Here is an 85,408-nt window from a genome sequence, read left to right as displayed (position 1 = left end):
GGCATCGAGGCTTTTCGACCGCCGGGCCCATTTCGGCAGGATGCTTGAGGTGAAGCGGACCTTCTTCTCCGCGGGCATATGGTGGCCCGGTCGCGGGACTTTCGGGCGGCGCACGTCGAGCGGACCGATGCCGGTCTGAAATGCTGCGCTGTGGCCCATAACCATGCCGGACGATCCGTTGCCGGCCATCCGGCAAAGCCTCCTCGGCATATTGCTCCACAAAGGTATCGGCTTCGGCCCGAAGTGCCGCCGCAAGCATCCTGCGGGCGCCGTCACGGGCAATTTCTGTCAGAGGATCCGCAACAGATCCGGGCTGGTACAGCGGGGTAATCGTGATATCATCTTTCATAGGCGTATCGTTCCTTTTGGAAGTTCTGGCAGGCTTCAGCACCCGCCACGATACGCCACCTCCTCAAACTGCGTCACCCAGATTCGCGTATAGCTCCGCGCTCACCGTTTCAGGAGTGTTCGATTGTGGATCAACGCGAGGAGTTTGGTCGTGTCGCGAAGGTGGTGGGAAATTTGAAGGCGGCGTAATCTCCCGGGTGATTCAACCCACCCAACCGGCGGCAGCAACCGCCAGGAGATCACGCCATGGACCAGACTACAGACACGACCACGCCAGCGCTACTGTGCAGCGACGTCGGCTACGATCCCATCGAGGATCGGCTTCGGCAGAACATCCGCGCTACGATCGAGGCGCTGTTCGAGGAAGAGCTCGCGGCCGTCATCGGGCGCTGCCGCTATGACCGCGGCGGCGGCTTGAAGAAGGGCTATCGGCACGGCCATCGCGACCGCCAGCTCGTCGGCACCTTCGGAACCGAAACGGTCAGCGTGCCGCGCGCGCGGATCGAGAACGAAGAGGGCAAGATCACGGAATGGCGATCACGGGCGCTGCCGCGTTATCAGCGTCTGACGAAGAAGGCCGAGGCCCTGATCGCCCGGTCTATCTGGCCGGCACGAACACGCGGCGGGTCAAGCGCGCGCTGTTCGGCCTGTTTCAGGGGCGGTCGGCAAGGATGTCGTCAGCCGGGCCTGGCGCAAGGTGAAGGTCGACTGGGACGCGTGGTGCGCACGCAGCCTCGCCGATGAGGACATCGTCCGTCTGATCCTGGACGGCACCGTCATCAAGACCCGTCTGGACCGCAAGGCCACGAACATCTCGGTGCTGGCGGCAATCGGCGTGCGCCGCGACGGGCAGAAGGTGTTGCTCGCCATCAAGAACACGGGCGGCGAAAGCAAGGCGGCATAGGGCGGGTTCCTCGGGCGGGTTCCTCGCCGATCTCGATGCGCGTGGCCTGAAGCGACCGGACTTCGTCATTGTCGATGGCGCTCCCGGGCTGGAAGCCGCCCTCATTGCGCTCTGGGGCGAAGAGCTGCCGATCCAGCGGTGCACGGTGCACAAGCACCGCAACCTTCTCGGCCATGCCCCGAAGCGCATGCACGACGAGCTGACCGAGGACTACCCGCGACATGATCTACGCCGACACCGCTGCCGAGATCGAAATCCGGCGCAAGGCGTTCCTGCGCAAATGGCGCCTGAAATGCCGTGCGATCACCGACAGCCTCGAGGAAGCCGGGGATAGGCTCTTTGCCTTCACCTGCCTCGATCCGTCCCAGTGGAAGTCGGCACGAACGACAAACGCGATCGAGCGGCTCAACGAGGAATTCCGCCGCCGGATCAAGACGCAGACCGTGCTGCCCTGCGCCGAAAACCGTGCCGATGCTGCTCTGGGCACTGCTCGCCTCCGGTCAGATCCAGCTGCGCAAGGTCGATGGATGGGAGACGCTTTCTCACCGATCGAACCGATTCAAGCTTGCCCTCGCCGCCTGAGAAGCGGAACCTTCACATGCCCGGAACACATCGCCAGGGAATTTCCACCAGATATAAGACACGACCTTCCTCGGCGCGCATATCGAGAGATTGTGCGAAGAGCTTGCTGAAGAGCAGGCGCTCGTCATGGCTGTTCGCATCCTGCCGAGCAACCGTCTGCCGTTGCGATTCGGTATCGCTTTTTGAGATATCGCGAGGCGTTTTGTCGGGTAGCGTCCAAGGAGCTGGTGTAATTTCAGTGCCGTCAACGGTGTGATCCTGGGTGGCCATCGAGGTGTATGGTCGAGGTGGAGTTTGCTGACTTCAACCCCGGACCACATGGAGACCCCGATGACCAAGACGAACATGGACCTGTCCGAACTTCTGGCCAAGCACGATCAGGGAGACTTTCTGCGCAGCGTTGCCGAGGCCGTCCTGCAGCTGATCATGGAGGCGGATGTTGAAGGCCTGATCGGCGCTGGCAAGCACGAGCGCAGCGGCGAACGCACAACGTGGCGTAACGGGTATCGAGAGCGCGCTCTCGATACCCGTCTGGGCACGCTGAACCTGCGGGTTCCCAAGCTGCGTCAAGGCAGTTACTTCCCGGGCTTTTCTCGAAGCGCGCAAGACCTCGGAACAGGCGCTGGTGGCCGTCATCCAGGAGGCGTGGATCAGTGGTGTCTCGACCCGTCGCGTCGATGAGCTGGTGCAGGCCATGGGGCTGAGCGGCATTTCGAAGAGCACGGTGTCGAAGCTGTGCAAGGACATCGACGAACGTGTCGGCGAGTTCCTGAACCGCCCGCTCACCGGCGAATGGCCCTATCTCTGGCTCGACGCCACCTATCTGAAGGTGCGCCAGGGCGGACGGATCGTACCAGTCGCCGCAATAATCGCCGTGGCCGCCAACACCGAGGGACGCCGTGAGATCATCGGCCTCGGTATCGGCCCGTCCGAGGCCGAGACATTCTGGACCGAGTTCCTTCGATCCCTGCGCGTTCGCGGCCTGGGGGGCGTCAGACTGGTCATCAGCGACGCGCATACAGGCCTCAAAGCCGCCATCGCCCGGGTCTTCGAAGCAACCTGGCAACGCTGTCGCGTCCACTGGATGCGCAACGCCCTGGCCCATGTCTCGCGTGGTCAGCATACTGTCGTCGCCGCTGCCATCCGACAGGCCTTCGATCAACCCGACCGCACCCATGCCGGCGAAACCTGGCGCAAGGTCGCAGAGCAACTGCGCCCGCGCTGGCCAAAACTGGCCGATCTCATGGATGCCAGCGAGCACGACGTGCTGGCCTACATGTCATTCCCGCGCCAGCATCGCACCAAACTGCACAGCACGAACCCAATTGAACGTCTGAACAAGGAGGTCAAGCGACGCGCCGACGTCGTCGGGATCTTCCCCAATGAAGCATCCATCATGCGTTTGATCGGCGCCGTGCTCTTCGAGCAGAATGACGAATGGCAGACATCAAGCCGCTACATGATGGTCGAGGCATTCGCACAGATCGACAAGGAAGAGATCGATCCCATCCTCAGCATAACCACAAAAGCCGCCTGATCATGACCTCAGGCCATCCAGAAAATTACACCAGCTTGACGGACGCGACCTTTTGTCGGAAACAGAACACAGATTGTCCGAATGCGTGGTGCCCGTAGCACTTTGCGGAACAATGGCATGTCCGAGCATATGTGCAGGGTCAGCGATGTCGGACGAACGCAAGCCGGGTGTCTCACCGTCTCTTGCAAGCCCGAGCGCAGCACGGACACCTTGTGCCCGCGCGTACCACTCATGTATCGGCAATGCCCTCCAACCTGAGCCAAGACCGTGGCGGCACGCGATCGCAATGGCGGTATCAAGGTAATGCAGGGCGAGTGCAAGATTGAGACGGCGGCCTGCTACACCAAGCACAAGCTGATCATCTGGAACAGGCAGATTCGCAGCGTCAAAGCGCTCCTTGACGAAAACGTCATCGTAAAGAGAGCGGCCTTGGTCATGTGCCACAAGAAGTTCTCGGGCCCTCTCTAAATGAATGAGCGCCTGATTCCACGCAGACATGCCCGTCACCCGCCCACGCAGACATGTGTCGTGACGCTTCGGCATCATGCGTCCCTCGCCCCGACGGACAGCCCGGCGCAAGAGCGCGCCGTCCGGCTCGCAGAAGGGTCGGCGTGAGCGGCTGTTGCACGGCGATTTGTGCCGGTGGACAACATTAATCGAGACCCTTGAGATGGTGCTGAGCCCGGAGCCCGGAGCCCGGAGCCTCAAGTGTCTGATTTAATTGTTTTTATCCGAAAAAACTGGCTGGGGGACCTGGATTCGAACCAGGACTAGCGGAGTCAGAGTCCGCGGTTCTACCGTTAAACTATCCCCCAGCATTCGCGGCGAACCATCCGCGAGGGGCGATGCGACGCAGCGCCGCCGATCGATGGCGCGTATTTAGCGAGCGCAGAGCGGCTTGTCCAGTCCCTTCACGCAGCGAAATCCGGCTTTCATTGCGCCGTCCAGCCGCCATCGACCAGGAGCGAGGTGCCCGTGACGAGGCGCGAGGCGTCGCTGGCGAGAAAAACCACCGCGCCCATCAGGTCCTCGGCCTCGCCGACACGACCGAGTGCGATCTTCGACACGACGCTCTGCTCGAATGCGGGATCGGCCAGCATGCCCGCCGTCATCGGTGTGCGGATGAAGGTCGGGCACAGTGTGTTGACGCGGATACCCTCCTTGCCGACCTCCCAGGCAAGCGCCTTGGTGAAGCCCTCCATGGCGTGTTTCGTGGCGCAATAAACCGTGCGATTCGCACCGCCGACATGCCCCATCTGCGAGGACATGTTGATGATCGACCCGCCCTTGCCGGCGGTGATCATGCCTTTCACCACCGCCCGCATCAGGAAATAGGCCGCGCGCACGTTCAGATCGGTTACCGCGTCGTAATCGGCGGGTGTCATCTCGGTGAGCGGCGCAGGGCGGTTCATGCCGGCATTGTTGACGAGGATGTCATAAGGGCCGTTTTCTGCAACGAAGGCGGCGCTCGCATCGATATCGGTGACGTCGAGCGCATGGGCGCGGGCCGCAAAGCCCTCCTTGCCGAGCGCCTCGGCGAGGGCGGTGATCTCGTCGCCGCTGCGTGCCACGAGATCGACGGATGCGCCCGCCTGGGCCAGCGCACAGGCGGCGGCGAGGCCGATGCCGCGTCCGGCGCCGGTCACGAGGGCACGTCTTCCATCGAGGGAGAAGGAGGGGGTGCGCGGCAGCGGTTCCATGACGAGGCTCCTTGCGAAAAGCGGCGCTGACGGCGTCAGCGGATATACTGGTCGATATAATCGGCCCCGAGACCGTTTTGCGCATAAAAGGCGCGGCATTTGTCGAGCCGGGTGAAGACGTCGTCATAGCCCGTGACATTGCCGTCGGGATCGACATAGATCATCGCGCCGTTGACCTGAAACAGCGTGATCATTTCCTCGACATGCGGATCGACCACGAGCGTATGGGTCTCGCCCGGCGCCTCATAGACATAGCCGCCCTCGCGCGCCACCCAGTCATGCTCCAGATAGCGCCATTCGCCGCGCAGCACGAAACCGTGCACGGGCTGGGGATGGCGATGACGCGAGAGCACGCCGGATTTGCGCACGCGCAGAAGGTTCATCCAGTAGCCGCGCGTGACGCTCAGGCAGAGCGGGCGGAACCAGACATTCTCCTCCACCGGCACCCAGACGCGCTCATCCGTGGGGATGGCGTCGGGGACGATCAGCTCCGGGGGAGATTCGGCAGGCTGAGGGTGGCGGTAGGGGGTCCATTTGTCGTTCATGGTGTTTCCTCCAAATCGTTCAGACGCTCGCATAACCGCCATCCACCGGCAGGATCGTGCCGGTGATGAAGCCGGCGGCGGGTGAGGCGAGAAAGAGCGCGGCTGCGGCGATCTCCTCCGGCGTTCCGAAACGGTCCATCGGCGTGCGCGCGAGGATCGGACCGGCGCGGGCGGGATCGTCCTGCAGGGCCTGTGTCAGGGGCGTGGCAATCCAGCCGGGTGCGAGCGCATTGACGCGCACGCCCTGCGGCGCCCAGGCGGCGGCGAGGCTGCGGGTGAGCTGCGCGATGCCGCCCTTGGAGGCAGAATAGCCCGGCACGCGCGGCCCGCCGAAGAAGCTCAGCATCGAGGCCAGATTGATGACGCAGCCGCGCCCCGCCGTGAGCCGCTCCAAAGCAGCGCTGCACAGGCGCATGCTGCCGTTGAGATTGATGTCGATGACCTGCGCGAACACGTCCGGATCATGCTCCGCATCGCGACGGATGATGCCCGCGGCATTGACGAGCACTGCGAGGCGCTCGGGCAGTGCGTCGATACAGGATGTGATGGCGGCGGGGTCGCGCACGTCGAGATCGATGAAGCGGATGCCGGCATTGCCGGGGTCGCGCGCGGCTTCATCGGGGGAGGGATCGCCGACGCCGCCGGCTATGACCTGCGCGCCATGATCGCGGAAGGCACGGGCGCAGGCGAGCCCGATCCCGCTGGTCCCGCCGGAGACGAGCACATGCTGCCCGGCGAAGAGATCGCCGGCGAAGGTGGCTTTGGTCGCGGGCGTCGCGTTCATGGCGTTCTCTCGGGTCGACATCGGCTGTCCCTGCCGTTGCGGCAGGTGCGGTATCAACGACTATCGTTGCGTGAGCGGGCCCGATCAATGGGCGTTTCGCGCATGTGCGTGTTGAGCGATCCCGGAATGGCGCCAGGCGGGATCGCATGGCGGAGCGCGCGCGGCTATGCTCGTGCGAACCACTTCTTCATCGAGGGATGCGGGATCGCGCGGCTCATGCAGGACAGTTTCGCCAATCCGTGGCGCGGCAGTGGAATCGCTGTCGATGCGCCGTTTCCGCTCGACGATGCCGGTGATGTCGCCCGCCTCCTCGCCGCTTGCCCGGCCCATGCGCCGACGCCGCTGCATGAGGTTCCCGCGCTCGCCACGCGCGCCGGCGTTGCACAGATCTTCCTCAAGGACGAGCGCGCCCGGATGGGGCTCGGCAGCTTCAAGGCGCTGGGTGCCGCCCATGCGATCGCGCGCGCAGCGTCGCAGAATGTGCAGGACAATGATTGGGCGCACGCGCTTTCCGGGTGGATCTACGTTACCGCGAGCGCAGGCAATCACGGGCTCTCGGTCGCTGCCGGTGCGCGTCTGTTCGGGGCGCAGGCGGTGATCTATCTCGCACACAGCGTGCCCGAGGCCTTCGCCGAACGGCTTGCGGCGAAGGGGGCGCAGGTGGTGCGCGCAGGCGCGACCTATGAGGAGAGCATGGCGGCGGCTGAAGAAGCCGCGCGCGCGCCGGGTCATACGCTTCTGTCGGACAGTTCCTGGCCGGGCTACACGGAACTGCCCCTGCGGGTGATGGAGGGCTATCTCCAGCTCGCCGCCGAGGCCACAGCGCAGATTCATGCGCCGCCGACGCATATCCTGCTCCAGGCCGGTGTCGGCGGGCTCGCCGCTGCCGTCGCGGCCCATGCGCGGGCCGTCTGGGGGGATGCGCCGACCATCATCGTCGTGGAGCCGCAAGCCGCGCCGGCATTGATTGCGAGCATCCGGGCCGGCCACGCGGTCACGACGCAGGGACCGGTCTCCGCCATGGGGCGGCTCGATTGCAAGGCGCCGTCGCTGATTGCGCTCAAAGGGCTTTCGCGCGATGCGGATATCTTCGTCACGATCAGCGAGGAGCAGGCCGCGCGGGCCGTGGGCATCCTCGCGCAAGAAGGCTTCGCCACGACACCATCGGGCGCTGCCGGGATCGCGGCGCTCTTCGCCGGGCTCGATTGCGGGCACGACGCGCGGGTGATGGCGATCCTCAGCGAGGGGCGGGAGGGGGCGTGAAACCGCGCCTCAAGCCACCCGCTTTCCCTTCACCCATGTGCCGCGCACGACCGGGGTACCGTTCACCTCGCGAAAGCGGATGATGTCGGCGCGCAAGCCCGGTTCGAGCGCGCCGCGATCGGTCAGGCCTGCGGCGCGGGCGGCGTTGCGGGTGACGGTGGCGATGCCGGCCGGCAGATCGTCGCTCTGGCGTGCCAGCGCGATCGCGCCCATCAGGAGCGAGGCGGGAATGTAATCGGAGGAGATGATGTCGAGCAGGCCCGCCTCGGCAGCCTCCAGGGCCGAGACATTGCCGGAATGCGAGCCGCCCCGGATCAGGTTCGGTCCGCCCATCATCACCGCGATGCCATGGGCGTGGCAGGCGCGGGCGGCTTCCAGCGTGGTGGGAAATTCCGCAAGCCCCGCCCCATGGGCGGCAGAGGCCGTGACATGATCTGTCGTCGTATCATCGTGGCTGGCGAGAATGGCGCCGAGTCGTTGCGCCCCCGCCACCGCCGCTGCCTCGTGCGCCGCGCGCACGCGGTTCCCCAAGGCCTGGCGCTCGGCGATATAGGTTTCGAAATCGGCGGGCGCTATGCCGTGCTTGCCGACCATATAAGTGCGCAGGCGATCGAGATCGGCGAATTGGCGCTGGCCGGGCGTGTGATCCATCATGCTGACGATGCCGACGCGGTCATCGGGGGAGAATTCCGCGATCTCGTCGATGAGTGTATCCGAGCAGATCTCGGCGCGCAGATGCAGGTAATGGCTGATGCGCAGCGCGCCTTTCGCGACCATGGCGAGAATCTCGCTGGCCATGCTGCGCGCATAGGGTTTGTAGCCCGCGCGCACTTTCGGCGCCTTGTGCTCGGAGCCGATGCGCAGGGCGTCGAAGACGGTGGTGATGCCCACGCCCGCGAGCTCCGCATCATGGGCGATGATCGCGTTCATATGCGGCCAGTCGACGCCCGGGCGCGGCGTCATGTGGCGTTCGAGATTGTCGGTATGCAGTTCGATCAGCCCTGGGGCGACGCAATCGCCTTCACAATCGATGGCGCCGGGAGCAGCGGTCGGACCGGGATCGATCGCCGCGATGACGCCGTCGCGGATGACGATGCTGCCGGTGATCACCTCCCCGGGGAGGATCAGGCGGGCATTGCCGAGGATGGTTTCGTGAATGGTTCCTTGCACGGAGGATCTCCGGATCGTGCTGTTATCGGCGCTTGCGGTGTTGTCGGTGATGGCGTCCAGAACGGCAAGAAAGCGCGCCACGCCCGTTGTGAGATCGGCATCGTTTTCCACGATATGCGCGCCGACCGGTGCGGGAAAGCGCCCGCGTGCGAGCCGCGCCGCAATCCCGTCCGGTGTCTCGCGACCGCGTGCCGCGAGGCGCCGTGCGAGGGTTTCATCGTCAGCCGTGATCACCACCACCGCAAGCGAGGGATCATGCGCCTGCGCGGCTGCGAGCGCTGCGCGCGAGCCGTTGAAGATCAGGGTGCGACCCTCGTTCAGGGGAGCGAGCGCCGCGCGCGGGATGCCGTAGGCGAGGCCGTGGGCCTGCCAGTGAAACGCGAATTCGCCGCGCGTGCGGCGGCGATCGAATTCGGCCTCGTCCACCGCCTCGTGATCCTCAGCCCCTGCATCAGCCGGGCGGGTGATGACCCGGCGCACGCGCCGCAGATCGGGCCGCTGGCTAAGGGCTGCGTCGATCAGCGCATCCTTGCCGGCGCCGGACGGGCCGACCACGGCGACGAGGCGCCCGGTCGGCGGCGTTTCGTCCCGTATCCGCCCCGTCATTGGCCGAGCCCTTCGGGCGTGGATCTTGCCGGCGTGAATTTCCCCACATCGATCTGCCGGTCGCAGACCCGCGCCCGTGCATCCGCATCGTGGAAAATCCCGAGGATGGCCGCGCCGCGCGCCTTGGCCTCCATGATCAGTTCCAGAACGGTTTCGCGATTGGCCGGATCGAGGCTCGCCGTGGGTTCGTCGAGCAGAAGCGCGGGCCAGGGATGGACGAAGCCGCGTGCGATATTGACACGTTGCTGCTCGCCGCCGGAGAAGGTCGCGGGCGCGAGTTGCCACAGGGACTGCGGAATGCGCAGGCGTTCCAGCAATGCGCCGGCGCGTGCGTGGGCCGTATCCGCATCGACACCGAGCCGCCGCAGGGGTTCGGCGACCACATCGAGCGTGGGCACGCGCGGGACCACGCGCAGAAACTGGCTGACATGGCCGAGCGTCTCACGCCGCAGGGCGAGGATATCGCGCGGCCGGGCGGTTTCGAGCGCCACCGCGCCGACGCGGATCGTTCCCGCCTCGATGCGGTAATTGCCGTAGACCATGCGCATCAGCGTCGATTTGCCCGCCCCCGAGGGCCCGGTCAGCGCGACGCATTCGCCGGGCACGACGCAGAGTTTTGCGCCGCGCATCACGCAAAGCGAGGCGCCGCCCTGATTGTGCAGGGTGAAGCTCTTCGAGACGTCATCGACGCTGATCATCGCGCATTCCTAGACCTGCAGAACCGAACTGACCAGCAATTGCGTATAGGCGTGCTGCGGATCGTCGAGCACCTGATCGGTGAGCCCGCTCTCAACCACATATCCACCCTGCATCACCATGAGCCTGTCGGCGAGAAGCCGCACCACGGCGAGATCGTGGGTCACGATCACGGCAGAAAGACCGAGATCGCGCACGAGCCCGCGCAAGAGATCGAGCAGCCGTGCCTGCACGCTGACATCGAGCCCGCCGGTCGGCTCGTCCATGAAGACGAGGCGCGGGTTGTTGACGAGGCTGCGGGCGATCTGGAGGCGCTGCTGCATGCCGCCCGAGAATGCACGCGGTGGATCGTCGATGCGGTCACGCGCGATCTCGACCCGCTCCAGCCAGTCGAGCGCGGCCTCGCGGATATCGCCGTAATGGCGCTGTCCGCGCGCCATCAGCGGCTCGCCGACATTGCCGCCGGCGCTGACGCCCATGCGCAGGCCGTCGCGCGGATTCTGATGCACATAAGCCCATTCCTCCCGCGCGAGCCGCCGCCGCCCGGCCTCCGACATGGTCGCCGGCAGATGCGTCTCGCCGGCGCGATCGCGGTAGCGGATCTGCCCGGCATCGCTTTCGAGATGACCGGCGAGGCAGGAGAGCAGCGTCGATTTTCCCGAGCCGCTCTCGCCGACAATGCCCATCACCTCACCCGGCCAGAGCATGAAGGACACATCGGCGCAGCCGATGCGGCTGCCATAGCTTTTCGTCAGGCCATCGGTTTCGAGAAGCGGCGTGCTCATTGCGGCAGCTCCGCATCGGCGTCATCCTCGAAGGGCGCCGCCATCAGGCCGCGATGGCCTGCGTCGCGGCGCTCCCGGCAATAATCGGTATCCGAGCAGACGAACATGCGCGTGCCGGCATCGTCCGTGATCACCTCGTCGAGATAACTGTCGCGCGCGCCACACAGCGCGCAGGGCTGGTCGGGCTTCGAGGCCTTGAAGGGGTAATCCTCGAAATCGAGGCTCTCGACCCGCGTATAGGGCGGCAGCGCATAGATGCGCTGCTCGCGCCCGGCGCCGAAGAGCTGCAGGGCGGGGCAATCGCCGAGTTTGGGATTGTCGAATTTCGGGATCGGCGAGGGATCCATCACGTAGCGGCCCTCGACCCTGACGGGATAGGCATAGGATTTGGCGATCTCGCCATGGCGGGCGATATCCTCGTAGAGACGCACATGCATCAGCCCGTATTCCGCGAGCGCGTGCATCTTGCGCGTCTCGGTCTCGCGCGGCTCCAGAAACCGCAGGGGCTCGGGGATCGGCACCTGGTAGACCAGGATCTGATCCTCGCGCAGGGGCGTTTCCGGGATGCGGTGGCGGGTCTGGATGAGGCTGGCCTCGGCAGTGCGTTCCGTTGTTGCGACATCCGCGACGCGGGCGAAGAAGGCGCGGATCGACACGGCGTTCGTCGTATCATCCGCGCCCTGGTCGATCACCTTCAGCGTATCCTCCGGCACAAGGCACGCCGCCGTCACCTGCACGCCGCCGGTGCCCCAGCCATAGGGCATGGGCATCTCGCGCGAGGCGAAGGGCACCTGGTAGCCGGGGATCGCCACGGCCTTCAGCAGCGCGCGGCGAATCATGCGCTTGGTCTGTTCGTCCAGATAGGCGAAATTGTAGTCGCTCATGCGCCGCCCCCCACATGCGCGAGCGCCTCTCTCCGCAATCTGCGGATCAGTTCGAGCTCGGCCTGGAAATCCACGTAATGCGGCAGCTTGATATGTTCGAGAAAGCCGCTCGCCTGGATGTTGTCGGCATGGGCGAGCACGAATTCCGCGTCCTGCGCCGGCGCGCCACCATTCTCCTCGCCGAGCTCGCGCCAGCGCAGGGCGCGGTCAACCAGCGCCATCGAGATCGCCTTGCGCTCGCCGCGCCCGAAGACCAGCCCGTAGCCGCGCGTGAACTGCGCTGGTTGCGTCTTCGAGCCGGTGAACTGGTTCACGCTCTCGCATTCGCTCACCGTGATCTCGCCGATCTCGATGGCGAAGCCGAGCTCGGGAATGTCCATCTCGACGGCAACAGTGCCGATGCGCAATTCGCCCACGAAAGGGTGATTGCGGCCATAGCCGCGCTGGGTCGAATAAGCCAGCGACAAGAGAAAACCCTCGTCTCCCCGCGCCAGCGCCTGCAGGCGCAGGGCGCGGCTAGCGGGCAGGGTGAGCGGGGCCCGGGTCAGATCAGGCGTGGCGTGCACATCCGGCGCGGCGTTCTCGCGCTGGATCAGATCCTCGCGGGCGAGGATGTCGGCGACATGCGGGGTATCATCCGCGCGCGGCTGTGGCGTCGGTTGTGGCTGTGACCTTTCGGATGTTGCGGCTTCGGCTGCCAGTTTGAAATCCAGTAAACGGTGCGTGTAATCGAAGGTCGGACCGAGCACCTGCCCGCCGGGCACATCCTTGAAGATCGCGCTGATGCGGCGCTCGCAGCGCATCGCCCCGGTCGCGATCGGGCGCGATGCGCCGAAGCGGGGCAGGGTGGTGCGATAGGCGCGGATCAGGAAGATCGCCTCGATCGTATCGCCGCGCGCCTGCTTGAGCGCGAGCGCGGCGAGATCGGGATCGTAGAGCGAGCCCTCCGCCATGACGCGATCGACGGCGAGCCCCATCTGCTCGCGGATCTGGTCGATGCCGATTTCCGGGATTGCCGCATCCCCGCGCCGCTCGCGCGCGAGCCAGTCATGCGCCGCCGCGATGGCGCGCTCGCCGCCCTTGACCGCCACATACATCAGCCCGCCTCCACACGTGTCGTACGCGGCAGCGCCGCAATCGCAGTGCCGCTGGTGAAGATGAAATCCAGCCCGCGCGGAAAATGCCGCGCATTGGCGATGAACGGATCGATTTCAGGCAGCGACAGCTGCGCATGCGTGCGGATGCCGGGGCCGGTCAGCCGCGCGCCCATGGCGGTGAGTGCGGGCAGTTCGACGATCAGCGTGGCGGAGCGGTCGGGATATGCATCGGTGCCAAGGGGATAATCGGAAAGCGGTGCGAGCGCTTCCCAATTGCCGAGGGCGAAGGCGGCATCGGCCCGCCCGGTGATCGGTGCGCCGGTGTGAAAGCGCAGGTAATTGCGGATCGGCGCGCTGTCGCAAGCGCCGGCGAGATGGACCGGCGTGGTCTCATCGGCGAGCGTCAGGAGCACCGCCGCCGCCGCCAGGGAGAGGCCGGGCGGCGGGCTCACGCCGGTGATCCGCGCAATCCGCCCCGGGCGCGCCATGGCCTGTAGCACGTCGCGAAAGACATGTGCCGCGTCGATTGCGGGCTGCGCGAAGCCTCCGGACAAAGCTGTGGCATCCATCGTCATTCTCCCCGCACCATGGTGAAGAAGGCGACCTGCGTCGCTGCCGCCTGCGATGCCCGCGCGGATCGCGTCTGCGCCTCGGCGGCGGCCAGCGGCTTCAGAATCGCGGCATCGACCCGCGCCGCGAGGGGGCCGGCCATCAGCGCATCGACCATTGCCGCAATACGCGCTTTCTCGCGGTCGCGCCCCTGCACATAGCCATGGCCGATCGTGCCGCAGGGCAGGCGCAGGGAGGCGCGGGTGACGGTCATCTCGCCGAGATTGAAGGGATCGCCTATGGCGCCGGCGCGCCCGCGCACCATCACCATGCCGGTCTCCGGTCGGCGCAGCCAGGTGATGCCGGCTTCGTCGGCATGGGCCGCGCCCTCTGGAAAATCATGCCACAAAGCTGCGAGCGCGCCGGGCCTGCTACGGGCGAGCAGGCCCATCCAGTCCTTGCGTTCCCTCGGATGGTTCGGCGCACTCATGGGACCTCGCATCAGGATGAAACGTCTCGCCGTCCAGACACTCGACAACTAGACAACTATACAAGTAGACAAGTATCGTGGAAACGCACTTCCCGCAAGCACCTTAATATGAAACTTTCACGACATGGATGAGACAGGGAATCAGGCCGCGCTCTGGGCCAGCATTCGCGATGCGCTGGAGGCGGATCTTGCGGCGGGGCTCTATGCGCCCGGTGACAAGCTGCCCAGCGAGGCGCAACTCGCCGCGCGGTTCTGCGCCAACCGGCACACGGTGCGGCGTGCGCTCGCTTCCCTGGCCGAGGCGGGCATCGTGCATGCGCGAAGGGGCGCCGGCGTGTTCGTGACGGCGCGTCCGACGCGCTACCGGATCGGGCGCCGCACGCGCTTCCATCAGAATCTGCATGCGGCGGGGCTGCATCCCGAGAAGCGGCACGTCCGGCTGGAGACGCGCCCGGCGGATGCGCGCGAGGCGCAGGCACTGGACCTTGCGCCCGGTGCACCAGTGCATGTCTGGGAGGGCGTGAGCATCGCCGACGGCACGCCGATCGCGCTGTTTCGCTCGGTCTTCTGCGCGGCCCGCTTTCCCGCCCTCAAGGAGGCGCTTGCGCAGACGCATTCGGTGACGGTGGCTCTCGCGCGCTGCGGCCTTGAGGATTACACGCGACGCGAGACCCGGGTCTCTGTCAGCATCGCCGACGCCATCAAGGCGCGCCATCTCATGCTCGATCCCGGTGCGCCGCTATTGCGTACCGTCGGGATCAATGTGGATCCCCAGGGCCGGCCCGTCGAATACGGCCGGACCTGGTTTGCCGGCGAGCGGGTCGAACTCGTCGTCGGCGATGAGTGAGTGTCTTTCGCCCAGGGAGAGCGCGCTGCATCCCCCGCACGGCTGACGATTTCTGCGCACTGGCTGATGCCGGCGTTCCCCTCTCCTTGGAGGGAGAGGGGAGATCGCATGGCATCACGGGCTTCAGGCTCCCTTGGCTTCCAGCCGTCGCGCATGCAGGACCGGCTCGGTATAACCCGAGGGCTGGACGCGGCCCTCAAAAACGAGGTCGCAGGCCGCCTTGAAGGCGGGGCCGTCGAAGTCCGGCGCCATCGGCTGATAGGCCGGATCGCCCGCATTCTGTTGATCCACGACCTTCGCCATGCGCTGCATCACCTCCATGACCTGGTCGCGGCTGACAACGCCGTGATGCAGCCAATTGGCGAGGTGCTGGGAGGAGATGCGGCAGGTGGCGCGGTCCTCCATCAGGCCGATATCGTTGATATCGGGCACCTTGGAGCAGCCCACACCCTGATCGACCCAGCGCACCACATAGCCGAGGATGCCCTGCGCATTGTTCTCGATCTCGGAGCGAACCTCCTCGTCCGACCAGTTGGGGCGATCGGCAAGCGGGATGGTGAGGATGTCGTCGAGGCGCGCGCCTTCGCGGCCTGCCAGCTCGCCCTGGCGCGCCTTGACGTCGATCTGATGGTAATGCGTGGCGTGCAGCACCGCGGCAGTGGGGGAGGGCACCCAGGCGCAATTCGCGCCGGCTTTGGGGTGGCCGATCTTCTGCTCCAGCATCGCAGCCATCAGATCGGGCATCGCCCACATGCCCTTGCCGATCTGGGCGCGTCCGCGCAGGCCGCAGGCGAGGCCGATATCGACGTTCCAGTCTTCATAGGCCTTGATCCAGGCCTGGCCCTTCATATCCGCCTTGCGCACCATCGGGCCGGCTTCCATGGAGGTGTGGATCTCGTCGCCGGTGCGATCAAGGAAACCGGTATTGATGAAGCATACGCGCGCCTTCGCCGCCCGGATGCACTCCTTCAGATTGACCGTGGTGCGCCGCTCCTCGTCCATGATGCCGACCTTGAGCGTGTTCGCCGACAGCCCCAGCACGTTCTCGACATGGCTGAAGATGGCGTCGGTGAAGGCGACCTCTTCCGGCCCGTGCATTTTCGGCTTGACGATATAGACCGAACCCGCGCGGGAATTGCCGGGGCGGGCCGGATCGCGCTTCAGATCATGGATGGCGATCAGCGCCGTGATCATGGCGTCGAGCAGGCCTTCGGGGGCCTCGTTGCCGTCGCGGTCGCGGATGGCGGGGTTGGTCATCAGATGCCCGACATTGCGCACCAGCATGAGCGAGCGCCCATGCAGCGTGAGGGCGGAGCCGTCCGGCGCGGTGTAGCTGCGATCCGGATTGAGGCGTCGGGTGAAGCGCGTGCCGCCCTTTGACACCTCCTCCGCGAGATCGCCCTTCATCAGGCCGAGCCAGTTGCGATAGGCCATGACCTTGTCCTGCGCATCGACGGCGGCGATGGAATCCTCGCAATCCATGATCGTCGAGACGGCGGCTTCCATGAGCACATCCGCGACGCCCGCCGCGTCTGTCTGGCCGATGGCGTGCTCGCGATCGATGACGATTTCCGCATGCAGCCCGTTATGGCGCAGAAGCACGCCTTTGGGCGTACCCGCATCCCCCGCATGGCCGGCGAATTGCGCCGGATCCTTCAGGCCGGCGGTGGTGCCGTCCGCCATCGCCACGGCGAGCGCGCCCTCCGCGATGCGGTATTCGCGTGCATCCGCATGCGAGCCCGCAGTGAGGGGAAAGCTGTCATCGAGGAATTTGCGGGCCCAGGCGATGACGCGGGCGCCGCGTGCGGGATCGTAATCCGAACCCTGCGGCAGGTCGCCCATTGCATCGGTGCCGTAGAGCGCATCATAGAGCGAACCCCAGCGCGCATTGGCGGCATTGAGCGCGTAGCGCGCATTCATCACCGGCACGACCAGCTGCGGTCCGGCAATCTCGGCGATTTCCGGATCGACATTTTGCGTCTCGACCGTGAAATCCGGCCCTTCCGGCACGAGATAGCCGATCTCCGCGAGGAAGGCCTTGTAGGCGGGCAGGTCGAAGGGCTTGCCGCGCCGTTCGCGGTGCCAGTCGTCGATCTGCTTCTGCATGGCCGCGCGCTTGTCCAGGAGTTCCCGGTTGCGCGGGCCGAAATCGTGGATCAGGGCCGCGAGTCCGGACCAGAAGGCGTCCGGCGCGATACCGCTCCCGGGCAGGGCCTCGTTCTCGATGAAGCCGTGCAGGGCCTTGTCGATGCCAAGACCATGGACGGTGATGCGATCATTCGCCGTGTTCTGCGCATTCATGTCATGATCCCCGATGCGTTTCCTGAATGATTCTGCGCCCGCCATCAGTCCGTCTCGCGGCTCCGGGGGGGCGGATTTCTCCGATGCCGAGAGGATAGCGCCGTGATGCGGTCCTGCAATTTCAAAGATTGACTTTTATTTTTGCGGATTCGGAAAAGATTGCGCGCATGTTTTATGGTCACGCTTCGCACACACTTGCCGCGAGGCTCTTGCAATGCCAGTTAGTCCTCATGTCGCATGCAAGCCTCCTCGCCCCCGTCTTCGTTCAGGTTGCCATGACCTTCATCCTGCTCTTCTGGATGGGGCGTGAACGCTATGCCGCCATCGCCCGCAAGGAGATCGATGTGCAGGACGTGGTCTTTGGCGACGGCAAATGGCCGAAAAAGGCGCGGCAGGTCGCGGCATCATTCCATAACCAGCTCGAGATTCCGCCACTGTTCTATCTCGTCAGCGTGCTCGCGCTGATTGCCGAGACGGCGGGGCCGGCCTTCCTCGCCCTCGCCTGGGCCTTCGTGATCAGCCGCATCGCCCATATGGCCATCCACGTCACGTCCAACGACGTGAAACTGCGCGGTCCCGCTTACGTCATCGGCGTGTTCGTCCTGATGGCCATGTGGGTTGACTTGGGCTTTTCTGTTATTTTCTAGCGTCTTAAAAGCATCAAATTTTTATCGAATCATAGCAACTTCCTAGTCGGGGTGTACGAGGTTGGTCAGAGCAGTGGTGCATGGATTCAACACTTGCCGGTAAGGATTGGGCGGCTATTGTCGACGAAATCAAGAATGGGAGAATCACAATGGCAGAACGTAAATCCGCTCTCAAGCGCGCTCCTGAACGGCCTGCCCTCCGGGCGCTTCTCGATCGGGCAAAAACGGTCGAACTAACCGACGAAGAACTGCTCGATCAACGGATTAGCTTTGTGTATGGGAATGCTCCCAAAGGTTCGCGCATCACGCGTGATTCGGCAGAGAAAGCCGCCCGCAGCCTCAGAGTGAGCGGTCGACGAGAGGCATAATCATAGCCCTGTACCGACGGGAGAGATCATTGTATGTTTGTTCTTGAGCAAGAGAACCAAGATCTTTTTGATAGAATACAAGAGCAAAATCTCAATCGTCAGTACGAACTTCTCACAAATTGTATAGAAATTGGCCTGCTTAAAGGTCCAGCTGCTTTCGACAAGTATCTGCTGTGGGCTCTCAATCACGTTGCGGTTGCAAATATTTCACAATTCGGAGGGCGGTTCCGCCGCGAGCCGATCTATGTCGGCAATCACAAGCCGCCTCATTTCAAGGATGTCGATGAGTGGATGGACCGCTTCATCTCGACGGTTCAGGAAAACTGGTATGTCTGGACGGAAACAGAGCTTGCTGCCTACGGGCTCTGGCGGCTGAACTGGATTCACCCCTTCATCGAGGGCAATGGGAGAACTGCACGGGCCGTTTGCTACTATCTGCTCTGCGTGCGATCGGGGGCGCTCCTGCACGGCAGGAAGATCGTGCCCGAGCGCATCAGGGATGACCGGAAGGGATACGAGAGCGCCCTGATTGCCGCTGACCGGGAATGGGATGCAGGGCACTTGAACTTCGCGGAAATGGAAGAATGCCTCGCCGCTCTCCTGCAAGCGCAGTTGGAGAATGACGGTCTCCCTTATCAAGGAGCCGTGTGACGGTATAGACTGCTACCTCTCACCGGTGTCCCGGCGCGATTCGTACGGGCCGGACGCTCCGACACATTTTTCCTGCGGCCCCATGCGTTGAGCAAGCCATTCTCCCGCTGGCCGGATGGCGCCGATTGAACTGGTATAAAAGATGACACCGGCCGCCCGGCTATCCGCCGCCATGGAGATCCTCGCCGATCTCGACGCCCGTCGCCGCCCCGCCTCCGAGGCTCTCAAGGATTGGGGATTGTCGCATCGTTTTGCGGGATCGAAGGACCGTGCGGCCATCGCCTCGCTGGTGCATGACACCCTGCGCCGCCGTGCGGGCGCGGCCTGGCTGATGGGGACGGACGCGCCACGCGCGCTCGTGCTCGGCATGCTCGCCCTGATGCGGGGGCAGGATGCCGATGCGATCGCGGCTTTGTGCGATGGCAGCCGCTTCGCGCCTGCGCCGCTGAGCGATGCGGAGCGGGAGCGGCTGGCGCAGCCCCTGCCCGACGATGCGCCGGCAGCGGTGGCCGGGGATTATCCGGAATGGCTCGATGAGGCGCTCGTGGAGGCTTTCGGGGATGATCGCGCGGCGGAAATGCAGGCGCTGGCGACGCGCGCGCCGGTGGATATCCGCGCCAACACGCTCAAGACGGACCGAACCGCCTTGCAGGACATGCTCGCCCATCTCGCACCGGTGGAGACGCCGCATGCGCCGCATGGGCTGCGTATCCTGCCCGGGCCTGACGGGCGCGGACCGGCCTTGCAGAGCGAGCCGGAATTCATCAAGGGGTTATTCGAGATCCAGGACGAGGGCTCGCAGCTCGCCGCGCGCGCCAGCGCCGCCGCCCCTGGTGAGCAGGTGATCGATCTGTGCGCGGGTGGCGGAGGCAAGACGCTCGCCATGGCCGCGATGATGGAGAATCGCGGCCAGATCTTCGCCACCGATTCCGACAAGCGCCGCCTCGCGCCGATCCACGACCGCCTCGCCCGCGCTGGCATCCGCAACGTACAGGTGCGCACACCGCGCGGAGCCGAGGATCCGCTGGCCGATCTTGCAGACAGCGCCGATTGCGTCCTGGTTGACGCGCCCTGCTCGGGTACGGGGACCTGGCGGCGCAACCCGGATGCGAAATGGCGGCTGCGGCCCGGCAGCCTTTCGGGGCGCGTCAGCGAGCAGGAGCGGGTGCTCGATCGTGCCGCAGCGCTGGTCAGGCCCGGCGGGCGGCTTGTCTATGTGACCTGCTCGATCCTGCCGGCGGAGAATGACGCGGCCATAGCCGGGCTGCTGGCGCGCGATCCGCGCTTCACGGCGGTGCCTGACACGGAATGGCTCGCGCAGGCGGGGCTCGGAAGGCTGGCGGATGTGAGTCGCAAGACCGGTTATGGGCTTCAGCTGACGCCGTTGCGCACCGGCACGGACGGCTTCTTCATCGCCGTCCTGAGCCGCAGCGCCTGAGAGCGCGCAGCCTTGAGCGCGCAGCCTTCCTTCAGCGGCAAGGGCGGCGCGGGCCAATGCGCCGCACCGCCGTTTCGTTCCCAGATCGATTGCCGGGATATCTGCACGATATCCTGGATCAGGAGTCCGGCTATCCGACGAGATCGGGCAGCCACAGGGCGATCTGCGGGAAGTACCAGATCAGAGCCAGCGCCAGAAGCTGGATCAGCACGAAGGGGATGATGCCCTTGTAGATGTCCATCGTGGTGACACTCGCCGGCGCGACGCCGCGCAGATAGAACAGCGCGAAGCCGAAGGGAGGCGTCAGGAAGCTCATCTGCAGGTTGATCGACATCATCACGCCGAGCCAGACCGGATCAACCCCCATCATCAGCAGGATCGGCGCGACGATCGGCACGACCACGAAGATGATCTCGATGTAATCGAGGAAGAAGCCGAGGAAGAACATCAGCGCCATCACCGCCATCACCGCGCCGAAGGCCCCGCCGGGCAGGTTGTTGAGCACGTCCGTGACGATTTCCTCACCGCCCAGCGACCGGAAGACCAGCGCGAAGACCGAGGCGCCGAGCAGGATGACGAAGACCATCACGGTGATCTGCATCGAGGAGCGCATCACTTCCGTGAGAATGCCGGCCCGGAAGGTGCGCCAGAAAGCGACCACGATTCCGTAGACGAGAATGGCGACAGCGACGGTCACCGCCGCAATGGCCAGCCAGGTGGTGAATTCGACGACGCTGCGCTGGAAGCTCAGATTGAAGAAGAGGCGCGAGAAGACGATGAAGGCCACCGCGAGACCGGCCGCGTAGATGGGCCAGGGTGGACTCTCCTCGTTCGCGATGGCAAGCCCGGCCAGCAGCACCGCACCGACGGCACCGACGGCCGCGGCTTCGGTGGGCGGCGCGGCGCCGACCAGAATGGAGCCGAGCACGGCGAGGATCAGCACAGAGGGGGGCACCAGCACCCGGAGCACCTTCTTGCGCAATTCCCGCTTGTTGATATTGACGGGGATGGGCGGGCAGGCGGCGGGGCGGAAAGTGGCAACGAGCATGACATAGGCCATGTACATGCCGACCAGCATCAGCCCGGGCATCAGCGCGCCGGCGAAGAGATCGAGCACGTTGACGGGGCGCACCACGACGTCCCACTGACCCTCTGCCATCAGGGTGTTACGGGCCTGCGAAGCGGCGCCCTGCAGAATGTCGCCGAGCAGGACGAGCACGATCGAGGGCGGGATGATCTGGCCGAGCGTGCCCGAGGCGCAGATCACGCCCGTGGCCAGCCGCTTGTCATAGCCGTTATTGATCATCACAGGCAGGCTGAGCAGCCCCATGGTGATCACGGTCGCCCCGACGATGCCGGTCGAGGCGGCGAGCAGCATGCCCACCAGCACCACGGCGACGCCCAGGCCGCCGCGCAGCGAGCCGAACAATTGCCCCATCGTCTCGAGCAGGCTTTCGGCGATGCGCGAGCGCTCCAGCATCACGCCCATGAAGACGAAGAGCGGCACGGCGACGAGAATGTAATTCGTCATCGTGCCGAAATAACGGTTCGGCAGCGCACCGAGATCGCTCAGGCGCACGATATCGAGGCCGTAGCCGATGGCGAAGAAGAACAGGGCGACGCCCGCGAGCGAAAACGCGACAGGAAAGCCCAGCAGCAGAACGACACAGGCAGTCGCAAACATCAGGAGACTGAGAATCTCCCCGAGAAGTACAGGATCCATCTTCGTCAGGCCACTTCGTGAGGTTCGTCTTGGGATGACGCGTAGCGCATGTCGCCCTTCAGGACGAGGAGACTACGACCGATGAGGGAGACGCCCTGCAAGAGCATCAGCACGCCGAAGATCGGAATCACCGTCTTGAGCAGGAACAGGCCGGGAAGACCCCCCGCCTCGCTCGAACCCTCTAGGCGATCCCATGAGCGGATGACGAAGCCCTGGCTGTAATACAGTACCACGAGGATCATGGGCATCAGCAGGAAGAGGGATCCGAAGAGATTGATCATCGCCTTGGTGCGAGCGCTGGCGGGGCGATAGAAGACATCGACGCGGACATGGCCGTCATGCAGCAACGTGTAGGCTGCGCCCATCATGAAGACGGTGCCGTGCAACCAGACAAAGGATTCCTGCAACGCGACCCAACCGAGCCCGTAGACGTAGCGCAAGAGCACCACGACAAAGGCGATCAGCACCATGAGCACCATGAGCCAGGCCGTTGCGCGCCCCACATGCTCGTTGATGGCATCGATGATGCGCACCAGACCTCTGAGAAACGCCATATCCCCCCGTCATCTGGAAGTGGCGACCACGCCGGGATCTTTCGCCCCGCACGCAGTGGCCGCAATGATGCGGCCAACCGATTTCATTCACGAACGTACGCCCGTGCCGTAGCGGATTGACCATCCGGATTAGGCACAAAGGCGAACGTAGTTTCACTCAGACGCTATGCCCAGTTCGTGGGTAATGTGCAAGAGCTTGTTTGCGCATTTTTGCTCTAATCGACAGCAGCAGCTGCGCAAGCGGCGAGCGGGTGGCTGGTCGCCGAAGAAGCGAGGGGTCGTGGCTATGCTTGATTTCTCTTTGTTTTGATTAATCTCTTTGATTGTAATTTATCCTGCCCGGTCGCGACGCATCGCCGCGTCCGGGCCAGTCTTCCGGATCGCCTGTCGATCTCTCAAGAGGCCGCAGCGGGTGGCGTCTGTGCCTCGCCGAGATCCCAGTACAACCCTGCCATGATGGCGAGTCCCTCGCGGGCGATCGCGGCCGGCATGTGTTCGTTGGGCGCGTGCTGCGAACAGCCGGGATAGGAATGGGGCACCCAGATCGTCGGCAATTCAAGGATTTCCGCGAAAATGTCATTGGGCAGGGAGCCGCCCAGATTGGGCAGGATCGCCGGCTTGCCGCCGGTGGTCCGTGTGATCGAATCCACCGCCCAGTGCACCCAGGGATGGTCCGGGTCGAGCCGCGTGGCGGCGAAGACCTCGTCGCGCGCCTTGGCGATCTGCACCCGCTCGAAGCCATGTGCGTCGAGGTGACGGCGCAGCGCCGGAAGGATATCCTGTGGATCGACACCCACCACGAAGCGCAGTTGGCCCCGCGCCCAGGCGTTCGGCGGCACCGCGTTCACCGGCCCTTCCGGATTGCCGCATTTGAAGGCGAGGATCTGGAAGGAGGACCAGCCATAGACCTTCTCCGCCATGGTCATGCCCGGTTCACCCCACCACGGATCGAGCTCCGGCCCGCCCGGATCCGCCTTCACCTCGATCTCGGCGAGCACCCGTTTCACCGAATCGGGGATGGTCCCCGGCGTCCATTCCGGAATCCGGATCTCGCCCTTCGGGCCGGTGATGCAGGCGAGGGCATGGGCGAGCTCGATGCCCGGATTGGCGAGCAGCCCGCCGAAATTGCCGGAATGGTGGCCGCCCTCGCGGGCATCGATCCAGATATCCATGGCATAGCCGCCACGCGCGCCGAGAAAGATGGTCGGGCGCGAAATCGACAGGCGCGGACCGTCGGAGGCGATCAGCACATCGGCGCGGAATTTCTCGCGATGCGCCGCGCAGAGCTCGCGCAGGCCCGGCGAGCCGACTTCCTCACCCATCTCGATGATGTATTTGGCGTTGAAGCCGAGCTTGCCACGCTCCTCCAGCACGGCGCGAAGGCCGGCGATGTTGATCGAATGCTGGCCCTTGTTGTCGACCGTGCCGCGCCCGTACCAGAGCCCATCGCGCTCAACCAGTTCCCAGGGCGACAGCCCCTCTTTCCAGGCATCATCGAGACCACGAATGGCATCGCCATGGCCGTAGCCGAGGACGGTGACGAGACCGGGATCCTCAATGCGCTCGGCATAGAGGAAGGGGCCTTTTCCGGGTGGCTGATGCAGGATCTCACAGGTAAAACCCATGGCCTCGAGCACGGGCCGCATCTCTTCCTCGACATAACGGGCGAGATCCGCAGCGCGGTCGGGGTTCTGGCTTTCCGTGGGGATCGCCACGCGGCGGGCGAGATCGGCCTTGAAGGCACCGGTATCGAAATGCGCCTCGGCGCGGGCGACGGCCTTGTCGCGGGACATGACATCCTCCGTGGGTGAGAGCCCCGTCAGCAGGGCGTTGTTCGCATCGAGGGTTACGGTCTGCGCCGTCCGAATCAATGGGCAAGGGCGCCGGATGGGTTTCGCCCGCTTGGGTTTGCCCGGTGAGCGGGAATACTTGCGCGGAAACGGCAAGAATGCGCGACCGGAAGCGCCGTGGCGCGTGTAGGGTGTCGCCCGGAGGTGGAGATGGACAGGAATGTGTCGGCGCGTCCGGTTGATCCGAGAACAGTACCGGGCATCTGGTTGCTCTGGCGGCGCGAGATAATCGCGACGCTGGCGCTCGCCTGGCCGATGATCGCGATCAACCTCTCGCAAACCGGGCTCGGCGCCACCGATGTGGTGATGCTTGCCTGGCTCGGGCCGGAGGTGCTGGCTGCCGGCTCGCTCGGATACAATCTCTATTTCGTCTCCTTCATCGGCGGTCTCGGTCTGATCAGCGCCATCTCGGCGATGATCGCAGCCGAGCGCGGGCGCAACCGGCATGCCGTGCGCGAGGTGCGCCGCTCCTTCCGCCAGGGCCTGTGGAGCGCCGTGGCGCTTTCGGTGCCGATCTGGATCGCTCTGTGGAATGCCGAGACGATCCTGATCGGGCTCGGGCAGGAGCCGGCGCTCGCAGCCCAGGCGGCGGAATATCTGCGCTACAAGCAATGGGCGCTTCTGCCGATGCTCGGCTTCGTCGCGCTGCGTTTCTTTCTGGCGGGGATGGAGCGCCCCTTCCTCGCCCTCGTCGTCTCGTTGACCGGACTCGCGGTCAATGCGCTGGCGAATTACGCGCTGATCTTCGGCAATTTCGGCGCGCCGGCCATGGGGCTCAACGGCGCAGGCATCGCCACGACGCTGACGGCGAGCTTCATGTTCGTGATGCTCACGCTGATCGCCCGGCGTGACCGGCGTTTCAGGCGTTATGCGCTGTTCGGGCGTTTCTGGCGCGCTGACTGGCCGCGTTTCTTCGAGCTCTGGCGGCTGGGCATGCCGATCTCGGCGATGATCCTGTTTGAGGTGATGATCTTTTCCGCCGCACTCTTCCTGATGGGGATGATCTCGACCGAGTCGCTGGCCGCCCACACCATCGCCATCCAGATCGCTTCGCTGGCCTTCATGGTGCCTCTGGGCCTCGGCCAGGCCGTGACCGTGCGCGTCGGCGTGGCTTACGGCGCGCGCGACCATGACGCGATCACCCGGGCGGGCTGGAGCGCCTTCGGTATCGCCATGGTCTTCATGAGCATCGCCGCGCTGGTGATGATCACCGTGCCGCATCTTTTGATCAGTGCTTTCCTCAGCCTCGACGATCCGGAAAACGCGCGCGTCATCGCGCTTGCCGTCTCCTTCCTCGCCATGGCCGCAATCTTCCAGATCGTGGACGGTGCGCAGGCCGTGGGGGCGGGAATGCTGCGGGGTTTGCAGGATACGCGCATCCCGATGCTCTATGCCGGCTTCGGCTACTGGCTCGTCGGCATGCCGATCGCGGTCGGATTCGGGCTTTACTCGCCGCTCGCCGGTGTCGGCGTCTGGATGGGGCTCGCAGGCGGGCTCACCGTGGTCGCGATCCTTTTGATCTGGCGCTGGCGGCGGCGCGACAGACTCGGCCTGCTCCCCGATACCCGCCGCCCGGCACAGGTGATGCGCGGGCGCGGGAGGGCTGCAGCGCCTGGAAAGACACTATAGCAGCGCGCGCAGCGAATCGCGGATCTCGGCTTCCTCATCGGTTGGGATTACCGCAGCGGAAATGCGGCTTTCCGGGCGCGAGATGATCGGGCCGTGGGCTTCATTGGCCGCCTCGTCCGGGATCAGTCCGAGCCAGGCGAGGCCGTGCATCACGCGCAGGCGAAGCGCCGCGTCGTGCTCGCCGATCCCGGCTGTAAAGACGAGGCCGTCGAGCCCGCCGAGATCAGCGGCCAGCGCGCCGATGTGATGCAGGATCGAAGCGGCAAAAAGCGCGATCGCCTCCTCGGCCTCCGGCGCATCGCTCGCGGCGAGCTTGCGCATGTCGTTGCTGATGCCGGATACGCCGAGCAGCCCCGATTGCTTGCCGAGCAGCTTCTCCAGCGCATCGGCATCGAGGCCCTTGTCGCGCATCAGGTGGATCAGCACGCCGGGATCGATCTGCCCGCAGCGCGTGCCCATCATCACCCCGTCAAGTGCCGTGAAACCCATCGTGGTGGAGACGCTTGTTCCCGCCTCCATGCCGCACAGGCTCACGCCGCTGCCCAGATGCGCGACGATGACCTTCCCCGCAGCCGTCTGGGCATCGAAGGTTCCGGGCAGGAGCCGCGCGATATGGGCGTAGGACAGGCCATGGAAGCCGTAGCGCAGGATGCCTTCTTCGCTGAGCGCGCGCGGCAGGGCGAAGAGCTTCGACAGGCGCGGGCGGGCATGGTGGAAGGCGGTGTCGAAACAGGCGACCTGCGGGATGCCGGCCCACAAGGCCTCTGCCGCGTGGATTCCGGCGAGATTATGCGGCTGGTGCTGCGGCGCCAGCGGGGTCAGCCGGTCGAGACTGTCGAGGATGTCCGGTGTGACCCTTACGGGCGCGGCGAAATCCGGTCCGCCATGCACGACGCGATGGCCGATGCCACTGATCTCCCGATCTGCGAAGCGCGCGGAAAGCGTCTCCAGCAGCCAGATGGTCAGGTCGCGGATCTGCGGCTTGTCCTGCGGCGGTGCGGCGCCGTCGAGCGCATCACCGCCCTCATTCATGACCAGCGCCGGCTCGTGCCCGACATTCTCGATCCGCCCGCGCGCGATCACGCCGTCACCGTCAGCGGGATAGAGCGCGAACTTGATCGTCGAGGAGCCGATATTGAGAACGAGGAGAGCCGCACTCATTCCGCCGCTCCCTTGAGGGTGTCGCTGCGCCTTGCATAAAGCTGTGCGAGGGCGGCGGAGGCGAGGCGGGAATCAGCGCTGTCGGCGCGCGATGTCAGCATGATCGGCACCCGTGCACCGATCACGATCCCCGCCGATTCGGCGCCGGCGAGATAGATCAGCTGCTTGGCGATCATGTTGCCGCTCTCCAGATTGGGCGCGACAAGGATATCGGCCTGGCCCGCCACGGGCGAGTTGATCCCCTTGGCCTTCACGGCGGCGGGCGAGATGGCGTTGTCGAAGGCAAGCGGCCCGTCGATCAGCCCGCCCGTGATCTGGCCGCGGTCATGCATCTTGCAAAGCGCAGCCGCGACGAGGGTCGAGGGCAGGCGGCCCGTGACGGTCTCGACGGCGGAGAGCAGGGCGGCTTTTGGCATGTCGGTGCCGAGCGCCCGGCACAGATCAATGGCGTTCTGGACGATGTCCTGGAGCTCCTCAAGATCCGGGGCGATGTTGATCGCGGCATCGGTGACGAAGAGCATGCGCGGATAGCTCGGCACGTCCAGCGCGAAGATATGGCTCAGCCGGCGATCCGTGCGCAGCCCTTTCGACCGGCTGACCACGGCGCCGAGCAATTCGTCCGTGTGCAGCTTGCCCTTCATCAGCGCCTCGGCCCGGCCTTCGCGCACGAGTTCCACCGCGCGCTCGGCGGCGGCATGGGAATGGGGCACGTCGATGATCTCGAATTCGCTGATATCGAGATCCGCCTCGTCGGCGGCAGCGGCGATCTTCGCTTCCGGCCCGACGAGAACCGGGCGGATGATGCGCTCGCGCGCGGCGCGTATGGCACCGTCGAGGCTCAACTCGTCGCAGGGATGCACCACGGCGGTGACCAGCGGATCGTGCTCGCGGGTCTGTTCCACGAGCGCCTTGAAGCGTGCACTCGGCGCATGCAGCGTGATCTCCGGCAGGACGGCGCGGGGCCGGCGCACCTTCTCGCGCGGCGCGAGCACCCGCGCCTCGCCGCTGATGACCTCGTCGCCCTTCTGGTTGGTACAGCAACAGGCGAGCGTGACATGGCCCTTCTCGGCATTCTTGGCCGTGACCGTGACGCTGCTCGTGATCGTATCGCCCACACCGACCGGGCCACGGAAATGCAGGGACTGGTCGAGATAGATCGTTCCCGGGCCGGGCAGGCGGGTGCCCAGCACGGCGGATATCAGCGCGCCGCCCCACATGCCATGGGCGATGACGCGGTGAAAATGACCCTTTTGCGCGTAGTCATCGTCGAGATGGGCGGGGTTCACATCTCCCGACATCACCGCGAAGACATTGATATCCTCGCGCGTCAGGCTGCGCGTGATCTCGGCGCTGTCGCCGACGGCGATCTCGTCGAAGGTGCGGTTCTCGATATAATCCATTTCGAGCCTCTTTCCGGGGGGGGGCTGGTTCAGGCGAATCGGCTCACATGCGGATATGGCGACCGGCATCGACATACATGATGTTGCCCGTCATGCCGGCGGCACCGTCGCTCGCGAGGAAGCGTGCGGCCGCGCCGACTTCCTCGATCGTCACGAGGCGCCCCTCGGCCGAGCGCGCGCGGGCATCGTCGATCAGCGCGTCGAAATGCGAGATCCCCGAGGCCGCGCGCGTGGCGATCGGGCCGGGGGACAGGGCGTTGACGCGGATATCCGCCGCCCCGAGCTCGGCGGCCATGTAGCGCGTCGCGGCTTCGAGCGCCGCCTTGACCGGGCCCATGATGTTGTAATGGTCGACGACCTTCTCGGCGCCGTAATAGCTCACCGTCATCACGCTGCCGCCGTCGCGCATCAGCGGTTCGGCGGCGCGCGCCATGCGGATGAAGGAATGGCAGGAGATATCCATGGCCTGGGCGAAACCGTCGCGCGAGCAATCGACCACGCGCCCGTGCAGATCCTCGCGCGGACAGAAGGCGACGGAATGGAGCAGGAAATCGAGCCGGCCCCATTTCTGCGCGACGGCCTCGAACACGGCTGCGAGCTGAGCATCATCGCCGAGATCGAGCGGCAGCAGGAGCTGTGCGCCAAGCGCTTCGCTGACGGGGGCCACATGGGGCCTCGCCCGTTCGTTGAGATAGGTGATGGCGAGTTCGGCACCGGCCTCCGCGAAGGCGCGGGCGCAGCCGGCGGCAATGGATTTGTCATTGGCGATGCCGACAACGAGGCCGACCTTGCCGGCGAGTTCGCCCGTAACGGAATTCGCCTCGGTTTCCTTGCCGATCGCTTCGCTCATGGACTGGTCCTTTTTGCGGTGCACACAAGTCGAATTAGCATTCTTGCCGGCGCGCGCCATCAGGATAAGGTTTAGGCGACGCATATGACGATGATAACACGGCGCAACCGGGACCCGTGATCCCCGAAAGTTGGGCATTTGCACGTCTGGCAGGCGCCCGGCTGCACGAATTTGATGCGTTGCAGCAAATGCAGGGCCGCATGGCGAAGGGAAAAGCGGAAAGGCGACCGGCTCAGGCGCTTGCAGTTCCGGCGGCCTCGGCTAAAGTCGTGTCCGCAACGGGGGCAGATCGGGTATGAAGAAGTTGCTTTTGGTCATTGTCGCAGCGGCAGGGCTGTCGGCTTGCCAGACGACGCAGGAAGTCGCGGAGAACATGCGCGGTGAATGGATCGGCCAGCCGGTCGATTCATTCTTCGTCATGCATGGTCCACCGGTTTCGGAATATGCGCTCTCGGGCGGAGGCACGATCTATACCTGGCGCGGCGGCGAGGACAGCTTCACGCGACCGGCGCAGATCCGCAGCACGACCGTCGGCGGGCAGAGCTTCGGTTCCTCGCAGACCCGCTCGCGAACCACGCATCAGGGGCCGGGGAGAACGGTGACACGTTCGACGACAACATCCGCCTCGATCGGCTTTCCGGGCCTCACGCAGGATGTGATCGTGCGGCCTGCCGAGCGGGTCGAGCTGGTCTGTGAGGCGCAGATCTCGGTGGATGACGCGGGTATCATCGAGCAGGTGCGGATCAGCCGCGACACCGAAGGTCGCGGCTTCTCGTTTTCGCGCTGCGCGGAAGTCTTCGGCTCCTGATCGGCAATCGGCGCTTCAATCCCGCTTCATGGTGACGTTGAGCGCGGGCCTGGTGTTGATCGTCTGGAAGACCACGCAATAGCGCTCAGTCAGCTTCAGGAGCTGGTCGAGCTGCTCCTGGTCGGCATCGGTCTCGACATCGAAGGTGAGATTGATCTCGCGAAAGCCGACCGGCGCCTCCTTGTCGACGCCGAGCGTGCCGCGGAAATCGAGCACGCCCTCGGCATGCACGTCGCCGCGCCGGAGTGCGATGCCGAGGGCGGTGGCGACCGCTTTCAGCGTGACGCCGGCACAGGCGACCAGGGCTTCGAGCAGCATGTCGCCCGAACACAGTTCCGCACCGCTGCCGCCGGTGGCCGGGTGCAGCCCGGCCACGGCCAGCGCACGGCCGGTATCGACCTTGCAGGCGATGCCCTGCGCATCGATCGAGCCTTTCGCTGAGAGCGTGATCAGCGCGGCATCGGCATCATCGCGATATTGCTGCTTGAGCGGCGCTTGCAGCGTGCGCAGGGCCTGTCCGTCCATGGGGCGTTCCTTTCCTGATATTGCTTCCGGATAAAGCGTTTTGCCGCGCACGTCACCACCAATGACCGGCGGCCTGCGCGGTGCGCTCGGTCTGGGGCGGCTGGCGGGCCTCGTCGAGCGCTTCCAGCAAGCGTCTGACATCCTGCTCGAAACCGGTGCGCGTCTGCTGGCGGGGGCGAGCGAGGGTGATCGGCAATTCATCATGGATGCGCCCGGGGCGCGCGCGCATGACGAAGGCGCGATCGGCCAGCGTCACGGCCTCGGAGACGTCATGGGTCACCATCAGCACGATCGGGCGCACATCCTCCCACAGATCGAGCAGGGCCCCGTGCAGGCTCGCGCGGGTGAAGGCATCCAGCGCGGAGAACGGCTCGTCGAGGAGGAGCAGTTTGGGGCGCGTCACCAGCGCGCGGGCGATGGCGACACGCTGCTGCTGGCCACCGGAGAGATCGCGCGGCCAGCGCCCGGCATGTTCGGCGAGGCCGATCCGCTCCAGCGCATGCATGATGCGCGCATCGCGCTGTGCGCGCGGCAGATGGTCGATGCCGAAGCCGACATTGTCGGCGACGCTGAGCCAGGGCAGGAGGCGCGGCTCCTGAAAGACCACCGCGACGGCGGGATGCGGGCCGCTGATGGTCTCGCCATCCAGGCTGATTGTCCCGCCGGTGGCGTGGTCGAGGCCTGCGGCGAGGCGCAGGAGCGTGGTCTTGCCGCAGCCCGATCCACCGATCAGCGCGGCGATCTCGCCGGTGCGGATTTCGAGATTGATATTGGACAGGGCTTGCGTCCCGTCCGCATAGGTCTTGGCGAGATGGGAAAGGGTGAGCATTACAGGCGCTCCCTGACGGTATCCTGCCAGCGAATGAGCGGGGCAGTGAGGGTGACGAGCAGCCAGTCCGCGGCCTTGCCGAGCAGGGCGAAGGCGATGATGGCGGCGACGATCTGGTCGGTCATGCCCATCTGCTGGCCATCGACGAGCAGATAGCCGAGGCCCTCCGAGGCGCCCATGAATTCCGCCGCGACGACGAACATGAAACCGAGGCCGAGCCCCGAGCGCAGCGCGGTGAGGGTCTCCGGCAGGATCGCCGGCAGCAGGATGCGCCGGGCCATCGCCGGACGCGAGAGCCGGAAGGCGCGCCCGACTTCGACGAGTTTGCGGTCGACGGAGAGAATGCCCTGCGCCACGCCGAGATAGACCGGGAAGAACACGCCGACGGCAATCAGCATGACCTTGGAGGTCTCGAAGATGCCGAACCAGAGAATGAACAAGGGCACCCAGGCGATCGAGGGCACCGCGCGCAGAGCCTGCAGGGTCGGATCGAGCAGTTTGCGCAGAAACCCGCTCGCCCCCGAGAGCGCGCCGAAAATGATGCCGGCGACGGCACCCAGCGCGAAACCGGCCAGAACCCGCCAGAGTGTCGCCCAGACATGGCGCCAGAGATCGCCGTAGAGCGCGAGTTCGTGGAAGGCGCTTGCGATGCGGCTCGGTGGCGGCATCAGCCGTCCCTCGGCGAGGCCGAAGCTGACGGCGGCTTCCCAGCCGATGGCGAGCCCCAGCGGCAGGATCAACGCGAGCGCGAACTGGTCGCTGAACCAGTGCCTGCGGGAATGCATGCGGGATCCGGCTGCGTTCGGCGCCACACCCGTCGCGGCAGGCTGGTGCGAGCCTGCCGCCGGCTCGGTCGCGTCATGGGTGTCTGCTGCCTGTGGCAGGGCCATGCTCGTCTCCTCGCGGTGCGTCACGCGATACGCGTTTCGGTTACTGCGTCGAGGCAGGGTTGAAGCGCGTGTCGATCAGGGCGTCGAGATGCGTCTCGACTTCGACATTACGGCGAATCACGCCCGCCTCCTGAAGGGCGAGGCCGGCCTGCAGGATGGTCTCGCGCTGGCCGTTACCGATGCCGGAATGGGTCAGATCGGTGCGCTCGAACTGCCGCGCGACCACGTCCTGCGGCAGGCGGGTGAACTCCTGGAACAGCGCCTGGATTGCCTTTGGATCGGACAGGGCCTCGGCGCGGGCGCGCTCATAGGCGGCGATGACGCGCTCGACCAGCTCCGGATGCTCTTCGGCGAAGGCGGTGCGCACGTTGAGAATGCCCCAGCTATTGGCATCGGCGTCGCGGTAGAACAGGCGCGCGCCGCTCTCGAGCTCGGAGGCTGCCATCATCGGATCGAGCCCGGCCCAGGCCTGCACGTCGCCGCGTTCCAGCGCGAGGCGACCATCGGCATGCTGGAGCAGCACGAGACGCACGTCCCGCTCGGTCAGGCCGGCGGAGGCCAGCGCACGCACGAGGAAGATGTGCGGATCGGTGCCGCGCGTCACCGCGACGGTCTTGCCTGCGAGATCGGCGACGCTCTCGATTTCGCTATCGGCGCTTGTGACAAGCGCGGTCCATTCCGGCTGGGAATAGACGTAGATCGCGTTGATCGGATTGCCGTTGATGCGCCCGATCAGGGATGCGGCGCCGGCGGTCGAACCGAAATCGAGGGAGCCGGCATTGAGGAATTCGAGCGCCCGGTTGGAGCCGTGAGACTGCACCCAGCGCACGTCGATCCCGTCTTCCGCCAACGCTTCCTCAAGATAGCCGCGCTCCTTCAGGAGCAGGCTGACGGGGTTGTAGGTGGCATAATCAACGCGGATCTCGCTGGGAGTCTGGGCAGAGACGTTCGTCATGCCGAACGCTGCCAGAGTGATAAAGCTTGCGAGGACTTTTTTGAAACGCGTGAAACGGCGCATGGCTTGCCCTTTCGCCTTAAATTTGTGATGAAATCTAACCGCATGCGTGTGGCAGAAACCGAAAACGCATGCGCAGATTGTTGTATGGCTGGATCAATCCGTTCGTTTTGTAGAACGGCGCGATTCAATTTGTCAATCGCGGCTGCTTTGAAAATTTAAATCCGTTGCAGCTATGTAAAATTAGTCGACCCGCGCGGCAGGGCGGTCTTCCATGCGGGCGGCCTCGATCCCGCATGGATGGGCGGTCCGCATCGATCGCACCACCCGAACCCGCCTGCGCATATCTCTCTCGGCGCCTGCACACGCTTGCGCCGCGCTGGCGTATCGGGTTTGATCCGGCGCCGTCTTCACAATGCGAGTTCGCCATGTTCAAGGGTCTGAGTGCCTTTCCGCTGACTCCGCTGAATGCGCAGGGGATCGACGAAGCTGCCTTCATCGGGCTGGTTCAGTGCCTTGTCGCTGCGGGGGTCGATTCGATCGGCGCGCTCGGTTCGACCGGCAGCTACCCCTATCTCGATCGGGCCGAACGCCGGCGCGCTGCGGCGCTGGCGGTGGAGCATGCGGCGGGGATCCCGGTTATGCTGGGCATTGGTGCCCTGCGCCAGCGGGACGTGTTGCACCATGCGCAGGACGCGCAGGCGGCCGGAGTCTCCGGGCTTCTGCTGGCGCCGGTCTCCTATCAGCCGCTGCGGCCCGACGAGGTCTACGGCCTGTTCGAGGCCGTGGCGCGGAACGCATCCGTGCCGATCTGCGTCTACGACAATCCGCGCACGACACATTTCGATTTCGATGATGATCTCTATGCAGCGCTCGCCGCGCTACCGCAGATCGGCTCGATCAAGATACCGGGCGTGCCGACGGAGCCGGAAGTGGCGCGCGCCCACGTGTCAAGGCTGCGCGGCCTCGTTCCGGCACGGGTCACGATCGGGGTCAGCGGCGATGCCTTCGCCGCGACGGGCCTCAATGCCGGATGTGACGCGTGGTATTCGGTCATCGGCGGGCTCTTCCCGCATGCGGCGCTCGCCCTCACCCGCGCCGCTCAGGCGGGCGACGCGGCGCGGGCGATGCAGCTGTCACAGGCGCTCTCCCCGTTCTGGGACGCTTTTGCGCGCAATGGCGGCGGGATGCGCGTGATGGCCACCGCCGCCACGCTCATGGGTCTGACGAAGCCCGACAGCCTGCCTGCGCCCCTGCGCGAGATCACGGGGGCCGAGCGCGAACGCATCGCGCAGATCATCGCTGCCTGCGATCCGTCCTGATCCCGCGACGTTGCGCGAACCGGGTTCAGCGCTGCGCCATCCGGTCCATCGCCTTGGCGAGCTCGGCATCCTTGCCGGTGACGCCGTCGGCATCATGGGTGGTCAGGACGACCTCGACGGTCTTGTAGACATTGTACCATTCGGGATGGTGATCCATCTTCTCGGCGGTGAGCGCCACCTTGCTCATCCAGCCGAACGCATCGACGAAATCGGCGAAGACGAAGGTCTTTTGGATGGCCTCCCGGCCTTCGACCTTCTCCCAGCCCTCGAGCGTTTCCAGGAGATCGTCGAGTTCCGCATTGCTGAGCCGCTCACCGGACATGGGTCTTTCCTTTCATGCTGCGCGTATGCCGTTTCGAGGTGCACCCGGTACGGGGCCGGCCTAGCGATTGCCCGCCAGGGCCATCCCCGCAAACGGATATGCCGCCTCTACGAGATAGGGCCCGCCGCCGGTGATGTCACGGGCGGAGAACAGGCTGACATGGCCGACCTCGAAGCCCAGATCCGGAAACCGGCCCTGCCTTGCGATATAATCGGCAGCACGCAGCGGATCGACGCCGCGCAGCCGTGCCAGCGTCACATGCGGCACGAACTTGCGCTTCTCCGGGGCCAGCCCGGCCCGGCGCAGGCGCCGTTCGATCTCCGCCTGAAGATCGGCGAGTTCGCGGGTGAGGCGGGCACGTACGATCAGCGCATGCGGGCGGTCGCCGCCGAACACGTCGAACCCCTCGAAAGTCACCGCGATCGGCGCCCGGGGACGTATCTCGGCGAGCCCGGTATCGATCTCGTGCGCCACATGGCCGTCGACATCGCCGATGAAACGCAGGGTGAGGTGATAATTGTCCGGATCGATCCAGCGCGCACCCGGCAGGCCGGCGCGAAACAGCGCGAGGCGTTCGACGAGATCTGCAGGGATTTCCAAACCTGCGAACAAGCGTGGCATCGGCGCCTCCCGTCATTCCCCAGCACGACCATTGTGGACGATCAGAGGGCCGGCGCAAGAGGCGCGCCGGTCTTCTCCACGCCGCTTTGGCCCGTGTGGCGGGCCTTTCTGATTGTGCAGGCATCATGCAAACAATTTTTGCTATGTGTGCGTTTCAGTTCACTCTTATGAAACCCCTGCCGGCATAACCTATCGTCACGCTCAGAACCCATGGATGATCGATGAGCCCTGCGGAAGCAATGATCGAAGAGGTGGATGACATCCTCGCCGGCACCGATCGCCGCCGGCGCATGGCGATGCTGCGTCAGATCACCAATCTCTTCGTCGACAATGCCCGCTGGCTCGACGAGAACGTCATTGCGACCTTCGACGAAGTGATGTTGCGGCTCGCTAGGGATGTCGATTTCCGCGTGCGCTATGCGGTCTCCGAGCGCCTTGCCGACATTCCGCGCGCGCCGCTGAAGATGGTGCGCGAACTCGCTTTCGACGACAATTACGAAGTCGCGACGCCGGTGCTGGGGCGCTCCGAACAACTCGGCGACGACGATCTGATCTTCGTGGTTGAGACCAAGAGCGCCATGCATGTGCTGGCGGTATCGCGCCGCAGCAGCCTCTCGGAGCGCGTCACCGATTCCATCATCGCCCGCGATGAGGACGATCCCATCCGCGCGCTCGCCGTGAACGAGGGCGCGCGATTCTCCGATGACGGTTTCGCGCGGCTGATGGCGCGCTCGCAGGATGACCCCGAGATTCAGGATGCGCTCAACTATCGCGGCGAACTGACGCCCGAGCAGGTCGAGAAACTGGCCGATTCAGTGCGCGACAAGGTTCGCCAGACGCTGGTCGACGAACTCGGCGAGCGCATGGAGAAAGCAATCGATTCGGTAATCGCCGACATGCAGAAGAAATTCGTTCCCGATCGCGGGCGCGAATTCCTCGCGGCCGATCTCGACATGGCACGCCAGTTCATCAAGGAGCGCGGCAAGGATCAGCCGGTCCAGGAGGCCGAGCTCGTCCAGTGGATCAAGCGCAACCGCATGGAAGACGTGCTGGCTGCGATCGCCGACAAGGTCGGCATCGATCTCGGCAAGGTCGTGAACGCGTTCTACGCACCGCGTTTCGATGCGATCCTCTTCATCGCCTCGGCAGCGGGTCTGACCTGGCCGAATTTCAAGACGCTGCTGGGCAAGCGCAGCGGGCGCCAGCCCTCGGTCGAGCTGCTCGAAGAGGCCTACAACGTCTTCCAGCGCCTCAAGCCGGAAACGGCGCGGCGCGTGGTGCATTATGCCGTCTCGCAGGCCAAGGCCGGCGCGGCGCAAAAGCGCAGGCAGAAAGCCGGGGCCGAGCCGGAAGTGGCTGCTTCCGGGAGGGGCACGTCACCAGATACGGCGAACAAGTCTCCGGCGCAGACGCCGTCTCCCGATGTATCGCAGACGGCGAACAGCGCGCGCGGCGGCCTGACCTCGCTCGCCGGCGCCATGCGCGACATGGTCAGCCGCGTCGCCGGTCAGATGAACGGTACGTCGCCCCCCGGCGCGACGCTTGCCACCCGCCCTGTCGCCGCCGCGACAGCATCGGGACAGGCGGCGGGCAAGGTCGCGGGCAAGGTCGTCGGCAACCCTGTGGGCAGTGCGACGGGCAAGAGCACCGGCAAGAGCACCGATAAGACCGTGGGCAAGACGGTCGGCAAGACGGTCGGCAAACCCGTCGACGGCAAATCCTTCCCGCGCAAGGCGCCGGGCGGAGGTTCTGCCAGCCCGGCGCCCCGGAAGGTCACCGGCAAGCCGGTCAAGGGCCGCCCGGTAACGAGCGGCAAATCCTGATCCCCGTTCGGCCCCTCACGGCGCCGGATTGCAATATTGCAGGTGGATCGCGTCGATACGCTCTTCCAACTCGGGCGTGATCGTCACGTCGATCGAATCGATATTGGTCTTCAGCTGCTCCAGCGTGGTCGCGCCGATGATGTTGCTGGTGACGAAGGGGCGGCTGGTGACGAAGGCGAGCGCCATCTGCGCCGGGTCGAGCCCGTATTCGCGAGCCAGCGCGGTATAGGCCTCGTAGGCGAGCATTGCGACCGGCTTTTCGTAGCGCTGGAGCCGCTCGAAGAGCTGCTTTCGGGAACCTTTCGGCAGCGCGCCGCCGGCATATTTGCCGGTGAGATAGCCCTGCGCCAGGGGTGAATAGGCCAGCAACCCGACATGTTCGCGCATGGCGAGTTCGGCCAGATTCACCTCGAAAGTCCGGTTGACCAGCGAGTATGCGTTCTGGATCGACGCGACACGCGGCGCATCCGTGTGCTCCGCATGGGCGAGATAGCGCATCGCGCCCCAGGCCGATTCGTTGGAGATGCCGACATGGCGCACCTTGCCGGCACGTACCAGTTCAGCCAGCACATCGAGGGTGGATTCGATGCTGTGCTCCGGCTCGCGGACATTGCGGAAGATCGTGGCATTGGAGCCGAAGGCGCTGACGGCGCGGTCGGGCCAGTGCACCTGATAGAGATCGATGTAGTCGGTGCGCAGACGTTTCAGGCTCTTGTCTACCGCTTCCAGAATCTGTGCGCGCGAGAGCTCCGCCGGGGAGCCGTCATCGCGGAACCAGGTATTCTGCGAGCGCCCGATCACCTTGGTGGCGAGGATCACGTCGGCGCGGTTTTTCCGCTGCGCCATCCACGAGCCGATGATCTCCTCCGTCGCGCCCTGCGTCCCGGCCTTTGGCGGGACGGGGTAGAGCTCGGCGGTGTCGATGAAATTGATGCCGCGTTCGAAGGCGTAATCCATCTGCGCGTGGCCCTCGGCCTCGCTGTCCTGTTCGCCCCAGGTCATGCTGCCGAGGCAGATGGCGCTGACCTGGAGTCCGGTGCGACCGAGGGGTCTGTATTGCATGCTTTGAGTCCTTCGTGGATGCGTGGCGATTCAATCTGCGTATGAGCATAGAGTATCATTCGCGCAGGGGAGTACCAGCAATGTCACGAACGGGTGGCGGGCCTCATCCCTCTTGCAAAACCGCCGCTGCGGCGGCACAAGTCGCCGCATGCTGCACGTCAATGATCTCACCTACCGGCTCGGCGAGCGCATTCTGCTCGACAACACTTCCTTCGCGGTGCCCGACGGGGCGCGGGTGGGGATCGTGGGGCGCAACGGCACCGGCAAGACGACGCTGTTTCGCATTCTTCTGGGCGAGCTCTCCCCGGAAACCGGCCAGGTCGGCATGCCGAAGGGGCGGCGCATCGGCACCGTGGCGCAGGAGGCGCCGGGCGGGCCGGAGAGCCTGATCGAGGTGGTGCTCGCCGCCGATACCGAGCGCGCCCGGCTGATGGCCGAGGCCGAGACCGCCGAGGGCGTTCACCGCGCCGAGATCGAGACGCGTCTGACCGATATCGGCGCGTATTCCGCGCCGGCGCGCGCGGCGGCGATCCTGCATGGGCTGGGTTTTGATGCCGAGGCGCAGGCGCGACCGTGCGCGTCCTTCTCCGGGGGCTGGCGCATGCGCGTGGCGCTCGCTGCCGTCCTCTTCTCCGAGCCCGATCTCCTGCTTCTTGATGAGCCCACCAACTATCTCGATATCGAAGGCACGCTCTGGCTCTATGATTATCTGGCGCGCTACCCGCATACGGTGCTGGTCATCAGCCACGATCGCGACCTGCTCGATACCTGTGTCGATCACATCCTGCATCTCGATAGTGCGAAGCTGACGCTCTATCGCGGCGGCTATACCTCGTTTGCCCGGCAGCGGGCAGAAAAGCAGATGCTTTTGCAAAAGAGCGCGGCCAAGCAGGAGAGTGAACGCAAGCATCTGCAGAGCTTCGTCGACCGCTTTCGCGCCAAGGCCACCAAGGCGCGCCAGGCGCAATCGCGGCTCAAGCGCCTCGAGAAGCTGCAGCCCATCGTCACCATCACCGAGGAGGCGACGCTTCCCTTCGATCTGCCCAGCCCCGAGAAGCTGCTATCGCCGCCCCTGATCGCGCTCGACGGCGCGGCGGCGGGTTACGATGAGAAACCGGTGCTCGATCGGATCAGTCTCTCGATCCTGCCCGATGACCGGATCGCGCTGCTCGGCGCCAATGGCAACGGTAAATCAACCTTCTGCAAGTTGATTGGCGGGCGACTGCCCCCGTTGAAGGGCGAGATGGTCGCCTCGTCGAAGATGAAGGTCGCGTATTTCGCCCAGCACCAGCTCGACGAGTTGCGCCCGCAGGCGAGCCCCGTCGCGCATGTGGCCGAGCGCATGCCCGGCGCGCCGGAGGCGAAGATCCGCGCCCGCGCGGCCCGGTTCGGCTTTCCCGGAAACAAGGGTGATACGCCGGTCGAGAAGCTCTCCGGCGGCGAGAAGGCGCGGCTGCTGATGGGGCTCGCGGCGTTTGACGGGCCACATCTTCTGATTCTCGACGAGCCCACCAACCACCTCGATATCGACAGCCGGCAGGCGCTCGTCGAGGCGATCGCCGGTTTCAACGGCGCGGTGATCATCGTCAGCCATGACCGCTTCCTCGTCGAGGCCTGCGCCGACCGGCTCTGGCTGATCGGCGGCGGGCGGGTGAAGCCCTTCGATGGCGATATGGAGGATTACCGCAAATTCGTGCTCTCGGGGGGGCTGAACCAGACGGGCGGTCGTGATTCCAGCCGTGAAGAGCGTCCCGCCCGCAACGATGATCGCAAGTCCGCAGCCGAGAAGCGCGCCCGCCAGGCGCCTCTGCGCAAGCAACTCGCGCAGGTGGAGGCACGTATCGAGAAGTTTACCGGGGTGATCGCCAAGATCGACGCGGCCATCGGTGACGGTGAGGCCTTCCGGCGCGATCCACAGAAAGCCGCCGAGATTTCCCGCATGCGCGGCGAAGCGGCGGAGGCGCTGGAGCGGGCGGAAGAAGAGTGGCTGGAGATTTCGCAGGCGCTCGAAGGCTGATTAGCCGTGATCCGGTTAAAACAGCTTTGCAGACCCGCCGGATACGCATGAGGATTGCCGACGGCACCATACGCGGCTACGAATTGCTTGCAAGGCGATGCAACGAGAAGAAGGGCGCAAGGCCGTGGGCAGCAACATATCCGACGATCTGAAATCCGCAGCTCTGGTCTACCACACGCATCCCAAACCCGGGAAGCTGGAGATCCAGCCGACCAAGCCGCTGGGCAACCAGCGCGATCTCGCGCTTGCCTATTCGCCGGGCGTGGCGGCGGCCTGCGAGGCGATCGTCGAGGATCCGGACAGGGCCGGCGAACTGACTGCGCGGCAGAACCTCGTCGCCGTCGTCTCCAATGGCAGCGCCGTTCTGGGGCTTGGCAATATCGGCCCGCTCGCCTCCAAGCCGGTGATGGAGGGCAAGGCGGTTCTGTTCAAGAAATTCGCCGGGATCGACGTGTTCGATATCGAGATCAAGGCGGACGAAGTCGAGCGCATCGTCGATGTCGTCGCCGCGCTCGAGCCGACCTTTGGCGGCATCAATCTCGAGGATATCAAGGCGCCCGAATGCTTCGACGTCGAGGAGCAGCTCAAGGCGCGCATGGACATCCCCGTCTTCCACGACGACCAGCACGGCACGGCGATCATCGTCGGCGCGGCGGTGACGAACGCGATGGTACTCGCCGGCAAGGATCTCTCGCAGATCAAGGTGGTCACCTCCGGCGCCGGCGCAGCCGCCATCGCCTGCCTCAACCTGCTGGTGACGCTCGGCGTGAAGCGCGAAAATATTACCGTCACCGATATCGAGGGTGTGGTCTATCAGGGCCGCGAGGCGCAGATGGATCGCTGGAAGGCTGTCTATGCGCAGGATACGCAGGCGCGTAGCCTCGCCGACGTAATCGCGGGCGCCGATGTCTTCCTCGGCCTCTCGGCTGCGGGCGTGCTCAAGCCGCATCTTCTGGAGAAGATGGCCGAGCGCCCGCTGATCATGGCTCTGGCCAATCCCAATCCCGAAATCATGCCGGACGAGGCGCAGGCGGCGCGGCCCGATGCGATGATCTGCACCGGGCGCTCGGATTATCCCAACCAGGTCAACAACGTCCTGTGCTTCCCCTATATCTTCCGCGGGGCGCTCGATGTCGCGGCCACCACCATCAACGAGGAGATGAAGGCGGCAGCGGTCAAGGCGATCGCGGCGCTTGCCCGCGAGGCGCCCTCGGAAGTCGTGGCGCGCGCCTATGGCGGCGAGGCGCGGCCCTTCGGCAAGCAATCGCTGATCCCGAGCCCGTTCGATCCGCGCCTGATCCTGCGCATCGCCCCCGCCGTGGCCCGTGCGGCGATGGAGAGCGGCGTGGCGCGCCGGCCGATTGCCGATTTCGAGGTCTATGAGGATTCGCTGCAGCGCTTTGTCTTCCGCTCCGGCTTCCTGATGAAGCCGCTGATCACCAAGGCGCGGGCCGAGCCCAAGCGCGTGATCTATGCCGAGGGCGAGGACGAGCGCGTCCTGCGCGCGGCCCAGGTACTGCTCGAAGACGGTATCGCCAGACCGATCCTGATCGGGCGCCCCTCCGTGGTCGAGACACGGCTCAAGCGCTTCGGCCTGTCGATCCGCCCGGGCGTCGATTTCGAGCTGGTCAATCCGGAAGACGATCCGCGCTATCGCGATTACGTCGCGACCTATCTCGACGTGGCCGGGCGCAAGGGCATCACGCCCGATGCTGCGCGCACGCTGGTGCGCACCAATTCCACGGTGATCGGGGCGATCGCCGTGCGGCGCGGGGATGCGGATGCGCTGATCTGCGGGCTGGAGGGGCGCTTCGCCTCGCGCTTACGCCATATCAAGGACATTCTCGGCCTCGCTCCAGGCGTGCGCGAATATTCCGCCATGTCCCTGATGATCACCAATAAAGGCGCCTATTTCCTCGCCGACACGCATGTGCGCCCCGATCCCACCGCCGAGGAAATCGCCGACATGACGGTGGCCTGCGCCGAGCATGTCACGCGTTTCGGCATCGCGCCGAAGATCGCGCTCGTCTCGCATTCGGATTTCGGCTCCGCCGATACGCCCTCCGCCATGAAGATGCGCGAGGCGCTGCAGATCATCCGCGAGCGCGCACCCGCGCTCGAAGTCGATGGCGAAATGCAGGCCGATACGGCGCTCTCCCAGATCATCCGCGAGCGGGTGATGCCGCATTCGCGGCTGGAGGGAGAGGCGAATGTGCTGATCATGCCGAATCTCGATGCCGCCAACATCGCCTACCAGCTCACCAAGGGGCTGGCCGATGCGCTGCCCGTCGGCCCGATCCTGATCGGCCCGGCCCGACCCGCCCATGTGGTGACGCCCTCGGTAACAGCGCGCGGCATCGTCAATATCACCGCCATCGCCGTCGTGGAGGCGCAGGCCGCGCCTTGAGCCGCCGCACCACATGCAAATTTCCCGCAAACGAAGCCGTATCGCAGCGTTGACCTTCTTCGCCGCACGGCTTATCTCCCGCTCATCATGTCGCGCAAACCCATCGTCATATTGCCCGATACCCGCCTGAGGCAGGTCTGCGAGCCCGTCATCGCCATCACGGACGAGATCCGTGATCTGGCAAAGGACATGCTCGATTCGATGTATGCCGCGCGCGGCATCGGCCTCGCCGCCATCCAGATCGGCGTGATGAAGCGCGTTGTGGTCTGCGATCTCGGGAAGGAGATACCGGGCAAGTTCGACGAGGAGGGTGAGCCGGAGACGGAGCCCGATCCGCAGGTCTTCGTCAATCCGGAGATCGTCTGGCGCTCGGAGGATGTGAGTACCTACGAGGAAGGCTGCCTGTCGATTCCGGACTATACCGAGGAAGTCGAACGCCCCGCGAGCATCCGCTTCCGCTATCTCACGCTGGACGGCGAGCCGCGCGAGGAGGAGGCCGAGGGCCTGCGCGCGACCTGCATGCAGCATGAGATCGACCATCTCGACGGCAAGCTGTTCATCGATTACCTCTCGAAACTGAAACGCGACCGGGTGATCCGGAAATTCACCAAGGCGGCGAAGCGCGAAGCCACGGCCTGAAGCCGCGGCCCCGTGGGATCGCGAAACACATTCCAAAAGTGAGGTCCGCACCATGAGCCTGCGCATCGTCTTCATGGGCACGCCGGAATTCGCGGTGCCCACGCTCTCCGAAATCATCGGCCAGGGCCATGAGGTCGTTGCCTGCTATACCCGTGCGCCTGCGCCCGGCGGGCGGGGCATGGCGACACGGCAATCGCCCGTCCATGCCATGGCGGAGGGATTCGGTATCCCCGTCTTCACGCCCAAAAGCCTGCGTGATCCGCAGGTCCAGGAGACGCTGGCCTCGCACGCAGCGGATGCTTTCGTCGTGGTCGCCTATGGCATGATCCTGCCGCAGGCGGTGCTCGAAATCCCCCCGCTCGGCTGCCTCAACCTGCACGCCTCCGATCTGCCACGCTGGCGCGGTGCGGCGCCGATCCAGCGCGCGGTGATGGCGGGTGATGCCGAGACGGGCGTCGCGGTGATGAAGATGGAGGCCGGGCTCGATACCGGCCCCGTCGGCATGGTCGAGCATGTCCCGATCGAGGCGGACATGACGGCGGGTGAATTGCATGACCGGCTGATGATCCTTGGTGCCGATCTGATGGTGCGCGCGCTCGCGGCACTCTCGCGCGATGCGCTTGATTTCAAGCCGCAGCCGGAAGAAGGCGTGAGCTATGCGGCCAAGATCACCAATGGTGATGCCGAGATCGCCTGGACCATGCCAGCCAGGCGCATCCATGACCAGGTGCGCGGCCTCTCACCCTTTCCCGGCGCCTTCTTCATGGCCGATTGCGGAAAAGGTTTCGAGCGGGTGAAGGTCTTGCGCACACGCGTCGAGAGCGAGACCGGGTCGCAAGCGTCGCCTGGCACGCTCCTTGACGACGAGGGTCTCGTCGCCTGTGCCGAGGGGACGATCCGGCTGCTGCAGGTGCAGCGCTCCGGCAAATCCGCGATGCCCGCTGCCGAGATGCTGCGCGGGGCGCGGCTTGAGCCCGGCGCGCTGCTTGTCCAGCCCTGATCCGGGCGCGGGCCGTGGAACGCATCACCCATCGCTACATGCTCGTCGTCGAATATGACGGCGCCCCCTTCACCGGCTGGCAGCGACAGGAGAACGGGCTCGCCGTGCAGCAACTGGTCGAGGAGGCGATCGAAGTCTTTGCCGGGAGACCCGTGCGGCTGCATTGCGCCGGGCGCACGGATTCGGGGGTCCATGCGCTGCATCAGGTGGTCCATGTCGATCTCGACAGGCCGATGCGCGTCGACAAGATCCGCGATGCCACCAATGCGCAGATGCGCGATCATCCGGTGGTAGTGCGCGAGGTGCGCGAAGTCACCGAGGCCTTCCATGCCCGGCTGAGCGCCGTGCGCCGGCATTATCTCTATCGCATCCTCAACCGCCCCGCCCCGGCCTCCGTCGATCGCGGGCGGGTCTGGCACGTGCGCCAGCGCATTGATGCCGATGTGATGCACGAGGCGGCCCAGAGCCTCGTCGGGCATTTTGATTTCACCACCTTCCGCGCCACGCAGTGCCAGGGCCGCACCCCGTGGAAGACGCTGGAGCGGCTCGACGTAAGCCGTGCGGGCGACGAGATCCATATCCGCGCCGCGTCACGCTCCTTCCTGCATCACCAGGTGCGCTCGATGGTGGGCACGCTCGCCCAGGCGGGGATCGGGCGCTGGCGGGTGCAGGATGTCGCTGATGCCCTGCATGCCTGCGACCGGCGCGCCTGTGGCCCGGTCGCGCCCGCGCACGGGCTCTATTTCACCGGCGTCGATTATCCGCCCGAGGCGCTGATCTCGCCGGGCGAGGCGACGAATCCGTAACCCCACCAGGCCGCCGCCGTCAGGGCGAGGATGATGACGAGCGCCACGAGCACCGCCGTGGTCGCGCCGCGTCGCGGTGCCGCGCCGTTGTCATTGGCCGGAGGTGGTGGTCGGAACTGCTCCATCACCGCAGCCGGGATCAGCCGCCAGATCGCGACGAGGGCGATGGCGAGGACGATGATGTCGTCGATCAGGCCGTAAACGGGGACGTAATCGGGGATCAGATCCAGGGGGAAGATCACGTAGAGCACGGCGAAGCCGGCGAGCAACCGCGCCGCGACAGGGGTGCGCTGATCGGCGAGCATGCGCAGGAACAGGCGCGTATCGCGCATCAGATTCTTGGCCGCTTCGCGTATTCTCACCATCGCGTTCCGCTCGCTGGTTGACGGGTTTTGCCGGAACCTAGGGGCTGTGTGCCGCGCTGTCAGCCCCGGATCGGCATCTGTGCTTCCGATTTTGCCGCTCCCTGATGCGAACGCCTGCACGGGCGCGGCGTTCCGTCACGCGCATCAGACAGCCGGAAACAGCCCGAGGCGGGCTTCGCGCGTCTGCATGAGGAGTTCGGCAATGACCTCGAGGGCGTGTTCCAGCTGCCCGGTCCCGGCATTGCCGAGGCAGATTCGCAAACCGGCCTCCGGCGCTTGCGGATCGGCCATGAAGGCTTCCGGCGGCGCGAGATGGATGTCGCGGCGCGCGCCGGCCAGGACGATGTCGCGCGCGCGCGCCGTCGGCAAGGGTATCCAGACATGCAAACCATCTACCGCCTGTGGCGCGAGCCAAGGGCCGAGGCGCGCGCGCGCCATCCGGCAACGGGCCTGCGCCTGCGCGCGGATCGATTGTGCCACGGATCTGTCGAGCCCCTCGCCGAGCCCCTGCTCCATGATCAGCCCGCTTACCGGATCGGCCATGGAGCGGGTCGCCTGGAGCCAATGATTGCAGGCCTGCGTCGTGCCCTCGGGGGCGAGGAGATAGCCGGTGCGCAGGCCCGGCGCGAGGCTCTTCGAAAGGCTGCCGACATGGAAGCACCGCTCCGGGGCGAGTTGCGCCAGCGCCGGAAGCGCAGGCGCGAAGACCGCGTAGACATCGTCCTCGATCAGGGTCAGCTCCGCCGCGCGCGCAATATCCGCGATGTCGCGCCGGCGCGCCGCCTGCATCAGGGCGCCGGTGGGATTCTGCATGGACGGCATCAGATAAGCCACCCGCGGCGGATCCGGCCGCGCCAGGGCCGCGCGCAACGATTCAGGGGTGACGCCCTGTTCGTCCATGGCCAGCGGGACCAGTTCGCGCCCGAGCATGCGCGCGGCCCGCAGCGCGCCCGGATAGGTCACTTCCTCGATGGCGAGAGGCCCCGGCGGCGCGGATGCCAGCGCGATGAAAATCGCATGCTGGGCGCCGGAGGTGACGAAGAGCCGGTCCGGATCGAAGGCGAGGCCGCGTTCATCGGCGAGCCTGCGCGCGAGCAGGGTGCGGTGAGATGGCCGTCCTGCCGGCGCCTCATAGGCGTTGAAATGGCGGGCATCGACTTTCTCCGCAACGCGCCCGAGCAGCGCCTTCAGCATCGGCGCGGTCAGGACCGGTGGCGGCAGATTGACGCTGAGATCGATCCGCGCGTTCTCGCGTGCCCCGTCGCGCGCCCCTTCGCGCGCAGCGGTCTCGTTGACGAACATGCCGCGCCCCTTCTGCCCGTTGGCGAGGCCGCGCCGCTGCAGCGTCTCATAGGCGCGGGTGACGGTGCCGAGGCTGATCGAGAGGCGATGGGCGAGATCACGATGCGCCGGCAGGCGCGCGCCGGCGGGTATCACGCCCGCGAGAATATCCTCGGCGAGCGCCGCCGTCAGGCGCTCATGCGCAAGGCCGGGCGGCGGGGCGAGGCGGGGTGTCCAGGGGGAGGTGAGTTTCATGGCGGTGACTCAGTGAATGTCATAGGACAATTTATCACGGGATGATATCCGTCAAGCGCTGAGCAGTACTTAAAAAGTGCTCCGTGGCAAGAATATGCTTGTGCATGTGCGGTTGATTGCGCATGACAATATTTCAATGCATCCAAAGTGTACCAATACGCCATGCCGCTCGAACTGATCGCCGCCTATGCGGTTTTCGCCTTTGTCGGGGCCGCCACGCCGGGGCCGAACAATTTTCTCTTGCTCGCATCCGGGATTCGCGCGGGCTTTCGCCGGACCCTGCCCTTCGTCTTCGGCATCAGCCTCGGCTTCGCGACGCTGCTCGGCCTGATCGGCGCGGGGCTCGGTACGCTGTTCGTGCATTTTCCACAGGCGCAGATCGCGCTCAAGCTGCTGGGTACCGGCTATTTTCTCTGGCTCGCCTGGAAGATCGCCGGGGCGAGCGTTGCCCGCTCCGATGACACCCGTCCGCTGATGGGTTTCTGGACCGGTGCGGCGTTTCAATATGTCAATCCGAAGGCCTGGCTGATCTGCATCACGGCGGTCTCGCTCTACCTGCCGGCGGGTGCGGGTTACGGCGCGCTTGCCGTGCTGGTCGCACTCGCGATCGCGGTCGGCATGCCGGCCAATCTCGCCTGGGCCGGGGCAGGACAGGGCATGCGCCGCTTCATCGCCTCGCCGGTTTATCTGCGGCGGTTCAATCTCGCGATGGCGGCGCTGCTCATCCTGTCGATCATCCCGGTCTGGCTCGCCTGATCTCAGCGAAACAGGTCGGCATAGGTCTCACGCAGGACGTTCTTTTGCACCTTGCCCATGGTGTTGCGCGGCAATTCCTGCACGATCGCCACATGTTTGGGCTGTTTGAAGCGTGCGAGCTTGTCCGCAAGCGCGCCGGTGATCGAAGCCTCGTCCAGCGTGGCGCCCTCATGCAGCACCACCGCCGCCGTCACGGCTTCGCCGAAATCGGGATGGGCGACGCCGAAGACCGCGCTCTCGACCACGCCGTCGAGCGCGTCGATCTCGGTCTCGATCTCCTTGGGATAGACGTTGTAGCCGCCGGTGATGATCAGATCCTTGCCGCGCCCCACGATATGGACGTAGCCGCGATCATCGATCTTGCCGAGATCGCCGGTGATGAAGAACCCGTCCGCGCGCAACTCCTCCGCCGTCTTCCCGGGGTTGCGCCAGTAGCCCTTGAACACGTTGGGCCCGCGCACCTCGATGATCCCGATCTCCTCGACCGCGCAGGGCGCGCCGGTCTCGGGTTCGAGAATGCGCAATTCCACGCCGGGAAGCGGGAAGCCGACCGTGCCGGGGATGCGGTCTCCGTCATAGGGGTTCGAGGTGTTCATGTTGGTCTCGGTCATGCCGTAGCGCTCGAGAATGGCGTGACCGGTCTTCGCCTCGAATGCGCGATGCGTCTCGGCCAGAAGCGGCGCGGAGCCGGAGACGAACAAGCGCATATGAGCGCTCGCCTCCCGGGTCAGCCCCGGATGCTGGAGGAGGCGGGTGTAGAAGGTCGGCACGCCCATCATCGTTGTGGCGCGCGGCATATGCGCCATGATTGCGTCAGCGTCGAACTTCTCCATGAAGATCATGGAGCCGCCGGCGAGAAGCAGCGTGTTCGTCGCCACGAACAGGCCGTGGGTGTGGAAGGTGGGCAGCGCGTGCAGCAGCACGTCGTCACCGGTGAAGCGCCAGTAATCGACCAGTGTCTGCGCATTCGTGACGAGATTGGCATGGGAGAGCATGGCGCCCTTGGAGCGCCCGGTGGTCCCGGAGGTATAAAGGATCGCGGCGAGATCATCGGGGCCGAGATCGGCATCGTTGAAATCGGCCTCAAAGCGCGCGGCGCGGTCACTCAGGGAGCCCGTGCCGCCAGCATCGAGCGTCTCGATCGCGCTGACGCCGTGGCGCGTGGCGACGGGGGCCAGCGCCTCGCGCGCCGCACTGTCGCAGACGAGCAGCGACGGCTCGGCATCGCCGAGAAAATAGTCAAGCTCGGCCACGGTATAGGCGGTGTTGAGCGGCAGGAAGATCGCGCCGATGCGCGCGCAAGCCAGAAGCAGGATCACCACTTCCGGGCTCTTTTGCGCCTGCACCGCCACGCGGTCGCCCTTGGCGACGCCGAGATCACGCAGGGTATTGGCAAAACGCCCCGTGGCGGAGAACAGATCGTCATAGGACATCCGCCGCCCTTCTGGCGTCTCCAGGAACGGACGCGCGGGATCGCGATTGCAGGCGCGGATGGCGGCAAAGAGCGGCAGGCCGGCGACATCTTTCATCGGGGATCCTCCACGATCCGGGCGTTGTCTCGTCGGCTGCCCTTCTGGCAGGTTTCAGCCCGGCACGGCAAGGTCGCGCAAGGCCTTTTGCGGTTTGGCCAGACGCCGCACCTCGTTCGACATGGCGATCTCGCCGCGCTCGGCATAGGCTTCGTGATGGCGCTCTATGCTGTCGAGATCATAGAGGTAATTCACCATCATTCCCGCCGCCTGCGCCGCGCCCCGGGCCGAGAGATCGGCGCGGGCATGGACATGTTCGAGCCGCGCGCCGTTGCCGAGATGGAAGCGCGCCACCGGATCGAGCGGACGCGGTACGCCGCGCTCACCGCGCATTGTCGTGGCACGCACCAGATAGGTTGCGCACAGCCGCCGCAGGGTCTCGTGCAGCTTGTCCGCATCCGTCCCGTCGCGCGCGAGCAGGGCGGCGCGGTCGGCGCCTTCCGCGAGGATCGGCGCCAGTACCTCGCGCTCAGTCGGTTCGAGCGCGCCGCTCTCTTCGTCGCGCGCCTGTGCCTCCAGCCAGGCGGCGAAACCGGGAACGGGGGAGAGCGTCAGGAAGCGACGCAGCTGCGGCAGGTCGCGGCGCAATTCCTCCACCACCTGCTTGATCAGGAAATTGCCGAAGGACACCCCGGCAAGGCCTTTCTGGCAGTTCGAGATCGAATAGAACACGGCCGTATCGGCATCTGCCGGCGCCAGTTCCGTGCGCCTGCCATCCAGAATGCGGTCGATCGATTGGGGGATAGCATCGGTGAGCGCGACTTCGACGAAGATCAGCGGCTCGTCGGCAAGGGCCGGATGGAAGAAGGCGTAGAGCAGCCGGTCGGAGGGGGCGAGGCGCAGCTTCAGATCCTCGAAACTCTCGATCCGGTGTACCGCTTCATACTGGATGATCTTTTCAAGCACATGGGCGGGGCTCGCCCAGTCGATCCGGCGCAGCGTCAGAAAGCCCCGGTTGAACCATGAAGCGAAGAGATGCTCGAAATCCGCGTCGAGATCGGCGAGGGCGGCCTCGGCCCGGCGCAAAGGCAGAACGTCCTCGCGCATGCGCAAGAGCGCGAGCGTGCCGCCCGGGGCGCGGTTGAGCCGGCGCAGCAGATCCTGCCGGCGCGGTTCCGCCGCCCGGTGCAGGGCCATCGCCGTGGTCGCGCCCGGATTGGCCTGATAGGCCGTGATGGCGGCATCGATGCGTGCCTGGTCGGGGCCGAAATCGACGGCGAGGCAGCGCAGGAAGCCCTCGCGTTCCTCGCGTGGCGCAGCCGCATAACAGATGAGCAGTTCCGCCGCCCGCGCCACGCTGGACGCTTCGCCCCGGTTGGAGAGCAACGCCTCGGCGAGCGCCTGCAGGGCCTTTGCCGTGCGGGCTTCGCCGCGCCGCGCGCTCATCAGCGCCCGCCCGCGATCACTGATCTGCTGCATCATCTCGGTGAAGAACGACATCGACGCTATCCCTGCCTGCGACGCTACAATGTGGGTGCTGAACGCGATCTGCGAAAGAGCCTTGTGCAACGCGATAACGCACGGGTGATCTGAGCGATCCCGCGAGCGCGCGCAGAAGTCGTAATCTGTGTACGACGCCATCGCCGCGCTTGTCGCTGCGGGGTGGTGAATCGTAGTCTCGGCGACCATGCAGGTGCGGTGCGGCGATTCGCGAAAGCGGTGGCGGACCGGGTTGCCGAAAATGAGGAGTCCTGGGCCTTGCGAGATCCGCGCGTCTTTACCATCGCCCCCGGCGTGCCGTTCCTCGACACGCTGGCGCGCGCCCTGCTGGACGGGCGGCTGGTGCCGGGCTTTCCCGAGCCGGATCGCCCGGATGCGCTGGCGCGCGCGACCATCTATCTGCCGACGCAGCGCGCCGCGCGGGCGCTTGCGACCCGGCTCTCGCAATTGCTCGAAGGGGATGCGGCGCTGTTGCCGCGCATCGTGCCGCTGGGCGAGGCCGATGATGCGGAGCTCGAACTCGCCGCAGGCCTGCTCGCGCACGCGGATCCCGAGGCGCTGATCGCCCCGCCCATCGCCCCGCTGGAGCGCCGCCTGCTGCTCGCCGGGCTGATCCAGGCTTTCGCCCGCAGCCTTGCGCAGGGGAAAAACGGCGATACTGTGCGCAGCGATGCGACGCGTGATTTCCTGATCCCCACCTCGGCCGCCGATGCCGTGGCGCTCGCGGCGGATCTCGAAGCGCTGATGGATGATTTCACCTTCGAGGATGTCCCCGTCGCGCGGTTGGCCGATCTCGTCGATGGCGAATATTCGCAATATTTCGATTTCACGCTGCGCTTCCTGCGCATCGCCACGGAGATGTGGCCCGCCATCCTGAAGGAGCGCCAGGCCAGCGATCCGGCCGAGCGGCGCTCGAAGCTGATCGATGCGCAGGCGGCCCTGTTTCGGCGCCAGACGCCGCCCGGCCCGGTCATTGCCGCCGGCTCTACCGGTTCGATCCCTTCCACGGCGCGCCTGCTCGGGGCGATCGCCCGGCTGGAAAACGGCGCCCTGGTCCTGCCGGGGATCGATCTCGATCTCGACGACGAAAGCTTTGCGCAGATCGGCTGGATCGGCGGGGCGGAAGCCGGGGAGGGCGGAGGGGGCAGCCCGCGCGATCCCGGTTCCGGCCATCCCCAGGCAATGATGGCGCGACTCCTCGCCGAGGAGCTCGCGATTCCGCGCGGGGCCATCATGGAGCTCGCCCCCCATGATGCGGACACGCCCGGCAATGCCCGCGCGCGCTTCTTTTCCGAGGCGATGCGCCCCGCCGAGACCACGGATCGCTGGTCGGCGCTGGAGACGCGCGCGCGCACCGATCTTGCGCTGGCGGGAACGCAGCGTATCACCCTCGTCGAAGCCAATGACGAGCGCGAGGAGGCGCTTTGCATCGCCATCGCCCTGCGCGAGGCGCTGGAGGAGCCGGAGAAGACAGCGGCGCTGATCACGCCGGATCGCGGCCTCGCGGCGCGGGTCTGCGCCGAACTCGGACGCTGGGGTGTGCGCAGCGCCGATTCGGCGGGAACGCCGCTGGCGCAGAGCCCGGCGGGGCGGCTGGCGCGGCTGGCTGCTGATGCGGCTTTGGCCGGGTTCGATCCGCTCTCCTGCCTCGCGCTGATCGCCCATCCGCATCTGCGGCTCGGCCTGTCGCGCGAGGCGATGCGCCGCGCCGCGAGCGCTCTCGAGATCGGCGTGCTGCGCGGCCCGCCCGCCGCGCCGGGTCTCGACGGGCTCGCCACCGCGCTCGCACGCCGGCGGGAAGCGGTGGAGGGCAAGGAGGGCTGGAAGGCGCCGCGCCCGGTCAAGCGCCTCACCGCGCAGGACTGGGATGCCGCCGCCGATCTGATCGCCCGGCTGCGCGATGCATTCGCTGATTTCCTCCCCGATGCGACACCCCGTGAAGCCTCGCTCACGAGCCTCGCCGGGGCGCATCGCGCCACCGTCGAGGCGCTGTTGCGGCTGCCGGAGGAGGTGCCGGACGATGTGGCCTTCGAGGTGCAGGATGACGCGGATTCCGTCACCGACTGGCGGGCCGAGCCCTCCTATGACAGCCTCTTTGCCCTGTTTGACGAATGCGCGGCGCAGGATGGCGGCGACGCTGCGGGCGCATCTGTGAAGGGCGGTTTCGCCGATTATCCCGCCTTCTTCGCCAGCCTCGCCGCCCAGCGCGTGGTGCGGCCCGATCTGCGCGACGTGCATCGCCGTGTGAAGATCCTCGGGCCGCTCGAAGCGCGCCTGATTGCCGTCGACCGGGTGGTGCTCGGCGGGCTCGACGAGGGTGTCTGGCCGCCCGCGCCGCAGACCGACGCCTTCCTCAACCGCCCGATGCGCAGCCTGATCGGCCTGCTGCCGCCGGAGCGGCGCATCGGCCAGAGTGCCCATGATTTCGTGCAGGCGGCCTGCGGCGCGGAGGTGATCATTACCCGGGCCGGAAAGCGCAACGGCGCGCCCACCGTGCCCTCGCGTTTCGTCCAGCGGATGAAGGCCTTTGCCGGCGAGGCATTGTTCGCGGAAATCGCCGAGCGCGGCGCGCGGCTGCGCTATCTCGCCCGTCATGCCGATACGGATGCGCCGGCGAAGCCGCTGGCTCGTCCCGATCCGCGCCCCGATCCGAAGACGTTCCCGGATCAGCTCTCGGTCACCAGGATCGAGACGCTGTTGCGCGATCCTTATGCGATCTTCGCGCAATACGTGCTGGGGCTCGACCCGCTCCCCGATCTCGCTGCCGCCCCCGGCCCGGCGGAACGCGGCACCCTGGTGCATGCGCTGGCGGAGCATTTCGTCGAAGCATATCCCGACGCGCTGCCGCCCGATCGCGAGACGGCGCGGGCGACGATGCAGGCGATTCTCGACGCGCAGCTCGCGCCTTATGCGCAGGAATTTCCCGATATCCATGCCGATTGGCTGCCGCGCCTGACCCGCATCGGCATGGCCCTGGTCGATTGGGAATATCAACGCCGCGATGGGCTCGCGCGGGTGCATGTCGAATTGAGGGGCGCGATGGAGATCCCCTTCGGCAGCCGCACCTTCAGGCTCACGGCGCGGGCCGACCGGATCGAGCAGCGCCGCGACGGGGGCGTCACCGCGCTCGATTTCAAATCCGGCAAGCCGCCCTCGGCAAAGGAAATCAGCGTGGGTTTCTCGCCGCAGCTCACCCTCGAAGCGGCGATGCTGATGCACGGCGGCTTCAAGGAGATCGGCCCGGTCGGCGAGACGCCCGAGCTCGTCTATGTGCGTACCAGCGGCGGGCGCGAGGCGTTGAGCGAGACCCTCGTCAAGCCATATAAGGACGATGCCCGCGCCATGCCGGAGATCATCGCCGATCACCTGGCCCGCCTGCGCGGTCTGGTGGCGCGGTTCATCAAGGGGGAACTCGGCTACATGTCGCGGCCCTATCCGCAATTCGCCAAGGCCTACAGCGATTACGACCATCTCGCCCGGGTCAGGGAATGGTCGGTCAGCGGCGGTGGCGGCAGCGACGGGGGCGAGGCATGAATGGTGCAAGCATGAGCGGCGATCCGATCAGCGATACGACGGCGCGCCAGCGCCGCGCGGCGATGCCCGATCGCTCCGCCTGGGTTTCGGCCAATGCCGGTTCGGGCAAGACCAAGGTGCTCTCCGACAGGGTGCTGCGGCTGCTGCTGGAGGGCGTCGCGCCCAACCGCATCCTCTGCCTCACCTTCACCAAGGCGGCGGCGGCCAACATGCAGATGCGCGTCTTCGACCGCCTCGCGGCCTGGGTGACGCATGACGACGCGGCGCTCGCGCAGGCCCTGCGCGATCTCGACGGGCGCGAGCCCGATGCGGCGCGGCTCGCCCTGGCGCGGCGGCTCTTCGCCCGCGCCGTGGAGACGCCGGGCGGGCTCAAGATCGGGACGATCCACGCCTTCTGCGAGCGGTTGCTGCATATCGCCCCCTTCGAGGCCGGCGTCCCGGCGCGGTTTGCCATGCTCGACGAGGTGCAGGGCGCGGTTCTGTTCGATGCGGCGATGTCCGACACGCTTGCCCATGCGGGCGCCGATGCCACGATGCGCGCGGCCTTCGATATTCTCGACGCGGCCCATGGCGGCGGGGACGGGCGCACCGCCCTGATCAGGGCGGCGATGCGCGAGCGCGCGGTTCTGCGCGACGATGATGCTTTCGAAAAGGCGCTCGCCGAGATCCGGGCAAAGCTCGAAGTCGGCGAGGGCGAGAACCTCGCCGCGCTGGAAGCACAGATCCTTGATGGCGGGATACCGGTTTCGGAATGGGCCGATCTGGTGGCGATCCTGCAGACCGGCGGCAAGACCGACAAGGATCGTGCCGATGCGCTGATCAGTGCTGCCGCGACGGATGATCCGGCGCAGCAAAGCGCCTTGTATCTGACGCTTTTCTTTACCGACAAGGGCAAGGGCACGCCCGCTAGGTCTCTGGGTACCAAGGCAATTCCCGATCACGTCAAGGAACGCCTCGCCGCCGAACAGGAGCGGCTTGTCGCTTTGCGCATGCGGATGGGGCGCGTCGAAGCCTGGCAGCGCACATGGGCGCTGTTTACCATCGCGCGCGCTCTGTTCCGGCATATCGAGGCGCGCAAGGCGCGGCTCTCCATGCTCGATTTCGACGATCTGATCGGCAAGACGCGTGATCTGCTGGCTGGCCCGGCCGGCGGCTGGGTGCTCTACAAGCTCGATCGCGGCATCGACCATGTCCTCGTGGACGAGGCGCAGGATACCAACCCGGCGCAATGGGACATCCTGCGCGCGGTGACGGGCGATTTCTTCGCCGGTTCCGGCCAGGCGGGGAATGCGCTGCGCACGGTATTCGCAGTGGGCGATGAAAAGCAGTCGATCTATTCCTTCCAGGGCGCGGAGCCACGCAAGTTCTCGGAAAGCCGGCGCTACTGGCAGGACCAGGCGAAGGGCGTCGCCCGGGCCTTCGAGAACGTGCAACTCACCGTCTCCTTCCGCACGGCGCCCGCCATTCTCGAAGCGGTGGATGCGGTCTTTGCCGATGAGCGCAATTTCGAGGGCTTGAGCTTCGAGGACGAGATCACCGGCACGGCGCATCAGAGCAGCCGTATCGGCAAGCCCGCCCGGGTCGAGATCTGGCCTTTCGAGCCGGCCGAGGAGGCGCCCGATCCCGATGCCTGGACGCATCCCCTCGACGAGCCGGATGCGGCGGCGCCGCCGGTACGGCTGGCGCAGCGGATCGCGCAGGCGGTGGAGACCTGGACGCGCGAGGGTGATGCCACGGGGCGAGTCTGGCATCCCGGCGAGATCCTGATCCTGACCCGCAGCCGCAACCCGGCCTTCTTCGCCACGATCCGCGCCCTGAAGGATCGCAGCATCCCCGTTGCCGGTGCCGACCGGCTCGACATCGCCGCCCATATCGCCGTGCAGGATCTCGTCGCGGCGGGGCGCGCGGCGCTTCTGCCAGGCGATGATCTGACGCTCGCCACCGTCTTGAAATCACCGCTCGTGGGCTGGGATGACGATGATCTCATCCGTATCGGCGTCGATCGCGGCGATGGCGTCAGCCTGTATGACGCGCTCGGCAAACATGCGGAGGCTGGGAATGCCAAGGCGAGCGCTGCGCTCGCGCAACATGCGCGCTGGCGCGAACTCGCCGCGCGGCACGGCCCCTTTGCCTTCTTCGCCGCCCTGCTCGGGCCCGAGGGCGGGCGCCGGCGGCTCGTCGCGCGGCTGGGGGTCGAGGCGGGTGACGCGATCGACGCCTTCCTCGCGGAAGCGCTCGCCGCCGAACATCCGCAGACGCCGTCCCTCGCGACCTTTCTGGAGAGCTTTTCCGGCGCCGAGCGCGAGATCCGCCGCGATCTGGAAGCCGAGGGGCGCGAAGTTCGCGTGATGACCGTGCATGGCGCCAAGGGGCTCGAAGCGCCGCTGGTTCTGGTCATCGACCAGGCGACCCGGGCGGGCAATCACGGCGCGGCCCTGTACGATATCGGCGGGGCGCTGCCGGTCTGGTCGCCCGGCAAGGAGAAGGAGCCGGAGATCCTCGCCGAGGCGCGGGCGATGCGGGACGAAGCGGAGGCGCAGGAGCGCAACCGGCTGCTTTATGTAGCACTGACCCGTGCCGCCGATCATCTCGTCCTCGCCCCCTATGGCGGCAGGAAGGACAAGGAACTCCCCGCCGATTGCTGGACGGCGCGGATCAGCCGGGCGCTCGAAGCGGGACCCTACGGGCTCGAAGAGGCCGAGATGCCCTATGGCAGGGTCGCCGTCTGGCGCGACCCGGCGCTCGCTCCCGCCGCGCCGGAGAAAAGCGCGGTGGTGGCGCCACAGGCCTTCCCCTTGCCCGACTGGCTCACACGGATGAGCGCCCCCGAGCCGGAACCGGCGCCGCCCCTGCGCCCGTCGAGCGCGCTCGGCGCCTCCGATGCGCCGGCCAGCCTGCGCGATCGCCCCTTCGATCCAGGCGCCCGCCAGCGCGGCGTGCTCGTCCATGCCCTGATCGAGCGCCTGCCGGCGATCCCGGCGGATCGGCGCGCGGAAGCGGCCCGCGCCTTTGTCGCCGCCCGTGCCGGCGGGCTCGACGCGACGATGCGCGCGGCCATCGTCGCCGATGCGCTGGCCGTGATCGAGGATGAACGCCTCACGCCACTCTTCGCTGCCGATGCGCTGGCCGAAGCACCGGTCTCCGGCCTCGTCAGTGTCGGGGAGGCGGGCGCACGTGTCGGGGTGACCGGCCAGATCGACCGGCTCGCCATCGGGGAGGGCGCGATCTGTTTTGCCGATTTCAAGACGAGCGCCCGCCCGCCCGACCCGGACAAGCCCCTCTTGCCGCGTTATCTCACGCAGATGGCGCTCTACCGGGCGCTGCTGGCGCAGATCTATCCCGACCGGGCGATCCGCGCCTTCATGGTCTGGACGGCGGGGCCGCAGGTGCGCGAGCTCCCTGCGGCGGATCTCGAGGCGGCTCTGCGGCTGATCGCGCCGCCGGCGCAGGGGGGCTGAGACACATCTTCGTGTGCAATGTCAGGTCCGGCATGGTGCGTAACTTGCGGGAGCGGCCACAGGCGCATATGTGTTGGGAAATCAATCGAGAAAGGTGACGCCATGGCGACCGTGAAAGTAACCGATGCGAGCTTCGAGACCGACGTTTTGAAATCTTCCGAACCCGTCGTGGTGGATTTCTGGGCCGAATGGTGCGGCCCCTGCAAGATGATCGGCCCCGCTCTGGAGGAGATCTCCGAGGAGATGGGCGGCAAGGTGAAGATTGCCAAACTCAATATCGACGAGAACCAGGCCGTCGCCGGCCAGCTCGGCATCCGCTCGATCCCGACGCTCATGGTCTTCAAGGACGGCGAACTCGCCGGCCAGAAGGTCGGTGCGGCGCCCAAGGGCGAATTGCAGAAGTGGATCGCCGGTTTCGCCGGCTGATCTGCCGGCATTCTTCCCCGCACCTGCAATGAGACAGGGCCCTCGCGGGTTAGGCCGGCGAGGGCCGTTTTACTGGCCGGTGCGCGGCAGGGGCATATGGCCGCATCGCGCCCTAAGCGCGGCTTTTATGCGGAACCAGCATGCGGGGCTCGCGGTTTTCTCCGGCAAAGGAGGAACTTCATGCATCGCATCACGCTACGCGAAATTTCCGCGCTGACGCACGATACCAACCGCCTCGTCTTCACGCGGCCCGAGGGTTACGACTTCACGCCGGGCCAGGCGACGGATTTCGCTCTCGATCAGGATGGCTGGCGCGAGGAGACGCGGCCCTTCACCTTCACCAGCCAGCCGGACGAGCCGATTCTCGAATTCACGATCAAGAGCTATCCCGATCACGACGGCGTCACCAAACGCATCGCGGATCTGCGCCCCGGCGACACGGTGCTGATTGATGAGCCGTGGGGGGCGATCAACGACCAGGGGCCCGGTATCTTCATCGCCGGCGGTGCGGGAATTACGCCCTTCATCCCGATCCTGCGCAGACGCGCCCGCGAGAATGAGCTCTCCGGCTGCACGCTGATCTTCTCGAACAGAACCGAGCGCGACATTATCCTGCGCGAGGAATGGGAGGGGATGCCCGGGCTGGAATGCATCTTCACGGTGACCGACGAGAACGGAGCCACCGTGCCGCGTCAGGACATCACCGCAGATTTCCTGAAGGCCAATGTTCCCGATTGGGGCGGGCACGTCTATATCTGCGGCCCGCCGCCGATGATCGAGGCGGTCGAGAAAGCGGTGAAGAGTCTCGGCGTGTCCGACGAGCACATCGTCACCGAAGAGGCGTGACGCTCACCCGCGCGGCGCGCGCCACCCTGCCGCGCGGGCTTCCTCTTCCGTGCAGAACCAGTGTTCGCCGCGACTCTCGTCGATTCGGGTACGGCTGTAGGAATGGCTGTCCGGGGTGTGATAGATGCGCTCACCGCCTCGGTTGATATTGCCCTTGATGACGCAATCGCCGGGCGGTTGAAGGCCTGAGCCGGCATCTTGCGCGGCCGACGTGCTGCCGGTCGCGCCGACATCAGGGATCACCACATGCTGCGGATCGCGGCGGTGGTCCCACGGGGCCTGGACAGTACCTGCCCAGATACCGCGCCTGGCCTCGCGCGCCTCATCCTCCAGCGCGGCATAGTCCAGACTGAAGCGGCGATAGGCGAAGGCGAAGCCTTCCGCGACGAGGGCGGCATTGAGATTGCTACCATCCGCGAAGCATTCGCCGATGATACGCTGGTAGCGGTCGATATCGCGCTCGCTGCAATACACTGGATCGTCGCCGATCAGATCCGAGAGCCTTTCCGTGGCCGCGTCACCGCAGGCCCAGGGCGCGCCTTGCGGATCGAGACAGGCCTGATCGGATTCCGGCGCATCGATTCCGTGCAGGCGGATGCGGTGCGCGCCCAGCCGGATGGTATCGCCATCGACGACGCGCACCGGGCCGGTCAGGCGCGTCGCAAGCGTGCTGCCGGAGCGTGCATCCGTGATGACGACCGGCTCGACGGTCGATGGGCCGTTTTCGCTCTGCCAGGGAGCCTCATCCCAGAAAGCCAGCGCGCCGATCAGGGCGATAATGATCAAAGAGGTCAATCTTGAATTCATGGCCAGTACGATCTGCGATTCGAAGTCAAACTATGCCTCTTCCCTAAAGGAAGAAGCAATCTTCTCGTCATGATTCAGCGCGGGATGAAGTAGCGTGCCGGGGTGCTCCCTGCGATTTTTCTGACGATCCCGCGCGCTGCCAGCGCTTCCAGCGCGTCGCGCACATGGGCGCGACGCTGCTTGCTGCCCTTGCCTGCAAAGGCTTCGGCGATGGCGGTATCGGGGGCGGGGGACGGGGTGGCGACGAGCAGGCGGCGCACCAGACGCAGCTGTTCGGCGGTATCTTTCGGCCATTTGATGCGCAGATCCTGCGGGGCGACGACGAGATCGGCGAAGAGCTGCTCGTCCGGCGGCTCTGGCAGCTTGTGGGCCAGTCGCGGGATCTGGAAATCCGGGCGCAGCCAGCGCACGCGGCCCTGCTGTTCTTCGCGCTGGCGCTGCTGATTGAGCGCGACGAGGCCGCTCAACAGCTCTTCCTCTGCGGCAGCCAGCGTTGCGGGTTTTTCCTGCGGCAGCGGCGTCGTTGCGCCGGGCTGGCCGATCAGAGCCGGGGCGAGATGCTCGAGCCCGTAGGCCTCAAGCACGGCGGCGTCGATCTCGTCATGGATCTCGGCCAGAACCGAGATCAGCCCGGCCTCATGAAAGTCCCGCTCGGCCTCGCTCATCGGCTCCCTGACGAGCCCCGCCGCGCGCAGGCGCAGCTGTTCGAGCGCGTTGTAAAGCCCGGTCATGGTGATGAAGCCATGCGCGGCAATGCGCTCCTTGCGGAACGCGTCGAGCTTCTCGCCGAGTTTGCGCAGACGCCCCCGCAGGGCCGCTTGCGGATGGTCCTCGGGCAGGCGCGGATCGAGGCAGGGCGGGAAGGGGAAGGTGTCGAAGACGCGCGTCTTCACATAGACGCTGTCGAGGGCATAGACCCCGATCTTGCCGGCATTGGCCTGGAACCACCAGCAATGTACCGATGAGGAGAGTACCGCGAGCAGGGCTGCGTCATCGCTGCCGATATTGATCAGCTTGTTATCCGGGCGCACTTCCCCGTCGAGGAATTGAAAGAACCGGTGCTTGGCGGTCTCGATGGTGGCGATGTAGCGCGGCAGGCCGTCGAGGAAGGCGCGCAGTTCCTTGTGGGTCGCGCCGAACCACCACCAGTTCTCGCGCCGGAACTTCATGTTGTTCTGATCGCGCTCCGGCTTCACCCGTTCGAGCACGTGCTGGTAGATTGCGGGAAAACGCGTCTCGACCTCCTCGCGCGCCAGCGGATAGAGATCGATCACCTTCACCCCGCGCGGGCGCCCGGCGAGGTCGCGGCCATTGCGGTAATCGCGGATATGGGCGTCGAGCCCTTCGACACGCCCCAGCCCCAGCGTCTTCGCCTGTCGCGGCGTGACCATGAAGCCGGCGCCGTGCAGCACGACGCCACGGCTGCAAAGCGCCTCGTTGGCGGCGAGCGCACGCGCCTGGCTCAGATCGGCGCCGAGCGTCAGCTTCGCCCGGATCATCCCGGTCCGCCGCGCGAGCTCCACGCGCGGCGTGTCGGTCTTGAGATCGGCTTCCTCGGTGACGGTTTCGAGCACGCCCTCCTGCCGGCCACGCTCGCATACCGTCATCGCGATCCGCACGGCGGCCTTGTCGGGCGCCTTGAGCCAGGGGTGATCGGGGATGGCATAGACCAGCGAGAGCGGCTCGCGCGCTTCCAGATGGCGCTCGATGACGCGGCGCGAAAAGGTCTGGGTGATCGAATTCGTGGTGATGAAGCCGAAGCGGATCAGCGGGTTGGGGGCCTGCTTCGTCGGCTTGCGCAAGAGCCGGACTGCCGCCTCGTCCCAGAAATGCATGACGAAATCGGCGCCGCCGGGAACCTTCGGGCGCGCCTTGCGGCAGGCTTCGGTATAGCCGTCGCCGAGCTCCTCGCGCATGTCCTTGCCCCCGATGAAGGGCGGGTTGCCGATGATGAACTCGACCTCCGGCCAGGGCGCCGGGCGCGGATTGCGGTAATCGTAGAGCGGAATCCGGGCACTCAGATCCGGCACCGGATCGCCGGTGACCGGGTGCGGGCGATGGCTGATCCTGTCCCACTTCGTCAGCGGCGCGCCGCTATCGTCGCGACGCGGGATCCTTGCATCCGCATCCAGAATCGCATCCTGATGCCGGATCGTGCCGTAGGCCTGCAGTATCGGCTCGGGAAGGGAGGCGAGGTTGATGGTGCGGCGCTGCCATTTGATATAGCCGATCCAGAGCACCAGATCGGCGATGGGGACGGCGCGGGGGTTGAGTTCGAGCCCGTAGAACTGCTTCGGGCTCACCGTCTCGCCTTCCATGGCGAGACGCGCCTGATCCTCGCCCAGCGCATCGAGCGCCTCCAGCACCTCCCCTTCGAGGCGCTTGAGCATTTCCAGCGCGACATAAAGGAAATTCCCGGTGCCGCAGGCGGGATCAAGCACGCGGATGGTGCACAGGCGGTGGTGGTAGGCGCGGATGACGGCGACGGCGCCGCGATCATCGCCCGCTTCGTGCAGGACATCGGCCCGGGTGCGCGCCTCGTCCCATTCGCCTCGCAGCGGATCGAGGATGGTGGGCACGACGAGGCGCTCGACATAGGCGCGCGGCGTGTAATGCGCGCCGAGCCGCGAACGCTCGCGGGGATCAAGAGCGCGTTCGAGCAGAGTGCCGAAAATCGCCGGTTCGACATCGCGCCAGTCATAGGAAGCGGCTATGGCGAGCTCGTTCAGCTCTTCACGGGCGAGCGGGAGCGCGGTGGCATCCTTGAACAGGGTCCCGTTGAAGCGCTTGATCGTCGCCATCAGGCGCGGCTCGAAGCCGCCGCGATCCATCCGGCGCCACAGATCCGTCAGCGCCGGTACGGCGTTGTCCGGATTCTGCTTGAGCTGGCCGAGGAGATCGCGAAAGCCGCGCTCCGGGAGCAGGCCGGAATCCTCGGCGAACATGGTGAAGAGACAGCGCATCAGGAATTGCGCCACCTCGGCCGGCGGATGGCGCTTCTCCAGCCGGCGCGCGACGCGGGCGAGGCGCGCGGCGATGACCCGCGTCACCCGCGATGCGTGGCGGGTCGGGTCGAGCTTGCGCGGTGCCGTGAAGACCGCCTTCAGCCGTTTGCGGACATCGTCGCGGCGCAGATCGTCGAGGTTGATCCGGTAGGAATTGCGATCGGGGAAATGGGCGTAGTTCTTCCCCAGCCCCGAGAAATCGGCATAGATCTCGATGGCCTGCCCGACATCAACGGTGATCAGGAAGGGCGGGTAGCCGTGATCGACGGGCAGGGCGCGCGCATAATTTTCCGCCTGCCGCCGCGCCTCGGCCATGACCCGGTCCCAGCCCGGACGAGGAGCGCTGCGCGCGGGTGCATTCGGAGCCTGCCGACGCTTCGATTGCTTGGCTTCCAGGATGAAGTGATCGCGCTTGTAGCAATCGATATAGCCGGGCGTGGTGGTGCCGTCGGGATGCTTGAAATCGACCCGGCGCTCGAACACGTAGTCGTTGCGTTCATGATCTGGCCCGGCCATGCCTGGCGGCGCCACCTCAAGCGCCGCGCAGAGCTTCTGCACGAAGATCTGATAATTCGAGCGCTCCGCCCCGCCAGAGGCGGCCTGCACTTCAGCAATGAAATCTTCGAGCATGACCAGTTGCACACGTATTACGGGTGCAATCAGTCAATACAACTTATACGATGGTTGTCTAGCGCGATTATACGCGCTAGGCGTGTATAGAGTTAATTTATGGTTGTGTCTATGGCTGGCGAGAGAAAGCGGCCAGACGCTCCCGTACGCTGTCGACCAGATCCGCTGTTGCCGAAATGATCATCGAGAAACGCGCATAGGCGAGCAATGTGGTGCCAATGCCGAAGACATGTGCTGAATCGCTTTGGATGCGGCTCCATGCCTCTATGGCCTCGGTATTGTCCTGCCAGGCATTGAAGTTGATGGCGACACAATTCCACAACAAAATTGCCAAGGGTACCGTCGAGAACGGATAGCTGGATATCTGTTTGACGAGTTGGAACAAATGATCCCAACTGATCCGCAGCAGCATCAAGACCACACCCGCCAGCAGAGCAAACAGCACGCCAAACACGATCGTCAGTGTCGCTACCGCTTCCGGCCCGAGAACAGCCATCACATGAATCGTATCGTCAGGACGCTGTATTGCCGTCAGGCCAAATCGCCCGAAGAAGCTTCGGTAAGCCGATAACCAACGCAGCAACCAGAGTCGACAGGAGGAAGATGGCCGGTTCGGTCAGGCCCGAGGCGAGTTGTGCAATCGCGGCTACGATAATCGCCACCGTGCAGAAAAGCCTGATCGTATCAACCAGATTCCGCGACATGCTCTTCACCGAAAGTTGCGCCAAAGCGCGAACTGCCATACTGAAATATATCCTGTTTGGCCTGTGTTTGGATGCAATTATATAGTGTTTTTTGTGAGATATGGCAATCTTTGATCGCTTTTCACGTGATTTTCGCCGAACCTGTCGCCGTCGCTCACCCCCTCTCCCGCCGCAACTTGTCCCACCATTCCAGCCGTTTGCGGATGTCGCGTTCGAAGCCGCGATCGACGGGATCGTAGAAGCGTTGCCGGCCGAGCTTCTCCGGCCAGTAATCCTGGCCCGAAAATGCATCCGGCGCGTCGTGGTCGTAGACGTAGTCCGCGCCGTAGCCCTCCTGCTTCATGAGTTTGGTGGGTGCGTTGAGAATGGTCTTAGGCGGCATCAGCGAGCCGTGTTCCTTCGCCGCGCGCATGGAGGCCTTGTACGCATTGTAGAGCGCGTTCGATTTCGGCGCCGTCGCGAGATAGACGGCGGCCTGGGCCAGCGCGAGCTCGCCTTCGGGCGAGCCGAGAAAGTCGTAGGCGTCTTTCGCCGCATTCGCGATGACGAGCGCCTGCGGATCGGCGAGGCCGATATCCTCCACCGCCATGCGCACCAGCCGGCGGGCGATGAACAGGCGGTCCTCGCCGCCATCCAGCATACGCGCGAGATAATACAGGGCCGCATCGGGATCGGAGCCGCGCACGCATTTGTGCAAGGCGCTGATCAGATTGTAATGGCCTTCCTGTCCCTTGTCGTAGATCGGCGCCCGGCGCTGGATCACCGAGACGAGCCCCGCCGTATCGAAGGTCTCGCCCTCACCGGCGGAGCGCCAGAGCTCCTCGGCGAGGGTGAGGGCTGCGCGCCCGTCGCCATCGGCCATGCGCGCGAGCGCGGCGCGGGCGTCGTCGTCGAGGGGGAGGGGGCGCGCCATGATCGCTTCGGCGCGGGTGAGCAATTGGCCGATTGCTTCCTCGTCGAGCGCCTGGAAGGTGAGCACGCGGGCGCGCGAGAGCAGGGCCGCATTGAGCTCGAAGGAGGGGTTTTCCGTGGTCGCGCCGACCAGCGTGATGGTGCCGTCCTCCATCACGGGCAGGAAGGCATCGAGCTGGGCGCGGTTGAAACGGTGGATCTCATCGACGAAGAGCAGGGTGGCGGTGCCCATCTGGCGCCGGGCGCGGGCGGCCTCAAAAACCTTCTTGAGATCGGCCACGCCCGAGAAGATCGCCGAGATCTGCTCGAAATGCAGGCTGGTCTCATGCGCGAGCAGCCGCGCCACTGTGGTCTTGCCGGTGCCCGGCGGGCCCCAGAAGATCAGCGAGCCGATCGAGCCGGTGCGCAAGAGCCGCGTCAGCGCTCCGTCGGGACCCACAAGATGATCCTGGCCGACCACTTCACCGAGCGTCTGCGGGCGCATCCGGTCGGCCAGCGGGCGCGCTAGATCCTTGTCGAGGCCGGCGGAGGCGAACAGGTCGCTCACCGGATCAGCCCCGCAACATGGTGGTGATGATCTGCCCGCCGCGATTGATCCGCATCGCCCAGGAGCGACCGCCGGCGCGCATGGCTTCGTCGAGCTCGCCGGTGCGCCGGATCTGCCGGTTGTTGACCTCCAGAATGATGTCGCCCGGGCGGAAACCGTAGCTCGCGGCGATGGAGCGCGGATCGACTTCCGTGATGATGACGCCTTCGAGGCCCTGCTGGACCTGCAATTCCTCGGCGACGGCGGGGGAAAGGTTTACCACGGTAGCGCCGCCCAAAGGCGTGCGGCTGGCAATGGTCAGCGTCTCGCGGGGTGGTTCTTCCGGCGGTGGCATCAGGGGAACGTCGAGATCCAGTGCTCGCTCACCGCGCAGGATATCGATGCGCGCCAATCCCTCGACGCCCGCGAGGGCGAAGCGATAGCCGAAAGCATCCGGATCGTTGATCCGGCGCCCCTCGACGGCGCGGATAATGTCGCCCCGGCGCAGGCCGGCGCGGTCCGCAGGGCTGTCATCAAGAACATGGGTGACGAGCACGCCGGAGGGCCGGGCGAGGCCCACGCTCTCGGCAATATCGGGCGTGACCTCCTGGACCGAGGCGCCGAGCCAGGGCCGGCGCACGCGATCGGCGCCAATGCGTGCGGATTCCACCACCGCATGCACCATCGCGGCGGGAATGGCGAAGCCGATGCCGTGGCTGCCGCCGGAGCGCGAATAGATCGCCGTGTTGATGCCTACGACCTGTCCAGTCATGTCGAGCAGCGCGCCGCCCGAATTGCCGGGATTGATCGCCGCATCGGTCTGGATGAAGAACTGGTAATCGCTGATCCCGACCTGCGTGCGCGCCAGAGCCGAGACGATGCCCTGCGTCACCGTCTGGCCAACGCCGAACGGGTTGCCGATGGCGAGCACGATATCGCCGACTTCCAGCGTCTCGGAATCGCCCAGCTCCAGAGCCGGAAAGCTTTCATCGGACGCGATCTGCAACATCGCGAGATCGCTGCGCGGATCGCGCAGGACGACCTCGGCGTCGAATTCGCGCCGATCGACGAGAGCCACGCGCAACTCCGTCATGCCTTCGACCACGTGGTAATTGGTGACGACCAGCCCGGCTGCATCGACGATGACGCCGGAGCCGAGTGAGCGCTCGATCCGCTCGCGCGGCATGGCGCCGAAGCCGTCGTTGCCGAAGAAGCGCTCGAAGAAATCCTCCATATGGTCGCGCGGGCGCTCGGTGACGCGGGCCCCGTGCACATTCACCACCGCCTGCGCAGCCTCGCGTACGAGCGGCGCGTAGGAGAGCTTCACCTGCGCGTCGCTCTGGGGCACGACGCGGCTTTGTGCGACGGCATGATCAGGCATTGCTGCGCAGGTCACGAGCCCGATGAAGGCGGCGAGCAGGATCGCGATCGGAGCGCGATCGCAGCGGGCGGATTCTGATGGCATCTGGGTCACGTCCGGCTCCGGCTGTCGCAGGGTCCATGAAGAAGGTCGAATCGCATCATCCGAGTGTCGCATAGTGGGCATGACCGGGGGAGGGGGCAAGCCGATGCGCGGCAGCATTGCGACCGGATCACTCTGGAGGCATGCATTTTTCGAACATGGCTTTTACGCAAGTGCATGACCTGTCAAATGTCGCATTAATTTTCATTAAATTTTTTTCAGCTTAAATCCTTTTCAACGAAAGGGATAGCAAGATACACAACAGCATCCCTCGGTAGAAAAGGAAGTCAGATCCATGAACATCGAGAAGACCGGTATCGCCGCCAAACTGGCGGTCGCGTTTGCATTCGTTCTTGCCCTTATGGCAGGGCTTGCCTGGATCTCCGTGGCGGAAGTCGGCAACCTTAACCGCAACCTTGCGGAGATCAACAACGTCAATGCTGTCCTGCAGCGGCATGCCATCAATTACCGCGGCAGCGTGCATGACCGCGCGATCGCCATCCGCGACGTGGTTCTCCACGAGGATGCGCGGGCGCAGAACGGTCAGGTCGCTCTGATCGATGAGCTTGCACAGTTCTATGCCGAGAACGAACGCGCCATGGATGCGCTTGTCGCCGAGATCGGTCTATCCGATGACGGCAAAGCCATGCTCGCCGATATCGCCGCGATCCAGGCGCAGACGAACCCGCTCGTCGATGAAATCATCAGCCTGCAACGGGCGGGCGATGGAGAGACGGCGCATGACCTGCTGATGACGCAGGCCAGCGGTCTCTTCGTCGACTGGCTCGCTGCGATCAACCGCTTCATCGATTATCAGGAGGCGCAGAGCCAGGCTGTGGGTGCCGAGGTGACGCGTTCGGCCGAAGGCTTCTCAACCCTCGTTCTGGGTGCGCTTGCGCTGGCGATCGTGCTCTCCATTGCCGCCGGGACTCTGGTGGCGCGCTCGGTGATCAAGCCGGTGCAGGGGCTCACGGCGACACTGGAGCGCATGGCGGGCGGTGAACTCGACGCGACGGTCCCCGGGGTCGAACGCAATGACGAGGTCGGCGCCATCGCCAAGGCACTGGTCGGGTTCCGTGATGCACTCGGTCAGCGCAAGGCCGAGGAAGCGCAGCGCAATGCGGAACAGACCGAAGCCGAGAAGCAGACGGCCATGGTCCGGCTGGCGGACGAGTTCGAAACCACGGTGGGCGGTCTCGTGCGTGAACTGTCGAAATCCTCCGGCACGCTGAAATCGACGGCGCGTTCGCTGTCCTCCACGGCGGAAGAGACCAACATGCAATCGGCTTCGGTCGCCTCTGCCGCCGAACAGACGGCTGCGAATGTCCAGGCCGTCGCCACGGCGACCGAGCAACTCGCCGCCTCCGCCCAGGAGATCGGCTCGCAGGTTTCGCAAACCGCGACCAAGTCGGCTGCGGCGGTCGAGCAGGCGCGCGAGACCAACGAACTCGTCACCGAGCTCTCCGACTCGGCCCAGAAGATCGGCGAGGTCATCGCCATGATCCGCGCCATTGCCGAGCAGACCAATCTTCTGGCGCTCAACGCCACGATCGAGGCCGCCCGCGCCGGCGAAGCCGGAAAGGGCTTCGCGGTGGTCGCGGCGGAAGTGAAGGGGCTCGCCGACCAGACTGCGAAGGCGACGGACCAGATCGCGACGCAGATCACCGGCATGCAGGGGATTTCCGAGAAATCCGTGGCGGCCATCGCAGCGATCGCGCATCAGATCGAGGAAATGTCCTCGCTGACCAACTCCGTCGCGGCGGCTGTGGAAGAACAGCAGGCTGCGACCGGTGAGATCGCGCGCAATGTCTCGGAAGCGGCGCGCGGCACGCAGGAGGCCACGGGTAACATCACGCAGGTCCGCGAGGCCTCCAGCCAGACGGCAACGGCTTCCGAGCAATTGTTCACTTCCGCGAATGCACTTTCGGAAAACGCTGGCAGCCTCGAAACGGAAGTCTCGCAGTTCCTCCAGCGCGTGCGGGCGGGCTGATCTGTTCCAGCCGTTTTTAGTCAATAAAAGCGCCCGCGACATGTAATCGTGTCGCGGGTTTGTTTTATGATATGTGATGGTTGGTCATTTTTGAAATCAGAATTTTTGTATTTTTGCAAATAATCGGATTTTCCATTTGTCATTTTCATGAATAGGCGATTTTTAACATGAAGATATGCTGCTTCAGTGCTTCCGGAATCGCTGCGCGACGCAAAGGCTTGTTAGCCGGATCATCTTGTCGAGTTTGCATTTTTGCAGTGAAGCCCTGCAAAAATGCATCGGCAGACAAGGTTTCGAATTAAGCTATGTTAAATAATTAGGTCTCATATCTGACATAACTCAGCAGCTTACGTAGCGTACGGGAGTTCTTTGTCATGATGGGCAATTTTATGAAGCGTATTTCTATTAAAGCACGTATTGGTTGGTCTTTTGGATTGGTCCTGCTGGTCTTTGCTGGCGTGGCCGGCAATGCAACGCTGTCACTTTTCAAGGCCGAGCATCTTTTCGATGATTATCGGGAAGTAGCATCTGGCTCCAGCGAACTGATGGATATGCGCGGTGATATCTACTCCGCGCGGGTCAGTGCCGCTGCTTTCTTGCGCGATGGTGACGAAGCAGATCTTGAGCGCGCCCGTTCGATGCTTGACGAAACTTTCGCTGCCTATGGGGATCTGCGCAACTCGGTCACCCGGGAGGAATTCGCAACTGCCCTTGACGGATTGCATGCGGCGGCGTCGGAGTATCAGACCCTGTTCGATCGTCTGGTGCGGGAAGGCCGCAGCGGTGAGGCCGCTGTCGAACAACTCGAAGCCACCGGGATTCGCACGACCGCGATGATTTCCGACACGGCGCAGGATTTCCAGAACCGACGCGTTGCAATCGGCCCTGTGATCAAGGCGACGCTCGTGAGTGCCGAGCGCATAGCGATCTTTGCCACCGTGATCGGCCTTGTGATCGGGGCTGTCTTTGCGTTCATCCTGTCACGCTCCATCGTCAATCCCGTCGCCGGCCTGACTGCCGCGATGAAGCGGGTGTCGAGCGGCGATCTCGCCACCGAAATCCCGGCGCGCGATCGCACGGACGAAGTCGGCGCCATGGCAATGGCGTTGGCGGTCTTCCGTGACGCGCTCCAGCGCAATCAGGAAATGGAAGCAGAAGCCGAGGCGCGCGAGGCACGGGCCGAGGCGGATAAAAAGGCAGCGCTGGCACAACTTGCGGACGAGTTCGAGCAGAAGGTCGGCGGCCTCGTGCGCCAGCTCTCCTCCTCTTCGGCGGAACTCGAAGCGACGGCGCGTTCGCTCTCCTCGACGGCGGAAGAAACCAACATGCAATCGGCTTCGGTCGCATCCGCCGCCGAACAGACGGCAGCGAATGTCCAGGCTGTTGCCACTGCGACCGAGCAGCTCGCTGCATCATCGCAGGAAATCGGCTCCCAGGTGGCGCAGGCGGCAACGCGATCGGCCGCTGCCGTTGATCAGGCCCGCGAAACCAATGGTCTCGTCACCGAGCTCTCCGACTCGGCCCAGAAGATCGGCGAGGTCATCGCCATGATCCGGGCCATCGCGGAGCAGACCAATCTTCTGGCGCTCAACGCCACGATCGAGGCCGCCCGCGCCGGCGAAGCCGGCAAGGGCTTCGCGGTGGTCGCGGCGGAAGTGAAGGGGCTCGCCGACCAGACGGCCAAGGCGACGGACCAGATCGCGACGCAGATCACCGGCATGCAGGGGATTTCGGAGAAATCCGTGGCGGCGATCGGTGCCATTGCGCAGCAAATCGAGCAGATGAGTGCGCTCGCCGGATCTGTCGCGGCGGCTGTGGAAGAGCAGCAGGCTGCGACCGGTGAGATCGCGCGCAATGTCTCGGAAGCGGCGCGCGGCACGCAGGAGGCCACGGGCAACATCTCCCAGGTGCGGGAGGCCTCGGGCCACACCGCATCGGCCTCGGAGCAGCTGCTCACCTCTGCCAACGAGCTCTCGGAAAATGCCGGGAGCCTGGAAACGGAAGTCTCGCAGTTCCTCCAGCGCGTGCGCGCGGGCTGACATTCCTGATTCACAAGGCAGCCGGTTTATCGCCCGCGATACGAATATGTCGCGGGCGATTTTATTGAAATCGATTTTCAACCAAACGAAGACTGCGCAGCGTCTGTATCTATTGCCTCGACCGGATTTCATTCTCCGGCTGACTGAGCCAGGCCTGATAGAAGGATGCCTTGGAATGAATTTATCTGAAGCCGATCGTCGGAGCGGGGTCTTGCAATATTTCAGGGTAAATTTTTCTTCGGTAATACCGTTTCGATAGTTCTATTAAGTGGAGATAAACAGTCCCTGTGTATGTTCGTATTTGCGAATATGTTTTTGATTGCTACGAATACAAATTGCAATCCAAAATTTATTCGCATCGTATATCAGGTCTCCGAGCCTTTGCGGATACAGGAAGGACCATTGTCATGGCTTTGCGCCCTGCCGATGAATCGGCACTTTCATCGGAAACGCGCCTTCGTCTGGAGAACGAAAGGCTGGCGGTCCTCGCGCGTTATGAGCCTCCCCGGGGTGGATCGGAGGCGGACTTTGATCATATCGCCCGATTGGCCGCGCATCTGTTCAATGCGCCGATCGCTGCCGTCACTCTCGTCGGTGCCTGCGAACAGGCCTTCACGGGATGCCACGGCCTCGCAATCGCGCAAACACCCCGCGATGTCTCCTTTTGCCACACCGATATTCTCACCAGTCGTGACGTCCTCGTCATCGAGGACACGACGCGCGACCCACGCTTTGCCGACAATCCTTTCGTAACCGGCGAGCCGCACCTGCGCTTTTACGCTGGCGCACCGCTGGTGACCCATGATGATCATGTGCTGGGGCGGGTCTGCATCATCGATACGAAGCCGCGCCCACCTCTCGATGAGCGCGAAAAGACATTGCTCGCTGATCTGGCCACGCTTGCCATGGACCGGCTGGAGCGTCGCCGCGAGGAGCGCCGTCGTGCCCAGACGGAGCATCGTCACGCATCTTTCGCCAGCAGTTCCCCGAATGCTGTGATCTGCACCAACGGCTCCGGCATCATCACCGAGTGGAATGCCGGTGCGACTGCCATGTTCGGCTATGATGGCGATGAGGCGATCGGACAAAGCCTCGATATCATCATCCCCGAAGAGATGCGGGCGGCGCATCATGCCGGCATGGAGCGCAATCTGCGCGGTGAATCGGCAGGTATCGTGGGAAATACGGTTGAATTGCCGGCCATGCGCCGGGATGGTTCACGGTTTCCGGCGGAGATCAGCGTCGCGCGTTGGGAAGAAGACGGCGCGAAGGCCTTCGGTGCAATCATCAAGGACGCCACGCAACGCAAGCAGGCCGAGGACCAACTCTACCGGCTCGCGCATTTCGACCCGCTCACCCGTATCGGCAACCGGACCCTTTTCCAGAAGGATATACGCGAAGCCCTCGCGGCGCGTGCCCGTGGCGCATTGCTCCTGATTGATCTCGACGGGTTCAAACTCGTGAATGATTGCTATGGCCATCTCACCGGCGATGCCCTCCTGCGCCTGGCGGCGCAACGTGTGCAGACGATCGCTTTCGCACTGGGTGGTGTCTATCGCCTCGGCGGTGACGAGTTCGGTGTGATCATCCGCGACACCCACAGCAATCGCGCCGAAGACGTTGCATCCTGGATCATCGACACGCTGGCCGAGCCCTTCGAGGTTGGCGGACATGTCCTGAGGCTGGGCGCCTGTGTCGGGATCGTTGTGTTTTCCGGGGACGATCCCGACACGCTTCTGGGCAATGCCGATCTCGCCCTTTATGAAGCAAAGAGCCTTGGACCGGGGAACAGGCTTTTCTATACGGAGGATCTGCGTGCGAAACTCGAGGCCGTTCAGGAATTGCGCACGGCTCTTCAAGTCGCCCACGAAGAGGAACAATTCATCGTGTTCCTGCAGCCCCAGGTCGATCTCGAAACCGGTGCGCTGACCGGGGTCGAGGCGCTCTTGCGCTGGCAGCATCCCGAGCGTGGATTACTGGCTCCGGGCGCTTTCATCGCGGAACTTGAAAATACGCCGATCGCGGCGGATGTCGGCAACCGGGTTCTCGCGCAGGCCTGCCGGGACGCGATGCGTCTGCGTCAGCGCCATGGTCGCGACATCCGCATCGGCGTCAATCTCTTTACCGCCCAGCTGCGCCGGGGCGATCTCGTCGCCAGCGTCGAGCGGGTGCTGGCCGAGACCGACCTGCCGGCTCATTGCCTCGAACTCGAGATCACGGAGACCATCATTCTCGATGATGAGGAACTGATCATTCCGCAGCTGCGTGCCCTGCGCGCGCTGGGTGTCGGGATCGCCTTCGATGATTACGGAACCGGCTGGGCCTCTCTCAGCCAGCTCAAGCGCTATCCGCTGACGCGCCTGAAGATCGATCGCAGCTTCGTCAGCGACGTGACGGAAGACGAGGATGATGCCGCCATCGTCAGGGCCGTTCTGGCTCTCGGAAGCAGTCTCGGGCTCGATGTGATCGCGGAAGGCATCGAAATCCCGGCGCAGGCCGATTTCCTGCGCGAGCATCAATGCCTGACCGGCCAGGGTTATCTTTACGGCAGACCCATGCCTGTCGAAGTGCTGCTCGGGAAGGCGATGCAGAACGAAGGGGCAGATCACGGATCGGCTGTATCGGCGGTTTCCGCCGAAGGTTCGGCGAAGGCGGCCTCGCGGCTGCGCGCGATCTGATCGGGCTGCAGTTCCGCTTCGATCACCATGCGGATCTGGCGCGCGGGATCGTAGCCGTTGTGTTCGGCCAGCAGCAGCCAGTGATGGGCATCGAGCAGATCCTGCTCGACCCCGATACCGAAGCGATAGCTCGATGCCAGCGAAAACTGGGCATAGGCATAGCCCTGCTCGGCCGATTGCCGGAGCAGCGCCGCGCCCTTCTCCGCATCCACAGGGACGCCGCGTCCGTTCTGGTGCATGAAGCCGAGGATGAATTGCGCCTGCGCCTCACCGTCTTGCGCGACCGGTTCCAGCCAACGCAGGGCGGAGGCGTAATCGCGCGCCTCGAATGCTTCAACACCCCGAGCGAGGTCAGCATCTGAAGCCTCTTCGGCGGCATGGGCACCGGAATTCGCAGCCATGAAGAGCATGAGTGCGAGAACCAGTCCGGCGCGGCGGGCGAAGAGCAGAGTTTTGACAGGCATGGGGCGGCAACCATCGTGACGGGTGGGGCGAAGGATGATGCTCAGTATGCCTGTCGAAGTTTGACATTCGTCTTAAGCGGGCTTTCGAATTCTCTGCAAATTTGACGGGAACATCCGGGGATAACCTCACCCTCGCTCCATCTCTTCCAGCATCGCCATGAGCTCCGCGGAGACCGGGACGCCGTTTTTCATGGAATCGTCGCGGGCCTCGTGGCGGCGGTCGCCGGGGAGGCGGGTCTGGCCGGCATCGATGAGATAGCCCATCAGATCCTCGACCCGGTCAACGAAGGGCGGCAGGGTGCCGCGCCCGGCCTGCGGGTCGATCAGGATGAAGGACTGCCCGGTATGCGGGGTATGGGCGCCCGGATGCTGCTTGAGATCGACCTCGCGGGAGAACTTGCCGCCGACGAGCGCGCCGCACATCACCTCCACCATCAGCGCGAGCGCCGCGCCCTTGTGGCCGCCGAAGGCCATCAGCGCGCCGCCATCGACAATGGCCCTGGGATCATCGGTGGGATTGCCGTCGCGATCGACACCGACGCCTTTATCGAGGGTGCGGCCCTCGCGGGCGGCGAGCTGGACATCGCCATGCGCCATGACCGAGGTTGCCATGTCGAAGACGAGGGGCCGCGCATCACGGCGCGGGGTGGCGAAGGCGATCGGATTGGTCCCCAGCGCCGCCTTCCGTCCGCCATGGGGCACGACCGAGGCCATGGAATTGATGAAGGAGAGCGCGATCAGGCCTTCATCCGCAAAAGGCTCGACATCGAGCGAGAGCGCGCCGAGATGATGCGAATTGCGGATCGCGAGCACCGCGCAGCCATTCGCCTTCACCTTCGCGAGCGCCGCTTCCCGGGCGCGCGCCAGGGCGCATACGGTGAAGCCGTTCATGCCGTCGACGCGCAGAAAACCCGGCGCCACGTCTTCGAGCAGCGGCTCGGCCCGGCCATCGACCCAGCCCCCGGCATTGAGCGTCGAGACGTAGCCCTTCATCCGGAAGACGCCGTGGCTATGGGCGCCGTCGCGCTGGGCGCTGGCGCAATTGAGGCCGATCACCTGCGCCACCCAGGGCGCGCAGCCATTGGCTTCGAGAATGGCGGACAGGCGGGCAACGAGGGTGTCGAAGGGAATGCGAATGAATTCTTGCATGGAAGCTGGCGTCCTCGTTTGTCGATCCTTCGGCGAGCGGTTTGCCGGCGGCGAGCGATGGACAACAGGGTGGCGCGTCGTTGCCGGCTTGGCAATCCGGTTTCCGGCCATCCGCCGGATGGGCATCCCGCCAGCCTCAGATCCGTCGACGGCGCTCCCTCAGGATCACCCAGACGCCGCTCGCAATGATGATTCCGGCGCCGATGAAGGTCACGCCGTCGGGCATCTCGTTCCAGATCAGCCAGCCGAGCAGGGTCGCCCAGAGCAGGGCGGTATAATCGAGGGGTGCGACGATTGAGGCCGGGGCGAGGCGGAAGGCCTGTGTCATCATGGTGATTCCCGCCGTACCGCACAGCGCGATCGCCACGAAGAGCCAGAGATGCTCCATCCGCACTGGCACCCAGACGAAAGGGACAAGCACGGTGCTCAGAAGCGCACTCGTGCCGGTGAGGTAGAGAAGCAGCGTCCAGACGCTCTCGCGGCTGTCGACGAAGCGGGAGCCCAGCATCATCAGGGCATAGACGAAGGCGGTGGCGACGGGCAGCAGGGAGGCGAGCTGGAAGGTGGCACCGCCGGGCCGGACCACGATCAGCACGCCGATGAAACCCGCGATCACCGCGCTCCAGCGCCGCCAGCCGACGCGTTCGCCCAGAAACGCCGCCGACAGCGCGATGATGAAGAAGGGGGCCACGAAGATCAGCGCCGTCGCCTCGGCGAGTTGCAGAAAGCGCAGGCTGGTGAAGAAGAGAAACGTCCCCGCAACCCAGAGGATGCCGCGCAGGAGATGTACCGAGGGGCGATAGGAACGCAGCGCGCCGGTGCCCCCCATCCGCAGCGCGATCATCAGGGCGAAGGGCAGGGCGATGACGTTGCGCAGGAAGAGGATCTGCAGCGGCGAATAGGTCTGCGTCAGCGTCTTGGCGATGGCGTCATTCACCGTCAGGAAAGCGACGCCGATGCACATCAGCGCGATGCCCGTCTGATGGCTCGCGGGCGCTGCGGGGGATGCCGTTTGCACGAGGCCCCCTTACCCTTCCCGATCCGCCGCGATCAGCCGACGGGCAATCACCTGCGCCTGGATCTCGGCGGCGCCTTCGAAGATCGAGAGAATACGCGCATCGCACAGAACCCGGCTGATCGGATATTCCAGCGCGAAGCCGTTACCGCCGTGAATCTGGAGCGCGTTGTCGGCAGCGGTCCAGGCGACGCGCGCGGCAAGCAGCTTGGCCATGCCGGCCTCGAGATCGCAACGCTTGCCGGCATCCTTCTCGCGGGCCGAATAATAGGTGATCTGGCGCGCGATATGGATTTCGGCGGCCATCATGGCGAGCTTGTCGGCCACGCGCGGGAAGGCGATCAGCGGTTTGCCGAACTGGATGCGCTCCTGCGCGTATTGCAGGCCGAGATCGAGCGCCGATTGCGCCACGCCCACGGCCCGCGCGGCCGTCTGGATGCGCGCCGATTCGAAGGTCTGCATCAGTTGCCTGAATCCCTCGCCCTCGACATTGCCGAGCAGGTTTTCGCCGGCGACCTCGAAACCGTCGAACGACAATTCGTATTCCTTCATGCCGCGATAGCCGAGCACCTCGATCTCGCCGCCTGACAGGCCATCGACCGGGAAGGGTGCATCATCCGTGCCGCGCGGCTTCTCCGCGAGCAGGATCGAGAGTCCGCGATGGCCGGGCTCCTCGGGGCGCGTGCGCACCAGCATCGTCATCAGATCGGCGCGCACCGGATGGGTGATCCAGGTTTTGTTGCCGTAGACCTTCCAGACATCCCCCTCGCGCACGGCGCGGGTCTTGAGCGACGCGAGATCCGAGCCGGTATCGGGCTCGGTGAAGACGGCGGTGGGGATGATCTCGCCCGCCGCGATGGCCGGCAGGAAGCGCGCCTTCTGCTCGGGCGTGCCGCCGCCCTGGATCAACTCCGCCGCGATCTCCGAGCGCGTGCCGAGAGAGCCGACGCCGATATAGCCGCGCGACAATTCCTCGGAGACGACGCACATCGACACCTTGGACAGCCCCATCCCGCCGAATTCCTCGGGGATGGTGAGACCGAAGACACCGAGTTCGGCCATCTGGTTGATGACCTCCATCGGGATATAGGCGTTCTGTTCGTGCCAGTGATGCGCATGGGGCACGATCTCGGCCTGCGAGAAACGATGCATCTCGCTGCGGATCGCCTCCAGCGTCTCGTCGAGCCCGGCATCGCCCTGGACCAGCATGCCGGAGGATTGACGCATCAGATCGATCAGCCGGGCGCGGTTTCGCGCCGTATTACCGTCATCAATCAGCGCAGCAATGGCGGGGGTGTAGAATTGTGCGATCTCGCCATGGTCGAAGCCGAAGGCCGAGAGCCGCACGATCTCGCCCTGGCTCATCGGGATGCCGTTGAGCGCCTGGGCGCAATACTCGCCGGCGCCGATGCGCACCAGCATTTCCTCCATCGCCCCGAAGCGCCCTTCCGCGCTCAGGCGTTCGCTACAGGCGGCAAGTTCGCGCAAGGCGCGCACATAGGTGGCGAGCCAGGCCAGACCATGGGCGGCATGCTGTTCGGCATCGAGCCGGGCTGCATCGACGCGGCCATCGATCACGATGCGCGGGCGCAGCTTGTCGCGCGCGGCATCGAGCAGGGCCTCGAGACTGGTAACGGCTTCATCAAGCAGGGCGGGCAGCGATTGCGGTTGCGCGGGTGCGGCGGCATTTGCGACGGACATGGCATCTCCTTGCGGGCATGGCGCATGCGCGCGACCCGCGTCTTCGTTTTATCTCATGGTTTAGAACGCCGGCCCCGACGAGGCCAGCCCTCATCGCTCACACGGGCTGCGCGTCATTGCCGCGATGCCTCGGCAAGGCCATCGTTGCGTAGATCGCGAGACCTGCGGCGGCGGCGAAATAGGCGGCGATGCCGAAGAACTGGTCCGGCAGCGCGAGGCCGAGATCAATGAGCGCGCCACTGATCGCAGGGCCGAGCGCGGTGCCGAGCACCATGATCGCGGCGATCATGGCGCGGATCGCGCCGAGATGGCGGGTGCCGTAGACCTCGGCCCAGAGCGTCGCCATCAGCGTCGTGTGCATGCCCGTCGAGGCGCCCATCAGGATGATGGCCAAGCCGGCAGCCGCCGGGCTCGGCGCGAGCGCGAAGGCGATATATCCCAGCGCGATCGGAACGAGGTAGAGCCGCGCCAGCGCCGCGCAGCCGAAGCGGTCGACGAACCAGCCGGCGAGCAGCAGAAACAGCACGCTCGTCCCGGTAAAGAGCGGGAACAGCGCCACCAGCGTCAGATGCGCCCAGTCCTTCGCCTCGGCGAGATGCACCTGGTGGAAGAAGAAGGCGGTCATCCAGGCGGAGGGGCCGAGCAGCGCCGGCACCATCAGCCAGAAGAAGCGGTGCCGGAAGACCTCGCCGCGCGTCCACATCCGCCCGTCGAAGCCCTGCGAGCCGCTATCGCGGGAAAACGACTGCGGCGTGCGCTCGCGCCCGAGCAGCAGGTAGAGAAGCGGCGCGAAGGCGATCAGGATCAGCGCGGCGGCAACCCAGAGCATGCGCCAGTTGAACAGGCCGAGCAGGGCCACGAAGATGATCGGCAGGAACGCCTCCCCCGTCGCCACCCCGAGCCCGGCGATCGAGACCGCCCGCCCGCGCGTCGCCACGAACCAGCGCGCCATCGCGACCATGGCGATATGCCCCATGAAGCCCTGACCGAACAGGCGCAGGAAATAGATCGCCACGACGAGCACGATGACATGTGTGGCGAGCGCCATCCCGAGCGCCGCCATCCCCAGCCCGATGAGGACGCCCGCGCCCAGAACCCTGACACGAAAACGGTCCGAGAGCGTGCCGGCAAAGACCATGGTCGCCGCCGAAGCCATTGTCGCGATGGCATAAAGGCTGCCCCAGCCGCCATGCGACAGGCCGAAATATTCCCGGATCTCACCGGCGAAGACCGCGATGAAGAAGGTCTGGCCGAAGCTTGATGCGAAGGTCAGCAGAAATCCGGCGAGGAGCCAGACGGCATTGTCTCTGGCGAAGCGAAGGAAGCCGTTCATGCGCTTTGATCTGTCCATGGGAGGGATCGCGCATAGAGATCACGGTTTGCCGCAAGGCGCAAACGGCGCTATCGCTGCCTTCGACATGCCGCAGCGGCAGGGGCGGCGAAACGGCAGGAAAGGTGAGGATCATGACGGGTCGGGCGGATTCCGGGACGCAGCCATCGGCAGGTGCGCGGGACGCAGCAGGGCAGGGGCCGCTCGGCGGGTTGCGGATCGTCGAATCGACCGCCTTCATTGCCGCCCCGCTCTCCACCATGAGCCTTGCGCAGCTCGGCGCCGAGGTGATCCGCCTCGATGCGCCGGAGGGCGGGCTCGATTACCGGCGTTATCCGCATGCGCCGGCGGGGGCGAGCCTCTACTGGAGCTTCCTCAACCGGGGCAAGCGCTCCGTCACCCTGGATCTGCGCCGGCAAGAGGATCGCGAACGCGCCGCCGCGCTGATCTGCGCGCCGGGCGAGGGCAACGGCATTTTCGTGACCAACCTGCCGCTCAAGGGCGAACTCACTTTCGAGGCGCTGGCCGCGCGCCGTCCGGACGTGATCGTGCTCAGCCTCGATGGCAGCCCGGACGGGGCGACGGCGATCGATTACACGGTGAACGCGGCCTGCGGCGTCGCCATGATGACCGGACCGCAGGGCGTTGCCGGGCCTGTCAACAACGCCATGCCGTTCTGGGACGTGATCTGCGGCAAGACCATCGCGCTGGGCCTGCTCGCCGCCGAGCGCGAGCGCCGCCTCACCGGGCGCGGCCAGCATGTGAAGCTGAGCCTCTCCGACGTTGCCATGGCCTCGATGGCGAATGTCGGGATCCTCGCCGAGGCGGAGCTCACGGGCGCGTCCCGTCCGCGCGACGGCAACTGGATCTACGGCACGTTCGGCACCGATTTCCCCACAAGCGACGGCGCGCGCATCATGCTCGTCGCGGTGACCGGCAAGCAATGGCAGGCGCTGATCGCGGTGATGGGGCTCGAAGCCCGCATGCAGGCGCTCGCCACCGCCTTCGCGGCCGATCTCACCCGCGAGGAAGAGCGCTACCGCATCCGCCACGCCATCGCCGCGCTGATGGGGGAATGGGTTGCGGCGCGCAATCTCGACGAGATCGCAGCCGCCTTTGCGGGCACGGCAGTGTGCTGGAGCCCGTTCCGCGACGTGGCACAGATGCTCGCGCAGGACTGGCGGGCGAGCATCCGTAATCCAATGTTCCAGACGGTCGACCATCCCGGCATCGGCCCGGTCCTGACCCCGGCCTCGCCGCTGCGCTTTTCGAATCATGATGGGGAAGGCGCGCGGGCCGGTGCGCATCCCGCGCCGGTGCTCGGAGCGGATACGGCGGGGGTGTTGGGGGGTGGGGATTGATGCTCGCCCGGGTCACCCGCCCGCATCGCTCCCCGTCGCAGCGCCGCCCGAGCCCGCATCGAGCGCGCGGCGCAGCGTGCGCAGGTCCCGCCAGGCGAGGCGTTTCTGTGAGGGCTGTTGCCGCAGAAAGCCCGGATTCAGGGTTGCCATGGCGGGGATCACGCGTTTGCCGGTGTCGTAATCCTGCCAGCGCCCGCGCGCCTTGTGGATGCCGGTATTGATCTCCAGCAGCGCCTGGGCCGCTCGCTCACCGAGGCAGATCAGGAAATCGGGGTCGGCCAGTTCGATCTGGCGGCGGATGAAGGGCATGCAGGCCGCAGCCTCCTGTGGCGTCGGGGGGCGGTTGCCGGGCGGGCGCCAGGGGATGACGTTGCCGATATAGACGCTGGAGCGGTCGAGCCCGATCGCGGCGAGCATGCGGTCGAGCAACTGGCCCGAGCGCCCGACGAAGGGCTTGCCCTGCCGGTCCTCCTCCGATCCCGGCGCCTCGCCGACGAGCATGACCCGCGCGCCCGGCGTCCCGTCGGCGAAGACCAGCGATTTCGCGGAAAGCTTGAGCCCGCAGCCGTCGAAACCGGCGAGATTGTCGCGCAGCATGGCGAGATCGGTCGCGGCAGCCGCGCGCGCATGTGCGCCGGCGACGGCTTCCTGCGGATCGAGGCTGGCGGGGGTTGCGGGTGACGCGGAGCGGGCGGCTGCCGGCGGCCGATCGCCGGATGGCGCGCGGATGCTGTCGGCGGCGCGGGCACGGGCATCGATCCCGGCAGCGCGGTGCTCGGCTTCGCGCGCGCGCTTCTCCCGCTCCTCGGCGAAGCGGTCGATCGGCACCTCGTCCAGCGCCACGTCGACGCCGGACGCGGCATAGAATTCGAGCAATGCCGTCAAAGCCGCCCGCTGATCCTCAGCCGTGTGCATCCAACCTCCCGCCGGAACGCCCGCCCGCGACGTCTCCGTCGCCCGGTTATCGGGGTTTTCGGCGGCGGGGGCAAGATTGGGGAGATGTTGATTTATGATGGGCGGGGCTTACCCGGCCTCATGCAGGGTCTGAATTCTTCGTCCTCGCCGCGTGATGGGGCGGCAGTTGCGAGGCAAGGAAATGATTCGTTGGACAATGCAATGCCGGCTATTGACCCACTGACTCTGTCGATATCGATTTCTGCTCTGACCCGGCCCCCATTCCCGCCGAATCTGCCCCGATGGCCCTCTGCGCGCGCAAATCCGCGATTCCCGTGTTGATTCCGGCCTGTCTTGGGAATAGCGTCATCGCGCTGGTATAGAGGGCCGGCATCCAGCCTTGTGAATGGGGGAAACCATGGCGGGCAAGACCGTGACCCGGGCCGATCTGTCGGAGGCCGTCTATCAACGTGTCGGGCTTTCGCGCACCGAATCGGCGCAATTGGTCGAATCCGTGCTCGGCGAGATCTGTGAAACCCTCGAGCAGGGGGAGACGGTGAAGCTGTCCTCCTTCGGCTCCTTCGTCGTGCGCGAGAAGGGCGAGCGGATCGGGCGCAATCCGAAAACCGGCGTCGAGGTGCCGATCGAGCCGCGCCGCGTCATGGTCTTCAAGCCGTCCAACGTGATGAAGGCCAGGATCAACGGCGACAACGATTCCGAAGGCGAATGAACGCGGGCGGTTTCGCCGCGCGTTGCATATGAGGGAGTCGTCTGATCCGGGAGTAGGCTGGCGCAATGGAAAAGAGTCCGGACGCTTTTCGTACCATCAGCGAAGTGGCTGAGGATCTCGACCTGCCGCAGCACGTGTTGCGTTTCTGGGAAACCCGGTTCACGCAGATCAAGCCGCTCAAGCGGGCCGGCGGGCGGCGCTATTATCGCCCGAGCGATATCGATTTGCTCCAGGGCATCCGCCGCCTGCTCTATGCCGAAGGCTATACGATCAAGGGCGTTCAGCGCATTCTCAAGAGCGAGGGCGTGCGTGCCGTCGAGGCGATCGGGCGCGGCGAGGTCACGCTGGAAGCACGGCCTGCCGATGCGCCCGAAGCCGCAGAGCCTGATGTCGATGCGCAGGCGCGGGCACGGCGCGGCGATAATGCTGCTGCGACCGATACCGGCTTCGACGACGACGCGACTGATGCGGCAATCCCCATTGAAATGGGCACCCGCGCCACGGGCCGGCGGGCCGCGCTCGATCGCGGGCAATTGCGCGCCGCGCTCGACGAATTGCGTGAATGCCGGCGGGTTCTCGACAATCTGATGCTTCCCGGTGATTCCGAGAGCTGACGCGTTTCGCGCGCGCCTCGCAGGGATGCGCATACGGGCCGGGCGTCACGGCGCATGACGCACCGGGGGCGCCGGCATATCCTGCGTCTGGCGAAATGCGTGATGCCGGCACGCTCCGCGATCCAGAAAAAACCGTGCGCCGGAAGAGGAGACGTTCCATGAGCCCGAATCAGACAAGGACGGATGCAGCGCGCGATCCCGCCGCCGAATTCGTCGTGACCCATGCGAAGGACGCGCAGTTCGACGGCGGTCTGCGCGGTTTCTTCGAATACCGCGATCTTGGCATGAAGCCGGTCACGGATGGGCGTATCCAGGCCCATGTCATCCGCGCCAAGCCCGGTGATGCGGCTTCAGGCGAATGGCATTACCACGTGCTCGACTTCCAGATGGTCTATGTGCTCAAGGGCTGGGTGCGGTTCGAATATGACGGGGTCGGGGAGGTGCTGCTCGAAGCCGGCTCCTGCGTGAACCAGCCGCCCGGCATCCTGCATCGCGAAATCGAACATTCGCAGGATCTGGAATTGCTGGAAATCACCTCGCCGGCGGAGTTCGAAACCGTTGCCGCCAAACCGGAGGGGCGGTGACGAAGCGCTTCGTCCAAAGAAAAACCCGCCCGCCTGGTGGCGGACGGGTTCGATGGAAAGGGCGGCAACGCGGGGAGCCGCTGCGCCTTCGCGTCATCAGCGGCCTTACTTCGCGGCGGTTTTGGCCATCGCGGTTTCGACCGGCTTCATCATTTCCTTGGCGAGGTTGGCGTAGAGTTCGCCGACCTTCGTCGACTGGGCCACGAGCGCCTCGTAAGAGCTCTTGACGTAGTCGGTCTGAATTTCGATCGCCTTGTCGAGCGACTTGGCGCCGACAAGCTTCTCCATGGTGGAGGTGCCGTGCTCAAAGGACTTCTTGGCGAAGTCGGCGCTCTCGACGGCGATGGCCTGGGCGCCCATGGAAACACCACCGAACGCCTTCATCGTGGCGTCCATGCTTTCCTTGCCGAACTTCTGCATGTCTTCGAATTGGTTCATCATCTGCGATCTCCGGCGCGCGATGCGCCGCCTCTGTTCGTTTGAGCCTGACGGCCGAACATGTGCGATCAGCCGATTGCCCCTTATATGTGCACTGCACAATCGATGTCAAGGATTATGTTGCAGTGCAGCAAAAGTGCGGAAATTCGGTTTTGACATTAACCCGTCCGTAACCGCGATTGCCGCAGGATAAAGCTTGTAACGCGTTCGCAATGGTGACGGAGACCAGTGCCGGGGGGCCGAACGCGTCAAGGGTTCTCGACCGCTGACACAGGGACGGTCTCACATGGTTTTGCGTAATATTCCCCTGCGCTGCATCGCATCGCGCTTTGCCGCAGCGCTCGTGGCGATCGCCATGGTGCTGGCCGCAAGCCTCATCGCTCCCACGCCCGCACATGCCTATAATCCGCCCTATGCCGCCGTCGTCATCGACGTCAAGACGGGACGGACGCTGCATGCGGAGAACGCCGATGCGACGCGCTTTCCCGCATCGCTGACCAAGGTGATGACGCTTTACCTCGTCTTCGAGCAGCTGGAGCGCGGTGCGCTTCGCCTCGATTCGCCGCTGCGCGTTTCATCGCGCGCTGCCGCCGAGCCGCCCTCGAAGCTCGGCCTGCGCGCCGGATCGACGATCACGGTGGAGAATGCCATCCTTGCGCTGACGACCCGGTCGGCCAATGACGTCGCCACCGCGATCGCGGAAAACCTCGGCGGCAGTGTCGACGCCTTCACCCGTGAGATGACCCGTACGGCGCGGGCGCTGGGGATGAAGCGCACCACCTTCCGCAACGCACATGGTCTGCCCAATCGCGAACAGGTCACCACCGCACGCGACATGGCGATCCTCGCGATCGCCGTACAGGACCGCTTCCCGCAATATTATCACTATTTCTCCCGCCGCAACTTCGCCTTCAACGGCACCACGCATCGCAATCACAACCGCCTGATCGGACGCGTCACCGGTGTGGACGGCATCAAGACCGGCTTCATCCGCGCCTCGGGTTTCAACCTGATGACGAATGCCAAGACGAACAGCCGCCACATCGTCACCGTGGTGATGGGCGGGCGCTCCGGTGCGCATCGCGACGGAATCGTCGAGC

72 protein-coding genes, 1 tRNA gene and 3 pseudogenes (1 of these 76 running past the window's edge) are annotated in these 85,408 nt (G+C 65.4%); 30 read left to right on the top strand and 46 right to left on the bottom strand.

Translation table 11 applies throughout. The features are described from left to right. A pseudogene (locus GA0071312_RS20645) lies at window positions 1-349 on the bottom strand (IS256 family transposase); the annotation flags it as partial. A 245-nt stretch (window positions 350-594) separates the two neighbouring features. On the opposite strand from GA0071312_RS20645, the pseudogene GA0071312_RS19275 reads away from it, so the two are divergent. Further along, window positions 595-1,834, top strand: a pseudogene (locus GA0071312_RS19275) (IS256 family transposase). A 12-nt stretch (window positions 1,835-1,846) separates the two neighbouring features. On the opposite strand, the gene GA0071312_RS20515 reads toward GA0071312_RS19275, so the two are convergent. Continuing rightward, window positions 1,847-2,104: a hypothetical protein gene (locus GA0071312_RS20515; protein WP_131817856.1), complete on the bottom strand. Its 258-nt coding sequence runs from the start codon at window positions 2,102-2,104 to the stop codon at window positions 1,847-1,849. 60 nt (window positions 2,105-2,164) lie between these two features. On the opposite strand from GA0071312_RS20515, the pseudogene GA0071312_RS17260 reads away from it, so the two are divergent. Further along, window positions 2,165-3,371: pseudogene (locus GA0071312_RS17260) on the top strand (IS256 family transposase). On the opposite strand, the gene GA0071312_RS20170 reads toward GA0071312_RS17260, so the two are convergent. The 5 genes from GA0071312_RS20170 to GA0071312_RS17240 form a co-directional block, all read right to left on the bottom strand. Continuing rightward, window positions 3,372-3,917, bottom strand: coding sequence for a hypothetical protein (locus GA0071312_RS20170; protein ID WP_165604068.1), 546 nt, complete (start codon window positions 3,915-3,917; stop codon window positions 3,372-3,374). 195 nt (window positions 3,918-4,112) lie between these two features. Further along, window positions 4,113-4,186, bottom strand: a tRNA-Gln gene (locus tag GA0071312_RS17255). Window positions 4,187-4,303: 117 nt separating this feature from the next. Next, window positions 4,304-5,071: an SDR family NAD(P)-dependent oxidoreductase gene (locus GA0071312_RS17250; RefSeq protein ID WP_074445963.1), complete on the bottom strand. Its 768-nt coding sequence runs from the start codon at window positions 5,069-5,071 to the stop codon at window positions 4,304-4,306. Between the two features lie 35 nt (window positions 5,072-5,106). Then, a complete protein-coding gene (locus tag GA0071312_RS17245) occupies window positions 5,107-5,616 on the bottom strand; it encodes a 2,4'-dihydroxyacetophenone dioxygenase family protein (RefSeq protein ID WP_074445962.1) in 510 nt (169 codons plus the stop codon). A 19-nt stretch (window positions 5,617-5,635) separates the two neighbouring features. Beyond that, complete coding sequence (locus tag GA0071312_RS17240) at window positions 5,636-6,400, bottom strand: SDR family NAD(P)-dependent oxidoreductase (RefSeq protein WP_108721895.1); 765 nt, start codon at window positions 6,398-6,400, stop codon at window positions 5,636-5,638. A gap of 216 nt (window positions 6,401-6,616) precedes the next feature. On the opposite strand from GA0071312_RS17240, the gene GA0071312_RS17235 reads away from it, so the two are divergent. Then, a complete protein-coding gene (locus tag GA0071312_RS17235) occupies window positions 6,617-7,663 on the top strand; it encodes a pyridoxal-phosphate dependent enzyme (protein ID WP_074446310.1) in 1,047 nt (348 codons plus the stop codon). A 9-nt stretch (window positions 7,664-7,672) separates the two neighbouring features. Here GA0071312_RS17235 and GA0071312_RS17230 read toward each other — a convergent pair whose 3' ends face one another. Genes GA0071312_RS17230 through phnG form a run of 7 tightly spaced genes read right to left on the bottom strand, consistent with a single transcriptional unit; the run spans window position 7,673 to window position 13,940 of the window. Further along, the gene (locus GA0071312_RS17230) at window positions 7,673-9,439 is read right to left on the bottom strand and encodes an alpha-D-ribose 1-methylphosphonate 5-triphosphate diphosphatase (RefSeq protein ID WP_083204651.1); all 1,767 of its coding nucleotides are present in this window, start codon (window positions 9,437-9,439) and stop codon (window positions 7,673-7,675) included. Further along, a complete protein-coding gene (gene phnL / locus GA0071312_RS17220; RefSeq protein ID WP_074445960.1) occupies window positions 9,436-10,137 on the bottom strand; it encodes a phosphonate C-P lyase system protein PhnL in 702 nt (233 codons plus the stop codon). Before phnL ends, GA0071312_RS17230 begins: the two co-directional genes overlap by 4 nt. Window positions 10,138-10,146: 9 nt before the next feature. Continuing rightward, window positions 10,147-10,920 carry a phosphonate C-P lyase system protein PhnK gene (gene phnK / locus GA0071312_RS17215; protein ID WP_074445959.1) on the bottom strand — a complete coding sequence of 258 codons (774 nt, stop codon included), beginning with the start codon at window positions 10,918-10,920 and terminating at the stop codon, window positions 10,147-10,149. After that, the gene (locus tag GA0071312_RS17210) at window positions 10,917-11,804 is read right to left on the bottom strand and encodes an alpha-D-ribose 1-methylphosphonate 5-phosphate C-P-lyase PhnJ (protein ID WP_074445958.1); all 888 of its coding nucleotides are present in this window, start codon (window positions 11,802-11,804) and stop codon (window positions 10,917-10,919) included. The genes phnK and GA0071312_RS17210 overlap by 4 nt, the downstream gene beginning before the upstream one ends. Further along, window positions 11,801-12,901 carry a carbon-phosphorus lyase complex subunit gene (locus GA0071312_RS17205; protein ID WP_074445957.1) on the bottom strand — a complete coding sequence of 367 codons (1,101 nt, stop codon included), beginning with the start codon at window positions 12,899-12,901 and terminating at the stop codon, window positions 11,801-11,803. Before GA0071312_RS17205 ends, GA0071312_RS17210 begins: the two co-directional genes overlap by 4 nt. Continuing rightward, the gene (phnH, locus tag GA0071312_RS17200; RefSeq protein WP_074445956.1) at window positions 12,901-13,470 is read right to left on the bottom strand and encodes a phosphonate C-P lyase system protein PhnH; all 570 of its coding nucleotides are present in this window, start codon (window positions 13,468-13,470) and stop codon (window positions 12,901-12,903) included. Before phnH ends, GA0071312_RS17205 begins: the two co-directional genes overlap by 1 nt. A 2-nt stretch (window positions 13,471-13,472) precedes the next feature. Beyond that, window positions 13,473-13,940 carry a phosphonate C-P lyase system protein PhnG gene (gene phnG / locus GA0071312_RS17195; protein WP_074445955.1) on the bottom strand — a complete coding sequence of 156 codons (468 nt, stop codon included), beginning with the start codon at window positions 13,938-13,940 and terminating at the stop codon, window positions 13,473-13,475. Between the two features lie 124 nt (window positions 13,941-14,064). On the opposite strand from phnG, the gene phnF reads away from it, so the two are divergent. After that, on the top strand, window positions 14,065-14,787 hold the full coding sequence (gene phnF / locus GA0071312_RS17190; protein WP_074445954.1) for a phosphonate metabolism transcriptional regulator PhnF: 723 nt from the start codon (window positions 14,065-14,067) through the stop codon (window positions 14,785-14,787). A gap of 123 nt (window positions 14,788-14,910) precedes the next feature. Here phnF and GA0071312_RS17185 read toward each other — a convergent pair whose 3' ends face one another. Next, on the bottom strand, window positions 14,911-17,088 hold the full coding sequence (locus GA0071312_RS17185) for a malate synthase G (protein WP_074446308.1): 2,178 nt from the start codon (window positions 17,086-17,088) through the stop codon (window positions 14,911-14,913). 230 nt (window positions 17,089-17,318) lie between these two features. Between GA0071312_RS17185 and GA0071312_RS17180 the strand changes: the two genes are divergently transcribed. The 4 genes from GA0071312_RS17180 (at window position 17,319) to GA0071312_RS17170 (ending at window position 20,192) form a co-directional block, all read left to right on the top strand. Continuing rightward, window positions 17,319-17,735: an MAPEG family protein gene (locus GA0071312_RS17180; protein ID WP_074445953.1), complete on the top strand. Its 417-nt coding sequence runs from the start codon at window positions 17,319-17,321 to the stop codon at window positions 17,733-17,735. 80 nt (window positions 17,736-17,815) lie between these two features. Then, complete coding sequence (locus GA0071312_RS19770) at window positions 17,816-18,103, top strand: hypothetical protein (protein WP_131817853.1); 288 nt, start codon at window positions 17,816-17,818, stop codon at window positions 18,101-18,103. 33 nt (window positions 18,104-18,136) lie between these two features. Continuing rightward, window positions 18,137-18,754 (top strand): Fic family protein, encoded by a 618-nt coding sequence (locus tag GA0071312_RS17175; RefSeq protein ID WP_074445952.1) that lies wholly within the window; start codon window positions 18,137-18,139, stop codon window positions 18,752-18,754. Window positions 18,755-18,896: 142 nt separating this feature from the next. After that, the gene (locus GA0071312_RS17170) at window positions 18,897-20,192 is read left to right on the top strand and encodes an RsmB/NOP family class I SAM-dependent RNA methyltransferase (RefSeq protein ID WP_074445951.1); all 1,296 of its coding nucleotides are present in this window, start codon (window positions 18,897-18,899) and stop codon (window positions 20,190-20,192) included. Between the two features lie 130 nt (window positions 20,193-20,322). On the opposite strand, the gene GA0071312_RS17165 is transcribed toward GA0071312_RS17170, so the two are convergent. The 3 genes from GA0071312_RS17165 to GA0071312_RS17155 all read right to left on the bottom strand — a co-directional run bounded on the left by GA0071312_RS17165 (window position 20,323) and on the right by GA0071312_RS17155 (window position 24,262). After that, complete coding sequence (locus GA0071312_RS17165; RefSeq protein ID WP_074445950.1) at window positions 20,323-21,915, bottom strand: TRAP transporter large permease; 1,593 nt, start codon at window positions 21,913-21,915, stop codon at window positions 20,323-20,325. Window positions 21,916-21,920: 5 nt separating this feature from the next. After that, window positions 21,921-22,469: a TRAP transporter small permease subunit gene (locus tag GA0071312_RS17160; protein ID WP_074445949.1), complete on the bottom strand. Its 549-nt coding sequence runs from the start codon at window positions 22,467-22,469 to the stop codon at window positions 21,921-21,923. A 395-nt stretch (window positions 22,470-22,864) separates the two neighbouring features. Continuing rightward, window positions 22,865-24,262, bottom strand: a complete 1,398-nt coding sequence (locus tag GA0071312_RS17155) for a M20 family metallopeptidase (protein ID WP_074446307.1) — start codon at window positions 24,260-24,262, stop codon at window positions 22,865-22,867. 207 nt (window positions 24,263-24,469) lie between these two features. Between GA0071312_RS17155 and GA0071312_RS17150 the strand changes: the two genes are divergently transcribed. Then, entirely contained in the window at window positions 24,470-25,948 is a 1,479-nt protein-coding gene (locus tag GA0071312_RS17150) for an MATE family efflux transporter (protein ID WP_083204720.1), read from the top strand. On the opposite strand, the gene GA0071312_RS17145 is transcribed toward GA0071312_RS17150, so the two are convergent. From GA0071312_RS17145 to fabI, 3 genes are read right to left on the bottom strand one after another with little or no spacing between them, the layout of a single operon-like run. Then, window positions 25,943-27,109, bottom strand: coding sequence for an acetate/propionate family kinase (locus tag GA0071312_RS17145; protein WP_074445948.1), 1,167 nt, complete (start codon window positions 27,107-27,109; stop codon window positions 25,943-25,945). The two genes, GA0071312_RS17150 and GA0071312_RS17145, sit on opposite strands and share 6 nt — an antisense overlap. Next, a complete protein-coding gene (locus GA0071312_RS17140) occupies window positions 27,106-28,509 on the bottom strand; it encodes a bifunctional enoyl-CoA hydratase/phosphate acetyltransferase (protein ID WP_074445947.1) in 1,404 nt (467 codons plus the stop codon). The genes GA0071312_RS17145 and GA0071312_RS17140 overlap by 4 nt, the downstream gene beginning before the upstream one ends. A gap of 43 nt (window positions 28,510-28,552) precedes the next feature. Beyond that, a complete protein-coding gene (gene fabI, locus GA0071312_RS17135; RefSeq protein ID WP_074445946.1) occupies window positions 28,553-29,359 on the bottom strand; it encodes an enoyl-ACP reductase FabI in 807 nt (268 codons plus the stop codon). Window positions 29,360-29,654: 295 nt separating this feature from the next. Between fabI and GA0071312_RS17130 the strand changes: the two genes are divergently transcribed. Beyond that, on the top strand, window positions 29,655-30,167 hold the full coding sequence (locus GA0071312_RS17130) for a membrane lipoprotein lipid attachment site-containing protein (RefSeq protein ID WP_074445945.1): 513 nt from the start codon (window positions 29,655-29,657) through the stop codon (window positions 30,165-30,167). A 15-nt stretch (window positions 30,168-30,182) separates the two neighbouring features. Here GA0071312_RS17130 and GA0071312_RS17125 read toward each other — a convergent pair whose 3' ends face one another. The 4 genes from GA0071312_RS17125 to GA0071312_RS17110 all read right to left on the bottom strand — a co-directional run bounded on the left by GA0071312_RS17125 (window position 30,183) and on the right by GA0071312_RS17110 (window position 33,366). Beyond that, complete coding sequence (locus GA0071312_RS17125) at window positions 30,183-30,692, bottom strand: OsmC family protein (protein WP_074445944.1); 510 nt, start codon at window positions 30,690-30,692, stop codon at window positions 30,183-30,185. A gap of 52 nt (window positions 30,693-30,744) precedes the next feature. After that, window positions 30,745-31,521 (bottom strand): ABC transporter ATP-binding protein, encoded by a 777-nt coding sequence (locus tag GA0071312_RS17120; RefSeq protein ID WP_074445943.1) that lies wholly within the window; start codon window positions 31,519-31,521, stop codon window positions 30,745-30,747. Further along, window positions 31,521-32,306, bottom strand: coding sequence for an ABC transporter permease (locus tag GA0071312_RS17115; RefSeq protein WP_074445942.1), 786 nt, complete (start codon window positions 32,304-32,306; stop codon window positions 31,521-31,523). Before GA0071312_RS17115 ends, GA0071312_RS17120 begins: the two co-directional genes overlap by 1 nt. 145 nt (window positions 32,307-32,451) lie before the next feature. Beyond that, a complete protein-coding gene (locus tag GA0071312_RS17110; protein ID WP_238947277.1) occupies window positions 32,452-33,366 on the bottom strand; it encodes an aliphatic sulfonate ABC transporter substrate-binding protein in 915 nt (304 codons plus the stop codon). Between the two features lie 428 nt (window positions 33,367-33,794). Between GA0071312_RS17110 and GA0071312_RS17105 the strand changes: the two genes are divergently transcribed. Continuing rightward, window positions 33,795-34,688 carry a dihydrodipicolinate synthase family protein gene (locus GA0071312_RS17105; RefSeq protein ID WP_074446305.1) on the top strand — a complete coding sequence of 298 codons (894 nt, stop codon included), beginning with the start codon at window positions 33,795-33,797 and terminating at the stop codon, window positions 34,686-34,688. Window positions 34,689-34,713: 25 nt separating this feature from the next. Here GA0071312_RS17105 and GA0071312_RS17100 read toward each other — a convergent pair whose 3' ends face one another. Together GA0071312_RS17100 and thpR are read right to left on the bottom strand one after the other, a co-directional pair. Beyond that, window positions 34,714-35,010: a 4a-hydroxytetrahydrobiopterin dehydratase gene (locus tag GA0071312_RS17100; protein WP_074445940.1), complete on the bottom strand. Its 297-nt coding sequence runs from the start codon at window positions 35,008-35,010 to the stop codon at window positions 34,714-34,716. A gap of 60 nt (window positions 35,011-35,070) precedes the next feature. Continuing rightward, a complete protein-coding gene (gene thpR, locus GA0071312_RS17095; protein WP_074445939.1) occupies window positions 35,071-35,631 on the bottom strand; it encodes an RNA 2',3'-cyclic phosphodiesterase in 561 nt (186 codons plus the stop codon). A gap of 221 nt (window positions 35,632-35,852) precedes the next feature. Between thpR and GA0071312_RS17090 the strand changes: the two genes are divergently transcribed. Beyond that, the gene (locus GA0071312_RS17090; protein WP_083204649.1) at window positions 35,853-37,454 is read left to right on the top strand and encodes a DUF2336 domain-containing protein; all 1,602 of its coding nucleotides are present in this window, start codon (window positions 35,853-35,855) and stop codon (window positions 37,452-37,454) included. Window positions 37,455-37,469: 15 nt separating this feature from the next. Here the strand turns inward: GA0071312_RS17090 and GA0071312_RS17085 are convergent, their stop codons facing one another. After that, entirely contained in the window at window positions 37,470-38,516 is a 1,047-nt protein-coding gene (locus GA0071312_RS17085) for an NADP(H)-dependent aldo-keto reductase (protein WP_074445937.1), read from the bottom strand. Window positions 38,517-38,664: 148 nt separating this feature from the next. On the opposite strand from GA0071312_RS17085, the gene GA0071312_RS17080 reads away from it, so the two are divergent. The 5 genes from GA0071312_RS17080 (at window position 38,665) to truA (ending at window position 45,385) form a co-directional block, all read left to right on the top strand. After that, window positions 38,665-40,533, top strand: coding sequence for an ABC-F family ATP-binding cassette domain-containing protein (locus GA0071312_RS17080; RefSeq protein WP_074445936.1), 1,869 nt, complete (start codon window positions 38,665-38,667; stop codon window positions 40,531-40,533). 124 nt (window positions 40,534-40,657) lie between these two features. After that, window positions 40,658-42,940 (top strand): NADP-dependent malic enzyme, encoded by a 2,283-nt coding sequence (locus GA0071312_RS17075; protein ID WP_108721931.1) that lies wholly within the window; start codon window positions 40,658-40,660, stop codon window positions 42,938-42,940. An 87-nt stretch (window positions 42,941-43,027) separates the two neighbouring features. Further along, window positions 43,028-43,579, top strand: a complete 552-nt coding sequence (gene def, locus GA0071312_RS17070) for a peptide deformylase (RefSeq protein ID WP_074445934.1) — start codon at window positions 43,028-43,030, stop codon at window positions 43,577-43,579. A 52-nt stretch (window positions 43,580-43,631) separates the two neighbouring features. Next, a complete protein-coding gene (gene fmt / locus GA0071312_RS17065; protein WP_074445933.1) occupies window positions 43,632-44,579 on the top strand; it encodes a methionyl-tRNA formyltransferase in 948 nt (315 codons plus the stop codon). 38 nt (window positions 44,580-44,617) lie between these two features. Continuing rightward, window positions 44,618-45,385 carry a tRNA pseudouridine(38-40) synthase TruA gene (gene truA / locus GA0071312_RS17060; RefSeq protein ID WP_074446304.1) on the top strand — a complete coding sequence of 256 codons (768 nt, stop codon included), beginning with the start codon at window positions 44,618-44,620 and terminating at the stop codon, window positions 45,383-45,385. Here the strand turns inward: truA and GA0071312_RS17055 are convergent. Continuing rightward, the gene (locus GA0071312_RS17055; RefSeq protein WP_074445932.1) at window positions 45,337-45,750 is read right to left on the bottom strand and encodes a YkvA family protein; all 414 of its coding nucleotides are present in this window, start codon (window positions 45,748-45,750) and stop codon (window positions 45,337-45,339) included. The two genes, truA and GA0071312_RS17055, sit on opposite strands and share 49 nt — an antisense overlap. Before the next feature lie 144 nt (window positions 45,751-45,894). After that, window positions 45,895-47,286: an aminotransferase-like domain-containing protein gene (locus tag GA0071312_RS17050; protein WP_074445931.1), complete on the bottom strand. Its 1,392-nt coding sequence runs from the start codon at window positions 47,284-47,286 to the stop codon at window positions 45,895-45,897. Between the two features lie 162 nt (window positions 47,287-47,448). On the opposite strand from GA0071312_RS17050, the gene GA0071312_RS17045 reads away from it, so the two are divergent. After that, window positions 47,449-48,042 carry a LysE family translocator gene (locus GA0071312_RS17045; protein WP_074445930.1) on the top strand — a complete coding sequence of 198 codons (594 nt, stop codon included), beginning with the start codon at window positions 47,449-47,451 and terminating at the stop codon, window positions 48,040-48,042. Window positions 48,043-48,044: 2 nt separating this feature from the next. On the opposite strand, the gene GA0071312_RS17040 is transcribed toward GA0071312_RS17045, so the two are convergent. Together GA0071312_RS17040 and GA0071312_RS17035 are read right to left on the bottom strand one after the other, a co-directional pair. Further along, on the bottom strand, window positions 48,045-49,571 hold the full coding sequence (locus GA0071312_RS17040) for a malonate--CoA ligase (protein ID WP_074445929.1): 1,527 nt from the start codon (window positions 49,569-49,571) through the stop codon (window positions 48,045-48,047). A gap of 54 nt (window positions 49,572-49,625) precedes the next feature. Beyond that, window positions 49,626-51,011 carry a malonyl-CoA decarboxylase gene (locus tag GA0071312_RS17035; RefSeq protein WP_238947276.1) on the bottom strand — a complete coding sequence of 462 codons (1,386 nt, stop codon included), beginning with the start codon at window positions 51,009-51,011 and terminating at the stop codon, window positions 49,626-49,628. Window positions 51,012-51,269: 258 nt separating this feature from the next. On the opposite strand from GA0071312_RS17035, the gene addB reads away from it, so the two are divergent. From addB to GA0071312_RS17015, 4 genes are all read left to right on the top strand, one after another. Beyond that, the gene (gene addB, locus GA0071312_RS17030) at window positions 51,270-54,545 is read left to right on the top strand and encodes a double-strand break repair protein AddB (RefSeq protein WP_074446302.1); all 3,276 of its coding nucleotides are present in this window, start codon (window positions 51,270-51,272) and stop codon (window positions 54,543-54,545) included. A gap of 11 nt (window positions 54,546-54,556) precedes the next feature. Next, complete coding sequence (gene addA, locus GA0071312_RS17025; RefSeq protein ID WP_238947275.1) at window positions 54,557-58,003, top strand: double-strand break repair helicase AddA; 3,447 nt, start codon at window positions 54,557-54,559, stop codon at window positions 58,001-58,003. A 102-nt stretch (window positions 58,004-58,105) separates the two neighbouring features. After that, window positions 58,106-58,429, top strand: a complete 324-nt coding sequence (trxA, locus tag GA0071312_RS17020; RefSeq protein ID WP_074445928.1) for a thioredoxin — start codon at window positions 58,106-58,108, stop codon at window positions 58,427-58,429. A 180-nt stretch (window positions 58,430-58,609) separates the two neighbouring features. Beyond that, window positions 58,610-59,275 carry an FAD-binding oxidoreductase gene (locus tag GA0071312_RS17015; protein ID WP_074445927.1) on the top strand — a complete coding sequence of 222 codons (666 nt, stop codon included), beginning with the start codon at window positions 58,610-58,612 and terminating at the stop codon, window positions 59,273-59,275. Between the two features lie 3 nt (window positions 59,276-59,278). Here the strand turns inward: GA0071312_RS17015 and GA0071312_RS17010 are convergent, their stop codons facing one another. The 6 genes from GA0071312_RS17010 to GA0071312_RS16985 form a co-directional block, all read right to left on the bottom strand. After that, window positions 59,279-60,070 carry a thermonuclease family protein gene (locus GA0071312_RS17010; RefSeq protein ID WP_238947274.1) on the bottom strand — a complete coding sequence of 264 codons (792 nt, stop codon included), beginning with the start codon at window positions 60,068-60,070 and terminating at the stop codon, window positions 59,279-59,281. A gap of 86 nt (window positions 60,071-60,156) precedes the next feature. After that, window positions 60,157-63,717: a class I SAM-dependent DNA methyltransferase gene (locus GA0071312_RS17005; protein ID WP_074445926.1), complete on the bottom strand. Its 3,561-nt coding sequence runs from the start codon at window positions 63,715-63,717 to the stop codon at window positions 60,157-60,159. A gap of 109 nt (window positions 63,718-63,826) precedes the next feature. After that, window positions 63,827-64,213, bottom strand: a complete 387-nt coding sequence (locus GA0071312_RS17000; protein ID WP_074445925.1) for a hypothetical protein — start codon at window positions 64,211-64,213, stop codon at window positions 63,827-63,829. 16 nt (window positions 64,214-64,229) lie between these two features. Then, a complete protein-coding gene (locus GA0071312_RS16995; protein ID WP_074445924.1) occupies window positions 64,230-64,460 on the bottom strand; it encodes a hypothetical protein in 231 nt (76 codons plus the stop codon). A 115-nt stretch (window positions 64,461-64,575) separates the two neighbouring features. After that, window positions 64,576-65,880 (bottom strand): replication-associated recombination protein A, encoded by a 1,305-nt coding sequence (locus GA0071312_RS16990; protein WP_074445923.1) that lies wholly within the window; start codon window positions 65,878-65,880, stop codon window positions 64,576-64,578. 4 nt (window positions 65,881-65,884) lie between these two features. Continuing rightward, window positions 65,885-67,324, bottom strand: a complete 1,440-nt coding sequence (locus GA0071312_RS16985) for a DegQ family serine endoprotease (RefSeq protein WP_074445922.1) — start codon at window positions 67,322-67,324, stop codon at window positions 65,885-65,887. A 292-nt stretch (window positions 67,325-67,616) separates the two neighbouring features. On the opposite strand from GA0071312_RS16985, the gene GA0071312_RS16980 reads away from it, so the two are divergent. Beyond that, window positions 67,617-69,311: a methyl-accepting chemotaxis protein gene (locus GA0071312_RS16980; RefSeq protein WP_074445921.1), complete on the top strand. Its 1,695-nt coding sequence runs from the start codon at window positions 67,617-67,619 to the stop codon at window positions 69,309-69,311. Between the two features lie 145 nt (window positions 69,312-69,456). On the opposite strand, the gene GA0071312_RS20160 is transcribed toward GA0071312_RS16980, so the two are convergent. Beyond that, the gene (locus GA0071312_RS20160; protein WP_165604067.1) at window positions 69,457-69,600 is read right to left on the bottom strand and encodes a hypothetical protein; all 144 of its coding nucleotides are present in this window, start codon (window positions 69,598-69,600) and stop codon (window positions 69,457-69,459) included. 349 nt (window positions 69,601-69,949) lie between these two features. On the opposite strand from GA0071312_RS20160, the gene GA0071312_RS16975 reads away from it, so the two are divergent. Together GA0071312_RS16975 and GA0071312_RS16970 are read left to right on the top strand one after the other, a co-directional pair. Further along, entirely contained in the window at window positions 69,950-71,350 is a 1,401-nt protein-coding gene (locus GA0071312_RS16975) for a methyl-accepting chemotaxis protein (protein ID WP_165604066.1), read from the top strand. A gap of 407 nt (window positions 71,351-71,757) precedes the next feature. Next, window positions 71,758-74,028 carry a putative bifunctional diguanylate cyclase/phosphodiesterase gene (locus GA0071312_RS16970; protein WP_074445920.1) on the top strand — a complete coding sequence of 757 codons (2,271 nt, stop codon included), beginning with the start codon at window positions 71,758-71,760 and terminating at the stop codon, window positions 74,026-74,028. Here GA0071312_RS16970 and GA0071312_RS16965 read toward each other — a convergent pair. From GA0071312_RS16965 to GA0071312_RS16945, 5 genes are all read right to left on the bottom strand, one after another. Next, window positions 73,956-74,492 (bottom strand): tetratricopeptide repeat protein, encoded by a 537-nt coding sequence (locus GA0071312_RS16965; RefSeq protein ID WP_074445919.1) that lies wholly within the window; start codon window positions 74,490-74,492, stop codon window positions 73,956-73,958. The genes GA0071312_RS16970 and GA0071312_RS16965 overlap by 73 nt on opposite strands. 126 nt (window positions 74,493-74,618) lie before the next feature. After that, window positions 74,619-75,641 (bottom strand): Ldh family oxidoreductase, encoded by a 1,023-nt coding sequence (locus GA0071312_RS16960; protein WP_083204646.1) that lies wholly within the window; start codon window positions 75,639-75,641, stop codon window positions 74,619-74,621. Window positions 75,642-75,777: 136 nt separating this feature from the next. Next, window positions 75,778-76,659 carry a DMT family transporter gene (locus GA0071312_RS16955; RefSeq protein WP_238947273.1) on the bottom strand — a complete coding sequence of 294 codons (882 nt, stop codon included), beginning with the start codon at window positions 76,657-76,659 and terminating at the stop codon, window positions 75,778-75,780. Between the two features lie 9 nt (window positions 76,660-76,668). Then, on the bottom strand, window positions 76,669-78,357 hold the full coding sequence (locus tag GA0071312_RS16950) for an acyl-CoA dehydrogenase family protein (RefSeq protein WP_074445918.1): 1,689 nt from the start codon (window positions 78,355-78,357) through the stop codon (window positions 76,669-76,671). A 97-nt stretch (window positions 78,358-78,454) separates the two neighbouring features. Beyond that, window positions 78,455-79,708, bottom strand: coding sequence for an MFS transporter (locus GA0071312_RS16945; protein WP_238947272.1), 1,254 nt, complete (start codon window positions 79,706-79,708; stop codon window positions 78,455-78,457). Between the two features lie 113 nt (window positions 79,709-79,821). On the opposite strand from GA0071312_RS16945, the gene GA0071312_RS16940 reads away from it, so the two are divergent. Next, window positions 79,822-81,048, top strand: a complete 1,227-nt coding sequence (locus GA0071312_RS16940) for a CoA transferase (RefSeq protein ID WP_165604065.1) — start codon at window positions 79,822-79,824, stop codon at window positions 81,046-81,048. 12 nt (window positions 81,049-81,060) lie between these two features. Here the strand turns inward: GA0071312_RS16940 and GA0071312_RS16935 are convergent, their stop codons facing one another. Then, window positions 81,061-81,963, bottom strand: coding sequence for a uracil-DNA glycosylase (locus GA0071312_RS16935; protein WP_074445915.1), 903 nt, complete (start codon window positions 81,961-81,963; stop codon window positions 81,061-81,063). 397 nt (window positions 81,964-82,360) lie between these two features. Between GA0071312_RS16935 and GA0071312_RS16930 the strand changes: the two genes are divergently transcribed. The 3 genes from GA0071312_RS16930 (at window position 82,361) to GA0071312_RS16920 (ending at window position 83,870) form a co-directional block, all read left to right on the top strand. Next, entirely contained in the window at window positions 82,361-82,672 is a 312-nt protein-coding gene (locus tag GA0071312_RS16930) for an integration host factor subunit alpha (protein ID WP_074446296.1), read from the top strand. A 65-nt stretch (window positions 82,673-82,737) separates the two neighbouring features. Then, window positions 82,738-83,286 carry a MerR family transcriptional regulator gene (locus GA0071312_RS16925; protein ID WP_074445914.1) on the top strand — a complete coding sequence of 183 codons (549 nt, stop codon included), beginning with the start codon at window positions 82,738-82,740 and terminating at the stop codon, window positions 83,284-83,286. A gap of 158 nt (window positions 83,287-83,444) precedes the next feature. Next, window positions 83,445-83,870, top strand: a complete 426-nt coding sequence (locus GA0071312_RS16920) for a cupin domain-containing protein (protein WP_074445913.1) — start codon at window positions 83,445-83,447, stop codon at window positions 83,868-83,870. Between the two features lie 105 nt (window positions 83,871-83,975). On the opposite strand, the gene GA0071312_RS16915 is transcribed toward GA0071312_RS16920, so the two are convergent. Beyond that, complete coding sequence (locus GA0071312_RS16915; protein WP_074445912.1) at window positions 83,976-84,311, bottom strand: phasin family protein; 336 nt, start codon at window positions 84,309-84,311, stop codon at window positions 83,976-83,978. A gap of 283 nt (window positions 84,312-84,594) precedes the next feature. Here GA0071312_RS16915 and GA0071312_RS16910 point away from each other — a divergent pair, with 283 nt between their 5' ends. After that, window positions 84,595-85,408: the 5' portion of a D-alanyl-D-alanine carboxypeptidase gene (locus tag GA0071312_RS16910; RefSeq protein WP_074445911.1), read on the top strand. Its footprint extends 749 nt past the window's final position; only the first 814 of its 1,563 coding nucleotides appear in the window; its start codon is at window positions 84,595-84,597; its stop codon lies off the right edge, out of view.

Source organism: Saliniramus fredricksonii (assembly GCF_900094735.1).
Lineage (GTDB): Bacteria > Pseudomonadota > Alphaproteobacteria > Rhizobiales > Beijerinckiaceae > Saliniramus > Saliniramus fredricksonii.
This window is presented reverse-complemented; position numbering and strand designations above follow the sequence as displayed.

What these genes read in the sequence shown, in the direction of transcription:
- GA0071312_RS20515 (WP_131817856.1), bottom strand. Translation starts at nt 2,104, where the DNA reads ATGGCCACCCAGGATCACACCGTTGACGGCACTGAAATTACACCAGCT.
- GA0071312_RS20170 (WP_165604068.1), bottom strand. Translation starts at nt 3,917, where the DNA reads ATGATGCCGAAGCGTCACGACACATGTCTGCGTGGGCGGGTGACGGGC.
- GA0071312_RS17250 (WP_074445963.1), bottom strand. Translation starts at nt 5,071, where the DNA reads ATGGAACCGCTGCCGCGCACCCCCTCCTTCTCCCTCGATGGAAGACGT.
- GA0071312_RS17245 (WP_074445962.1), bottom strand. Translation starts at nt 5,616, where the DNA reads ATGAACGACAAATGGACCCCCTACCGCCACCCTCAGCCTGCCGAATCT.
- GA0071312_RS17240 (WP_108721895.1), bottom strand. Translation starts at nt 6,400, where the DNA reads ATGAACGCGACGCCCGCGACCAAAGCCACCTTCGCCGGCGATCTCTTC.
- GA0071312_RS17235 (WP_074446310.1), top strand. Translation starts at nt 6,617, where the DNA reads ATGCAGGACAGTTTCGCCAATCCGTGGCGCGGCAGTGGAATCGCTGTC.
- GA0071312_RS17230 (WP_083204651.1), bottom strand. Translation starts at nt 9,439, where the DNA reads ATGACGGGGCGGATACGGGACGAAACGCCGCCGACCGGGCGCCTCGTC.
- phnL (WP_074445960.1), bottom strand. Translation starts at nt 10,137, where the DNA reads ATGATCAGCGTCGATGACGTCTCGAAGAGCTTCACCCTGCACAATCAG.
- phnK (WP_074445959.1), bottom strand. Translation starts at nt 10,920, where the DNA reads ATGAGCACGCCGCTTCTCGAAACCGATGGCCTGACGAAAAGCTATGGC.
- GA0071312_RS17210 (WP_074445958.1), bottom strand. Translation starts at nt 11,804, where the DNA reads ATGAGCGACTACAATTTCGCCTATCTGGACGAACAGACCAAGCGCATG.
- GA0071312_RS17205 (WP_074445957.1), bottom strand. Translation starts at nt 12,901, where the DNA reads ATGTATGTGGCGGTCAAGGGCGGCGAGCGCGCCATCGCGGCGGCGCAT.
- phnH (WP_074445956.1), bottom strand. Translation starts at nt 13,470, where the DNA reads ATGGATGCCACAGCTTTGTCCGGAGGCTTCGCGCAGCCCGCAATCGAC.
- phnG (WP_074445955.1), bottom strand. Translation starts at nt 13,940, where the DNA reads ATGAGTGCGCCGAACCATCCGAGGGAACGCAAGGACTGGATGGGCCTG.
- phnF (WP_074445954.1), top strand. Translation starts at nt 14,065, where the DNA reads ATGGATGAGACAGGGAATCAGGCCGCGCTCTGGGCCAGCATTCGCGAT.
- GA0071312_RS17185 (WP_074446308.1), bottom strand. Translation starts at nt 17,088, where the DNA reads ATGAATGCGCAGAACACGGCGAATGATCGCATCACCGTCCATGGTCTT.
- GA0071312_RS17180 (WP_074445953.1), top strand. Translation starts at nt 17,319, where the DNA reads ATGTCGCATGCAAGCCTCCTCGCCCCCGTCTTCGTTCAGGTTGCCATG.
- GA0071312_RS19770 (WP_131817853.1), top strand. Translation starts at nt 17,816, where the DNA reads ATGGATTCAACACTTGCCGGTAAGGATTGGGCGGCTATTGTCGACGAA.
- GA0071312_RS17175 (WP_074445952.1), top strand. Translation starts at nt 18,137, where the DNA reads ATGTTTGTTCTTGAGCAAGAGAACCAAGATCTTTTTGATAGAATACAA.
- GA0071312_RS17170 (WP_074445951.1), top strand. Translation starts at nt 18,897, where the DNA reads ATGACACCGGCCGCCCGGCTATCCGCCGCCATGGAGATCCTCGCCGAT.
- GA0071312_RS17165 (WP_074445950.1), bottom strand. Translation starts at nt 21,915, where the DNA reads ATGGATCCTGTACTTCTCGGGGAGATTCTCAGTCTCCTGATGTTTGCG.
- GA0071312_RS17160 (WP_074445949.1), bottom strand. Translation starts at nt 22,469, where the DNA reads ATGGCGTTTCTCAGAGGTCTGGTGCGCATCATCGATGCCATCAACGAG.
- GA0071312_RS17155 (WP_074446307.1), bottom strand. Translation starts at nt 24,262, where the DNA reads ATGTCCCGCGACAAGGCCGTCGCCCGCGCCGAGGCGCATTTCGATACC.
- GA0071312_RS17150 (WP_083204720.1), top strand. Translation starts at nt 24,470, where the DNA reads ATGGACAGGAATGTGTCGGCGCGTCCGGTTGATCCGAGAACAGTACCG.
- GA0071312_RS17145 (WP_074445948.1), bottom strand. Translation starts at nt 27,109, where the DNA reads ATGAGTGCGGCTCTCCTCGTTCTCAATATCGGCTCCTCGACGATCAAG.
- GA0071312_RS17140 (WP_074445947.1), bottom strand. Translation starts at nt 28,509, where the DNA reads ATGGATTATATCGAGAACCGCACCTTCGACGAGATCGCCGTCGGCGAC.
- fabI (WP_074445946.1), bottom strand. Translation starts at nt 29,359, where the DNA reads ATGAGCGAAGCGATCGGCAAGGAAACCGAGGCGAATTCCGTTACGGGC.
- GA0071312_RS17130 (WP_074445945.1), top strand. Translation starts at nt 29,655, where the DNA reads ATGAAGAAGTTGCTTTTGGTCATTGTCGCAGCGGCAGGGCTGTCGGCT.
- GA0071312_RS17125 (WP_074445944.1), bottom strand. Translation starts at nt 30,692, where the DNA reads ATGGACGGACAGGCCCTGCGCACGCTGCAAGCGCCGCTCAAGCAGCAA.
- GA0071312_RS17120 (WP_074445943.1), bottom strand. Translation starts at nt 31,521, where the DNA reads ATGCTCACCCTTTCCCATCTCGCCAAGACCTATGCGGACGGGACGCAA.
- GA0071312_RS17115 (WP_074445942.1), bottom strand. Translation starts at nt 32,306, where the DNA reads ATGCATTCCCGCAGGCACTGGTTCAGCGACCAGTTCGCGCTCGCGTTG.
- GA0071312_RS17110 (WP_238947277.1), bottom strand. Translation starts at nt 33,366, where the DNA reads ATGACGAACGTCTCTGCCCAGACTCCCAGCGAGATCCGCGTTGATTAT.
- GA0071312_RS17105 (WP_074446305.1), top strand. Translation starts at nt 33,795, where the DNA reads ATGTTCAAGGGTCTGAGTGCCTTTCCGCTGACTCCGCTGAATGCGCAG.
- GA0071312_RS17100 (WP_074445940.1), bottom strand. Translation starts at nt 35,010, where the DNA reads ATGTCCGGTGAGCGGCTCAGCAATGCGGAACTCGACGATCTCCTGGAA.
- thpR (WP_074445939.1), bottom strand. Translation starts at nt 35,631, where the DNA reads ATGCCACGCTTGTTCGCAGGTTTGGAAATCCCTGCAGATCTCGTCGAA.
- GA0071312_RS17090 (WP_083204649.1), top strand. Translation starts at nt 35,853, where the DNA reads ATGAGCCCTGCGGAAGCAATGATCGAAGAGGTGGATGACATCCTCGCC.
- GA0071312_RS17085 (WP_074445937.1), bottom strand. Translation starts at nt 38,516, where the DNA reads ATGCAATACAGACCCCTCGGTCGCACCGGACTCCAGGTCAGCGCCATC.
- GA0071312_RS17080 (WP_074445936.1), top strand. Translation starts at nt 38,665, where the DNA reads ATGCTGCACGTCAATGATCTCACCTACCGGCTCGGCGAGCGCATTCTG.
- def (WP_074445934.1), top strand. Translation starts at nt 43,028, where the DNA reads ATGTCGCGCAAACCCATCGTCATATTGCCCGATACCCGCCTGAGGCAG.
- fmt (WP_074445933.1), top strand. Translation starts at nt 43,632, where the DNA reads ATGAGCCTGCGCATCGTCTTCATGGGCACGCCGGAATTCGCGGTGCCC.
- truA (WP_074446304.1), top strand. Translation starts at nt 44,618, where the DNA reads ATGCTCGTCGTCGAATATGACGGCGCCCCCTTCACCGGCTGGCAGCGA.
- GA0071312_RS17055 (WP_074445932.1), bottom strand. Translation starts at nt 45,750, where the DNA reads ATGGTGAGAATACGCGAAGCGGCCAAGAATCTGATGCGCGATACGCGC.
- GA0071312_RS17050 (WP_074445931.1), bottom strand. Translation starts at nt 47,286, where the DNA reads ATGAAACTCACCTCCCCCTGGACACCCCGCCTCGCCCCGCCGCCCGGC.
- GA0071312_RS17045 (WP_074445930.1), top strand. Translation starts at nt 47,449, where the DNA reads ATGCCGCTCGAACTGATCGCCGCCTATGCGGTTTTCGCCTTTGTCGGG.
- GA0071312_RS17040 (WP_074445929.1), bottom strand. Translation starts at nt 49,571, where the DNA reads ATGAAAGATGTCGCCGGCCTGCCGCTCTTTGCCGCCATCCGCGCCTGC.
- GA0071312_RS17035 (WP_238947276.1), bottom strand. Translation starts at nt 51,011, where the DNA reads ATGTCGTTCTTCACCGAGATGATGCAGCAGATCAGTGATCGCGGGCGG.
- addA (WP_238947275.1), top strand. Translation starts at nt 54,557, where the DNA reads ATGAGCGGCGATCCGATCAGCGATACGACGGCGCGCCAGCGCCGCGCG.
- trxA (WP_074445928.1), top strand. Translation starts at nt 58,106, where the DNA reads ATGGCGACCGTGAAAGTAACCGATGCGAGCTTCGAGACCGACGTTTTG.
- GA0071312_RS17015 (WP_074445927.1), top strand. Translation starts at nt 58,610, where the DNA reads ATGCATCGCATCACGCTACGCGAAATTTCCGCGCTGACGCACGATACC.
- GA0071312_RS17005 (WP_074445926.1), bottom strand. Translation starts at nt 63,717, where the DNA reads ATGCTCGAAGATTTCATTGCTGAAGTGCAGGCCGCCTCTGGCGGGGCG.
- GA0071312_RS17000 (WP_074445925.1), bottom strand. Translation starts at nt 64,213, where the DNA reads ATGGCTGTTCTCGGGCCGGAAGCGGTAGCGACACTGACGATCGTGTTT.
- GA0071312_RS16995 (WP_074445924.1), bottom strand. Translation starts at nt 64,460, where the DNA reads ATGGCAGTTCGCGCTTTGGCGCAACTTTCGGTGAAGAGCATGTCGCGG.
- GA0071312_RS16985 (WP_074445922.1), bottom strand. Translation starts at nt 67,324, where the DNA reads ATGCCATCAGAATCCGCCCGCTGCGATCGCGCTCCGATCGCGATCCTG.
- GA0071312_RS16980 (WP_074445921.1), top strand. Translation starts at nt 67,617, where the DNA reads ATGAACATCGAGAAGACCGGTATCGCCGCCAAACTGGCGGTCGCGTTT.
- GA0071312_RS16975 (WP_165604066.1), top strand. Translation starts at nt 69,950, where the DNA reads ATGCTTGACGAAACTTTCGCTGCCTATGGGGATCTGCGCAACTCGGTC.
- GA0071312_RS16970 (WP_074445920.1), top strand. Translation starts at nt 71,758, where the DNA reads ATGGCTTTGCGCCCTGCCGATGAATCGGCACTTTCATCGGAAACGCGC.
- GA0071312_RS16965 (WP_074445919.1), bottom strand. Translation starts at nt 74,492, where the DNA reads ATGCCTGTCAAAACTCTGCTCTTCGCCCGCCGCGCCGGACTGGTTCTC.
- GA0071312_RS16960 (WP_083204646.1), bottom strand. Translation starts at nt 75,641, where the DNA reads ATGCAAGAATTCATTCGCATTCCCTTCGACACCCTCGTTGCCCGCCTG.
- GA0071312_RS16950 (WP_074445918.1), bottom strand. Translation starts at nt 78,357, where the DNA reads ATGTCCGTCGCAAATGCCGCCGCACCCGCGCAACCGCAATCGCTGCCC.
- GA0071312_RS16945 (WP_238947272.1), bottom strand. Translation starts at nt 79,708, where the DNA reads ATGGACAGATCAAAGCGCATGAACGGCTTCCTTCGCTTCGCCAGAGAC.
- GA0071312_RS16940 (WP_165604065.1), top strand. Translation starts at nt 79,822, where the DNA reads ATGACGGGTCGGGCGGATTCCGGGACGCAGCCATCGGCAGGTGCGCGG.
- GA0071312_RS16935 (WP_074445915.1), bottom strand. Translation starts at nt 81,963, where the DNA reads ATGCACACGGCTGAGGATCAGCGGGCGGCTTTGACGGCATTGCTCGAA.
- GA0071312_RS16930 (WP_074446296.1), top strand. Translation starts at nt 82,361, where the DNA reads ATGGCGGGCAAGACCGTGACCCGGGCCGATCTGTCGGAGGCCGTCTAT.
- GA0071312_RS16925 (WP_074445914.1), top strand. Translation starts at nt 82,738, where the DNA reads ATGGAAAAGAGTCCGGACGCTTTTCGTACCATCAGCGAAGTGGCTGAG.
- GA0071312_RS16920 (WP_074445913.1), top strand. Translation starts at nt 83,445, where the DNA reads ATGAGCCCGAATCAGACAAGGACGGATGCAGCGCGCGATCCCGCCGCC.
- GA0071312_RS16915 (WP_074445912.1), bottom strand. Translation starts at nt 84,311, where the DNA reads ATGATGAACCAATTCGAAGACATGCAGAAGTTCGGCAAGGAAAGCATG.